This is a genomic window from Dietzia sp. 179-F 9C3 NHS, from assembly GCF_045369825.1.
GTDB lineage: Bacteria > Actinomycetota > Actinomycetes > Mycobacteriales > Mycobacteriaceae > Dietzia.
In genome coordinates this window covers 56,089-144,826 of the sequence record NZ_JBIQES010000009.1, presented here as the reverse complement: position 1 = coordinate 144,826, position 88,738 = coordinate 56,089, and the positions used below count along the sequence as shown (strand labels likewise).

The following is an 88,738-nucleotide window of genomic DNA, read 5'->3' as shown; positions in this document are numbered from 1 at the left end:
CGCCGCACCCACGCCGAACACACCCTCAACCACCAGGGCGCACCCACCCCGACAGACACCACCCCCACCACCCAGGCAAACGACGATGCACCACCCTTCTGAGGAGCGGTTACACGTACTTGGCGACGGCCTCGAGGATCGTGTCGGCGACGTTCTGCTTGCACACGAGGAGGTCTGGGTACTCGATCTCCTCGACGTTGTAGACGAGTTCGGAGCCGTCGAGGCGGCTGGCGTGCAGACCGCGCTGTCGGACGACGCCGTAGGTGGCGGCCGAGTCCCACTGGTGGTGGCCGCTGGCGTGGATGTAGGCGTCGCACTCGTCCTCGACGACGGTGGCGGTCTTGCCGCCGCCGGAGCCGAGGCGGGCGAGGGAGGCGTCGAGCGACTCGGCCAACTCCTCGGCGAAGACCGGCGGGTCGGACTCGGAGACGGCGATGCGCAGGCGGTCGTCCTCGCGCGGCGGGACGAGCGGGCCGGGGCGGGGGCCGCGGATGATGGAGACCGGCTGGTAGGTGGTGGCGCCGCGGCCGGTGAGGACCCGGCCGTAGGCGGGCATGGCGATCGCGCAGGCGGTGATCTCGCCGACGCCCTCGGGATCCTTGGCCCACAGGGCGATGTGGACGGCCCAGTCGGGCCGGCCCTCGATGCAGTACGAGCGGACGCCGTCGAGGGGGTCGACAAACCAGACACGCTCGGCGTCGAGCCGGGCGCGCGCGTCGGGGTCCCACTCGCCGTACACGACGTCGTCGGGGCGGGCGACGGCGAGGCGGTCGCAGATCACGGACTTCGCCTCGGATTCGGCGAACTCGCCGAGCTCGTCGGGGTCGATTCGGGAGACCCGCAGGTCGGTGAGCAGTCGGCCGGCCTGGGCCGCGAGGTCCTCGGCCAGGCGCTGGTCGTTGGTGCGTCCGTGGGCGGGAAAGGGGCTCATGCGCCCGAGTTTAGAGGCCCGCGGGCACCTCCAGCGCCGCGAGGATCTCGTGGGGCTGGCCCAGCAGCTGGGCGGTGCCGTGAGCGCGCTTGAAGTACAGGTGGACGTCGTACTCCCACGTGATCCCGACCCCGCCGTGGAGCTGGATGGCCTCACCCGTGATCCACTGCAGGGCCTCGGAGCAGAACACCTTGGCGGCGGCCGCCTCGATCTCGGCGGCGTAGGCCTGCTCGTCGGAGCCCTCCTCGCCGTCGGTGCCGAGCGCCTCGGCGACGAGCGCGGCGGCGGAGTAGGACAGGGACCGGGCGGTCTCGGTCTTCACGTACATGTCCGCCATCCGGTGCTTGAGTGCCTGGAAGGAGCCGATGACGCGGCCGAATTGCTTGCGCTCCTGCGTGTACTGCACGGTCGCGTCGAGCACGGCGCGGGCGGCACCCACCTGCTCGGCGGAGATCGCGGCCCACGCCGCTGCCCGCAGGCGGGACAGGAAGCTCGCGCGGGTGGCGATGGGGGTCGCGGTGGCGCCGTCGAAATCCACGCGCGAGAGGGTGCGGGTGGGGTCCATGACGGGGACGCGGGTCGCGGTGACCCCAGCGGCGTCGGCGGGCAGTTCGAACAGGCCGATTCCCGGGGCCTCGCCGGAACCGTCGGTCGAGCCGGTGAGAGCCACCACGAGCAGGGTGGTGGCGGTGTCGCCGCCGAGCACGTGGTGGGCGGTGCCGTGCAGGGTCACGCCGCCCACCGCGTCGGAGCCGGAGCCGGAGCCGGAACCAGAGCCCGTGGCCTCGGCCCGCACACCCGGGACGGCCCACCCGGACTCGGACGCCCAGCACAGGGCGACGAGCTCGCCGGCGGCGATGCCGGGTAGGAGGCGGGCGCGGGCGTCGGAGTCGCCGGAGGCCAGGACGGCCTGGGCGGCGAGGACGGCGGAGCCGAGCAGGGGAGAGGGGGTGAGGCGACGGCCCAGTTCCTCGCACACGAGGTGGGTCTCCACCCAGGTGGCGCCGGCGCCGTCGTGGGCCTCGGGGATCGAGAGTGCGGCGGCACCGATCTGCTCGACGAACGTGGACCACAGGGCGGGGTCGTAGCCGTCCTCGGAGGCGAACGCGGCGCGGACGGCGGCCGAGTCGGAGCGCTTCTCGAGCAGCGAGGCGACGGAGGACCGGAGGGCGGCCTGCTCGTCGGTGTCGACGCCGGGGGCGGCGTGCGCAGCCTGTTCGGGGGCGGTCATCGGGCGGCCCCCGACGCACCGGCCCCGGCGGTGATCGCGTCGAGGACACGGCCGCGGTGGTAGGTCTGCGTGCCCCACGCCGACTGCAGGGCGCGGGTCTTGGTGAGCCACAGTCCCAGGTCGTGCTCGAGGGTGTAGCCGATGGCGCCGTGGACCTGCAGGGCGGTGCGGGCGGCGAGCTGGGCGGCGTCGGCGACGGCGACGCGGGCGGCGGAGACATCGCGGACGGCCGCGGCGGGGTCGTCCGGGTTCTCGGCGATGGCCAGGGCGCCGGCCCAGAGCAGGGGCCGGGACATCTCAAGGGCGATCGCTACTTCGGCGAGCTGGTGCTTGAGCCCCTGGTACTCGCCGATGATCTTGCCGTACTGCTTGCGCTGCTTGGCGTACTCGACGCTCATGTCGAGCATCGCCCGGCCCAGGCCCTGCAGCTGCGCGGCGGTGCCGAGCGCGCCGTGGTTGATCACGTCGAGCGTGCTCGCGGTGGCGACCTGTGCGCCGCGGTTCGGGGTGGAGACGGTGCGGGCGCGGTCGACCGACTGGTGGCCCTCGCCGGGATCGGCGGCGTAGACGGCGTCGTCGGCGGCCACCCAGACGTGGCGGGCCACGTGGGCGTCGGGCGCGTACGGGGACACGGGCGGGGCGGCGACGGAGGCGAAGGCGCCGGCGGCGATCTCCTCCGCGGCGGCGCCGACCTCGCCGTCGGCGCCGGCGAGCAGGCGGGGCGCCACCATGACGGACTCCACGACGGGGCCCGGCACGGCGCGCTTGCCGAGCACCTCGAGGGCCACCATGGCCTCGATGGCGGTGGCGCCGGCGCCACCGGCCTCTTCGGGGATGAGCAGCGCGGCGGCGCCGGTCTCGGCGACGCGGCCCCACACGGCGGTGCCCTTGTCGGTGTCGCCCGCGTCCCAGGCGCGGATGACCGACGGCATGTCGGACCTGTCCAGCAGCGAGTCGATGCTGGCGGCGAAGTCGATGATCTCGGGATCGAGTGCGAACTGCATGGTGATACCCCCGGTTCAGCCGCGCGGAAGGCCGAGGAGTCGCTCGGCGATGATGTTCTTCTGGACCTCGTTGGTGCCCGCGTAGATGGGGCCGGCGAGGGCGAACAGGTAGCCGTCCATCCACGGCGTGCCGGCGAGCTCGCCGGAGGTGCCGAGGATGTCCAGGGCGGTCTCGTGGGTGGCGATGTCCCAGTCCGACCAGAAGACCTTGTTGATCGAGGACTCGAAGCCGAGGTTGGCGCCGCCGGTGAGCGTGGTGACGGTGTTCCAGGTCGAGAGCTCGTAGGCGCGGGAGCCGATCCAGGCGTCGACGACCCGGTCGGCGAGCGCGCCGCGGGTGCGGTCGTCGAGCTGGGCCTCGTGGCCCGCCCACGTCTCCAGGAGGCGATCCGTTGTGGCGAGGAACCGGCCCGGCGACCGCAGTGAGAGGCCGCGCTCGTTGTTGGCGGTGGACATGGCCACCTTCCAACCCTGGTTGACCTCGCCGATGACGCCCGACGAGGCGGGGTCGGCGGGGTCGTCGGGGACGAAGACGTCCTCGAGGAACAGTTCGGCGAAGCCGGGCAGGCCGTCGAGCTGGTCGATCGGTCGGACAGTGACGCCCTCGGCGCGCAGGTCGAACATGAAGTACGTCAGGCCCTTGTGGCGGGGCTCGTCCGGGTCGGTGCGGAACAGGCCGAAGCCCTTGTCGGCGAACGAGGCGCGGGTGGACCACACCTTCTGGCCGTTGAGGACCCAGCCGCCGTCGACCTTCTTGGCGGTCGAGCGCAGCGAGGCGAGGTCGGAGCCGGCTTCCGGCTCGGACCAGGCCTGCGCCCAGATGTCGTCGGCGCGGGCCATGCGCGGCATGATCGCGGCGAGCTGCTCGGGGGAGGCGTGGTCGAAGAGCGTGGGGGCGAGCAGGAAGATGCCGTTCTGGCTCACGCGCAGCGGGGCGCCGGCGCGGAAGTACTCCTCCTCGAACACCACCCAGTTGACCAGGCCGCAGTCGCGGCCGCCGTACTCCTCGGGCCAGGAGACGACCGACATGCGGGCGTCGGCCATCGTGCGCTCCCACTGCCGGTGGGCCTCGAAGCCCTCGGCGGTGTCCATGTGCGGCAGTGGCTCGGCGGGCACGTTGGCGGCCAGCCACTCGCGCACCTCGAGGCGGAAGTCCTGCGTGGACTGGTCCAGGTCGAGATCCACGGGCTCAGCCCTCCTTCTTCTCGGTCGGGCCGGCGCCGGTCGAACCCGGGTTGGCGGTGTCGCGCATCGAGCGGGCGTCCATGCCGCCGAGGGAGGCGCTGAACGAGTCGGTGTCGTCGGGCTCGGCGTTGGCCGAGTGGGAGAACATGTGCCAGCCGAAGACGGTGTCGAGCGAGGTCTGCAGGCCCATCTGGTCCTCGCACATGTTGACGGCCTTCTTGGTCAACGCCAGCCCGAACGGCGGCATCGCCTTGATCTCGGCGGCGATCTCGTCGACCTTGGTCTGCAGTTCGTCGCGCGGGACGACGTGGTTGAGCATGCCCCACTCGAGCGCCTCGGCGGCACCGAACCTGCGACCGGTGTAGAGGATCTCCTTGGCGCGGCGGGGTCCGAGGACGAAGGCGTGGGCGAAGTACTCGACGCCCGGGATGCCCATCTTGACCACGGGGTCGGAGAAGAATGCGTCGTCGGAGGCCACGATGAAGTCGGCGATCCAGGCCAGCATGAGCCCGCCGGCGATGCACGCGCCGTGGACCTGGGCGATTACCGGCTTGGGGATCTCCCGCCAGCGGCGGCACATCTGCACGTAGACCTCGGTCTCGCGGGCCAGGCGTCGGTCGCCGCCGCCACGGGTGGTGTGGTCCCACCAGATCGCGGCGCGGTTGGGGTACTGCACGTGGTGGTCGCGCTCGACAGTGCCGATGTCGTGGCCGGCGGAGAAGTGCTTGCCGTTGGCGCGCAGGACGATGACCTTCACGGCGTCGTCCTCGACGGCCTTGATGAAGGCGTTGTCCAGCGAGTACGTCATGACCGAGTTCTGCGCGTTGCGAAAGTCGGGGCGGTTGAGCGTGACGTAGGCGGTGCCGTCGACGACCTCGTAGGCCACCGGCTGCGTGTCGGGCCCGAGGTCGTCGACCCCGAGCACCGGCGGGATCTGTGCAGGGGGGTGAGATGCGTCGGTCATGAGCTGGGATTCTCCTTACCTAGCAAGTGCTTGGTTGGTACTGTACCCGAGTGGCTGAACAGCGGGTAACGATGGACACCGACGTGAACTACCGCCGCCACACCCGGCGGATTGACCCGGCCGACCACGTCCTGGCGCCCGCGGCCACGAGTCAGGCCGTGTAGCCGCCGTCCACGTCGAGTTTCTGGCCGGAGACGAAGCCGGCCCGCTCGGAGGCGAGAAACGCCACGGCCTCCGCGACGTCGCGCGCCGTGCCGAAGCGGCGCAGCGGGATGTTGCCGCGGGTGACGGCGAGGGCGCGCTCGTCGAGGTCACCGGAGGCGATGAGCCGCTCCGCCATGCCGTCGGTGAGCATGCCCGGCCCCACGCAGTTCACGCGCACCCCGTAGCGGCCCTCCTCGGCGGCGAACCCGCGGACCAGTTGCTCGACCGCGCCCTTGGGGCCCGCGGAGAGCCCGTCGCGGACCGGGTAGCGGGTGGTGGCGGCGGTGGTCACGGCCACGACGCAGCCGGCGGGCCGGTCGTCGGTGGCGCGCAGGTGCGGCAGCGCGGCGTGGACGAGCGTGAAGAACCCGGCGGCGTCGTCGACGAGCTGGCGCCGGAAGTCGTGGGGATTCACGCGGCTGAGGTGGACCATGGGCACGTGCGGGCCGGCGCAGTGGGCGAGGACGCGCAGACCGCCGTACCGGGCGGCGATCCCGTCGAGGGCGGCGGGCACCTCGCCGTCGTCCCCGGATTCCCGACACTCCAGGTCGAGCCGCACGCACCGCACCTCCGAGCCCGTCGCCCCGAGCTCCGCGGCCAGGTCGACCGGCTCGGTGGAGCGGTAGCCCAGGATGAGGGGGGCGCCGGGGTGGTCGCGGGCCAGGGCGCGGGCGACGGCGCGGCCGATACCGCCCGAGGCGCCGGTGACGAGGACGGCAGGGGTTCCGGCGCCGGCCGCCGCACCGGAGGCGCTCATCGCAGTTCGGTTTTGAGGATCTTGCCCGACGGATTGCGGGGGAAGGAGTCCACGAACTCGATCGTGCGCGGCCGCTTGAAGTTGGCCAGGTGCTCGCTACAGAAGTCCGCCACGTCCTGCTCGGTGAGCGGCGAGCCCTCGCGGCGCACGATGTAGGCCTTGCCGACCTCGCCCATCCGCTCGTCCGGCACGCCCACGACCGCGGACTCGACCACGCCGTCGAGGCGCGCGAGGGTCTGCTCGATCTCGGCGGGGTACACGTTGAAGCCGCCGGTGATGTACATGTCCTTGAGTCGGTCGGTGATCCGCAGGTTGCCGCGCTCGTCGATCTCGCCGACGTCGCCGGTGTGCAGCCAGCCGTCGGGGTCGATGGTCTTGGCGGTGTTCTCCGGGTCGTCGAGGTATCCCTGCATCACCATCTCGCCGCGGGTGAGGATCTCGCCCTTCTCGCCGATCCGGATCTCCATACCGGGGTAGGCGCGGCCGCAGGTGGTGGCGACGGTGGTGTCGTCGTCGTCCGCGGTGGTGGTGGTGATGAAGCCCATGGTCTCTGTCTGGCCGTAGGCGGTGAGCACGGTCTCCAGGCCCAGGTCGGACTGCATGCGCTCGACCAGGACCACGGGCACCACGGAGGCGCCGGTGACGGCCAGGCGCAGCGACGACAGGTCGTGGTCGGCGCGCGCGGGGTCGTCGAGGAGGGTCTGGAAGATGGTCGGTGCGCCGGGCAGGACGGTGGCCTTCTCCCGCTCGACGAGCCGCAGCGTCTCGCCGGTGGAGTAGACGGCCAGCGGGATGATCGTTGCGCCGAACAGGGTGCACACGAGGAAGCCGGCCTTGTAGCCGAAGCTGTGGAAGAACGGGTTGACGATGAGGTAGCGGTCGTCCTCGGTCAGCCCGCCGTTGGCGCCCCACGCTCGGGCGCCGGCAACGGTCTGCCGGTGCAGCGCCACCACGCCCTTGCTCTTGCCGGTGGTGCCGGAGGTGAAGAGGATGTCGGCGACGTCGTCGCCGGTCACCCCGTCCGCGCGGGTGTCGGCGTCGGCGAGGAGGGTGTCGGTGGCCTCGGCCTGGAGGTCGGGGAGGTCCACGACGACGAGGTCCGCCGTAGCGGTGTCCCCGCCCTCGAGGGGGATCCGCACGATCATCCGCAGGTCCGTGGCCTCGGTCAGCGAGCCGCCGGCGGCGCCGACGAGGTCGGCGATCCGCTCGGAGCCGAGGAAGGCGCCGGCGACGACGGCCGCCACGGCGCCGGTGCGCTGGACGATCTCGAGCGTCTCACTACCGGTGTAGCGGGTGTTGGCGGGGACGACGGTGGCGCCGGCGTACTGCGTGCCCAGCGCCGCGACCACCCAGTGCCGGGTGTTGGGCGCCCAGATCACCACGCGGTCACCGGGACGCACGTCGTGCGCGACGAGCCCGGCGGCGAAGCGGCGGACCTCCTCGTGGAGCTGCGCCCACGTCCAGCGGGTGTCGTGACCGGCCTGGACGTCGGCGATCGCCTCGCGGTCCGGCCAGAGGCGCGCCGCTCGGCGCAGGGCGGCCGGGGTGGTCTGGACGGATGCTGCGTCGGTCACGGGGGAGGCTCCTCGCTGGCGGCGGGTGATTTCCGGGAAATGCTACCAAGCAGTTGCTTGGTGGTGGAGGATGTGAGCTGTGTTGATGAGTGATCGGGCCAGGCCACGGGGGGTCCTGGCGGCGATGATCGCGACCCTCGTCGTCGTCACCACGGTGGCCACGCCGCCCGCCCACGCCGACCCGACCGGTGGCGACGCCGGGCGGCAGTGGACGGCGGCCACCACCGCGCCCGGGCCGCACGCCGGGGTGGCCGTGGAACGCGGCCTGTCGGTGGTGATGTCCGACGGCGTCACGCTGAAGGCCGACGTGTACCGGCCCGCCGACGCCGCCGGCGTGCCGACCGGCGAGCCCACGCCCGTCGTCCTGAGTATGACCCCGTACTCCAAGCACCTCTCAGGCCTCGCGTTGGCACTGCAGGAGCCGGGCACCGCCCGCGCGCTCGACGACGCCGCGGCCGGCCTGAACCCGGACCAGGACTACCCGTCCGCGCTCGACGAGGCCGGCGCGCTCGCGCAGTCCGGCGCGGCCGCGGTGTTCGGGCCCAGCCTCGCGCTGGCGCGACACGGGTACACGCAGGTGATCGTGGATGTCCGCGGCACCGGCGACTCGGCGGGCGTGTGGGACGTGCTCGGCGAGCGCGAGCAGCAGGACACGATCGAGGTGATCGACTGGGCCTCGCGGCTTCCCGGCACCACCGGCCGCGTGGGAACCAAGGGCGTGTCGTACTCGGCGATCAACCAGCTCCAGGCGGCGGGCAAGCGGCCGGAAGCGCTCGACGCGGTGTTCGCCGTGGAGCCCGGAGTGGACCTGCTGCGCGACGTCGTGGCCCCCGGCGGCGCCGCGGGCGCGGGCTTCCTACCGCTGTGGCTGGCCGCGGTCAACGGCATCAAGTGGATGCCGAACGTACCCGCCGCGCTCACCGGCGGCCTCGCCCCGGGATGGCTCGAGGGGCGCACCGCCTCGCCGTTCACGATGGGGCCGGAGCTCGTGCAGGCGCTCACCGCGCGCAGTCACGCCGAGCTCGCGGAGATCGAGATGATCGGCGACTCGGCGTTCCACGCGGTACGCGAGTCGGACATCGAGGCGATCGAGGCGCCGACGTTCGTCTACGGCGCCTGGCACGACATCTTCACCCACAGCCAGACCCGCCTCTACGGCCGTCTCACGCTCCCGCCGGGGCAGAAGCAGGTCGTGATGGCCGACGGCTACCACAGCGTGGTGGGGCCCGGCATGGGACGCGACGGCGGGCCGCCGTCGCTCGACGCGCTGGAGCTGGCGTGGTTCGAGCGGTGGCTCAAGGGCGTGGAGAACGGGGTCGACGGCTACGGCCCGCTCACGCTGCGCCAGCCCGGCGGTGGCTGGGTGAGCCGGACCGCGTTCCCCGAGCCCGGCGTCGAACACCGGCGACTGTTCCTCGACGCCGCGCCCAGCGGCACCGCGCCGGGGGCCGGGCACGACGGCACCCTGGCCGCCGCGCCCGGGGGCGCCCACACGCTCACCGTGGCGCCGTCGCTGAACGGCTTCTGCTCGCGCGAGGCCGCCGGGGGCGTGGCCGGCGCGGGCGTGATCGGCGGGCCGCAGTGCACCCGCGACGAGCGGCACCGCGAGCAGGCCGGCCTGACCTTCACCGGCGCCCCCGCCGAGGTGGCCACCGAGATCTCCGGGCCGATCGCCCTGCACCTGGAGGTGGACCACGACGCCGTTGACGGGCACTGGTCCGTCGCCGTGTCGGACGTGGCGCCCGACGGCCGGTCCACGCAGCTCACCAACGGCCAGGTGGTGACGAGCCTGCGCGAGGTGGACCCCGACGGCTCCACCGTCCTGCCCGACGGCGTGTACGCGGACCCGCGGCTGAGCCTGCGCCGCGACCGCGCGCAGCCCGTCCGCCCGGGGGAGCGGGTGACCCTGGAGATCCCGACCCTGCCGGTCTCCGCCGTGCTGCGGCCCGGCCACCGGCTGCGCGTGTCCGTCTTCGCCGGCAACCTGCCGCGCGGACTCGCCCTGGGGCCCGCTCTGCACGAGGGGGCGCTCGCGCCGCAGCGGCTGCAGCTCGACCCCGCCGCGCCGAGCTGGGTGGTGGTGCCGACGGTGCCGGCGGGCTGACGGCGGGGCTCGTCCCTCCCGGCCGCCCTGTGCCCGGGTCCCGACGTCGGGCTCCCGGCCCGCCCGGCTCCCAAACCAAGCAAGTGCTTGGTAGGATGCCTGGCATGACTGAGAGCAGCAGGCCCGCGTCGGAGCTGACCGACGACGAGTTCGCCGCGGAGTTCCGCGACTGGCTGGACGCCAACCTCGTGGGCGAGTTCGCCGAGATCAGGGGCGCCGGCGGCCCCGGCAGCGAGCACGAGTTCTTCCCCCAGCGCCTGGCGTGGGAGAAGCACATGGCCGAGGCGGGGTGGACCTGCGTGGGATGGCCCGTCGAGCACGGCGGCCGTGGGGCCTCGCTGAGCCAGCAGGTGCGCTTCCACGAGGAGTACGCCAAGGCCGACGCCCCCGCGCGCGTGTCCCATCTCGGCGAGACGCTGCTCGGGCCGACGCTCATCGCGCACGGCACACAGGAGCAGAAGGACCGGTTCCTGCCGAAGATCGTCGACGTGACCGAGCTGTGGGCCCAGGGCTACTCCGAGCCCAACGCCGGCTCCGACCTCGCCAACGTGGCCACCACCGCCGAACTGCGCGAGGACGGCAAGTGGCACATCAACGGACAGAAGGTGTGGACTTCGCTCGCGCACCTGTCCCAGTGGGCCTTTGTGGTGGCCCGCACCGAGGAGGGCACGAGCCGCCACAAGGGCCTGAGCTTCCTGCTGGTCCCGCTGGACCAGCCCGGCGTCGAGATCCGGCCCATCCAGCAGCTCACCGGCACCAGCGAGTTCAACGAGGTGTTCTTCGACGACGCCGTGACCGATGCGGCGATGATCGTCGGCGAGCGGGGCGAGGGCTGGAAGGTGGCCATGACGCTGCTCGAGTTCGAGCGCGGCGTCTCCACCCTGGGCCAGCAGGTGGGCTTCGCCCGCGAACTCCAGCAGATCGTGGACATGGCGCGGGAGAACGGCGCCGCCGACGATCCGGCCGTGCGCGAGCGCATCACCCGCGCCTGGATCGGCCTGCGCGTCATCCGCGCGCACGCGCTGCGCACGCTCGCCGAGCGCGACGCCACCGGCGGCAACGCCTCCGCCGCCAAGCTGCTCTGGGCCAACTGGCACCGCGACCTCGGCGAGCTGGCGATGCTCGTCCAGGGTGCCCCCTCGCTCACCGGACCCACCCACACCTCCGAGGGCGCCGCCAACGACCTGCGCGACCCGGAGCACCTCGAGCTCGCCCAGTGGCAGCGACTCTTCCTCTTCACCCGCTCCGACACCATCTACGGCGGGTCCAACGAGATCCAGCGCAACATCATCTCCGAGCGCGTGCTCGGACTCCCCCGAGAAGCCCGTCCCGTGACCAAGGAGACCGCATGACCAACCGCCCCGTGTCCCCGCTCGCCACCGTCCCCGAGGAGACGCCCGGCCACGGGTTGCTCGCGGGCAAGAAGGTCGTGGTGACCGCCGCCGCCGGCACCGGAATCGGCTTCTCCGCCGCCCGCCGCGCCGCGCTCGAGGGCGCAGACGTCCTGGTGTCCGACTTCCACGAGCGGCGCATGAACGAGGCCCGCGACGCCCTGGCCGCCGAATTCCCCGACCAGCAGATCGAGGCCCTGACCTGCAACGTCCAGTCCACCTCGGACGTGGACGCCCTCATCGCCGGCGCTGCCGAGAAGCTGGGCCGGATCGACGTTCTGGTCAACAACGCCGGCTTCGGCGGCGAGGGCGAGCTCGTCGACATGAGCGACGAGGACTGGGACCGCGTCCTGGACATCACCCTCAACGGCACGTTCCGTGCCACCCGCGCCGCGCTGCGCTACTTCCGCGACGTGCCGCATGGCGGCGTGATCGTCAACAACGCCTCCGTGCTGGGCTGGCGCGCGCAGCGGGCGCAGGCCCACTACGCGGCTGCCAAGGCCGGCGTCATGGCCCTCACCCGCTGCTCGGCCATCGAGGGCGCGGACTTCGGCGTGCGCATCAACGCCATTGCGCCGTCCATCGCGCGCCACAAGTTCCTCGAGAAGTCGGCCTCGGCCGAACTGCTCGACGAGCTCGCCGCCAAGGAGGCCTACGGCCGCGCCGCCGACGTGTGGGAGGTGGCCGCCACCATCGCGATGCTGGCCAGCGATTACACCACGTACCTCACCGGCGAGGTCGTCTCCATCTCCTCGCAGCGCGCCTGACGCCCCCGCGCCCGCCTGACGCCCCCGCGCCCGCCTGCCCCGCCCGCCCGCCCCGCCCGGCCCGCCGCTTCGTACCCATAAGCAGACGTGAGTGAGGGACTTCCCCGAGTTTCGCCCGCTTATGAGTAAGAAGCGAGGCGGGGCGGGGCGGGGCGATGCTCGGGGGGGGCAGGGCGCTGTGAGGGCTGCCCGCTCAGAAGCCGCGTGAGGCGAGGGCGGTGCGGATGGTGGTGAGCAGCTGCTCCCGCTTTCTCATGAGCATCGTGGCTGTCACGACAATCACGATCCACCCCGCGGCCTGGAGGCGGTTACGCCGTTCCGCGTCGGCGGCCTGTTGCTGCTTGGTGCGGTGGTACTCGCCGTCGAACTCCACCGCGACCTTGGCCTCGGGATGAGCCAGGTCGATCCGTGCCCCGTGCTCGGGCAGTGTGAGCTGTGAGACGAATCCGCTGATCCCGGCCTCGGCCATGGCCAGTCTGAGGATCGATTCCCACGCGGATTCGTTCAGCGGATCCACTCGGGCCACGGTGCGTCGCGCGCGGGCGGACCCCCACGTGGCCGGGATGCCGTCGAAGAGCGAATCGACGCCGCCTGCCCAGAGCCTGCGGGTGGCGGGACTCGCGTCGATGAGTTTCTCGATCGCCAGGACCGCCCTTTCCCGATCGTGGAAGCGCGCCAGATCGAAGACCGTGAGCGCGGGCGAGGCGACCCGGGTGCCGCGGAGGATCTGGACGTGCTCCTCGGGGACCTCGTACCTGCGAAACACCACTCCCGCGCGGCGGGTCGCCGCGGGACCGACCCCGATCTCGGGCAGGAAGCCCGGATCGAGTCGGGCGCCGCGCACCGCGGCCGCGGACGGACCGACGAGTGTCCCACCGGGGTAGAGCGACGCCACCGCCAGCGACCGGACCGCGAGCGTCGGCTCGGATCGCTTGGGCACCCAGATGCCGCGATACAGGGGTCGGTAGTCGCGGCGCATCGCGTGCACGCCGATCGACTGTCGGAGAGTATCGGAGCGGTAGAAGGCTGGTGGCACCCGGTCATTGTGAGCACGCCCGCGGACCCGGTCCGGTCGGGAGAGCCTGCAGCAGGCGGCTGCTGTGGAGGCGCCGCAGGCCTGTGGAATTCCCCGCTCGGCCTGCACCCGACCGGCCGGCGCGCCCCTGATCAGCCGCCCTGCGCCCGCCGAGCGCGCCGAGGAAAACCGCTTCGTACCCACAACCGCACGAGATGTGGCGAAACACCTGACTTTCGTGCGCTTATGCGTACGAAGCGTGCCGCCGACGTGGCAGGGCCGGGTCCGCCTCGACCGTTCCCCACTGCCTAGCAAATGCTTGGTTGGTAGACTACCCGCATGACGAGCACGACCCGCCGCGAGGAACTCCTCGTGATAGCCGCCGGCCTGTTCGCCGAGCGCGGCCTGCGCGCGACGACCGTGCGCGACATCGCCGACGCCGCCGGGATCCTTTCCGGGAGCCTGTACCACCACTTCTCCTCCAAGGAGGCGATCGTCGACGAGATCCTCCGCGGGTTCCTCGACGCGCTGTTCGGGGAGTACCAGCGGATCGTCGACGCCGGGCTCGGCCCCCGCGAGACCCTTGAGGGCATGGTGCGGGCGTCGTTCGAGGCCATCCACCTGCACCGCGACGAGGTGGCCATCTACCAGGACGAGATCAAGCACCTGCGTGGAAACCCTCGCTTCGACTACCTGGGCCGGCGCAACACCGAGTTCCGCGCCATGTGGACCGACGTGCTGCGCCGCGGCATGGAGTCGGGGGAGTTCCGCTCGGACCTGGACCCCAAGCTCACCTACCGCTTCCTCCGAGACACCGTGTGGGTGGCCGTCCGGTGGTACCGACCGGAGGACGCCATCGACCACGCGGAGATCGCGGCCCAGTACCTGCACATCGTCCTCGACGGCCTGGCCGTCGACTGAACCGTCCCAACCCGAGGAGCACACCATGTCCCAGTCCGTGACCGCCCGCGAGGCCTACGTGATCGACGCCGTCCGGACCCCGGTCGGCAAGCGCGGCGGCGGCCTGGCCGCCCAGCACCCCGCCGACATGGGTGCGCACGTCATCAAGGCCGTGGTCGAGCGCACCGGGATCGACCCGGAGGTGGTCGACGACGTGATCTTCGGCTGCGTCGACACGATCGGTCCCCAGGCCGGCAACATCGCGCGTTCGGCGTGGCTCGCCGCCGGGATGCCGCTGGGAGTGCCCGGCACCACCGTGGACCGCCAGTGCGGCTCGAGCCAGCAGGCGATCCACTTCGGCGCCCAGGCCATTATGTCCGGCACCCAGGACGTCATTCTCTTCGGCGGCGTCCAGAACATGAGCGCGCTGCCCATCTCCTCGGCTATGCTCGCCGGCCGCGAGTACGGTTTCGACGACCCCTTCCGCGGCTCCACCGGCTGGCAGGCGCGCTTCGGCGACGCCGAGATCTCGCAGTTCAACGGCGCCCAGATGATGGCCGACAAGTGGGACATCTCGCGGCAGGAGATGGAGGAGTGGGCCTTCCGGTCGCACGAGCGCGCCCGCGCCGCGATCGCCGAGGGCCGCTTTGCGAACGAGTACGTGCCGATGGCCGGCGTCGAGGCCGACGAGACCCCGCGCGAGACCACCATGGAGAAGATGGCGGGACTGCAGCCCCTCGCCGAGGGCGGCACGCTCACCGCCGCGGTGGCCTCGCAGATCTGTGACGGCGCCTCGGCCGGCCTCCTGGCCTCGAAGGGGGCCGTGGAGAAGTACGGCCTGACGCCCCGCGCGCGGATCCACCACATGAGCGTCCGCGGCGACGACCCGGTGATGATGCTCTCCGCCCCCATCCCGGCCACGCGGTACGCGCTGGAGAAGACCGGCCTGTCGATCGACGACATCGACGTGGTGGAGATCAACGAGGCCTTCGCCCCCGTCGTGCTGGCGTGGCTCAAGGAGATCGGCGCCGACCCCGCGCGCGTCAACCCCAACGGCGGCGGCATCGCGCTGGGCCATCCGCTCGGTGCGACCGGCGCCAAGCTGTTCGCCACGCTCCTGTGCGAGCTCGAGCGCACCGGCGGCCGCTACGGGCTGCAGACGATGTGCGAGGGCGGCGGCACCGCCAACGTGACGATCATCGAGCGCCTCGACCGCTGACCCGCCGGGCCCGGATGACGACGAGCCCCGCACCCTCCATGAGGATGCGGGGCTCGTGTCGTTCGTCCGGTCCGGAGGCGAGGGGTCAGCTACCGGGCATGCTGCTGCCGGCATCCCCGGGCTCGAGCAGGGTGGACATCGCGCCCAGCGAGTCACCACTCGACATCGTGCTGACGCTGCCCTGGATGGCCTCGATCGGGTTGCCGACCATGACCAGCGGCGAGATTTGCGGGGACTCGCCCAGGCAGTAGGTGACAAGCGAGTAGAAGTTCGCCGGGACGGTGGTGGAGACCGTGCTCGACTCGTTGAAGAGGGGGGCGAGGACGGTCACGCCGACGATCTCGGCGTCGGTCTCTCCGGCCAGAAGGTTCTGGATCGCGCCCAGGTCGAAGTCCGAGGCCTTCTTCAACTCGGCGGCGACATCCGCGGCGGACGCGACCGGCGTGATCACAGCGGCGCAGCCCTTGAGAGCGCCGTCACCGGACTCGCGGGTGAACGTCACGGACACGGTGTCGCCGTCGATCTCGTGAGTGGCGGTGGCGGCCATCGCGGCCCCGGCGCCGGCGACGCTCAGGGCGGCCGCCGCGCCGAGGACGGCCGTGGCGCGGGTGGCGGTGCGGAAGGGCATGGGGCCTCCAGAGGGGGGCAGGGGTGACGGGGGTCACCATCGTGGATGAGTAAACGAATACTAAACCACCGGGCCACCCGATGGGGAACCCTGCGGGCGGCTAGCCCAATCCGCCCTCGATCGCCTTCTGCAGCAGTGAGGACCCGGCGGCGACCGGATCGCCCTCGCCGAGGGTGGCGAGGCTGCCCCCGATCGCGGAGAGCGGGTCGCCCACCATGATGAAGGGCGTGATCTTGGGTGTGCGGTCGCTGAGGCACACGGTGACGAGCGAGTAGACGTTCGGCGGCACGTCGGTCGCGCGGATGGTGGCGGGGCCCAGGCCGGTGGGAGCGGCCACGGGGAGCGCGCCGGCGCGCAGGGCGATCACCGACGGGTCGCGGTCGGCGGTGCCCACCACGTCGGAGAGGTCGCCGCTCGTGAGGCGGTCGGCGATCTCGGGGGCCTTGCCCGACGGGGCGAGCAGGGCCGCGCACGTGTCGATCCACTGCCCGGGCTTGACGGTGAACGTGGCGGAGACGGTGGTGCCGTTGACGGCGTGGGTGACGGTCGCGGCCGAGGCGGCGGGCGCGGCGGCCACGGTGAGTCCGGCGGCGAGGGCGGTGGCGGCGAGGATACGGGTGCGGCTCATGCCACACACCATAAGCCACTTGCGTCACAGTGGGCACAACTGAGTGGAAATGACCACGCACCCGCCGGCCCGGGCGGGGCCGTGCGGGTGCGTGATCCGGGGGGCGTCGGGAGCGGTAGCCCGGCGGGGCCGGGGTCAGCCCAGGTTCTGCAACCCGTCGAGGCGCTCGTGCGCCTGGGTCATGATCCGCTGGATCAGCTCGTCGCAGCTCGGCAGGTCGTCGATCATGCCCACGACCTGGCCGGACGCGAGCACGCCTGCTTCGGTGTTGCCCTCGACCAGGCCGGCCTTGAGCAGCATCGGGGTGTTGGCGGCCATGATGATCTGCTGCCACGTCCGGTCCGAGGCCTTCTTCATGTTGAGGCCGTCCTTGGCGAGCCGCTGCCACGTCATGCCCGTCATGGACTTGAACTTGTTGGCGTTCTGCACCGCGGCCACGAGCCCCTTGGCGGGGTTGCCCGACTCGAGCGCGTTGACCAGGCCGGTGCGCAGCACGCGGTGCGGCATGCCGTCGACCCGCGTCGAGACCACGGTGTCCTGCAGGCCCTTCTCCAGGTACTGCTGCTTGACCGCGTCCGGCACCTGCGAGTCGCTGGTGAGCAGGAAGCGGGTGCCCATCGCGACGCCCGAGGCGCCGTAGGCGAGCGCGGCCACGAGGCCGCGGCCGTCGAAGAACCCGCCGCCGGCCACCACAGGGATCGAGGTGTTGCCCGCGCCGCCCAGGGCGTCGATCACGCTCGGCAGCAGGAGCGTGGTGGCCACCTGGCCGGTGTGTCCGCCGCCCTCGCCGCCCTGCACGATCACCGCGTCGGCGCCCCAGGAGGCGACCTTGACGGCGTGCTTGGCGGCGCCGATGGAGGGGACGACGACGAGGCCGTTCTCCTTGAGCCGCGCGATCAGTTCCGGCTTGGGCGCCAGCGCGAACGAGGCCACCTTGACCCCGTGGCGGATCATGAGCTCGCACCGCTCCGCGGCGTCCTCGGCGTCCGCCCGCAGGTTGACGCCGAACGGCTTGGAGGTGAGCTCCTTGGTCCGCACGATGGCGGCCTCGAGCTCGGCGAACGTCATGGTGGCCGAGGCGATGATCCCCAGGCCGCCCGCGTTGGCCGTGGCGGCGGTGAGCTCGGGCCCGGAGACCCAGCCCATGCCGGTCTGCACGACCGGGTACTCGACGCCGACGAGCTTGGTGAAGTCCGTGGCGATCGAGGCGGCGCGGCCGGCGCCGGGGGTCGCGGCGGTCACTGCTGCTCCGCCTTGGGGACCTCGCGGAAGCGCATGCCGCGCGGATCCACGACCTCGTTCAGGATCCGCAGCTCCTCCGCCGACGGCGCCCGGGTCTCGCCGGCCTCGGCAAGGCCCTCGACCTCGAAGCCGGTCGCCTCGGTGACCTCGTCGGCGGTGACGCCCGGATGGAGGGTCAGCGCCCGCATGGTGTGCCCGGCGCCGCCGAAGTCGAAGACGCCCAGGTTGGTCACCACGCGGTGGAGGTGGTGGAAGCGGAAGGCGGGGTCGCCGTCGTCGTACCGGTCGTACCCGACGCCACACACCACGTCGACCTTCTCGCAGAACACCCGCGGCGAGTGGCGCGCCACCCAGTACGAGGTGGCGTGGTTGATGGTGTTGCCGGGCGCGCCGCGGACGCCGAACATCTGCCGCGTGGGCTTCTGCAGGTCGTCGCCGAACGCCGAGAGGTTCTGGTTGCCGTACCGGTCGATCTGGTTGGCGCCCATCACCACGTGGCGCTTGCCCGAGGCCAGGACCTCGAAGACGCGGTTGAACGGGATCCAGCCCTCGAACTCGTTGACCTGGCCCACCGCGGGGGTGTCGGCGAGGAACAGCGACTCGGCGTCGGTGACCATGAGATCCGGCTCCGTGGTCAGCCGCGCGAGGCGCGCGCCGATCGTGGCCATGGGGGTCATGGGGGAGGCGAAGATCTCGCCGGCGCCGGCGAAGATCTCGGCGCACGCGACCGCGCAGTAGTCGGCGCGCTCGATCGTGGTCGTGGTGCTCTCGGACATCACTTGGCTCCCTTCGAAGCGGCCTTCTCGGCCGCGACCTTCTCGCCGAAGGCGCGCACCGCCTTCTGGTAGTCCTCCTCGGACCCGGACAGGAACTCGTCGGCGAACGCCGCCCAGCCCTCGTCGGTCTTGGCCGACTCGGCGTAGTGCCGCTGGAAGGCCTCGTCCCGGCCGTAGCCGCCGGCAAAGGTGAAGTGGGCGCCGTTGGGGGCCTCGGCCACGCCGTCGACGTACATCCGCGGCAGCAGCATCCGCTGGCGGCCGACCTCCTCGAACAGTGCGCCCGAGTCCTCGACGATCTCGTCGACCTCGAGGTAGACCTTGTCCGCGGCCATCGCGTAGAGGTCGTCGAAGTAGGGGTCGGTGCCGGTGTAGGCGGCGTTGCCGTGCCTGTCCGCCTTGTCCAGGTGGATGAGCGCGGCGTCGAGCTGGAACGCCGGCATGGCCAGCAGCGTCTCCGTCTTTCCGTCCACGGGGTACGGCGAATCGACGGTCTTGAGCTCCTCGCCCCAGAACTCGCGGACCGCGGTGCCCAGCCCCGCGCGGATCGGCAGGAACGGCAAGCGCTGCGCAGCGGCCTGGAGGCCGCAGCGGACCATGCCCTCGTCCATCTCTCGGGACTCGATCGCGCCCTCGGTGCGGCGGCGCGCGAACCACGGGTCGTAGAACGGCGCCGAGTCCAGGGACACGAAGCCGTAGTAGGCCCGCTTGACCTTGCCGACCGAGCAGAGCAGGCCGATGTCCGGACCGCCGAAGGCCACCACGGTGAGGTCGGTGAGGTCCTCGCGACGCAGGATCGCGCGGATCAGGGCCATCGGCTTGCGTCGCGAGCCCCATCCGCCGATGCCGATGGTCATGCCGCTGGAGAGCTCACCGACCATCTCGTCGAGGCTCATGCGCTTGTCGCGCTTGGCGGGTGCCTGGGTCACTTCTGATCCTTCCGCTTGTCGAGGTTCTTGCCGCTCTTGACGAACTCGTCCCGGTGTTCGTCCGCCACGCCCGCGAGGTTGAGCTCAAAGGTGAAGCCCTGCTCCATGCGGTACGAGCTCTTCACGTCCACCGGGTCGATGTGGTTGATGGCCTCCTTGGCCGCCCGGATCACGCGGGTGTCCTTGGCGGCGATCTTCTCCGCGAGCGCGCGGGCCGCGTCGTCGAGCTGGTCGCGGGGGACCACCTCGAAGACCGTGCCCCAGGTGTGCAGCTGCTGCGCGGTGATGTTCTGGGAGGTGAAGTACAGGGTGCGCATCATGTGCGGCGGGACCATGCGCGCGAGGTGCGTGGCGGCGCCCAGCGCGCCGCGGTCCACCTCGGGCAGGCCGAACACGGCGTCGTCACTCGCGACGATGCAGTCCGCGTTGCCCACCAGGCCGATGCCGCCGCCCACACAGAAGCCGTTGACCGTGGCGATGACCGGCACCGCGCAGTCGTAGACGGCGTTGAAGGCCACGTAGCAGCCGCGGTTGGCGGCCAGCAGGTGGTCGAAGCCCTCGAAGTCCTGCATCTCCTTGATGTCCACGCCGGCGTTGAAGCCGCGGCCCTCGGCCCGCAGGATCACCACGTGCACCGACGGGTCGTTGCCGGCCTCGAGGATCTTCTCGCCGAGCTCGAACCAGCCCGCGGAGGGGATGGCGTTGACGGGGGGATAGTCGACGGTGACGGTGGCGATGCCGTCCGCGCCCTTGTCCACGGTGATGCCCACGGCGGGCTCCCTTCGTTCGCTGGGTTCGGTCGCCCAATGACTAACCAAACGCTTGCTTGGTAGGCTAGCACGCATGACAACCATGGATCTGGGACTGGCGGGCAAGGTCGTGCTCGTGACCGGCGGCGTCCGCGGGGTGGGCGCCGGTATCAGCCGCGTCTTCCGGGAGGCCGGCGCCGTCGTCGTCACCTGTGCGCGCCGCCCCGCCGACGAGGGCTCCGACGTCGCCGACCTCGAGTTCCACTCCGCCGACCTCCGCGACCCCGACGCGGTGCGCGCGATGGTCGACGAGATCGTGGCCACGCACGGACGCCTCGACGTGGTGGTCAACAACGCCGGCGGTGCCCCGTTCGCCCTGGCCGCCGACGCCAGCGCCAACTTCCACTCCAAGATCGTCGCGCTCAACCTGCTCTCCGCGCTCACCGTGGCCCAGGAGGCCCACCGCGTGATGACCGCCGAGGGCGCGACCGGCGGCGCCATCGTCAACATTTCTTCCGTCTCCGGCCACCGCCCCTCGCCGGGCACCGCCTCCTACGGCGCCGCCAAGGCCGGCGTGGACTCGCTCACGCAGTCCCTCGCCGTGGAGTGGGCGCCCGCCGTGCGCATGAACTCGGTCGTGGTGGGGCCGGTCAAGACCGAGCTCGCCGAGATGCACTACGGCGACGAGGAGGGGGTCGCGGCTGTCGACGCCACCATCCCCATGGGACGCATGGCGGACCCGCGCGACGTCGGCCTGGCTGCCGCGTTCCTCGCCTCCCCGCTCGCCGCCTACATCACCGGTGCCGAGCTGCTCGTCCACGGTGGCGGCGAGAAGCCCGCCTTTCTGTCCGCATCGACCGCCAACAAATAGGAGACACACATGGGTATCTGCGACGGACGCGTCGTCATCGTCACCGGAGCCGGCCGCGGCATCGGCCGCGAGCACGCGCTGGCCTTTGCCGCCGAGGGGGCCAAGGTCGTCGTCAACGACCTCGGCGCCGGACTCGACGGCTCTGATGTCGGCGAGCACCCCGCCGAGCAGGTGGTGGCCGAGATCACGGCCGCCGGCGGCGAGGCCGTGGTCAACGGCAACGACATCTCGAGCTGGGAGGGCGCGCGCGAGCTCGTCCAGCAGGCCATCGACACCTTCGGTGGGCTCGACGTGCTGGTGAACAACGCCGGCTTCCTGCGCGACAGGATGCTCGTGGGCATGTCCGAGGAGGAGTGGGACAAGGTCATCACCGTCCACCTCAAGGGCCACTACGCGCCGCTGCGTCACGCAGCCGAGTACTGGCGCGCCGAGTCCAAGGCCGGCCGGCCCCGCGCCGCCCGAGTCATCAACACCTCGTCCGGCGCCGGGCTCTTCGGCTCCGTGGGCCAGGGCAACTACGCCACCGCCAAGGCCGGCATCGCCCTGCTCACCATCCAGACCGCCGCGGAGATGAAGGGCTACGGCGTCACCGCCAACGCCATCGCCCCCGCCGCGCGCACCCGCATGACCACCTCCGCCGGCGAGGGCATGGCCGCCCAGATGGCCGCGCCCGAGGACGGCTCGTTCGACGCCATGGACCCGGCCAACATCTCGCCGCTCGTCGTGTGGCTGGGCTCCGAGGAGGCCGGCGACGTGACCGGCCGCGTCTTCGAGGTCGAGGGCGGCAGGGTCACCGTGTGCGACGGCTGGCAGCGCGCCGCCTCCGAGGACAAGGGCGCCAGGTGGGAGCCCGCCGAGCTCGGCTCCGTGGTGCCGCGCCTGCTCTCCGAGTCGCCCGCGCCGGTGCCGGTGTACGGCGCGCGCTGAGACCGGACACACGGGAGCCCCGCACCGGCGACGGTGCGGGGCTCCCGTGTGTCGTGGGGCGATCCGGGGATCAGCCCTGGCCGTTCGGGGTGTCCGGGCCGGGGGCGACGACGTTGGCCGGCAGGAACGGCAGCGGCGGCAGCTGAATGGTGCCGTTGGCCACGCCCGCGGCGAGGGCACCGGCGCCGGCCGAGGCGCCCAGCGCGAGCAGCGGAACGAGGCTGCCCCCGCCGCCGCTGGTGACCAGGCTGGTGACGAGCTCGCTCGAGCCGAGGTTGGTGATCGCGGTGCCCTGGAGGGAGCCGTTCGCGAGCGAGCCCGTGAACGCGGTGAGCGAGCCGTTGACGGCGGTGAGGTCGCCGAACGAGCCGGTGAGGACGTCCGAGCTGGCGCCGGTGGAACCGGACTCGCCGGTGAGCGAGCCGCTGGTGCCGGAGATGGAGCCGGCGACGGCCTCACAGATGGGGCAAGCGGCTGCGGAACCGATGATCGGGGCGAGGCCACCACCGTCGGCCAGCGAGCCGCCCAAGCCCTCGGCGACGAGCTCGGCCGAACCGCCGATGCCCTCGGTCGAACCGTCCGGGAAGTTGGCCGACAGCGGCGGCAGCTCCGCCGAACCGCCGAGCAGGTTGAGCTCGGTGGACAGCGGGGTCATCTCGTACGAGCCGATGACGCCGGCGGGCAGCGCGGCCGATCCGCCGAGCAGGTTGAGCGGCGTCATGCCCCACGAACCGGTGAGCGGGGTCATCTCGTACGAGCCGATGACGCCGGCGGGCAGCGCGGCCGAGCCGCCGAGGGGCTCGGTGCTGAGCGGCGGGAGCTCGGACGACTGCGGGATGATCCCGGTCGAGCCCTCTCCGAGATTCTGGGCGGATCCCGCGAGAACGCCGGGCGTGTTGGTGGCGGAACCGGTGAGAGTGCCGATGATGCTCTGGGCGAGGTCGCCGAGGTTGCCGAGTCCGATCGCGTCGGCGACGCTCTGGGCGCTCACGCCGGGGGGGAGCGAACTGTCACCGCTTCCCGAGCTCTGCGCGTTCGCCGTGCCCGTCGCACCCGAGATCACGAGCGCGGCGACCGCGGCGACGGCCGCCGTCCTGGTGGTCTTCTTCATGGGAGAGATGTCCTTTCGACGTGAGCTGGCCCCCTTGGTCACAGGTGGTCTGCTGCGCATGGACGCAGCCTATGCCCCGTGCGGTGGCTCACATAAGATTCCCCTGAGCGACCCCTCCTGTCAACGGATTGACGAAATTTCATAAAAGTCCCTATTGATTCGCCGACCTGCACTGTTGGCCACGGGATGACGGCGAGGTGGGACATATGAAAAAGGAAACGTGTGCCTTCCGGGGTCGTGCGCTTTCCGGCGGCTCACGCCGGCTCGCAGATCACCACCGGGATCACGCGGCTGGTGTTGGCCTGGTATGTGGCGAAGTCGTTGTACCGCTCGACGAGTCGCGGCCAGAGCTCAGCCCGCTCGGCGGGAGTGGCCTCCCTCGCCGTCATCGCCCTGACCCGCCGACCCACCTGCACCGTGACGGCCGGGTCGGCCAGCACGTTCCGGTACCACTGGGGGTGCTTCGGCATCCCGCCCTGGGAGGCGACGAGCAGCACGCGGTCGCCGTCGGGCAGGTGCAGCAGCGGTACGGTCCGCGGCTCGCCGGACGTGCGCCCGGTGGTGGTGAGCAGGCACACCGGCACGGGGGCCCGCAGCGCGGAGCCCACCCGCCAGGTGCCGCCGACGCGCCCGCCGGTGCGCCGGTACAGCCAGGTGTTGACCCGCGACATCACCCGGATGACGCCGACGACCCACGGCTTGGCCAACCGTGGGTCGTCGGTTCCCGTCTCGGGACGCGGGTCGCTGCCGGTCACTTCCGGCCGGGCATGGGCGCCCGGACGATGACGTGCTTACCGGGGAAGAACGCGGCCAGCTCGCGGCGGCTCTCCTTGAGCGAGTGCAGGCCGAAGCCCTTCTTGCGCTCCTCGGGTCGCACCCAGATGGCCACGTCCACGTCGCCGTCATCCAGCTGCTCGCCGAACACCAGGCCGACCAGGGTGTCGCGGGAGGTGTCCACGGCGACGAACCACATCGCCGTCTCCGCGTCCATCCGCTTGAGGCCCGCCCTGCGCTCCTCCTCGGTCTTGGCCTCGTCCCACTCGCCGCCGGTCGCGGAGGTCTCGTCCTCCGAGCGCTTGTGGTAGAGGTCGCGGTGCTCGTCGGAGTCCTTGAAGGGATGGAGGCTGAAGCCGCTTGCGCCGGCCTCGCCGCCCGCGCCGGACCTGGCCGGCTGGTCGGCGGCCGGCCCGAGGAACGACTCGAGCGGTGCGGCCAGGACCTCGCGGGCCTCGTCAGCGGAGACCGAGAGCAGGTGCGCGACGGCGTCGGCGGCGTCCTCGGTCCCGGTGGCGGAGGAGATGGCGGCGAAGACCTCGCGGCGGCGGGCCGCCGCGGTCTCGATGACGGTGCTCATGTCAGATCCTCTCGATGATGCTCGCCGACGCCTGGGCGCCGCCCGCGCACATCGTGATGAGGGCGCGCTCGCCGTCCGTGCGCTCGAGCTCGTGCAGGGCCGTGGTGATGAGCCTAGACCCGGTGCTGCCCACGGGGTGCCCGATCGCGATGGCGCCGCCGTTGACGTTGACCTTGTCCATGTCCGGGCCGTGGACCTGCGCCCAGCTCAGCAGGACGGAGGCGAAGGCCTCGTTGCACTCGAAGAGGTCGAAGTCGGCGATGGACATGCCCGAGCGGTCGAGGACGCGCTGCGTGGCCTGGACCGGGCCGTCGAGGTGGTACTCGGGCTCGCCGCCGACCAGGGCCTGGTGGACGATCCGTGCGCGGGGCGTCAGGCCGTGGGCCCTGGCCACGTCCTCGTCCATGAGCAGCACGGCGGCCGAGCCGTCGGACATCTGGCTGGAGGTGCCGGCGGTGTGCAGGCCGCCCTCGATGACGGGCTTGAGGCCGGCGAGCGCCTCGGCCGTGGTGTCGCGCAGGCCCTGATCCTTGGTGACGGTCACCGTCTCGCCGGTGTAGGTACCGTCCTTGAGGCGCTCCGGGGCGGTGACGGCGAAGGTCTCGCGGTCGAAGCGGCCCTCGTCCCAGGCGCGCTTGGCGTTGGCCTGGCTCCGCACGCCGAGCTCCTCGAGCTGCTCACGGGTGATGCCGCGGCGCTGCGCGATCCGGTCGGCCGCCGTGAACTGGTCCGGCAGGTCGATGGTCCAGTCGTCCGGGCGCGGCATGCCGTTGGAGCCGTCGCCCACCGCGGCGCGCAGCGCGATCCAGCTCATGGACTCGACGCCGCAGGCGATGCCCACGTCCATCGCGCCCGCGTGGATGAGGTTGGCGATGAAGTGGTTGGCCTGCTGGGCCGACGAGCACTGGCAGTCGATGGTTGTGCAGGCGGTCTGCCAGGGCAGCCCCGAGGCGAGCCACGCGCCGCGCGTGACGTTGTTGGCCTGCGCGCCGGCCTGGCTCACGCAGCCGCCCACGACCTGCTCGACCAGGCTCGCGTCGATACCCGCCCGGCGGATGACCTCCTTCTGGGAGGCGCCCAGCAGGTGCGCGGGGTGGAGGCCGGACAGTACGCCTCGCGCCTTGCCGATCGGGGTGCGTACGGCCTCGACGATGACGGGATTGCCCATGGGAGTCCTTCCAGGTGAGCGGAGCCGCGGAAAATGGTGGCCCGCGGTGAACCTGTTCTAGTATGCTGCGTGGAACGTGTTCTAGATTACCGCTCGGTCGCCGGCTCTGCGAGGCCTCGCCTGCGGTCAGTGAGCACCAGACGCATCCGACGCGGTCAAGGAGTATGCAGTGCAGCCAGTCACCATCCCCGAGGGTTTCGACTTCACCGACCCGGAACTCTACGAGAAGCGCCTCCCGCACCCCGAGTGGGCGCAGCTCCGCAAGACCGAGCCGATCCACTGGGTCCAGAAGAGCGACCCGGGCTGCGACGGCTTCGACGACGCCGGCTACTGGGTGGTGTCCAAGCACGAGGACATCAAGGAGATCTCCCGCCGCACCAACGAGGAGTTCTCCACCTGGGAGAACACCGCCATCCCGCGCTTCGCCCCCGGCACCGACCGCGCCATCATCGATATGATGCGCTTCCTCCTGCTCAACCAGGACGGAGAGGACCACAAGAAGCACCGCCGGATCATCTCCAAGGGCTTCACCCCCCGCAACGTCGAGAAGCTCCGCGAGTCGCTGGCCGCCCGCGCCAAGGACATCGTGGAGAAGGCCGCCGCCAAGGGCTCGGGCGACTTCATCCTCGAGGTGGCCTCCGAGCTGCCGCTGCAGGCGATCGCCGAGCTCATCGGCGTGCCGCAGGAGGACCGCCACCAGATCTTCGAGTGGTCCAACCTCATGACCTCCTACGACATCCCGGAGCTGGCCGAGGACGCCAACACCTCCGCCGCGATGCTCCTGGACTACGCGGGCAAGATGGCCGCCGAGCGCGAGAAGAACCCCCAGGACGACCTGGTCACCAAGCTCATCCAGGCCGATGTCGACGGCGAGAAGCTCTCCGCCGACGACTTCGGCTGGTTCGTGATCCTGCTGGCCGTGGCCGGCAACGAGACCACCCGCAACGCCACCACCCACGGCATGATCGCGATGCTCGACAACCCCGACCAGTGGGAGCTGTTCAAGAAGGAGCGGCCCGAGACCACCTACGACGAGATCCTCCGCTGGGCCTCGCCGATCGCCTCCTTCCAGCGCACCGCCACCCAGGACGTCGAGATGGGCGGCAAGCAGATCAAGAAGGGCGACCGCCTGGCCCTGATGTACGGCTCGGCGAACTTCGACGAGGACGTCTTCGACGACCCCTTCACCTTTGACATCACGCGCGACCCCAACCCGCACCTGACGTTCGGCGGCAACGGCCCGCACTACTGCATCGGCGCCAACCTGGCCAAGCTGCAGATCGAGCTGATCTTCAACGCGATCGCCGACCACATGCCGGACCTCGAGTCGCTCGGCGACTACAAGCGCATCCGCTCCGGCTGGCTCAACGGCATCACCGAGTGGCCCGTCGACTTCAAGTGCCCGGTCAAGCACTGAGCCGACCCCGGCGCCGGCGCGGCTCACGCTGACGCGGCCCCGGCCCTCGCCGATGCGGCCCCGGCCCTCCCTCGCGGAGGCCGGGGCCGCCCCGCCATTTCGGTCCGGCCCTTCTCCCGCCCCCGCCGGTTAGGCGCTGTGTGGTCGAAGTAAGGCGTTTGGTCGACGCAATACGTTTTGTCGACGCTCTGCAGAGTCTGGTGAACGCCATGCCGGTGCCCAGGCCCGATTTCCCCGAAATCCGTCGACCAAACGCGGGGGAGGGCAGGGTGGAGGCCATGGTCGATCATCGCTTCGTCGATCGCGACGGCGTCCGCCTCCACTTCGTCGTCGCAGACCCCACCGGCGCCACCACCGAGCCCACCGCCACCAACACCGAGCCCCGCGGCACCGTCGTCCTGATCCACGGGTTCCCGCACTTCTGGTTTACGTGGCACCGCATGATCCCCGTCCTCACGGCGGCGGGCTGGCGGGTGATCGCGCCGGACCTGCGCGGATTCGGCGGCTCCGACGCGCCCGGCGACGTGGCCGCGTACGCGCCGCGGGAGGTGGTCGACGACGTGCTCGCCGTCTGTGACGAGGCCGGACCCCTCGCCGGGAGGCCCCCCGACGACCCCGTGGTGCTCGTGGGCTTCGACTTCGGCGCCGGCGTCGCCTACGACGTGTGCCACCTCGAGCCCGGCCGGGTCCGCGCGGTGATCGGCATGGAGAATCCCTTCATGGGCACCGCCGGCTCGGTCCCGCCGCTCGAGGGCTCGGCGACGATGGCGGAGAAGCACTTCCTGCACCTGCACTACTTCGCGCAGCCGGGCGTGGCCGAGGCCGATCTCGCCGGCCGCGAGCGCGAGTTCCTCACCCGCGTCTTCTGGGCGCTGTCCGCCGACTACCACTACCTCGACGTGTGGTCGCACCCGCCGGGCTCGACCTACCTGGAGGCCCTGCCCGAGGCGCCGCCGCTGCCGTGGCCGTGGCTGAGCGTCGAGGAGATGGACACCTACGAGGCCGAGTACGTCCGCACTGGGTTCGCCGGGCCGCTGCAGTGGTACCGGGCGATGGACGTGAGCTGGCACGCGCGCAAGGAGTTCGAGCGCCGGACCAACCCGGTGCCGTACTACTTCCTCTACTCCGAGCACGACCCCGACCTCGAGGGCTTCCACGGCCGCGATCCGCTGTCCAAGCTGGACCGCTACCACGACGACGTGCGGATGGTCCGCGCGATCTCCGCGCCCGCCGGCCACCTCATGCACCTCGAGGCGACGGAGGACACGCACGAGGCGATCCTCGCGTGTCTGGTCGACATCTCGCAGAGTTCGCTGAACATCTGACGCGTCGCACCGGCGATCCGCCGCGAATTCTGTTCACCGAATCGCGCGACGGAAGTGCCAGCGCGGCAGGTGGCTGCGCCGGGACCGAGCCCGTCAGAGGTGGTACCGGAGCAGGTTCCTGTCGTACGCCCGCTCGATGCGGTTCACCACGACCTTGGGCAGCATCCCCGCCACCACCCGGATGACCTCCCAGCCCATGTCGCGGAGCTCGGCGTCGACGTGGTCGTCGAAGAGGCTCTGCTCTGCGCTTCGGTGGACCTCGCCGTCGTAGAACACCGCGACCTTGACCTTCTCGTAGGCCAGGTCCGCGGTGGCGATCTTCTGTCCGTAGCGGTTAAAGATGACCACCTGGGTCGCGGGCGCGGGGAGATCGGAGCGCTCGAGCCACAGCCGGACCATCGTCTCCTGCGGCGAATCGGCGCCGATGTCGCAGCTCGCGAGCAGGCCGATCACGGTCTTGACGCCGTGCTGGCCGACCATGCGACCCGCGGCTCCGGCGACGGCGTCGAGGCCGGTCCGCGACCCGTTGCACACGGCGTCGATCGCACAGATGCGTTCGTCCACGCCTCTGGTCCACCGGCCCACGTCGACGGCGGTGCGGGCGGGGCTCGTCGCGATCATGCCGTCGACGACGCTCAGGTCAGGGGCCTTCGGCATTCGCGCGGTCACGTGCACGCGCACCCCGGGAGTGGAACGCAATCTGCGGGGGGAGTAGAGGTCGACGGCGACGGCGCACCGGCGATCCGCGTACCACTTCTCGCGGTGCAGTTTGGCCGCGCCCCAGCCGGCGATCACCGCGTCGGGCGGTGCCCAGAGATGGACCGCGCGGATGAGGTCCCGTGTGTCCGGCTGTGCGTCCGCCGCGATGTACACACCCGGGTGGACCAGGCGGAACCTGGTGGACAGGGCATGTCTGGTGAGGACACCGCACTCCAGGGCGGCCTTCGCCAGGAAGGGTTTGCCGCCGGTGATCGCGGATTCGAAGGCGTCGAGGTCCACGGTTCCGAAGGTGGCGGTGGTCAGGGTGCGCGCGGGGGCCGGGGCCCGGCGGCCGTTGGCGCGGTTGCGGGTGGTGCCGGTGCTACGTCTGCTGCCGGTGCTGCGGCGCGAAGGTCGTTCGGGGGTTCGTCGGGCCATGCCTCGATCGTGTGTGCCCGGCGTTCGCCGCGCACGCCCCGCGGGCGATCTGTGGACAACGAGGATCAGTCTCCACAGGGCCTCCACAGGCCTCCACAGGCGGCCCCGATCCGCAGGCGCGCGGGAGTTCGGTGTACAGAATGTGCGAGTTTTTGCCTGCGCCCCACGCCTAGCGTTCACCGAACTCTGCGCAGCGTCGACCAAACGCGGAGGTGCGGGGCCGGGGCAGGGGCGGCCGCGGAGGTGCCGGGGCCGGGGCCGGGGCAGGGGCGGCCGCGGAGGTGCGGCGCCCGGGCCCGCGGAGGCGCCGGGGCGAGTCAGTCGCGCAGGCCGTACTTCTCGCCGAAGCGGGCGATGGCGTCCACCTTCTCGGCGGCGGAGCTGTCGAAGCCCAGGCCCTCGATGAGCCACGGCATCACGATGATGTCCGTGACCCCGGCCTCGGCGAGTTCGGTGAAGCCGCGGGCGCCGAATTTGTCCAGACACACGACCTGGATCGCGAAGGGCTTGCCGTCGCCGCGGTCGGCGAGCGAGCGCCCCCGGGCCTCGAGCAACTCGCCCAGGCGGCGCACGGTGGCCACGATGTCGTCGTAGGTCATCATGGCGCTGGTCCAGCCCTGGCCCACCCGCGCTGCGCGCTTCAGAGCGATCTCGGTGTGTCCGCCCACGTAGAACGGCACCGGCTCGGACGGCGCGGGGGTGAAGATCAGCTCGTCAAAGTCGAAGTGCTCGCCGTGGAACTCCATCCACTCGCCCGTCAGAGCCTGCCGCATGATCGCCAGCGACTCGTCGACGCGCTTGCCGCGGCCGGCGAACGGCGCGCCGCACCACTCGAACTCGTTGGGGTCCCAGCCGATGCCCACGCCCAGGTCCAGGCGGTTGCCGGTGAGTAGCGCGACGGAGGCCACCTGCCGGGTGAGCAGCAGCGGGTTGCGCGGGCCCACCTTGAGCACCTGCGGGCAGAAGCGGATGCGCTCGGTGGCGGCGCCCATCGCGGCGGCGGCCACCAGCGGCTCGACCCATTCGGTGGACTCGTCCCACATGCGCGAGCCGTCGGGCGTGTACGGGTAGTCCTCGTCCTGCCGCCGCGGGTGGAACAGCGAGTCTGGCAGCACGACGCGGTCGAAGCCGGCGGCCTCGGCGCCGCGCGCGAGGTCGATGATCTGCTCGACGGGAGAGAAGGAGATGGGGACGGAGAACTCGACGTCGACGACGCGGGACACGGTGTCAGGCCTCCCGGGGCTCGGTGGGGTCCGACGACGACGAGGTCGCCGCCGGCCGGAGGGTGGTCATCGCGACGTCGGGCTCCCAGAACGCGCGCAGGGTGAGCATCCGCCCGGCGTCGTCGACGCGGTAGACCACGGCGCCGGCGGCGTCCATGACCTGGGCGTCCGCGCCCTGGCCGAGGTGGGTGCGGATCGTGCCCACGCAGAGCAGTTCGGTGCCGCACAGGACGGCGCGGTCGAAGCGGAACTCGATGTGACTCGGGGTGGAGACGGCCTTGGCCCAGAACTCGGCCAGGCCGTCGGGTCCGGCGTGACCGGCGCCGGTGGGGTCGAGGAACGAGGGCCCCACGGGGTCCTCGATGCGGCCGTCGGGGCTCCACAGGGCGAGCCAGCCGTCGCGGTCCTTGGCGTTGGCGGCCCGCCACGAGGCGCGTGCCGCGGCGTAGGTGGGACTCGCGGCGGCGGCGTCGCTCATCTCGAGCGGCCGGTACTCGCCGTGGTCGTCGAGGTACGGGTTGCGCGCCGCACCGGCGCGGCCCGCGCTCACGCCTGCTCCGGCCGGTCGGTCCCCACGACCCACATGGAGAAGTACTGCGAGCCGCCGCCGTAGGCGTGGCCGAGGGCCTTGCGGGCGTCGGGGATCTGGTGTTGGTCGGCGCGGCCCATGACCTGCCGGGCGGCCTCGGCGAAGCGGAGCATGCCGGAGGCGCCGATGGGGTTGGAGCACAGGACGCCGCCGGAGGGGTTGACGGGCAGCTCGCCCTCGCGGGCGGTGGCGCCGGATTCGACCATCTTCCAGCCCTCGCCCTCCTCGCAGAAGCCGAGGTTCTCCAGCCATATGGGCTCGAACCAGGAGAAGGGCACGTAGATCTCGGCGGCGTCGATCTCCTCGCGCGGGTCGGTGATCCCGGCCTGGGCCCAGAGGTCGGCGGCGGCGTCGCGGCCGGCGCGGGGGCTGCGGTGGTTGCGGCCGGAGAAGGTGCCGGGCTCGGTGCGCAGCGCGGTGGCGTGGATCCAGGCCACGGAGCGGCCCTCGGACTCCACGGCCTCCGCGGCCTCGGCGTCGCCGATGACGATCGCGCACGCCCCGTCCGAGGACGGGCAGGTCTCGTCGAAGCGGATGGGGTCCCACAGCATCTGGCCCTGCAGCACCTTGTCCACCGTGATGTCGGGCTGCTTGAGGTGCGCGTACGGGTTGATCGCGCCGTTGAGCCGGTCCTTGACCGCGACCATGGCGCCCACGTGCTCGGGGGCGCCGGTGGTCCGGATCCAGGCGCGGACGTGGGGTGCGAAGTAGCCGCCGGCGCCGGCGCCGACGGGGGCGGTGAACGGCACGGGCAGCGAGAGCGCCCACATGGCGTTGGACTCGGACTGCTTCTCCCACGCCACGGCCAGCACGCGCCGGTAGCGGCCGGACTGGACGTGCGACGCGGCCACGACGGCCGTAGAGCCGCCCACGGAGCCGGCGGTGTGGACGCGCAGCAGGGGCTTGCCCACGGCGCCGAGCGCGTCCGCCATCATGAGCTCCGGCATCATGACGCCCTCGAACAGGTCGGGGGCCTTGCCCACCACCACGGCGTCGATCTCGTCCCAGGTCACGCCGGCGTCGGCCATGGCGGCGTCGATCGCCTCGCGGCAGAGACCGGCCATGGAGACGTCGGTGCGGCGGGAGACGTGGTGGGTCTGGCCGGTGCCGAGCACGGCGGCGGGCAGGCCGGTGCCGGCCCGGCCGGTGGCGTGGGCGCTCATGCGGTGCGTCCTTCCAGGAGGCAGACGAGGTTCTGCTGCAGCAGGTGTCCGCTGGTGGCGTGGGCCAGGGTGCGGTCGGCGCGGCCCTCCATGACGGTGTTGGCGGCGTAGCCGATCCGCTCGAGCCCGGCGGAGAACAGCGGGTCGGCCAGCAGGGAGCCGCCGGAGGGGGTGACGGCGACGTCGCCCGTGATCCCCAGTGCCCGCCGCAGGAGGAGCTCCTGGTGCGTGTACTGGGTGTGCAGCTCGACCACGGCGACCCCGCCGAGGTCCGGCCGGTCCCCGCTCGCGCCGGTGACGCGGGCCGCGGCGGCGCGCGTCGAGGGCGAGTCGGTGAGGTCGCGGGCGCCGAACTCGGCCGAGTCGATGATGTGCTCCATCCCGGCGATGTAGGCGGGGGTGTCGCACAGCTCGCGGGCGCGGTCGCCGGAGGCGAGGATGATCGCGGCGGCGCCGTCGGTGACCGGCGGGCAGTCGTGGCGCCGCAGCGGGTCGGCGACGTACGGCTCGGCGAGGAGCTCGCGCTGGTCGCGGCCGGTCGCGCGGGCGGCGACCGCGGCCATGTCCTGCTCGGACCACAGGCCGGCGTCGATCCCGGCGCGTGCCTGCAGGGCGGCCAGGTGGTGGCGGCCGGGCCACAGGGGGGCGACGGTGTACGGGTCGAGCTGCAGCGCGAGCGCCGTGTCGAGGTCCGTGCTGGCCGAGGCCTTGCCGAAGCCGTAGACCAGGGCCGTGTCGGCCTGGCCGGAGGCGATCTTGAGCCAGGCCTCGAAGAGCGCCCAGGCGGCGTCCATCTCCACGTGCGACTCGACGATCGACGGCGTGGCGCCGATCGAGTCGATGGCGGAGATAAAGGAGAAGGCGCGGCCCGCGAGGTAGTCCGACGAGCCGGAGCACCAGAAGTCGATCTGCGTGCGGTCCAGGCCGGTCTGCCGGTAGCACTCGGCGAAGACCGGGGCGAGCATCTCGACGCCGTTGGTGGTGCCGAAGGTGGACTCGGTGTGGCGGGCGTGGGCGAAGCCGACCACGGCGACGTCCCGGGGTGCTGATGGTGTCACGGTGGGCGTCCTCTACAGGTGCTTCGCGTAGGTGTCGGGGTCGGCGTCGGGCTCGCCGCTGGGCTCGAAGTGCGTGATCGCCTGCATCGACGCGGGCCGCTCGCCCTCGGGGCGCCAGGCGGCGCGCACGCGCATGCCCATGCGGACCTCGGAGGCTTCGCAGCCCAGCACGAGGTGCTGGATGGGCACGTCGGCGCCGTCGAGCAGGATGTACGCGGTCACGTAGGGGGGCGTGATGGACTGCCCGGCGAACGGCACGTTGACGATCCCGAACGTCGTCACCGTGCCGTGGTCGGCCACCTCCACGTACTCGCCCATCGCGACGCCGTCGGAGGGGCAGTAGTCGCGCGGCGGCACGTACACCTCGGGGCCGTTCGAGCGTCGGCGCCCGAGTAGGCGGCCCTCGACGATCGCCCGGAGAAACGCGCTCTCCGCGGGCGCCGCCGTGTGGGTCACGGACAGCCCGATGGGCGTGACGAGGGTCGTGACCGGCTCGGAGTCGCCGGCGGGTGCGACGGCGAGCTCGTCGTCGTCACCCTCCGCGCCGCTCCCCGTGGCACTGCCCGCGTCGTCGACGGGGACCACGCAGGCGATGTCGCGGATCGACCCGAGGCGCTCGGCGGCCCACCGGACCCGCACCCGCATCCCGGTGGACACGGCGTCGGGGCTGTCGGCGGCCAGGGGGAGGAGGGTGGCGGTGTCGGCGCCGTCGAGCCGCACGAGCGCCCACGCGAAGGGCTCGGCGAGCGGGTGCACGTCGGCGGGGGAGTGGACCCAGGTCCATGTGACGACGAGGCCCTCGATCCCATCCCCGCGACCGATCTCGACGATCTCGTCCAGCGCCTCGTGCGTGTGGGGATCGTACTCGACGGGGGGCACGTGCACGGTGCCGCGGGAGTCGCGGCACCCCACGACGCGACCGTCGCGCAGGCCGGTGAAGAACGCGCCGAGGACGGGGCCCGTCGAGCGCGTGTAGTCGAACGAGGGCGTCAGTGGGGCCGAGAGCACCGGTTCCTCGGGGGGAGCGATGTCGACCACGATCTCTCTGGACGTCACGCCCGCAAGTAGAACACGTTCCACTCGTCGAGCGGAGGAGTTCCGGCAAACGGGTTGTGCCCGCGCCGGAGGGCCGGTGCCACGACGTCGGGCCCATCGGCCGGGTGAGGGTGCATGATGGGCGTATGAAACTCGCCTTGCAGCTGGGGTACTGGGGCGCGCAGCCGCCCGCCAACCACGCGGAGCTCGTCGTGGCCGCCGACCGGGCGGGGTTCGACACCGTCTTTACGGCCGAGGCGTGGGGGTCGGACGCGTTCACGCCGCTGGCCTGGTACGGCTCCATGACGGAGAACATCCGCCTGTCGACGGCCGTCGTGCAGCTCTCGGCGCGCACGCCCACGGCCACCGCGATGAGCACCCTGACGCTCGACCACCTGTCCGGCGGCCGCTTCTGCCTGGGCCTGGGCGTCTCGGGGCCGCAGGTGGTGGAGGGCTGGTACGGCCAGCCGTTCGCCAGGCCGCTCGCGCGGACGCGGGAGTACATCGACATCATCCGCAAGGTCCTGCGGTGCGAGGAACCCGTGACCTCGAACGGCCCGGCCTACACGCTGCCGTACGCCGGAGACGACGCCTCCGGTCTGGGCAAGCCCCTCAAGTCGATCGTCCACCCGCTGCGCGAGGACGTACCCATCTGGCTGGGTGCCGAGGGCCCCAAGAACGTGGCGCTGGCCGCGGAGATCGCCGACGGCTGGCTGGGCTTCCTCGCCTCCCCGCGCACGGCGTCGGAGTTCAACGCCTGGCTCGACGAGGGCTTCGCCCGCCCGGGCGCGCGCCGCACCCGCGAGGATTTCGAGGTGGCGTTCCTCTGCCAGCTCCACATCACCGACGACCGCCGCGCGGTGCTCGACGCCTACAAGCCGTTCACCGCCCTGTACGCCGGCGGCATGGGCGCGGAGGACAAGAACTTCCACGCCGAGGCGTTCCGCCGCATGGGCTTCACGGACGAGGTCGAGGAGATCACCCGCCTGTTCCGCGCCGGTCGCAAGGACGAGGCCGCCGCCGCGGTGCCGGACGAGATGGTCGAGGCCACGGCGATCATCGGTGACGAGGCGTCGGTGCGCGAACAGATCGCCGAGTGGGAGGCCGCCGGCATCACGATGCTCGTCGTGACCTGCCGGTCGGTCGAGGAGATCGAGAAGCTCGCCACGCTCCTCGACTGAGGGGCTTCGGCGGGGCCGCCGGCGCGGCGGCGCGCTGACCTGGGGTGTCCTGGAAGGGGCGTCTAGGGCACGGCTCGTGCGCGGGGGGGTGACCGCCGAGGACATTCGTATTACACTAGTCGCCATGGAGCGGAAGATCGACGGTCGCGATGTGACCGAGAGCCAGATCGACAAGTGGGTCGACGAGGCGGAAAAGGGATATGACCCGGAATGGCTCCGCCCGCGAATGGGCAGGCCGGTTCGCGCGGGCGGCACGTCCAAGGTCGTCCCCGTCCGTTTGACGGACGCTGAGCTCGAAGCCGTGATGGCACGTGCGGAGCGCGAGCACCTCAACCGGTCCGACGCGATCCGCAGGGCACTCGCGGAGTGGGCCTCGGCCTCGTGATCCTCCGGCGGTCGGCGTTCAAGCATGGCCTGACCGAAGAGGAAATTCGCACCGCATTCGATTCTCCGCTGCTGACCGGTCCACTCGACGATGACCATCCACAACGCATTCTTGCCCTGGGGTTCGACACTGTGGGTCGGGTGCTCGAGATCGTCGCGTTGCGGTATGACGATGGTTCTATCGAGATCATCCACGCAATGAAGGCTCGGAAGGCTTACCTGGATCTTCTCGACTGAGGAGGCCGTCTACGGGGCGTGGATGCTCTTGGGCTCTCCGGTGTGGTCCACGAGTAGGTAGCCGCTCAGGTGGACCTCGTTGCTCACGTACACCCGGTACTGGGGCAGGCCCTGCTCGTCGGCGTCGATGATGACGTACGTGCTGGTGGGGTCGGGGACCCCGAGGGTCTCGGGGGCGCCGCGGACCGTGGAGGCGACGAGGGCCGGGTCGATGTCGGCGATCCGGAACGTCGGGTCGGGCAGGGGCGAGGCGGGCGAGTCGTCGCGGTCGTCCCAGCCGCCGCGGTAGGTCATGCGGAACTCGCGGCTGGGGTGCTCCGCGTCGGGCCAGGTGAGGACGGCGTACTCGGAGTACACCACGAGGTCGGTGGCCACCTCGGAGCCGGCGGCGTCGGGCGCGGTGTCGCGGATGCGGGTGAGGCCCTCCGCCGAGAGCGCCGAGGGGGTGTCGAAGACGCGGGCCTCGCCGTCGTCGCCCCCGGTCCCCTCGTCCCCCGCGGGTGCGGGTCGGGAGATCACGGACTCGCCGGGGTCGTCGATCGGCCGCGTGTCGTCGCTCAGCGGCGCCAGCGTGAGGAACAGGCCCAGCGCCCCGGCGAGGACCACGGTGAGCACGCCGACGCTCTTGCGGGTGGACCACTTCTGAGGCACCTCGATGGTGCGGATCTGCTCGCCGGAGAGGGAGGTGGTGCGGTGGGGTGACGACGAGGTGTCCGTCCGACGGGCGGGCGTGCGGCCGGCGGGGAGGCGGACCTTGCCCTGGAGGTCGGCCACCAGCGGACGGAGCTCGTCGAGGTGGCGGGCGGCGGTGGCCGCGCGGACGCGTTCGTAGTGCTCCACGCGGTCGAGTTGCCCGGAGTCGTGGGCCGTGTCCAGGGCGTCGAGCACGGCGGCGCGATCGGCGTCCGTGGCCCGGAGGGGCTTCGGTCCAGAGGTGGTGGCCATGGCCCCGAGGATAGTTGCCGGTGAGAATTCCGTTACCCCCGCGCGGGTCCGGCCAGAGCTGGTGGCGGGGCCCGGCCGAGTCCGGTGGCGGGATCAGTTCGGGGCGTCCACGCGCAGGACGTCGCCGTCGTGGTCGTAGCGGACCGTGCCCAGGCGCTCGCCGGCGCGCACGGCGACGGTGAACTCGGGCTCGCCCAGCACGTCGCCGGCGACCGAGACGTGACTGACCGGGGCGCCCTCGCGGCCCAGCTCGGCGGGCGCGGACTGGAGGGCGTCCATGACCGTGGTGGCGTCGATCCCGTCGAGCCGGAACGTCGCCGACTCGGTGCGCGAGTGGAAGGAGGGCTCCTGCCACTCGCCCCCGCTGAACTGGTGCGACAGGCGCTTGCCGGGCTCGGTGGGGTCCTCGTACATCAGGGTCGCGCGGTCGCCGTGGACGGTGAGGACGTCGATCGGGGCGTCGCCGAACTCCTCGCGGGCGGCGGCGAGCATCCGCTCCAGGCCCTCGCTGGTGTGGAGCGGGCCCGGCTCGGCGGGGGCGGAGATCGACGGGAGGCCCGGGCCCGGGGTGTCACCGGGAGGGGAGGCGACCACCGCGACGCCCACCACCAGGAGGGCGGCGGCGACGCCCGCCACGACCGGCCACTGGCGCCGGCGCGTGTCGCCCACGGGCTTGGCGCCCGCGTGCCTCTCGAGCCCGGCGGCGCCCCCGGCGCGGGCCGGGCGGCCGCTCTCGTCGGGCAGGTCGGCGGAGACGCCCTGCAGGTCGGCCACGAGGGGGCGCAGCTCGTCCACGTAGGTGGTGCGGTGGACGGCGCGGGTCCGCTCGAGGTGCTCGAAGCGGTCGAGTTGGCCGTCGGTCATGGCGGCGTCGAGGGCCTTCCACACCGAGTCGCGCTGGGCGTCGGTCGCGCGGAGCCGGCGGCGCGGCGACGGGTGAGAGCGCGAGGGACGTTGGGGATTCGGGCTCATGACGACGAGGATAATCCCGCCTCCGGCGCCCGTAGTGTGCCCGTCGTGTGCGCGTCGTGCGCCGTGCTGGGCCGAAGTTCCGACATCGTGGCGATAACACGTTCTAGTGTGGTGGGCATGACTGTGCCCGCCCCGTCCGTTCCCGCCGACGCCGGCATCCTCGACCCCCGCACCGGGGAGCACGTGACCAGCGTCTATTCGATAGCCGAGGCCGAGCCCCACCGCACCGCCGTCATCGAGGCGTCGGGCCGCCAGGTCACCTTTGGCGAGCTGGCCGACGCCGCGCACGGCTACGCGCGCGGCCTGCAGGCGCTGGGCCTGACGGCCGGCGACGGCATCGTGCTGCTGGCACCCAACGGGATCGGCTTCCTCGAGGTGTACTTCGCCGCCCTGGAGATCGGCCTGTACGTGGCGCCGGCCAACTGGCACCTCACCGGGCCCGAGGTGGCGTACATCCTGGAGAACTCGGGCTCCACGGTGTTCGTGGCCGACGAGCGGTTCGCCGACGTGGCCACCGCCGCCGCCAGCGAGGCCGGGCTCGACCCCGCGCGCTGCTACGCGATCGGCGACGTCCCGGGCTTCCGGCCGCTGGCCGAGCTCACCGCGCCCGCCGAGGGGTCCGACCCGCTGCCGCGGGACCGCACGCTCGGCGCGCCGATGCTCTACACCAGTGGAACCACGGGCCGACCCAAGGGCGTGCGGCGACCGCTCACCGGGGCGAGCCCGGACCAGGTGACGGTGCCCAACTACTACTTCTTCGCCGGCTTCGGCATCGAGGGACCGGACAACGTCCACATCTGCGGCTCGCCGCTCTACCACACGGCCGTGCTCAACTTTGTGGCCATCTCGCTCAACCTGGGCCAGGCCGTGGTGCTCATGGACAAGTGGACGCCGGAGGAGATGTTGCGGCTCATCGAGGCCCACGGGGTCACGCAGTCGCACATGGTGCCCACGCAGTTCTCGCGGCTGCTCGAGCTGCCGGAGGACGTGCGGGCGACGTACGACGTGTCGAGCCTGCGGACGATCGTCCACGGCGCCGCGCCGTGCCCCCAGCACGTCAAGCAGGCGATGCTCGACTGGTGGGGCCCGGTGCTCACCGAGTACTACGCCGGCACCGAGGGCGGCGGCTGCACCATCACCGGCGAGGAGTGGTTGCGCAAGCCGGGCTCGGTGGGGCGGCCGTGGCGCACCACCACCCTCAAGATCCTCGACGACGACGGCAACGAGCTGCCCACCGGGGACATCGGCAACGTGTACCTCCAGATGCACGGCTCGCGGTTCGAGTACCACCAGGACGCCGAGAAGACCGCCAAGACCTACGTCGGCGAGCTGTTCACGATGGGCGACATCGGGTACGTCGATGAGGACGGCTACCTGTTCCTCTGCGACCGCAAGAACGACATGATCATCTCCGGCGGCGTGAACATCTACCCGGCCGAGATCGAGGCGGAGATGACCCGCCACCCCGCCGTGCGCGACGCCGCCGTGTTCGGCATCCCGCACCCCGACTGGGGTGAGGAGGTCAAGGCCGTCATCGAGCTGGCAGAGGGTTACACCGAGTCCGACGAGCTCACGGCGCAGATCCTCTCCGATCTGAGCGCCCGGCTGGCCAAGTACAAGATGCCGCGCTCGATCGACGTGGTGGACGAGCTGCCGCGGCAGGCCAACGGCAAGCTGGTCAAGCGGACGCTCAAGGATCCGTACTGGGCGTAGCCGGCGCTAGCTCCCGAGTGATCCCGTGAGCGAGCCGAGCAGGCCCGGGTCCGTGGGCTCCTCGGGAGCGGGGTCCTCGGGGACCTCGGGCTCCGGCTCCACTACGACCTTGCCCGGGACGGTGACGGTGACGGTCTGGCCGCGCCGCCGGGGATGAGTGAGTGCGTGGCAGCATGCATCCGGCAATAGGTGTGGTGTGCGCGCAGACTACACCGAATGATGGTGGATTCTGTGTCACTTCCTCTCGACGAGTAAGGCCCCCGTCCCTGGTGAACGGGGGCCTTACTCGTTGGCGGCGGTCAGCTACCGATCGACGCCAGCGTGGGTAGCGAGCTGCCCGCCGGACGGGAGCTGCCGAGCGAGCCGGAGTGCGATCCCAGCGTGCCCTTCGTGCCGGGGAGCCAGAAGAAGAGGTCCCCGATCGAGCCGGCCGAGCCGGTCGTCGGCGGGAACCCGGGCTCCTCCGGGTCACCGGGCTCGCCCGGATCCACCGGCGCCGGGGCGACCGTCACCGTGGCGGTGTCGACGCTGCCGGCGTAGGCCTCGCGGTCGGTGGGCACGAACTCGGTCTTCACCGGGTGGTCGCCGTCGGTGGCGAAGGTGTGGGAGAGCACGGCCTCGCCGTTGGTGACCGGAACGACCATGGTGCGGCCGTCGATGGTGAAGCGGACCTCGCCGGCGACGCCCTCGGGGCCGACGGTGGCGGTGATGTCCACGGGTTGGCCGGCGACGGCGCCGGTGACCGGTGCGAGGCTGATCGTGGTGCCGGCCTGCTCGACGGGCTCGGGGGTGACGAAGACGTTGGTGGTGTCCTCGCTGGCCGAGTACCGCTCCGGGTCGGTGGGGGTGAAGCTGCCGGTGATCTCGTAGTCGCCGGCCTCGGTGTAGGTGTGCGTGGTGGTGGCCACGCCGCCGGTGACGGTGACCGGCTCGGAGGTGGTGCCGTCGCCGAAGTCGAAGGTGACGGTGCCCGCCGCGCCGGCCGGGTTGACTCGCGCGGTGACGGTGACCTCGTCCCCCGCGACCGCCCGCACCGGGTCCACGACCACCTGGGTGGAGGTGGCCTCGGCACTGACGACGACCGTGGCGGTGTCGGTGCTCACCGCGTACCGGGTGGTGTCGTGGGGCGTGAACGTCGCCCGCACCGTGTGCTCGCCGGTGGTGGCGAACGTCGCGGTGTGGCGGGCCACGCCGTCCACGACGTCCACCTCGACCGTGTCGTCGCCGATCGTGAAGGCGACCGTGCCGGACGCGCCCGCGGGCTCGACGGTGGCGGTGAGCTCGACCTCCTGGCCGGCGCGCGCCGAGACCGGCGACACCGTGAGGTCGGTGGTGGTGATCTCGGAGAGCGCGCTGAACGTGGCGGTGTCCTCGCTCGGCGCGTAGCGCTGGGCGTCGGCGGGCGTGAACTCGGCCGTCACCGTCTTCTCGCCCCCCGAGGTGACCGGGAACGTCGCCACGGCCATGCCGTCGGTCACCTCGACGTCGCGGGAGACGCCGTCGAGGGTGAAGGTGACGGTGCCCGCCGCATCGGCCGGGGTGACGGTGGCGGTGAACTCGACCGACTCGCCCGCGGCGACGCGCGTCGGGGTAACCGTGACGTCGGTGGCGGTGGCCTCCGCGGAGACCGTCGCCTGAGCGGTGCCGCTGCTCCCGGCGTAGCGGTCCGGGTGGGCCGGGGTGAAGGTGGCCCTGACCGGGTAGGTGCCGTTCTCGGTAAAGGTGTGGGTGGCGGTGGCGACGCCGTCCGCGACCTCGACGGTGTACTCCTCGTCGTCGACCTCGAAGGTCACCGTGCCCGCGGCCCCGGCGGGGGAGACGGTGGCCCTGAGCGTGGCGGGCTCGCCGACCCGCGCGGGGACGGGGCTGACCTCGACGGAGGTCTGCGTGCTCTCCGACTCGACGGACACGGTCTCGGAGTCCGAGGAGCTGGTGTAGCGGGCCGGGTTGGTGGGCTCGAACGTCGCGGTGACCGTGTGCGTGCCGGTGGCGTCGAGCTGGAACTCGGCCTCCGCCCGGCCGCCGGTGAGCGGGACGCGCTTGGTCTGGCCGTCCACGGTGAACACGACCTCGCCCGCGGCGCCGGCCGGGTTGACCTCGGCGGTGACGGTGAGGGTGCCGCCGGCCGTCATCTCGACCTCGCTGAGCGTGAGGTCGGTCTGTGTGGCCTCCGCCGACACCGTGGCCGTGGCCGTGGCGGTACTCGTGGCGTACCTGTCGGTGTCGGTCGGCGTGAACGTGGCCTTGACCGGGTGCTCGCCGGTGGTGGAGAAGGTGTGGGTGGCGGTGGCGACGCCGTCCACGACGACGGCCGGGTACTCCTCGCCGTCGACCTCGAAGGTCACCGTTCCCGCGGCCGCGGTCGGGGCGACCGTGGCCGTGAGGGTGGTGGGCTCGCCGACGCGGGCGACCGTCGGGGCGACGGTGACCTCGGTGGTGGTGCCCTCGAGCTCGACGGTGACGGTCTGCTCGTCGGAGCTCTCGGCGTAGCTGGTCGCGTCGGCCGGCTCGAAGGTGGCCGTGACCGTGTGCGTGCCGGCGGCGTCGAGCTGGAAGTCGGCGGTGGCGCGGCCCTGCTCATCGACGGCGACGCGTCGTTCCTGGCCGGCCACCGTGAAGACCACGTGGCCGGCGACCCCGGCGGGGGTCACCTGCGCGGAGGCCGAGACCTGGCCGCCGGCCGTGACCGTGACCGGGTCGAGCGTGAGCTCGGTGGCGGTGGCGCGGAGGTCGATGACCACGGTGCCGGTGTCCGAGCTGGGGCCGTAGCGCGTCGGGTCACCGGGCGTGAACGACGCGGTGGCGGGGTACTGGCCGTTGGCGTCGAACTGGCGCGTGATGCTCGCCTTGCCGTCTGCCACCGGGACCTCGACCGTCTCGTCGTTCACGACGAACGTCATGGTTCCCTCGGCGGCGGGGGAGACGGTGGCCGTGAGGGTCACGTCGTCACCGACGAGCGCCGACGTGGGTGAGATGGCGAGCGAGGTCTCCGTGGCCTCGGCGGAGACGACCACTGTCTCGGTGTCCGAGCTCTCGGAGTAACGCTGCGGGTTGGTGGGGATGAAGCGGGCGTTGACCGTGTACTCGCCGGCCGCCTCGACGGGGATCGAGGCCTCGGCCCGGCCGTTGACGACGGCGATGCGGACCGTCTTACCGGCGACCTCGAACTCGACGTCGCCCTGTGCGTCCGCGGGGGTGACCGCTGCCGTGGCGTTGACCGTGCCGCCGGCCGTCACCTGGACGGTCTCCAGGGTGAGGTTGGTCTGGGTGCTCTCGGTGTCAAGGTTGAAGGTTCCCGTCGTCGACGAGGTCCGCCACTGCGTTGAGTTGGTGGGGGTGAAGTTCGCCGTGACGCTCTTGGTGCCGGCGGTCGGCCGGGTGATCTGGGCAGTCGCGACACCGTTGACGACGTTCGCCGTGTAGGTCTGACCCTCGACGACGAAGCGGACCGTGCCCGTCGGGGTGTTGGTGCCGTAGGTGGCGTTGACGCGGGCCGTGGCCGTGACCGGCTCGCCCGGGCGGCCCGGGTTCGGCGAGAAGGTCAGCGGCGAGATGTTGGTCTCGACGGCGGGGAGGGTGTAGCGGACGATGTCGTCAGCGTGGGCCCACCGAGGGCTGAGCCTGTTCTTCTCCAACTCGGCCCCGAACTGGAACACCTGTCCGCCCCGGGCGTTATTCGGGATATTGAGCTTCATCCAGTAGTTGCGCGACTCACATTTGATGCCTGTGAAAGGCATGTCGGTGATCCGTCCGCCGATCCAGTTGGGACTCCGATGAAGCACCTGGGCCTCGATGTGGCCTCCCCGGGAGTGGTGGGTCCACCCTCCCGGAGCGCGGATTCCCGACTGCCACAGAACGGTCGAGGTATCAAGGCGGCCACACTTGTTCTGGTAGTTCGTGACGTCGATGTGGAGGAAACCGCCGGGCCGAGGTTGGCTGAGCGGCGAGCTGTCATTGATTTGCAGGGTGACGTCGTAGTCCCCATCGATGGTCTTCTTGCCCGTGTAGATCGCGGCGTGCACCGCCGGGGCCAGCCCCAACACGAGGGCGAGGGAGGACAGGATCACCGTAAGCGAGCGCAGCCAGCGCCGTCCGGTGGTGCGTGCGGCAGTGGGGGTGCCGCCGACAGTGGTCGACATCGGAACTCCTGGGAGAGGGCGGGTGGGGCCAGCCCGCCGGTAGGTGACGGAACAACCGTCAAAGTTACTACTGACGACTCCTTGGTGTCTCCTAATTTCGGTGAACCTTCCGCGAACAATTCGGACGCCGGCCCCAGCGGTCGTGTCCTATCGGTGACCAGTCCTGCCTGTCCTGCGGTAACCACGTTCTCGCGCGGCGGGTAGTCCCGTTGGGCGGTCGGCCAAGTGGCCGCCTCAACCGTTAATGGACGATTGTTCGATAAGACTTCATTTTCTCGCCCGGGCGCGATATTGTCTGCTGCGTCACACCGTCTGTGTTCCCTCATCGGCGACCGAGTGCCGATCGCGGCGGGTGTTCTGACTCAAAAGGAGAGTCCATGAGGCACGGAATGATGCGCCGCTCCCTCGCTGCGGCGAGCGCGGCGGCGATGGCTGGCGCGGCCCTGGTGGTCGGCGGGGCTGGGGTGGCTTCGGCGGCAGAGGTATCGGCGAGCCAGGAGTATTCGGGAGCTTTCGCCTCGAAGTTCCGGGTGACACGGACCATCAGTGAGGGGTCGCCGACCTACGGGGACACCGTCACCGTTCACACGCGCGTCGAGCGGACTTCCTTGGGTGACCTTCTATACGGGGTCCGGGATTACACTCCCGATTGTTTCCAGCGGGTCCCCGGGACCGCGTCGGCACAGGCGCGTGGTGGTGCACTTATCCACGAGGGTAACCGCGAGTTCTCGTATCCCGATGGGGACCTGCAGTGGAACGGCCCGGGCGTTGGTTCCTGGTTCTGGATGGAGACCGATTACACGGTCTTGTGTGACGCCGGGCGGGTTCCTGCAGGTGGCGCGGAGTTCGCCTCTGTGGCCGGACAGTACCGTGGCTCGGAAACGCTTGGCCCCACCATCACCGTCAACCGCGCCACGGTCTCCGAGTTCTTCCTCGCGGCTCCCGGCGCCCTCGAGGTGAACACTCCCACCACGCTGCGGGTCAACACCAATGCTCCCAACGGCTCCGACGTCACCTTCAAGGTCGACGGCCAGACGTTGCCGGCCAAGGTCGCCGACGGCAAGGCGACCGTGACGTGGACCCCGTCCACGGCCGGCTCCAAGACGGTGACCGCGGAGCTCGCGCAGACGGCCACGCACCTCGGCAAGAGCACGCAGCGAACGGTGTCCGTCGCTGAGCAGGTTGTGGACTCGACCGTCGTCATCGACGCACCTGACACGGCTCAGGTCGGCGTGAGGTCCGAGCTCACCGCCACCGTTACTCCGGCCGGCGCCGGCGGCACGGTGACGTTCAAGGAAGAGGGCAAGATCATCGCCAGCGCCGATGTGCCCGCTAGCGGTAAGGTCACCATCGACTGGGTTCCCGAGGTTGAGGGGGATCGCTCGATCGACGCGGAGTTCTCCGGCCGCGCCGGGGTCAACGGATCGGCTGCGATCGGCGCGAAGGTGAATGTCACCCCCAAGCCTGCGGAGATGCAGCAGTCCACCACGTCCCTCGCTCAGGTCGGGATGGTTGATCTCGGCGACACTGTCACGCTGCAGGCGACGGTGGACCCGGCGGTCGGTGGCACCGTGAAGTTCTACGACGGCAACACCCTCCTCGATGAGGTCCCGGTCGGCGAGAACGGCGTGGCCACGCTCGCGTGGGAGCCGACCACGGAGGGCGAGCGCACCATCCGCGCGGTGTTCTCCGGTACGGAGACGGTGATCTCGTCGCAGGCCGCCACGCAGGCGATCGTCACCTCGGCCACGGACACCCCTGAGCCCGGTGAGTCGGACGACCCGGGCACCCCGGGCGGCAACTCGGGCAGCCTCGGCTCGCTCACCGGCATCCTCGGTGGCGGCCAGGGCGCCAGCGGCTCGCTGGGTTCGCTGGGGTCGCTCTCGAACAACTGACGGTCCGGCTCCGAGCCGGGCCGGGTAGGTGCCCCATCGCGTTCGCGCGGTGGGGCACCGCCGTATTTCAGGAGGGTGGGATGACTTCGCCCGGCCCGGCGGGGTGGATTGTGATGTGACGACGACGAAGTGACCCTCGTGGCCCCGTGGCAGCCTTCATGAGTGTCATCTGAACGGATGACTAATCCGGCAGGATTCACCGTAGAGGCATGTTGACGCGGCCGCACTAGTTCCAAATCGAGTTTTGATCTGCGGCGTTGTGCGATAGTATGGCGTGGATCACCGCGTCATCGGTCGCTCTCTGTCCGCGACCCCAGCCTCCGGAGGCCCCCTCACATGAAGAGACTGTCACGCCGCATAGCGGCGATACTGAGCACGATCATGATGGCTGCGGCGTTCCTCGTCACCGGACAGTCGTTGGTCGCGTCGGCGGCGCCAGCATCGGCAACTTACAAGCACGGAGATACAACCTTCACAAGGTGGGTCGAAAACACGACACCCGTCGTGGGGGAGACCGTCAGGATCGACACGACATGGACGAGGAGCGGGATAATAGCCGAGTACGTGTATGAGGTCGATCACCGCGTGCATCAGTGTCTTGAATACGTCGGCGGATCGACTACCTGGAACGGCGGCGCAGTCTCCGATGTCACCGTGTTTCCCTCGGACCCGGCGGCTGCGGGGTACCAGTACGTCAAGGCGAAGGCTCCCAACTCCACGTCATGGCGGGTGCCGGGGGGCGGCTCGAGGACCCTCTCTATGACGTTCAGGGTGTCCGCCAACTGTCCACGTGAGGTTCCACTTGGATCGACGATCAGTTGGTACACGGGATCCCTCGGCAGTGGCACTTACACGTTTGAGAACTTCAACGGCGGACCCGCCATCACCGTCAAGAAGAACCCCACCACCACGAGCTCGGCCACGGCCACGCCGAATCCTGTGGTGACCGGAACCGCGACGACGCTCTCCGCGACCGTCACGGGTGGGTCGGCCGGCGATCCGGTTCTATTCAAGTCGGGCAACACTGTCCTGTGCGACACCACGCTCGACGGTGCCGGGTCGGCCTCGTGTCCGTGGACCCCGTCCACCGCGGGAGCGGTGCCCGTGACCGCGCACTATGCCGGCAATGCGAAGGCCGCTGCCTCGCAGTCCGTACAGGCCACGACGGTGACGGTGCAGGATCCGCCTCCTCCGGGGGCGCCCACCGACGTCACGGTGACCCCGTCCCTGGTGATGCCGGGATCGATCGTCACCGTCAGTGGCCACGCCGAGCCGGGGCGAACCGTCAAGGTGTACGTCTTCGGTCAGCAGGTCGCGTGTGGGCCTGCGCCGGTTGTCGCCGACGCCTCCGGAGCCTTCACCTGCACGATGAACGCCCCGTCCGGGACAGGCGAGTATGAGGTGACGGCCACCGCCGTCAACCAGTACGGGGAGTCGCAGCCCTCCACCCCGGCCATCCTGACGGTGCAGTCGGAGATGCCGACGGTCACCGACACCACGACGGCGACCGCCACCACGACGGTCCCGACGACGGTCACCCAGACCGAGACGACCGAGGTTCCCACGACGGTGACGCAGACGGCCACGGTCACCGACACGTCCACGCAGACGGAGACCACGGTGGTTCCGACCACGGTCACGGAGACCTCGACGGCCACGGAGACCACGACCACCGAGGTGCCCACGACGATCACCGCGACCGCCACGGCCACGGTCACCGAGACGTCCACGCAGACCGAGACCACGGTGGTTCCGACCACGGTCACGGAGACCTCGACGGCGACAGAGACCACGACAACCGAGGTGCCTACGACGGTGACGGAGACCTCGACCACGCAGGTGCCCACGACGGTGACGGAGACCTCCACCACCGAGGTGCCCACGACGGTCACGGAGACGTCGACGTCGATGGTTCCCACGACCGTGACCGAGACGACGACGAAGGAGATCCCCACCACGGTGGTCGAGACCACGACCACACAGGTCCCCACGACAGTGACGGAGACCTCGACGTCGACGATGCCCACCACGGTGACCGTGACCGCCGATCCGGGTACGACGACGGTCACCACAACGGCCACGGCAACCGAGACCGTCACCCAGACGGCGACGCAGACGGTCACCACCACGGTCGCCGGACCCGGAGTCACGACCACGGTGACCGTGCCCGCCACCACCACCACGGTGACGGCCCCCGGAAGCACGGGCTCGATCGGAAGCGGTTCGCTCGGATCTGTCTCGCCGGGTGGTAGCGCAGCCGGTTCCAGCCTGGGGAGTTCGGCCCAGGTAGCGGCGGGCACGGGATCGCTCGGCTCCCTCGGCCCGATCCTCCTTCCGCTCGTGGGCTCGGCGGTCAAGCCGCTCGGATCGATGGGCCGGCTGTCCATCGGCCGCACCAGTCGCCGACGCTGACGTACCCCAGTCGGCAGACCCCGGCCCCACCGCCACCACGGCGGTGGGGCCGGGGCCTTCTTCTCTCTAGGCCTCCTCGCGGGCGTCGTCGTCAGCGCGCATGCCTCCACTCCTGGAGTGGCGGGGAGTTGGTGAACACCGGCGCGAGTCCGGTGTACGTCTCGCAGGGATTTCGGCGCGGACATCAGACAGGGAGTTCTGCAAATTCGGCGAGGTGTCGACCAAACGGGAGTGGGCAGTGCGGTGCGGGCACGGGGCAGTGCGGTGTGGGCACGGGGAGGGCAGCGGAGGGCGAGGCGGGCCGGGCGCGAACATGGGGCTCGCACCTGGCGAGAACACGTTCTACCCTGGTGGCATGGCCACGACCCCCACCGCCCGCGACCTCACGCTCGCGCAGATCCTCGAGCGGCAGCAGCAGTCCTTCCTCGCCGACCCGCAGCCCGGCGCCAAGATCCGCCGCGACCGCATCAGCCGCCTCAAGAAGCTCGTCCTGGACAACGCCGCCGAGCTCACCGAGGCCATGCGCGAGGACTACGGCTCCCGCCCCGAGACGCTCTCCACGCTCTCCGACATCGCCTCCTCGATCCCGGACCTGGACCACCAGCGCGGCCACGTCCGCAAGTGGATGAAGCCCACCCGCCCCTCGCGGGCCCTGGACCGCCTGGGCTTTACCCAACAGATCCGGCACGACCCCAAGGGCGTCGTGGGGATCATCGGCCCCTGGAACTTCCCGCTCTACCTCACGATCGTCCCCGCGGGCTCCGCGCTGGCCGCCGGCAACCGAGTGATGATCCGCCCGAGCTCGGTCACCGCGCACACCACGGAGGTGCTCTGCAGCCGGGCGCCCGAATACTTCGCCGTCGACGAGCTGGCCTTTGCCGGCCCCGAACACGGCCGCGGGTCCGACTTCTCCCGCCTCCCGTACGACCACCTCTTCTTTACCGGCTCGCCCGGCGTCGGCAAGTCCATCGCCCGGGACGCCGCCGAGAACCTCACCCCGGTGACCCTCGAGCTCGGCGGCAAGAACCCGGTGATCGTGGACACGAGCGCGGACATCGAGCGCACCGCCCGCAACCTCGCCTCCTCCCGCCTCGTCAACGGCGGCCAGGTGTGCATGTGCCCCGACTACGTGTGGGTGCCCCAGCAGGACATGGACCGTTTCTGCGAGATCGTCCTGGACCAGTGGCGCAGCACCCTTCCGGCCATCGCCGGCAACCCCGAGTACACGGCCGTGGTCAACGACTCCAACTACGAGCGGATCGTGGGCCTGATCGACGACGCCGTGGCCAAAGGCGCCACCAAGCAGGAGGCGGCACCGGCGGGGGAGAGCCTGCCAGACCCGGTCACCCGCAAGATCGCGCCCACCCTGCTCACCGGCGTCACCCCGGAGATGGACATCGACTCCGACGAGGTGTTCGGCCCCGTCCTCACCGTCTTCGGCTACCAGAGCGTCGAGGAGCCCATCCGGTACATCACCGCCCGTCCCAGCCCGCTCGTCCTCTACTGGTACGGGGAGCAGAACGACCGCTTCGAGACCGTCGCCGACCGCACCCGCTCCGGCAACATCTACGGCAACGACTTCGGCATCGGCATGGTCTCCTCCGCCATCCCCTTTGGCGGCGTCGGCAACTCAGGCACGGGCAACTACCACGGCCACCACGGCTTCCGGACCTTTACCCACGAGCGGGCCGTGGCCATGCACCGCTTCGACTACTCGGCCGCCGAGTTCATGGTCCCGCCGTTCGGGCCGGACAAGAAGCGGCAGGCGTCGCTCTACTTTGCCGCCATGCGGCTACGCACCCGGCTCCTCGGCTGAGTCGGCGGGCTCGGCGTCGGCCGCCCCGGCGGCGCCGGCGGCCGGCAGATCCAGGTGGAACGTGGAGCCCTCGCCCTCGCGGGAGGTCACCCGCACCGTGCCGCGGTGCTCCACCGCGATCTGCCGCACGATCGACAGGCCCAGGCCCGTGCCCGGGATGGACGCGGTCTCCGCGTTGGAGGCCCGGTAGAAGCGGTTGAACAGCTCCGGAACCTGCGCGGCCGGGATTCCGATGCCCGAGTCCTCGACCGTGGCCACCACCCGGCCGTCGGTGGTGGCCACGGAGACCCGCACCCGGCCGCCGGAGGGCGTGAACTTGACCGCGTTGGACACGAGGTTGGACAGGGCCCGCTCGAGGTGCGCCGGGTCGCCCTCCACGGGGGCGGGGTGGGGGGCGACGACGACGAGGTCCACGTCCTTCCGCCCGGCCACCGGCAGGAGGTTCTCACCCACGTCCTGCGCCACGGCGGCCATGTCGACCTCGTGGTGCGCGGCCCGGGCGTCGTTGGCCTCGATGGTGGACAACAGCAGGATGTCCTCGATGAGCCCCTGCAGGCGGTGCGTGTTGCGGTCGATCACCTCCACCAGGCGGAGCTGCTCGGGCGTGAGCTCGCCGGCCGCGCCGTGCGCCAGCATCTCGGCGTAGCCGGAGATCGAGGTGAGCGGCGTCCGCAGCTCGTGGCTCACGGTGGAGACAAAGGCGTCCTTCTGGCGGTCCAGCTCGCGGAGCTGGCGCACGTTCTCCCGCTCCGCCTCGTAGGCGACCCGCTCGAACAAGGTGCGCGCCACCTTGCCGGCGATGAGCTCCAGCGCCGAGGTGTCCGCGCCGCGCCACGGGTGCGGGCCCTTCTCGTCGGCCACCAGGATGCTGCCCAGGCGCTCCCGGCCCAGGCGGATGGGGACGATCATCATGGACCGCGGCGACCCGGGCGGCATCGCGGACGGGTTGACCACCGTGCGATGGGCGGACGGCTCCGGCGGCGTCGCGGGGAGCATCCGCACCACCTCGTCGTCACCCAGCGCCGCGTAGGGCCCCGCCGGGTCCGCGTGGAACCGGGTCACCTCCTCGCCGGACGGCGCGCGGTACCGCAGCACGCACAGGTCGCAGCCCACCGCCTCCGCGATCTCGCGGACGATCGCCTCCACGGCCACCGCCACCACCGACGTCTCCCGCAGCCGCTGGCCCGCCCGCAGCGTCACCGACTGCATGGTCGCCAGGTGCACCTGCTCGCGCTCGAACCCGCGGGTCTGGTCGAGCAACGAATTGAGCTCCGCCGCCAGCCTCCGCACCTCGGTGGGGCCGCGGCTCTCGTCCGCGCGGGCGTCCTCGTCGCCGGCCCGCTGGCGAGCCACCACCTGGTCGAGTGCCTGGATCGGCGCCACGATCGACTCCGTGGCCCGGCGCTGCCGCCGCCGCCCGTACACCGTGACGGCCGCCATCGCGGCCAGCCCCAGCAGGACGCTCGCGGCGACGATCGCCTGCCGCACGTTCCGCAGCAGCTGCCGCCGGTCCTCGAGGCCGGAGAGCAGCTCGGCGGTGGCGTCGGTGAACTCGGTGAAGTGGGCGCTCGGCGCCGCCAGGTCCGACGGCCGGCCCTCGCGGACCAGGCCGGCGATCCGGTCCGCCTCGTCCCACCACGCCCGCGCCGCCTCGTCCGCGCGCACGGCGAGCTCCCGTGCACCCTCGCCCGGGGCGCGGTCCCGCAGGTGCCCCAGGTGCCGGAGGGACTCCTCGCGCCGCTGGGGGAAGTCGGCCACGACCTCCGGGTCCTCGGTGTGGCGGTAGAGCCGCAGGTCCGACTGGGCCGCGTACATCTGGGACGACGCCCGGTGCGCCTCGTCGATCGCCGGCGCGTACCGGAAGGCGATCCGCTCGCTCACCGAGTGCTGCGCGATCATGATCATCGGCCCCACCAGGGCCAGCACCCACACCATCCACATGAGGCTGCGCACCAGGCGGTGGAGCCGGTCGGCGACGGGGACCGCGGGCGGCGTCACGTCGCGAGGATCTCCTCCACCTGCCGCAGCAGGTCCGCGGGGCTGAACGGCTTGAAGACGTAGGCGTCCGCACCCGCGGTGAGCCCCAGGTCCAGGTCGGAGGTGGTGGCGCGGGCGGTGAGCAGGATGATCCGGGTCTCGGAGACCTCCGGGTCGCGGCGCACCTCGCGCAGCACGTCCAGGCCGTCGACGTCCGGCATCGAGATGTCCAGCACCGCCAGGTCCGGCTCCCACTCGCGGATCGCGGCCAGCGCGGCGGGCCCGTCGCCGAACGCGCGCACCTCGTAGCCTCCGAGCTCGAGCTTGGTGGCGACGAGGTCGCGGATGTCCGCGTCGTCGTCGGCGACGAGGATCCGTGCGACCGGTGGGTTCACGATTCAGGGCTCCTGCGTACGGGGTTCGCCCCAGCCTACGGGGCGCGCCACGCGCGCGGGGTCAGTGGCCCAGGGTCGCCGCACCGCCGGGTCACTCGCCGCGGAACTGCGGCGCCCGCTTCTCGGCGAAGGCGCGCGGGCCCTCCTTGGCGTCGGCGGAGGCAAAGACCCTGCCGCCCTCCTCGGCGTCGATCCGGAACGCCTCCTCCTCGTGCAACCCCTCGGACGCACGGATCGTGCGCATCATGGCCTGCACCGCGAGCGGGCCGTTGGCGGCGATCTTCTCGGCGATCCCCATCGCGGTGTCGAGCGCCTCGCCGTCGTCCACCACGTGCCCCACGAGGCCGAACCGCTCCGCCTCCTCGGCGGTGAGGTGTCGGCCGGTGAGCAGGATCTCCATGGCCACCGTGTACGGGATCTGCCGCGGCAGCCGCACCGCCGAGCCGCCCAGCGGGTACAGGCCCCACCGCGCCTCCGAGACGCCGAACGTCGCGCTGCGCCCGGCCACGCGGATGTCGGTGCCCTGCAGGATCTCGGTGCCGCCGGCGATCGCCGGGCCCTCCACCGCCGCGATGAGCGGCTTGGTCAGGCGCCGGCCCTTGAGCAGCGCCGGCAGGCGCGTGAGGTCCCAGCCACCCTTCGCGAACTTGTCGCCGGGGGCCTCCGAGTTCATGGCCTTGAGGTCCGCGCCCGCGCAGAAGAACCCGCCCGCGCCCGTGAGGATGCACGCCCGGATCTCCGGGTCCGAGTCCACGAGGTCCCAGGCCGCCTCCATGCCGCGCATCATGGGACCGGAGAGCGCGTTGCGTGCCTCGGGACGGTTCATGGTGACGACGAGGACGTGCCCCCGCCGCTCCGTGAGCAGATGCTGGTCCTCCGGGGTGACGGCGCTGGTCATGAGGCCTCCTGGCACAGGGTCGAGACGGGAATCAGTGGTTTCCGTCACGCCAGACGGTAACACGTTCTAGTTTGGGGGCCATGGCGTACACCATCGGAGATCTCGTCGAACACAGCGTGGACCGCGTCCCGGACCGGGTCGTCCTGGTCCAGGGGGACCGCTCCTACACGTTCCAGGAACTCGAGGACCGGGCCAACCGGCTCGCGCACCACCTGCAGTCCGTGGGCGTGGGGCCCGACGACAAGGTGGCGGTCTACAGCCGCAACACCATCGAGGCCGTCGAGGCCATGGTCGCGATCTTCAAGATCCGGGCCGTCATGGTCAACATCAACTACCGGTACGTCTCCGCCGAGCTCGAGTACCTGTTGAACAACTCGGACTCGGTCGTGGTGGTACACGAGCGGCGTTACTCCGATGTCCTGGCCGATACCCTCCCCGCCACCCCGGGCGTCACGCACTGCGTGGTGGTCGAGGACGGCACCGACGGCCCCGACCCCGCCACCCCCGAGGGCGTGACCGTGGCCCACTACGAGGACGCGCTGGCCGCCCAGTCGCCCGAGCGCGACTTCGGCGAGCGGTCCAACGACGACGTCTACATGCTCTACACCGGTGGAACAACCGGCTCGCCCAAGGGCGTCATGTGGCGCCAGGAGGACGTGTTCATGGTCCTCGGCGGCGGCATCGACTTCCTCACCGGCGAGAAGGTCACCGACGAGTGGGAGCTGGCCAACAAGGCCGTCGACGGCGGCGTCCTCGTCCGCATGGCCCTGCCGCCGCTCATCCACGGCGGCGCCCAGTGGGCGATCCTCATGGCCCTGTTCGCCGGCCACACCAACATCCTCATCCCCGAGTTCGACCCGCACGCCGTGTGGCAGGCCGTCACCGACCACAAGGTCAACCTGATGTTCATCACCGGCGACGCCATGGCCCGCCCCATGATCGAGGCCTGGGATCCGGAGAAGTACGACGCGTCGTCGCTGTTCTACATGGGCTCCTCCGCCGCACTGTTCTCCCCGGCCGTCAAGGACCAGTTCATCGAGGCCTTCCCGGGCGCCATGATCTCGGACTCCATCGGCTCTTCCGAGACCGGCTTCTCCGGCATCCAGCTCGCCGAGAAGGGCAAGACCCACACCGGCGGGCCGCGGGTCAAGATCGACGGCGAGACCACCGTCCTCGACGCCGACGGCAACGAGGTCGAGCCCGGCTCCGGGGTCATCGGCAAGGTGGCCCGGACCGGCCACATCCCGATCGGCTACTACAAGGACGAGGCCAAGACCGCCGCGACCTTCAAGACCTACAACGGCAAGCGCTACTCGATCCCCGGCGACGACGCCCGGGTCGAGTCCGACGGCACCGTCACCATGCTCGGCCGCGGCTCGGTGTCCATCAACACCGGCGGCGAGAAGGTCCACCCCGAGGAGGTCGAGGCCGCTCTCAAGACCCACCCGGACGTCTACGACGCGCTCGTGATCGGCGTCCCTGACGAGCGGATGGGTCAAAAGGTCGCCGCCGTATTGCACACCCGCGACGGCCTCTGCCCGCCGATCGACGAGATCAACGACTACGCCCGCAAGGAGATCGCCCGCTACAAGGTGCCCCGCGCCGTGTGGGTCGAGAAGAGCGTCAAGCGCAACCCCGCGGGCAAGCCCGACTACCGGTGGGCCGCCGAGATCGCGGCCTCCCGCCCCGCCGACGACAGCCAGGAGATCTCCCAGTGACCGTCACCCGCATCAGCACCCCACTCGCCGAGGAATTCGGGATCGCATACCCGATCTTCGCCTTTACCCCCTCCAAGTACGTCGCCGCCGCCGTCACCCGCGCCGGCGGCATGGGCGTGCTCGGCTGCGTCCGCTACAACGACCCGGCGGAGCTCGACGAGGTTCTCACCTGGATGGACGAGAACACCGACGGCAAGCCGTACGGAGTGGACGTGGTGATGCCCAACAAGGTGCCCACCGAAGGCAGCGCCGTGGACCTGGGCGCCATGATCCCCGAGGAGCACAAGTCCTTCGTCAACCGCGTCCTCGACGACCTGGGCGTGCCGCCGCTGGACCAGGACGACACGCGCAACACCGGTGTCCTGGGCTGGCTGCACTCCGTGGCGGCCTCCCACGTCGAGGTGGCACTGAAGCACCGACCGGTGCTCATCGCCAACGCCCTCGGCTCGCCGCCCGTCGAGGTGATCGAGCAGTCGCACGCCGCCGGGCTCAAGGTGGCGGCCCTGGCCGGGTCGGTCAAGCACGCGCTGGCCCACGTCGAGAACGGGGTCGACATCGTGGTGGCCCAGGGCGGCGAGGCCGGCGGCCACACCGGCGAGGTCGCCACCATCGTGCTCGTGCCCGAGATCGTCCGCGCGCTCGACGGGAAGGTTCCCGTGCTCGCCGCGGGCGGCCTCGGCGACGGCGCGCAGGTCGCCTCCGTGATCGGCATGGGCGCGCAGGGCGCCTGGATGGGCTCGCGCTGGCTCACCGCGCAGGAGTACGCCGACGACGGCGGTTCCCAGGCCATGCAGCAGGCGCTGTTGCGCGCGACCAGCCGCGACACAGTCCGCTCGCGCATCTACTCCGGCAAGCCGGCGCGGCTGCTGCGCTCCAAGTGGACCGACGCATGGGAGGCCGAGGGCGCGCCCGACGCCCTGCCCATGCCGCTGCAGAACGTGCTCGTGGCCGAGGCTCACCAGCGCATCTCCGAGGCGCAGGATCCCGAGGTCGTGGCCATGCCCGCCGGGCAGATCATCGGCTCGCTCGACGGGATCGTCCCGGTCGCCGACACCATGGCGCAGATCGTCGACGAGTACTCCGCCGCCGTCGAGCGGTTGCGCGGCACGCTGGGCTAGCCCCGCCGGGTTGTGCCCGCCCGCCGGGTTGCGCATCCCCTCCGGGTTGTGCATCCGATTGGGCGCCCGCCCGCCGGGTTGTGCATCCTCGCTGGGTTGTGCATCCGATTGGGCGCAGTCGGGATGCACAACCCCTGCACCACTCGACATTTCGGATGCACAACCCGGCGGGGAGGTCATGCTCTCGAGGCGTAAGCCTCGGCCACGAGCCGGATCATCTCTGCGCGATTGCGGTAGTACATCTCCTTGGTCACCACGATCACGGTCCACCCCTGCGCGAGGAGCCGGTTTCGCCGCCGGATATCTCTCTTGATGCGTGCGGGGTCGGCGAAGTGGCCGTCGCCGTCGTACTCCACGGCAATTTTCCGGTGGCGGTCCGCCAGGTCGAGGTGGTAGCCCAGGCCGGCGACCTCGACCTGCGGTACGAGGTCGGTGAAACCGGCGGCCGCGAGTGTCATTCGCACCCGGGTCTCCATCGGCGACTGCGACCGACCGTCGGCCACGGCGAACACGCGCCTCGCCCGCGCCGCGCCCCAGCGCCCGGCCACGGCCGCGATGGTCTCGTCCATGTGCTCGAGGCGCAGGATGCGGCCGTGCAGTGATTCCACAGCGATCACCGCGTCCTCGAACGGCAGAAACCGGGCCAGGTCAAAGGCCGTCCACCGGGGCGTGGTGACGCGCGCTCCCGCCACCGTCGTGACGGCGGCCTCCGGAACGACGAACCGACGGATCCGAATTCCCGCCCGGCGCCGCATGCTCTTCCCCACACAGATCTCGGGTGGCGCGTCGTCGGGATGGGGTCCGCCGTGTACCGCGACCGCCGACCATCCGCACAACACCGCCTCCGGATACAACGACGCCACCGCGAGGGATCGCGCGCGGAGGTCGTCCGGGTGATCCACCGGGAGCACGAGGCCGGTGGTGACCGAGCGGAACGCGTTCCGGCGTTCCGATCGCCGGAGCTCTGCGAGCGCGGGACCCGACACGGCCGGCGTGGGGGCGAGTCGGGACGGGCGGGGGCGCGGATCGTGCGGGTCGTCAAGGTACACGGACCGAGCATCTCCGGCTCCCCGAGGTCGTCGGCCCCGTCACCGTGCCGAACGCGGTCGAACTGTGGGTGCGCCGGGGCCATGTGGAATGGATGGACTCGCTGGTCATCGAAGCGCCGCCGGGAGACGACGACGAGGCCCCCACCTCGGCGACCCGATTCCCCGTCTTTCCCGTCCGGCCGCGCATCTTCCGAGTGCGCCCCGCCCGGGTTGCGCTTCCTCTCGGTCCCTCGCTCCCCGGGTTGCGCTTCTTCTTGGTAACCGAACGGAAGCGCAAACCCGAGTGCGCCCGACAACAGGGATGCACAACCCGGTGGGGGCAACCCGGTGGGGGCAACCCGGTGGGGGCGGCCCGGTGGGGGCGGCCCGGTGGGGGCGGGCCGGCGGGGGCGGGCCGCGCGCAGGCGCGGGGTGGACGAGGTCAGCCGGGGGAGTGGGCCTCGAAGACGGTTGTACCCGGGGCGCGGAGGAACACCCGGTCGCCGGCTGGCTCGGCCCCGAGCGAGGTGAGGTCACGGGCCCGGAACTTGAAGCTCGCGGTGCGGGGCAGGTCCGCGGTCACGCGCAGCAGCGACGGCCACTGCTTGGGCCCCAGGTCGGCCTGCGCGGCGAGGAACTCCCCGAACCCGGCAGCGAACCCGGCGGCGAACCCGGCAGCGAACCCGGCATCGACCGCCGCGGCGTCCGCACCCGCGCGCGGCACGACCGCCGCGGCCACGTCGTCCCCGATCGCACCCGGCCCGCGCACCACCTCGGCGGGCACCGCGTAGACGCCCACCTCGGCCACGTCGGGGTGCCGGCGCAGCACGCGCTCGATCGGGGCGGCCGCGAGGTTCTCGCCGTCGACCCGCATCCACCCGCCGGAGCGGCCGGCGAAGTAGACGTATCCCTCGGCGTCCACGTAGGCCAGGTCGCCGCTCCAGAACCGGCCGTCCCTCAGCCGCGAGGCGTCGGCCGCCGGGTCGTTGTAGTAGCCGGCGAACAGGCCGGGGCCGTCGGCGACCATCTCGCCCACCGCCTCGTGGGCGTTCACCAGGACGCCCTCGTCGGAGAACACGGCCCGCGGGCACTCGGCGCCGGTCTCCACGTCCACCACGCGCACGCCGTCGGGCAGCGGCCCGAGTGCGGACTCCGGGGTGTCGGGGGTGCGGGTCACGGACACGCCGCCCTCGCTGGAGCCGAAGCCGTCCACCACGGTCACGCCGAACCGGCGGGCGAACTCGCGCCGGACGTCCGGCGGGGCCTCGTTGCCGTAGACCACGCGCATGGGGTTGTCGGCGTCGTCGTCGCGTTCGGGCGTGGCCAGCACGTAGGAGAGCGGGGCGCCGACGTAGTTGGCGAAGGTACACCTGTAGCGGCGGACGTCGTCGAGCCAGCCGGAGACCGAGAACCGTCGCCGCACCGCGATCGAGCAGCCCGAGAACAGGGCGATCGGCCACGCCACCATCACGGCGTTGGAGTGGAAGAGCGGCATGGCGCTGTACACGCAGTCGTCGGCGCCGATCCCGAACCGCTCGGCGAGCATCCGCCCCGGCACGGCGATCTTGGACTGCGTGATCCGCACGGCCTTGGGGTCGCCGCTCGTGCCCGAGGTGAACACCAGCGCCACCAGGTCGTCGGGCCCCACCGGCACGTCGGCGGGGTCGGGGAGCCCGGCGCCCGCGTGCCGCTCGAGCAGCGCCGTCCACTCGGGGGAGTCCACGTCCACAACGGGCACCCCCGGATCGAGGGCGTCGAGCAGCGGGGCGTGGTCGGCGTCGGTGAGCACCACGGCGCAGTCGGCGAGCGCGGCGTCGCGCGCCAGGGCCTCGCCGCGGCGCGTGGGGTTGAGCCCGGCCACCACGAGCTCGGAGCACGCCGCGGCCGCGAGCAGGTGGAGGTACTCGGGGACGCCCGGTAGCAGCACGCCGACGTGGGGAGGGCGCGGCGAGCCGCCCGGCGGGGCCCCGCCCTGTGACGACGACGAGGCCAGCAGCTCGCGCAGCGCCGCGATCCGCGTCGCCGCCGCCCGGACCGCGTCCGGCCAGGGCAGGAGCTCGCCCTCGGACCAGATGCCGCGCGGCCCGTCAGAGCCGCGGGCGGGGCACGTGTCCGCGCCGGCGAGGGCGTGGATCGCGGCGGCGACGGAGCGTTCCGGGCCACCGGCGTAGTCGGCGATCGTGCGGATCGCCCCCGTCACGTGTGTCGCTCCCACGGATCGCCGTGCGCCGCCAGCACCTCGCCCAGGTCGAGCAGCTGCCGGGTCGCGCCGCCGAGGCGGAACTCGCCGGCCTTGGCGGCCAGGAAGTAGCGGTGGGCGGGCTCGGAGCGGTCCAGGCCCACGCCGCCGTGGATGTGCACGGTCGAGTGCGCGAGCCGGTGCCCGGTCTCGCAGGCCCAGAAGTGGGCGGAAGCCACGGCCGAGCGGGCGGCGGGACCCGGGGCTCCGCGGCCCGCCGCGCTCGACGAGTCCGGGCCGCTACAGGCGTCGAGCTCGAAGGCGGCGCGCAGCGTCGCGAGCCGGACCGCGTCCACGTCGATCGAGCCGTCCGCCAGTCGCGCCGCGACCGCCTGGAACGAGCCGATGGGCCGGCCGAACTGGCGGCGCTGGGAGGCGTAGGCGGCGGTGCGCTCGAGCGCGGCCTCGACCACGCCCCACTGGTACGCGGCCAGGTGGACGCGGCGACGCAGGGCGTCGGTCGCGGCGGCGCCCTGGGGTAGGGCGGTGGCGTCGCCGAGCTGGCCGGTGACCAGGCCCGCGCACGAGTAGTCCACGGGCACGGTGCGCTCGACCTGCACCGACGCACGGTCGGCGACGCGCAGGCCGTCGTCCGCGGGCTGCACGACCACGTCCGCGATCGGGGCCCAGTCCACCTCGGGCGCCGGGCCGTGGGCGCCGGGGTCGGCGACGGCCGCGATCTCCCGGCCCTCGGCGACGGCGGCGGCGCGGTCGCCGAGCCCCGCCGCATCGAGCAGGTGCGTGGCGCGGACGGCGGGCGAGAGCGGCACGGGCGCCAGTACGCGGCCGAGCTCGCGGAGCACGAGCGCCTCCGCGACCACCCCGAGCGCGGCGCCGCCGCAGGACTCGGGCGCGAGCGCGCTCGGCACCCCGCCCTCGGCGAGCGCGGACCACAGTCCCGCGTGGAAGCGGGCGTCGGAACGGTCGGTGCCGCCGGACTCGGTGCCGGGGCCGAAGCGGGCGTCGAGCTCGCGCAGGGACCCGTCGGTCACCAGCTTCTCGCCCATGTCACGGACGAGGCCGGTGAGCTCTCGGATGTCGTCACTGATGCGGAAGTCCATGTCAGCCGTCCTTCCGGGCCGGAGCCGGGGCGGGCGCCACGCGCGGGGCGGGCGGCAGGCCCAGACCGGCCGTGGCGATGATGTCGCGCTGCACCTCGTTGGTGCCGCCGCCAAAGGTGAGGATGAGCGCCGAGCGGTGCAGCCGCTCGATCCGCCCGTGCAGGGCGGCCGTCGGGGAGTGGGCGCGCTGGTAGCCGCTGGACCCGAGTACCTCCATGAGCAGGCGGTAGGCCTCGGTCGCGGTCTCGGTGCCGTAGACCTTGGTCGCCGACGCCGCGATCCGGGTGGGCGTGGCGTCGTCGGCACTGACGATCTCCCAGTTGCGCAGCGCCAGGTACTCGGCCATGGCGTGGACGCGGGCCAGGTGCGAGCGCACCCACTCGTGGTCGAGCACCACGCCGGAGCCGGGCAGCCCGACGTCCGCGGAGCGGGTCTCGCGCGCCCACGCGAGCACCTGCCGCAGCGAGGCCTGCAGCGGCCCCGCCGAGGTCAGGGCCACGCGCTCGTGGTTGAGTTGGTTGGTCATGAGCGGCCAGCCGCCGTGTTCGGGGCCCACGAGGTTGGAGGCGGGCACCACGACGTCCTCGTAGTAGGTGGCGCTGGTGTCCGGCCCGGCCATGGTCCGAACGGGCGTCCACGAGAAGCCCTCGGCGGTGGTGGGCACGACGATCATGGAGATGCCCTTGTGCCGCTTGGCCTCGGGATCGGTCCGCGCCGCGAGCCAGATCCAGTCGGCGTACGCGACGAGGGAGGTCCACATCTTCTGCCCGTTGATGCGGTAGACGTCGGTGCCCTCGTGCTCGCCGGAGCCGGCCTCCTTCACCGCGCGGGTCTTGAGCGAGGCGAGGTCGGTGCCGGAGTCGGGCTCGGAGTAGCCGATGCCGAAGTGTAGTTCGCCGCGACTGATGCGGGGCAGGAAGTAGGCCTTCTGCTCGTCGGAGCCGAACGCCATGATCGTGGGCGCCACCGAGTTGATGGTGAGGAAGGGCACGGGGACGCCGGCGATGGCTGCCTCGTCGGTAAAGATGAGCTGCTCGATCATCGGGCGGGCGCGGCCGCCGAACTCCTCGGGCCAGCCCAGGGTGAGCCAGCCGTCGCGGCCCATCTCGGCCACGATGTCGCGGTAGGCGCTGCCGTGGCCGTACTCGCCGGTGGTGGAGGTGAAGGACGTGCGGCGCTCGGGCGTCATGAGCCGCGAGAAGTACTCGCGCAGTTCGGCGCGCAGCCGCTGTTGGTCGGGGGTGTAAGTGATGTCCATATGCCCTAAGCTCGTCCCTGAGTTGTAACACGTTCTAGTGTCGCGGCTCACATAGTATCGAACCACGCCCGCGGTCACCGAGGCCGCGGGCCCGGCCGAGGAGGACAGTCATGAGGATCATCGTGGATCCCAACCGATGCGAGGGGCAGGCCGTGTGCACCGGACTGGCCCCGAAGGTCTTTGAACTGGGTGACGACGACGAGATCGTGCGCGTGATCGCCGATCCGGTCCCGGAGGAGCTCCAGAAGCGCGCCCTCAAGGCCGTGGAGAAGTGCCCGATGGCCGCCCTCAAGGCCGAGGAGTGACCGCCGGGATGGCCTCACTCGACTCCGATCTGTCCCTCGACGGCCGCGTCGCCGTCGTCACCGGCTCCGGCTCCGGCCTGGGCGCCGCGGAGGCCGTCAACCTGGCCCGCTCCGGCGCCGCCGCCGTCGTGATCAACGACATCCGGGCCGGCGAGGCCACGGACGCGGTGATCGCGGACATCGAGGCGGCCGGCGCCAGGGCCGAGCTCGTGGTGGGCGACGTCTCCGAGCGCGAGACCGCCGACGCCATGTGCGCCGCGGCCGTCAAGCACGGCGGCCTGCACGTGGTGGTCAACAACGCCGGCATCACGCGCGACAAGATGCTCTTCAATCTCGACGACGCCGACTTCGACGCCGTGGTCAAGGTGCACCTCCGCGGACACTTCCTGCTCACGCGCAACGCCGCCGCCCACTGGCGGGCGGAGAGCAAGAAGTCGGAGGATCCCGTCTACGGTCGCCTGATCAACACCTCGTCCGAGGCCGGGCTCTTCGGCCCGCCCGGGCAGGCGAACTACGGCGCCGCCAAGGCGGCCATCACGGCTCTGACGCTCTCGGCCTCCCGCGTGCTCTCGCGGATCGGCTGCACCGCCAACGCGATCGCCCCGCGCGGCCGCACGGGGATGACCGAGAACGTCTTCGAGGCCTGGGACGAGTCCCAGGGTCCCGATCCGCTCTCCCCGGACCGGGTGGCGGACCTCGTGTCCTACCTCGCCTCCCCGGCCGCCGCGGAGATCACGGGACAGCTGTTCGTGGTCTACGGCGGCATGGTGGCGCTCGTCGAGGCACCGGTCGTGGAGAAGCGCTTCGACGCCGACGGCGGCATCTGGGACCGGCGCGCCTTTGCCGATGCGGTCTCCGCCCACTGGGCCGATCGGCCCGAGGGCAAGTCGTTCTCCGCCAGCGAGATCATGAAGCTCTAGATCTGCGCAGGTGACGGGCCCCCGAGCCGGTTTCTGAGAGTCCGGTCCGGGGGCCCGTTTCACGCTGTCAGCCCGTGTTAAGGTCCCCGCACAACGGGAGGTGTGCGGCGGCCGCCGGTTCAGCGGGGTTTGCCAACGAGAGCACGTTCTCGTTATTGTGTAAGCCGGGTCACACCAAAATGGACGCTTGTATAAAACGGAGGGGGCACGCATGGCCAAGGTTCTCGACGCGCCCCTCAAGGGCGTAGGCGAGTTCTTCGCGCTCACCCTCGACACGTTCGTGTCGTTCCCCTCGATCGTCCGGCAGACCCGCGAGTTCATCGACCAGTCGTGGTTCATCGCGCGCGTGTCGATGCTCGCCACCGTCCTCGTGGCCATCCCCTTCACTGTCCTGGTGAGCTTCACGCTCAACATCCTCCTGCGCGAGATCGGCGCCGCCGACCTCTCGGGGGCGGGCGCAGCCCTCGGTGCCGTCACCCAGGTCGGCCCCATGGTCACGGTGCTCATCGTGGCCGGCGCCGGCGCCACCGCCATCTGCGCCGACCTCGGCGCGCGCACCATCCGCGAGGAGATCGACGCCATGGAGGTGCTCGGGATCGACCCGGTCAAGCGCCTCGTGGTGCCGCGCGTGGCCGCCTCGACGTTCGTCGCGCTGCTGCTCAACGGCCTGGTCTGCACCATCGGCATCCTCGGCGGCTTCCTGTTCTCCGTCCTGCTCCAGGGCGTCAACCCCGGCGCGTTCGTCAACGGCATCACCCTGCTCACCGGCTTCGGCGAGCTCATCCTGGCCCAGATCAAGGCCGGCATGTTCGGCATGCTCGCCGGCCTCGTGGCCTGCTACAAGGGCCTCTACGTGCGTGGCGGGCCGAAGGACGTCGGCAACGCGGTCAACGAGACCGTCGTCTTCGCCTTTATGTCCCTGTTCGTGGTCAACACCGTCCTCACGGCGGTCGGCGTCAAGGTCCTGGGGGCGTGAGATGACCGTCATCGAGACCACCCGGTTCCCGCGGCTGTCGCGGGCCAAGCACAACGTCGTGGGCAGCTTCGACGACTTCGGCGACCACGCCCTGTTCTTCTGGCGTGCCCTCGTGGCCACGCCGCGGGCGTTGACCCAGTACCCCAAGGAGACGATCCGGCTCATCGCCGAGATCGCCATGGGCACCGGCGCTCTGGCCATGATCGGCGGCACCGTCGTGATCGTCGGCTTCCTCACCCTGGCCACCGGCGGCGTCATTGCCGTCCAGGGCTTCTCCTCGCTCACCGACGTCGGCGTCGAGGCCCTCACCGGCTTCTTCGCCGCCTTCATCAACGTCCGCATCGCCGCGCCCGTCATCGCGGGCATCGGCCTGGCCGCCACCATCGGCGCCGGGGCCACGGCGCAACTCGGCGCCATGAAGGTCTCCGAGGAGATCGACGCCCTCGAGGTGATGGGCATCGACTCGATCACCTACCTGGTGTCCACGCGCATCGTCGCCGGGATGATCGCGGTGGTGCCGCTGTACTCCCTCGCCGTCATCGCGTCGTTCCTCGCCAGCCGCTTCGCCACCGTGCGGATCTACGGGCAGTCCGGCGGCGTCTACGACCACTACTTCTCGACGTTCCTCATCCCCACGGACATCCTGTGGTCCTTCGTGCAGGCCATCGCCATGGCCATCACGATCATGCTCATCCACACCTACTACGGCTACAACGCCGCCGGCGGCCCCGCCGGCGTCGGCTCCGCGGTCGGCAACGCCGTCCGCACCTCGCTCGTCGCCGTGGTGACCGTAACCCTTCTCGTCTCCCTCGCGATCTACGGCGGGGACGGCAACTTCAACCTGTCGGGATAGGAGGCGAACGTGGCGAGAACGGTGAGTCAGAGCGACACGGTGCCCAAGCGCATCGCTGCCGCGAGTCTGACGCTCTTCATCGTGATCGTGGTCGCACTCTCCCTGGCCATGTTCACGCGCGCGTTCGACGACCGGGTGGCGCTGACGGTCCGTAGCGACCGTGCCGGCCTCGTCATGGAGGCCGACGCCAAGGTGCGCTCGCGCGGCGTCGAGATCGGCAACGTCACCGAGATCCGCCAGGAGTTCGACGGCGCGACCATCGAGATCGAGGTGGACCCGGCCGCCCTCGAAGCGATCCCCGCCGACTCCCACGTCAACATCCGCTCCAACACGATCTTCGGCGCCAAGTCCATCGACTTCATCCCCACCGCCGGCACCGACGGCGCGCCGCTGCGCGAGGGCACCGTGGTCGAGGCCTCCAACGTCACCGAGGAGGTCAACACCCTCTTCCAGGACCTCACCGACCTGCTCGAGGCGGTCGAGCCGGAGAAGCTCAACTCCACCCTCGGCGCCATCGCCGGCGCGGTCGACGGCCGCGGCGAGCAGGTGGGCCAGACGATCACCGACCTCAACGCGTACCTCGAGGAGATCAACCCGCAGATCGAGACCCTGCAGCGGGACCTCGCCAAGGGCTCGCGCGTGGCCAACCTCTACGCCGACGTCACCCCCGAGCTCATGCGCCTGCTCGACTCGGGCACCGACGTGGGCACCAACATCGTCAACAACCAGGCCCGCTTCGAGCAGACCCTCGTCGCCGCGATCGGCACCGGCGAGACCGGCAAGCGCCTGCTCGCCGAGAACGGCGACGAGCTGGTCAAGACCCTGTCCGACCTGCGCGCCACCGTCAGCCTGGTGTCCGAGTACCACCCCATGCTCACCTGCCTCATCGTGGGCCTCAACCAAGGCGTCGAGGGCGCCATGCCGGCGTTCGGCGGCAAGGACCAGCCCGGCCTCGTGTTCAAGGCCGGCTTCCAGCAGGGTGCGCGGGCGTACGAGTACCCCAAGGACCTGCCCAAGGTCAACGCCAGCACCGGCCCGAACTGCTACGGCCTGCCGTTCCCCGACCCGAACGTGCACGCCCCCTTCGTCGTCACCGACACCGGCTCCAACCCCGTGGAGGGCATGCCCGACGTGTTCACCTCACGCCCCGGCCCGCTGTTCGGGCCCCTCAAGCCGACAGAGCCCGGCCGCCCCGCGCCGCCGACGCTCCTGCAGGTCATGCTCGGCATGGACGGGGAGACCCCGTGACCGCCGGCCGCGTCGCCGCCCGCCGGGCCCGCGCCACGCTCATCAAGCTGTCGATCTTCGCGACGGTCATGCTGCTCGTGCTCGCCGGCCTCATCGTGGTGTTCAGCGAGTACCGCTCCGGCGACTACGAGGACTACAACGCGCACTTCACCGACGTCTCCGGACTGGAGAAGGGCGACAAGGTCCGTATCGCCGGCGTCGAGGTGGGCCGGGTCGGCAAGATCGGGCTGGCCGACGGCAACACCGCCGACGTCGAGTTCACCGTGACCGGCAACCAGGTGGTGCACCGCAGCACCGAGGCCGTGGTCCGGTACGAGAACCTCACCGGCGACCGCTACCTCGAGCTCAAGCGCGGCAAGGGCGACCAGTCGGCGCTCGAGCCCGGCGGCACCCTGCCGATATCGCAGACCTCGCCGGCCCTCGACCTGGACGCGCTGCTCGGCGGCTTCCGTCCGCTGTTCCGCGCGCTCGACCCGGGCGAGGTCAACGAGCTGTCCGACTCGATCGTCAAGGTGTTCCAGGGCGAGGCCGGAACGGTCCACGACCTGCTCGCCTCGACGTCGTCGCTCACCCGCGCCCTCGCGGACCGCGACGAGCTCATCGGCGACGTGATCACCAACCTCAACGGCGTCCTCACCACGGTCGAGGCCAACCACGACAACGTGGACTCGATCGTCGTGGACCTCCAGCAGCTCATCTCCGGGCTCGCCGCCAACGCCGAGCCGATCGGCGAGTCGGTGAGCCGGCTGGGCGACGCGAGCGCCAACATGACCACCCTGCTGTCCGACGTGCGGCCCGCCCTGAGGGAGGACGTGCGGCAGATCGACCGCGTGGCGACCCTCGTCAACGACGACGAGGAGTTCGTCGAGAACGTGATCAACCGCCTGCCGAGCGACTTCGAGAAGATGGGTCGACTGGGCGTCTACGGCAGCTTCTTCCAGTTCTACCTCTGTGGCGTGATCGTCCGGATCACCAACCCGGCGACCGGCCAGGACCTCTTCATGCCCCAGTACGAGCAGACCACGGGGAGGTGTGCGTTCCCCGATGAGTGAGAAGAACGACGGCGCGCCGCTCAAGGCGCCCAGGGGCCAGCTCCGGTTCCGCGACCGCGACCCCAAGTGGATCGGCGTGTGGGGGTCGGTGGGCGCGGTCGCGCTCATGGCGATCTCGCTGAGCTACGACCGCATCCCGTACGTCAACGGCACCCGCAACGCCACCGCCTACGTCGCCGACGCCGCCGGGCTCAACACCGGCGACGAGGTCCAGGTGGCGGGCATGAAGGTCGGCGCCGTCCGCAAGATCGGCCTCGACGGCGACCGGGTCAAGGTCGACTTCGCGATCGACACCGACGTGGACCTGGGGGAGGACACCTCGGCCCAGATCAAGACCGACTCGATCCTCGGCCGCCGCGCGCTCGCCGTCTTCTCCGACGGCCGCGGCGAGCTGGCGGACACCACCATCCCGCTCGAGCGCACCTCGGTGCCGTACTCGCTCACCTCCGCGCTCGGCGACCTGTCCGACACGGTCGAGGCCATGGACACCGACAAGGTGGACGAGGCACTCACCGTGATCTCCGAGACCATGGAGACCTCCTCGCCCGAGGTGCGGGGCGCGATCGACGGCATCACCCGCCTGTCGCAGTCCCTCAACAAGCGCGACGAGGGCGTGCGCGAGCTGCTCGACAAGGCAGCCGGCACCACCGACATCCTCGGCACGCGCAGCGACCAGATCAACCAGCTCATGGTGGACGGCAACACCCTGTTCATCCAACTCGACATGCGGCGCCGCGCGATCAGCGAGCTCATCACCAACATCGACGAGCTCGCCCGCCAGCTCTCCGGCGTGGTGCAGGACAACGAGGCGCAGCTCGGGCCCGCGCTCGACAAGCTCGAGAACGTCTCGGACCTGCTCATCCGCAACCGCGACGACCTCGACCTGGGCCTGCGCCGGATCGTCCCCTACGCCACTGCGCTCAGCGAGGCCGTCGCCTCCGGCCCGTGGTTCAACGCCTATATCTCCAACCTGTCGCTCGGCCATTACCAGCAGACGATCCTCCGGGACCTCATGCCGCTGATCGACGACCGGGTCCAACCCGAGCCGGGCCTGGTGCGTGAGCCGACGATGCCCGGCACACCCGGTCTGACCCTCATGGACGAGTTCCCCGGTTGGGGAGTCAACAGGAAGCCGCGATGAGTAGATTCCTCTCCTCCACAGCAGCCAAGGTGATCGCGGTGCTCGCCGTGATCGCCCTGGTCGTGGCCGCCGTGTGGCTGTTCACGACCCGGACCAAGACCATCACGGCCTATTTCGAGTCCACCCGCGGTGTCTACCAGGACGACACGGTGCGCGTGCTCGGCGTCACGGTGGGCACCATCTCGGACATCAGCATCGAGGACGGCCTGTCCAAGGTCACCATGGAGGTCGACCACGAGGTCCCGATCCCCGCCGACGCCAACGCGCTGCTCGTGGCGCAGTCGCTCGTCGCCGAACGCTTCATCCAACTCTCCCCCGCCCACACCGGCGGCCCCGAGATGGAGGACGGCGGCGAGATCCCCGTCGAGCGCACCGCGGTCCCCGTGGAGTGGGACGGCGTCAAGGAGCAGCTCATGAAGCTCTCCTCGGCGCTCGGTCCCGCCGACGGTGAGGAGACCGGCCCGCTCGGCGACTTCGTGGACTCGGCCGACGCCATGCTCGAGGGCAACGGCGCCGAGGTGCGCGACGCGCTCAACCAGCTCTCCCACACCATGTCGGTGCTCTCCGACGGCCGGGAGAACCTCTTCACCACCCTCAAGAACCTCCAGCTGTTCGTCACCGCCCTCTCGCAGAGCGAGGAGCAGATCGTCTCCTTCGGCGGCAGGCTGGCCAGCGTCACCCAGGTGCTGGGGGACCAGACCGACGACATCGACGCCGCCCTGCGCGACCTCGACCTGGCGGTGACCGACATCGACCGCTTCCTCGACAACCACGGCACGCGCCTGACCACCGCCGTGGACAAGCTCGGCCAGGCCACCTCGGTGATCCGCGACCGCCGCGCCGACCTCGAGGGCGTCCTGCACGTGGCCCCCACCGCCATGGCGAACTTCTACAACATCTACCGCCCGTACCAGGGCGTGCTCAACGGCGTGCTGGCCATGAACCAGATGGCCAACCCCACCAACTTCATCTGCGGCGCCATCGCCGGCCTGGCCAACAACACGGCCGAGTCCGACGCCGAGCTCTGCGCGCAGTACATGGGGCCGCTGTTCAACTCACTCACCTCCAACTACCCGTACGGCACGGTGACCCCGCCCGTCACGCCGACCGCCGAGCCACACCAGATCTGGGAGCACCAGAAGCCGGGCACGCAGACCCCGCCCGGTGTCCAGCCGCCGTCAGCGCGGCCGGACCCGCTGGTCAACGTGGTCAACAAGGGCGACAACCTCACCGACACGCTGCTCGCGACGGGGGGTGCGTGATGCGCACCGACCGCCACGGATCCCGCACCCGGGGCCGCCTGCTCGGCGCCGGCGCCCTCGGCGCCGCCGTGCTGCTCACCGGCGCCGGCTGCACCTGGGACGGCCTCAACTCGCTGCCGCTGCCGGGCGCGCAGGGCAACGGCGAGGGCGCCTACGAGGTGACCATCGAGATGCCCAACGTCACGACCATCACCAAGAACTCGCCGGTGCGCGTCAACGACGTCAACGTGGGCTCCATCAAGGAGCTGCGTGTGGAGGACTACACGGCCATCGTCACGGTCTCGCTCAACGAGGAGGTCCGGCTCCCGGCCAACGCCCACGCCAAGATCGGGCAGACCAGCCTCCTGGGCTCACAGCACCTCGAGCTGTTCCCGCCGCCGGACGGCAAGGCCGAGGGCAGCCTGTCGGGTGGCGACCGCATCCCGCTCGAGCGGGCCGGCGTGTACCCGACCACGGAGCAGACCCTCTCGGCGCTCTCCGTGGTGCTCACCGACGGCGGCCTCGCCCAGTTCGAGACCATCTCCCGGGAGCTCAACACCGCGCTCGACGGCCGGCAGGTCGACGCCAAGGAGGTCCTGGGCCAGCTCGAGACCACCGTGAGCGGCCTCGACGACCAGCGCGCCGACATCATCGCGGCCATGGACGGGCTCGACCGGCTCTCGCGGCAGATCAACGAGCAGAACGACACCCTGTCCAAGGCGCTCGCGCAGATGCCGGAGGCCCTGAACCTCATCAACGACCAGAAGCAGGAGCTCACCACCGCGCTGGTCTCGCTGGGCGACTTCGGCAACAAGGCCAACCAGATCATCGACGCCGGGGGTGGACAGAACCTCGTGGAGAACCTGCGTGACATCACGCCGGTCCTCGACGCGCTGGCCAACTCGGGCCGCGACCTCACGCGGGTGCTGAGCTCACTCATCACGTTCCCGTTCCCGCAGGCCGGTATCGACAACTTCCTGCGCGGCGACTACGCCAACCTCTACATCGACGCCGACGCCACGATGCCTCGCCTGGCAGAGACCCTCCTGCTGGGCACCGAGTTCGGGAACCGCATGGCCGGCCTCGAGGGCTACGTGGGCCTGGCGCCCAACCCCATGGCGAGCGCCGACCCGTTCTCGCTCGACGTGCCGGCCCCGCCGGCGCCGGCACCGGAGGAACTCGCCGAGGCTCTCGGAGTTCCGGGCGCCGCCGACCCGGCCCCCGCGCCCGAGGAGGCTCCCCGATGAGCAAGTTCGTCAAGATGCAGCTGACGGTGTTCGCCGTGGTCACGGTGATCTCCCTCGTCGTCATGGGGGTCGTGTACCTCAAGCTCCCCACCGCCTTCGGGTGGAAGCGGACCGACGTGGCGTTGGAGATGCCGGACACCGGCGGGCTCTACCAGAACGCCAACGTGTCCTACCTCGGCAACGTCATCGGCCGCGTCGACGCCGTGACCCTCAAGCCGGGCCGCGTCGTGGCCGAGATGCACTTCGACTCCGACGCCGGCGTGCCCGAGAACGTGCGCGCCGAGATCCGCAGCGTGTCCGCGGTCGGCGAGCAGTACGTCGAGTTCGTGCCCACCGGGACGCCCGCCGGCGAGCTGGCCGACGGCACCGTCCTGGGCCCGGACCGGATCCGCATGCCGCAGGGTATCGGGCCGGTCCTCGACCAGGCCACCGTGCTCATGGCCTCGATCGACGACGCCAAGATGCGGCGCGTCATCTCGGAGGCGTTCGACGCCTTCAACGGCTCCGAGCGCGACCTGCAGCAGTTCCTCGACTCCGCGCAGCTCCTGCTCGACGAGGCCCAGCGCAACTCCGGCGCCACCCGTCAGCTCATCGCCGACGCCGAGCCGGTCCTGGACTCGCAGCTCCGCTCGGCGGACTCGATCCGCGCCTGGACCCGCAACCTGGCCGACGTCACCGACCAGCTCCGCGAGAACGAGCCGCAGCTCACCTCGCTCATCCAGCGCGGCCCCGACTCGCTGGGCCGGGCCACCAAGGTGCTCAACGACCTGCAGCCGACCATGCCGTTGCTCGTCGCGAACCTCATGAGCGTCGGCGAGGTGGGCGTGGTCTACAACCGCTCGCTCGAGCAACTACTCGTGATCTACCCGGCGCTGGTGTCCTCGCTCATCACCGCGATCGAGGGTGCCCGCGAGGACGGCGAGATCAAGGTGGACTTCAACCTCCAGATCAACGACACCCCGCCGTGCACCACCGGCTTCCTGCCGGCCGAGCAGCGCCGCTCGCCCGCAGATCTCACGGTCCCGCCGCTCATCAACGGCATCTACTGCAAGGTCCCGCAGGACTCGCAGATCACCGTCCGCGGCGCCCGCAACTTCCCGTGCATGGAGTTCCCAGGCCGCCGCGCCGCCTCGCCGCAGGAGTGCCGCGAGAACAACTACCAGCCCCAGGGCCACAACCCACCCGACACCAGCGAGGTGGGCCCGCCCGGGAACAACCCCAACGGTTGGAACGTGGCCCCGTCCTCGGACGAGGGCGAGCGGGAGATCCGGACCTCGGCCGCCACGTACGACCCGGCGACGGGCGAGTACCTCGGCGTCGACGGCAAAGCGTACCGTCAGTTGAACCTCGGCAAGGACAGCAAGCTGCCCGCCGACGCGCCACTCGCCGACATCCTGACGAACGGAGTGACCTAGTAGTGCCCTCGAACGACACGTCCACCGGCTGGCGTATCGCATTCAGCGCGGTGGTGGTCGTTGCCGCCCTCGCGCTGATCGCGGCGCTCGTCGCCACCGGCTTGTGGCTCACCGAGCGGGGGAAGGCGGCGTCGATCCGTGCGGACCGCGCCTCGGCCACCGAGCTCGACACCGCGTACCGCGACTTCGCCACCGACGTGATGACCCACCTCATGACCATCCGGCAGGAGACCCTCGACGAGGACGTCGACCGGATCGTCGGCCTGATCGAGGGCGACTTCTCCGAGCAGTTCACGCCCCGGCGGGACTCGTACGAGGAAGTGGTCAAGTCCACAAAGGTGATCGCGGACGGCGTGGTGTCCGCGGCCGCCGTGGAGAAGTCCTACCCCGACCACGCGGACGTGATCATGGCCATCGACCAGACCATCGGCAACCCCAAGGCCACCGAGGACCAGGAGCGCCAGTACCGGGTCCGCGTCACCGTCAACCGGCACGACGACGGCGAGATGAAGGTCTCGGGGGTGAACTTCATCCCGTGAGCACCGACGACGACATGACCCCGAACTCCGGCTCCACCGGTTCCTCCGGCTCCGACGCCCGCGCGGCCAAGCGCGCCCAGCGTGAGGCCGAGCGCGCGGCCCGCGCCCAGCGCAAGGCCGACGCCGCCCGCGAGCGCGCCCTCGAGGCCGCCCGCGCCGGCGGCCTCTTCGAGGGCATGGAGGCGATGCCGCAGACCCGCACGCCCGACACCGGGCCGTCGGGGACCACCGCGTCCGGCCCCGCCGAGTCGGACCCGTACTCCCGGGACGCCGGCGGCTCCGGCCCCGCTGCTGCGGGCTCGCGTCCCGGTCCCGCGGCCCGGGTCGGGGCGGCGCTGCCCTCCGACACCGGCCGCCTCAAGACGCTGACCGCGATCGTGGCGATCGTGGCGGTGCTGCTCGCCGGTGGCGCCGTCGTGGCGACGCTGGCGTACCTCGGCGCGCGGGACCAGACGGCCGCGGCGGAGGCGTTCCAGGACGTGCCCACGCAGGCCACGGACGCCGCGCGCGAGATCACCACGCAGATGTTCACCTACGACCACCGCACGGTCGACGCCGACCTGGCGGCGGTCCGGGAGCGGCTGGCCGAGCCGGCACTCACCGAGTTCGTGGAGCAGTCCATGCCGACGGTGGCCTCGGCCGCCAAGCAGCAGGAGGCCAGCGTCTACGCGACGGTCGCCGCCGCGGCCCCGCAGGAGATCGTGGAGGCCGAGGGCGAGGAGCCCCGCGTGACCGTCCTGGTGATGCTCAACCGCATGGTGTCCACCAAGGAGAGCCCGGAGGCGGCCAGCTCGGCCTCGCGGCTCAGCGTGCAGATGGTGCAGCAGGACGGGGTCTGGAAGCTCAGCAAGGTCGACGCGCTCTAGGGCCGGCAGTGTTGCACCGCCGGGTCCCGACCGGGCCCCGCGCAGCGCCCCGGGCCGGTCCCTCAGTGCTCGCTGGTGGCGTCGAGGGTCTCGAAGAAGCGGCGGGCCCAGGCGTGGACGTCGTTGCCGAGCACCTGGCGGCGCAGCGAACGCATCCGCTTGCGGCGGTCCTCCTGCGGTTCCTCGACGGCGGCCATGATCGCGTCCTTGACGCCGTCGAGGTCGTGCGGGTTGCACAGGTAGGACTGGCGGAGTTCGGCGGCGGCGCCGGCGAACTCGCTGAGCACGAGCGCGCCCTCGCCGTCGGTGCACGCGGCCACGTACTCCTTGGCGACGAGGTTCATGCCGTCGCGGACGGGTGTGACCAGCATGACGTCGGCGGCCACGTAGAACGCGGTGAGCTCGTCCTTGGGCACGGGGCGGTGGATGTAGGTCACCACGGGGTGTCCGATCTCGCCGAACCGCCCGTTGATGCGGCCCACGGCCTGCTCGATGCGGGAGCGCATGATCTGGTACTGCTCGACGCGCTCGCGGCTGGGCGTGGCCAGTTGCAGGAGCGTCACCTCGCTGGGCTCGAGCCGGCCCTCCTCGAACAGCTCCTCGAGCGCACGCAGACGGACGTCGATGCCCTTGGTGTAGTCCAGCCGATCGACGCCCAGCATGAGGATCCGGGGCGAGGCCAGCTCGGCGCGCAACGATTCGGTGCGGGCCAGGGTCTCGCGGGTGCGGGCCTGTGCGTCGAGGGCGGACGAGTCGATCGAGATGGGGAACGCGCCCACCCGCACCGTGCGGTCGGGCAACCGGATCTCCGAGGCGCGCCCGCGGGCGGACCGGATCCGGCTGGACGGGTAGCCGCGCAGCCGCGTGGAGAGGTAGCGGAAGTTGTCGGCTCCGCCGGGCAGGTGGAAGCCCACGAGGTCGGCACCGAGCATGCCCTCGACGATCTCGGAGCGCCAGGGGAGCTGGATGAACAGCTCGACGGGCGGGAAGGGGATGTGGAGGAAGAACCCGATGGTCAGGTCCGGCCGCATCTCGCGCAGGAGCTTGGGCACCAGCAGGAGCTGATAGTCCTGCACCCACACGGTGGCGTCGCGCGCGGCGGCCGCGGCGGTGGCCTCGGCGAAGCGCTGATTGATCTCCCGATAGGCGTTCCACCACTCGCGGTGGTACTCGGGCGGCACCACCACGTCGTGGAACAGCGGCCACAGGGTGCCGTTGGAGAAGCCCTCGTAGTAGAGCTCCACGTCCTCGGCGGACAGGGGGACGGACCGCAGCGTGATGCCGTCGGAGTCGAACGGCTCCGGCTCGGCGTCCGCGATGCCCGGCCAGCCCACCCAGGCGCCGTCGTTGGCCTTGAGGATGGACTCGAGAGCGGTGACGAGCCCGCCGGGGCTCGCCTTCCAGCGTTCGGTCCCGTCCTTCTCGCGGACGAGGTCCACGGGCAGGCGGTTGGCCACGACGACGAAGTCGGCCCCGTCCTCCGGGATGTCCGTCTCGTGTGCGCCCGTCATGCCAGTTCCCCTCCCGTCCGGGACTACCCGGCGTCGGCCGCCCCGCCGGCCACGGGACCGATCCCCAGCATGTCGAGGAGCATCCGGCACTCCTCGGCGTCGGCCGCGTAGGACGCCACGATCCGCTGGGCCTGGCGCGCGGTCTCGTCGGCGACCGGCTCGATCTCGTCGTCGAGCACGGGCTCGTTGTTGGCCGGTGCGGCGGCTGCCATGGAACTCCTCCAGAGGTCGGTGTACGTCCGTGATCTTACGTCACGTCTCCGTCACTGGTCGGCGGCGGCGGACCGGCGCAGGTTACGGGTCACCCACTCGCCAAAGACGATGCCGGCGGCCAGCGCGACCGCGATCGCGAGCGCCTGGAACATCAGGCCCAGGCCGATACCCGTCTGGTCGCTGGTCAGCGCGGCCAGGCCGCGGTAGACGGACAGGCCGGGGAGCATCGGGGTGATCCCGGCGACCGTCACCACCAGCGGCGGGATGGTGGCCAGGCGGGCGAGGATGCCGCCGAAGAGGCCGGTGGCGCACGCGGCGAGCGCCGAGCCCACCACCACGCCGAGGCCGGTGCCGATCACGCCCAGGTAGATGAGCATGCCCATGGCGCCGACGCCCGCGCCGACGAGTGTCGCCCGGACCGTTGCGTAGCTGGCCACCGCGAAGCCGGCGGCACCGACCCCGGCCGCCAGGACCGCCACGTGGACGTCGGCGTGCCCGGTGATCGACGGGTCGATCGGGGGAGGGGTCATGCCGAGCCGGGCGAACAGGGCGAGCGCCACCGTGATGCCGCCGAGGACGCCACCGGTGAGGATGAGCGCCTCCACCCCGCGGCCCGCGGAGGTCACGGGGAAGCCGGTGATCGCGTCCTCGATCGCGCCGACCAGGGTCAGGCCGGCGAGCAGGACGATGATCCCCGCCGCGACGAGCTGGGAGGGTCTGACTTCCACGAACCTGTCGCTGAGCACCGAGTACGCCGCCAGCGCCCAGCCGGCGGCGATGAACCCGCCGACGACCTGCTGGAAGAACGTCGGCAGCCGGTGCCGGTCGAGGAAGCGGTTGATGAACATCAGCGCGAACGTCGAGACCATCGAGAGGAGGCCGGCCAGCGGGCTCCCGCCGAGCTGGATGACGATCGCGCACCCCAGCATCGCCCACCCGAGCACCGCCACCCGGAACGAGTGCGGGTGCGGCGCGGCCACGATCCGCTCGACCTCCTCGGCCGCCTGCTCCACCGTCAGCCGGCGACGCACGATCAGGTCGATGAGCCGGGCCACGCGGGTCACCCGGGTCATGTCCACCGTGCGGTAGTCCACGACCCGCATCACCGAGATCGGGGGCCGGCCCCGTCGTCGGTTGACCCCGATGCTCAGGGAGGTGAACGTCGCCTCCACCGTCGCCCCGGGAAGACCGAACGCGGCGGCCACGGATTCGGCCTGCGCCACGGTGTCGGCGGCGCCCTCCCCGGAGGAGAGCAGGATGTCGGCGATCTCGAGCGCCAGGTTGAGCACGTCGGTCACCGCGGCGTCGTCGTCGAGGTCGACCGGCGCCATGGGGGAGAGCGGCGGCTCCACGGCCAGGTCCATGGTGGACTTGCGCAGGCCGAGCAACGCCAACGGGCGGGTCAGTGATCCGGTCACGTCGCGGGTGTCCACGGACCACACGCTAGCCAAAGGCCGGAGCCCGGTGACGGTTAGGATGTGAGCCGGGACGCGGCGGGTGTCGCGCCCACGCTGGAGTGGCGCAATTGGTAGCGCACCCGACTTGTAATCGGGCGGTTGCGGGTTCAAGTCCCGTCTCCAGCTCTCGCCGAACGCCCTCCCCCCGGCTTCGGGCGTCGGCACCCGGCGTCTCAGTCGGAGGCGAGCCGGCCGATCGCCGCCCACGCCCCCTCGAGGCGGCCGACGGCGGCGCGCAGGGCCTCCTCGGCCGCGGCGAGGTCGTCGATCGCGGCGGCGTGGGTCTCGGCGGGGCCCCACTGCGTCCCGGGGTCGACGCGGAGGTGGTCGGTGTCCCATACCTCGCAGTCCGCCCGGACGAGCGCCACGCGGTCGGCCGCGGTGGCCGCGAGGCGCACCAGGTCACCGAGATCGGGGTAGAGGTCCTGGGGCCGCATCGGGTCTCCTCCGGTCGGACGACGGGGTCTGTGTGGGTAACCTTCGGGGAATGAACGGTGACCACGACGAGGTGTCCGGCGGGTCCGCGCGCCGTGTGGCGGAGGCGTGGCTCGTCGCGGTCTCGCAGGGTGACGAGGAGGCCGCGCTCGCGTTGTCCTCGCCGTCGATCGTCTACACCGTCGAGCCGGTGATGCGGTACGAGGGACACGAGGGGGTCCGCGACATCCTCGAGGATTTCGCGCGCCTGTCCGGATTCGTCACCATCACGGTACTCGACTGGATCGACACCCCCAGGGTGGCCGCAGTGCGCAGGGTGGAGAAATACACACTGCCCCAAGGCGTCCTGGACGTCCCGAGCTGCTCCTTCGTGGAGGTCTCCGACGGGCTGGTGACGCGCTGGTCGGACCACAAGAACATGCAACCGCTGGATTCGGTCGCGGGATTGTGACGCACGAGGTGGGTGCGGCGGAGGTCGTCCGGGAGCTCGTCGAGGCGGTCGTCCGCCGGGACGAGCAGACCGCGCTGTCGCTGTGCACTCCGGACGTGCGCATCCACATCGAGGGGTTCGACGAGCTCGAGGGGCACGAGGATCTGGCCCACCTCCTCCGCTTCCAGGCCGAGTTCGTCAGCGACGCGAGCGTGCGGATCCACCACGTGCTCGTGGACGGCGACACCGCGGCGGTGGAGCGGACCGACCAGTTCACGATCTCCGGGGAGCGCGTCACCCTCGCCGTCGGGTCCTTCTTCCACCTCCGCGACGGGCTGGTGGCCGAGTGGTACGACTACCACGACCTCCGCGACGTGGCCCGAGCTCTCGGGCACTGAGTCCGGGCCACGCCGCGGCGGACGCGACCCGCCTCAGCCTTCCGGCACGAACTCGCCGTACCCCAGGTCGCGCAGTGTGCGGCGCAGGGTGTCGGCGGCGGCGTCGGACTCCTCGGCCGGGGTGTCCGGGTCGGCCACGGTGAGGTCGAAGCCCGACATGTCGTTGGCGGGGAACACGTGGATGTGGGTGTGCGGGACCTCGAAGCCGGCGATGAGGTAGCCGGCGCGCGAGGCGCCGAAGCCCTGGATCACCGCCTTGCCGACGGCCTGGGCCACCTCGTTGAGGCGGGTCAGGAGGGCCGGTTCGAGGTCGGTCCACCGGTCCACCTCGGCGCGGGGGACGACGAGGGTGTGGCCCTGCGCGACGGGGGCGATGGTGAGAAAGGCGACGACCTCCGGGTCCTGCCACACGAAGCGCCCGGGAAGCTCTCCGGCGATGATCTTGCTGAATACGGATGCCATACCCCTGAGAGTACGGAAGTCGTGGACCGTGGTTACGGTCTTACACCGGGCAACGTGCTGTAATGGGCGTGATCGCCGAGGCAGCATCGGGCGACAGAGCATACGAGGAGTCCGCCATGGTTCAGGCCACCTTCCCCCCTGTCGAGGGCGTCGTCAAGAAGAAGGCCTACCATCACGGTGACCTTCGGAACGCCATCATCCTGCAGGCCACCGCGCGGGCGCGGTCCCAGGGCGAGCGGGCGATCATCCTCCGGGAGATCGCGGCCGAGATCGGGGTCTCCGCGACGGCCGCATACCGGCATTTCGCCAACCGCCAGCAGCTGGTCGAGGAGGTCGCGGCCGCAGGGTTCTCGGCGATGTCCGAGAAGCTGGCCCTCCCGTCGGTTCTGGCCGGGGAGGCCGACGCCGGGCTGGCCGCCTATGTGGACCTGCGCAACGCCGCCCTCGCCGCGGTGACCTTCACCGGCGAGGAGCCGGCGTGGTCCCGGATGATGGTGGCGGGCCTCGGAGAGTCGGCCGCGGTGATCGCCGCGGGCCGTGAGACCGAGGACCTGATGCAGGAGATCGTGGACCGGGGCGTCGAGGCCGGGATGTTCCTGCCCGGCACGAAGCTGCGCCACAATCGCGTGTTCTGGGCGGGCGTCGCCGGCCTGTGCACGCACGCGATGTTCGGCCTGCAGCCCATGGGCACCTCTGAGGCCGACGTCGACTCCTCGCGAACGCTCGACCTGTGCATGTCCGACATGCTCACCGACGCCGGCCGCGAGGCCGTGGCCGCCGCGGACCTGCCGGCAGGAACGATCAGCGCCCTCTGACCGGCCCGCCGGCGCCGCCTACTTCTGCAGGTGGTTCTCGGTGAGCTGGAAGCTCGGTACGTCCTTGAGGTCGATCATCGCCTCGTAGGTGCGGGTATAGCCGGTGCGCGAGATGAGCCACCGGCCGTCGACGCGCACGTAGGCGTCGTCGTAGAACGCGGCGCCGAAGATCATGGTGGAGAAGGCGGGCACGATCACCCGGTCCTGCAGGTACCAGCGGCCCGTCGCGGTGTCGCCGTCGACCGTGATCTCCGGATGGGATACGCGGTGCTCGGTGACGACGTCGTCGGTCATCTGCTCCGCGAGTCCGCGCACCACGGCGTCCCGGGAGTCGAAGGACAGGCGCTTTCCGTAACTGGCGGAGACGTCCTCGGCGAGGGTCTCGCCGAGCTCGTCCCACAGGTGCATGTCGACGCACCTGAGATAGCGGTACTTGAGCTGTTTGATCTCGGCGACGGCGGACAGGTCGGACATCGGCGGTCCTCTCGGGCGGGGACGACACGGGCCTCGCTACTGTAGGCGATGTGCGCATTCTCGTGATCGGTTCCGGTGCCCGTGAGCACGCCCTCCTCGTCGCCCTCGCCGCGGACCCCGCGGTGACCGAACTCCACGTGGCCCCCGGCAACCCCGGCATGGTCCAGGCCACGGCCCACGACGTCCCTGTGACCGACGGTGCCGCCGTCACCACCCTGGCCCGCGGGCTCGAGGTGGACCTCGTGGTGATCGGCCCCGAGGTGCCCCTCGTCGCCGGTGTGGGCGACGCGCTGCGCGCCGCGGGGATCGCCGTGTTCGGTCCGGGTAAGGAGGCGGCGCGGATCGAGGGCTCCAAGGCCTTCGCCAAGGACGTCATGGCCGCCGCGGGCGTGCGGACGGCCCGCGCGGAGGTCGTGGACTCGCCGGCCGAGCTCGACGAGGCCCTGGACCGCTTCGGCCCCACGTGGGTGGTCAAGGACGACGGCCTGGCCGCCGGAAAGGGCGTGGTGGTGACGACGGACCGTGCCGCCGCCCGCGCTCACGCGTCGGCGTGTCTGGACGACGGCCACCCCGTGCTGCTCGAGTCGTTCCTCGACGGCCCCGAGGTGTCCCTGTTCTGCCTCGTCGACGGCGAGACCGTGGTGTCGCTCCTGCCCGCCCAGGATCACAAGCGGGTCGGCGACGACGACCGCGGACCCAACACCGGCGGCATGGGCGCCTACACGCCGCTGCCGTGGCTGCCGGAGGGGATGGTCGAGCGGATCGTCACCGAGGTGTGCGAGCCGGTCGCCCGCGAGATGGTGGCCCGCGGTTGTCCGTTCTCGGGCCTGCTCTATGCCGGCCTGGCGATCACGTCCGAGGGGCCCGAGGTGGTGGAGTTCAACTGCCGCTTCGGCGACCCCGAGACCCAGGCCGTGCTCGCGCTGCTCGAGTCGCCGCTGGGGGAGACCCTGCACGCGGTGGCCACCGGCCGGCTCGCCGAGCTGCCGCCGCTGGTGTGGCGCGACGGCGCCGCCGTGACCGTGGTCCTGGCGGCCGAGAACTACCCGGCGACCCCGCGGCGCGGCGACGTGATCGACGGCGCCGAGCAGCCCGGGGTGCTCCACGCCGGGACCGCGCGGGACGCCGACGGGCGGCTGGTCTCCGCCGGCGGGCGTGTGCTCTCCGTTGTGGGCACCGGAGCCGACCTCGCCGAGGCGCGCGCCGAGGCGTACCGCATCCTGGGCGGCATCGAGCTCAGCGGCGGGCACTTCCGCACCGACATCGGCCAGGCCGCCGAGGAGGGGCGCATCGCCATCCCCGGCTGACCCCGCCACCCCCCTCCCAGGTTGCGCATCCTCTCTGTCGACGCCCAGGCGGGTTGCGCATCCGTTCGGTCACAGATCGGGTGCATACCCGGCGGCGTGCGACGCGGAACGGATGCGCAACCCGCCACACATCCCGCGGCTCGACCTCAGCGGCTGTAGAGCTCCATCTGCGGGACCTGTTCGACCATCCACGGGCTGAACGCGAACGGGGTGGCGTCGACGGCCGCGCGCACATCCTCCGGGCGGGCCCAGTGGTGGGCGCACACCTCGTCGGGTCGTGGGTCCAGCGGCGCCGCGATGCGGGCGGTGTAGACGGGGCAGATCTCGTTCTCCACCACGCCCGAGTCGTCCACCGCGCGGTAGCGGAAGTCCGGCAGCGCCGGGGTCACGTCCGCCACCCGCGTGCCCAGCTCCTGCTCGGCGCGGCGGACGACCGCCTCGGCCGGGTCCTCGTCCGGGCCGGGGTGCCCGCAGAACGCGTTGGTCCACACGCCCGGCCAGGTGAGCTTGCCCAGCGCGCGCCGGGTGAGCAGGACGCGGCCCTCGTCGTCGAGCAGGTGGCACGAGAACGCCAGGTGCAGCGGGGTGTCCTCGGTGTGGACGGTGGCCTTGTCGGCGGTGCCGGCGGGGCGGCCGTCGTCGGCGAGGAGCACCACGAGCTCGGGCGAATGGGCGCCGGGCGCGGCGGGGACGGAGGGGGAGGGGGTCATGCCGCCACCCTAGGCTCTTCCGGCTGACGGGCGCCCTACGCCTCCCAGACGATGCGCAGGGTGCCTCCGTCGGCGGTCGTGACGATGAGCGTCGTCCCGTCGAGTTGGTTGGCCGTGACGGCGTAGGAGGCGCCCCCGGGCAGCTCGCCGGACTCAGTGGTCGCGGCCGCGGCGATGGCCTCCTCGACAAGCGCGCGCTGCGCCGCGGTGAGGGCGTCGCCACCCGCGCGGGAGTAGGTCTGACCGTCGGCGGTGGTGTATGCAGCCGGCGCGACGGCGCTCGTCGCCGAGGTTCTGGTAGCCGTCTTGCCCGCTGCCGGGTCGGGGCCGGCGGAGTTGGCCGTGGTGCTCGCGGTGGCCGTCGGCGCAGTGGCCTCAGTGGTGCTCTTTGCCGACCTGGCGGGGGAGACCTCACTGGTCGGCGACGACGGCGAGAGGGGCGAAGCCTCAGGAATGGCGCTCTCGGTGTCGGACGTCACGGGCGTCGAGGAGGGGTCGGTTGCCTCAAGTACGCCGGAATGGAAAGGCTCGACGACTGACGCATCGGACGGCGTGCGCGCCTCGAGCATCGACTGGCGCTGTGAGACGTGGCCAAACGTCGTGACGCCGCCCTCGGCGAGCGTGCTCGAGTAATCCCCGTTCCATGCCGGGGTCTCGAGTCGCCGAACCGAGGGGACAAGCGGGCCGAAGGTCGTGGAGGGGTTGAGTGTCACGGACCCGTCGGGAGAGACCGCGCATTCGGACTTCGTCACGAACGAGAAGTCCGAGCGGACCGCTGTTCCATCCTTGCTGTCCGAGCCGGTGACATACAGGACGATCGCGGACAGGGCTCGAGGCGGATTCGCGAAGGTCTGCTTGATCGTCTGTACCTCAACGGTCTGGGCCATTTGCGAGTAGCGGCTGGCCCACTGTTGGATTCGGACGAAACGATTCTCGGCAGGAATTGATCGCCAGCCAAGACGCTTGTCATGCCCACTCGCCCAGCTACCAGTACCGCCGAGATTGAAGTTCCCTCGTGGTGTCTCTGCAGAAACCGTACCGTCGGCCCGGCAGGAGACCGAGGTCCACACATCGTGGAGCTGGAGATTGGTGTTCGGGACTCGGGTGTCGACGAAGTCAATGTCGAACTTCCCGACACTCGGGTCGTTGCCTGAACTCGCTGAGACGAGTGGAGCGCCGCCTGTCGTGCCGGGGCACCGATTCGTGTTACCGCCGGTTGTCGATGAAGCACAGGCTGTGACGTTGCGGGCGGCGTCGAGCCGGATCCCCGGACTGGAGTAGCTCCACGGAACCGGGAAAGTGGCTGTGTCGGTGCGACTCGGGACTGTCCGAGAGTCGATGACTGTGCTTCTGTTGTCGGTGTTTTGACCGCCGCCGACGACGCTGGCGTCGTAGTGGAACGCGGCGCTTACCCCGCGTGCGATCCCGTACGGCACCCCCTCGACCCCGACGGTCGCACTCGCGTTCACCGAGTCGGACAAAGCTGCAACCGTGCCGCCGGTGACGGACATGAGGGCGGCGGCCGAGAGGGCGAGGCCTGCGGTGAGGCCGGCGCCGATGCGAGTCCTGGCTGACGTCATTGGGTGTCCTTTGGATGAGGTGAGGGCTCGGATGCTGGGCGGAGAACGGGGGCGCGGGGCGGACGAGGTCAGGAGTGCTCGGTAGCCGTCACGGTCCAGGTGGCCTTCGCAGTGTGAGGCGCGGTGCCGGTAGGCCGCTGCTGCAGGACGAACTTCATGCACAGGGTCTTGGTCGCGCCAGGCTGTCCGGCGTTGGTCGGGGCGTTCATGAAGAAGGCGGAAGAGGGGCTTGCGCTGTTCATGAGCTGGCTCCGGAGCGTTGAGATCGGCGCGGGCATCCCGGAGTCGCACTGGGAGGTGGAGGCCTCGAGGAGATCTACCATGACGTTCTGAGCCAGGGCGTCGGGGTTGGTGCCGGTGATCGTCGCGCCGCCCACGGTGACCTCGGCGGAGTCGTGAATGGTCGTGTCCGCGGAGAGGCGGAGGTAGAGGGGCGCGAAGTATGCGGTCCCCACAGTCATCTTCGAGGCATCGACGGGCAGCGCCATGGTGACGTCCTTCTCCCACGTCGATCCGTCCTTGGACCCCTCCAGCTTCAGCACACCCGGGGGCTCGACGGCGGCGGCACTGAACGCACTGCTCACCCACTCGCTGTCGGAGTAGGCGGCAAGCGTCCCCGCGGTGCCGAGGCCCAGCACGACGCCCCCGGCGAGGAGGGCACGGGCACGGCGACCGCTCAGTGCGTGCCGCACGCGGGTGGCGCGTCCGGTGGGACCATGCTCAGTGGGCTGATCGGTGGTGTGGTCGTCAGACATGGTGGTCACTTCTCCCGGACGATGCGCAGGGTGCCGCCGTCGGCGGTGGTCACGTTGAAGGTCGAGGTATTCGTGGGTGCCGTCGGCCTTGTCGAGGTGACCGCCGTGGTGCTCAAGATGACCCACTTTCCGCAGGGGCGCGGGCGGGAGTGGGGGTGGTGTCGAGGTCTGCGGCCGACGTGACGGAAGGGGCGGTCCGGGAGGGCTCGTCGTCACCCTCGTCCTTCCTGGGCCAGAAGGCCCAGACCACGAGGAGGGTCGCGAAGATCGTGATCCCGCCGATCACGGGCGCTTGCTCGAAGCGCGCCAGCTGGTGGCCGATTCCGGGTGCGGACCAGACCACACGGTTGACGGTGCGGACCTCGTAGGGGAACGGGTCGTTGCCCTCGTTGGCGTCGCCCTTGAGGATGAGCGCGGCGCCACCGTCGGACAGCGGCATCGTGTCAACGACGCGGTGGGTCACCGGCAGGCGCCCCTCGCCGCGGTCGACGGTGACGACGTCGCCGACCCTGGCGTCGGCGGCATCGATCTCCAGCGACACCGCGGCCGAACCGGCCGGGATCGACGGGGACATGGAGCCGGTCTTGAACAGTGCGATGTTCACGCCGAAGAAGAACGCGGCGATCGTGGCGAGGATGCAGATCGCGCCGAGGACTGCGGTGAGATTGACGACGGCGTCGCCGAGCCGGCCGAGCACCGCGGCGCGGCTGGAGGGGGCGGCATGTCTGGCCAATGTCAACGACCTCTACGTCTGTCGGAGGGGCGGTTTCCGCCCCGCATATCCCGATGCGGAGCGGAAACCGCAGAGTGCGACCCGGAAGGGAGCACGCACCTGAGGGGTCCGGTACTGATCCGGAAAAACGGCGGAATCAGTCCGGGGAAAGGGGGAGGGTCAGGCGGTCTTGGCCTGGAACTCCCACGCCACGGCACCGGTGCTGAGTTCGTCGGCCACGTTGTAAGTGTTGGGCAGCGTGACCTTGAAGCAGGTCTGGACGGCCGTGCCGCCGACGTCTCCGAGGTCGATCTCGCCGATGCTCTTGAGCGGGCCCGACTTCGCGGAGGTTCCCGAGGTGCAGTCGCCCTTGAAGACCTCGACCTGCAGAGCATCGACGAGGGCGTTGGAGTTCTCGATCTTCGGCTGCTGAAGCTTGACGGTGGCCACCGGGCCGTTCGTCTGGACCCAGTAGGAGGCGGTGACCGAGTCGCCGGGCTTGAGTGCCTCCGGGTTGGTGACGAACGTCATCGAGGCCGCCTTGTCCTCGGTTGCGTGCTCGGCGAAGTTCTGGCCGTCGAGCGAACCCTGGAAGGTGAAGCCGCCGGTCGAGAACGAACCGCTCGCCCACTCCGAGTCGGACCAGGCGGCAAGGGTCATCGAGGCGCCGATGCCGAGGACGACGCCGCCGGCGAGAAGGGCGCGCGACTTACGGCTCTTGAGAACGGACATGTGCTGGCTCCTAAGGAGGGGGACGGGCTGGCGGCCCGGGGGGTGGTTGGAAAGGGCTGCAGCTGAAGGCGCCTCGTGACGGTGCTCACAGCATGCGAGGAATACGCTAACCCGAACAGATGTCCATGTCTAGTGAACGGTGAGAATTCGTTCCCTGGTCTAACTTTCGGGTGCGATGTCAGCGACACGCGCCATTGTCGCAGTTCAATGCGCTGGACAGATTTCCAAGTCGGGTTGGCTGGCCAAATGTCTGAATGTCACGAAAAGCTTGCGGTCAGGAAATTTCGCTCTATCCTCTGTGTCAGGCATCACCGCAGTGAGCGCCGTGAACCTCCTCCCTCGCCGTCGGCGCCGAAAGGGCCCCTCTGCCCATGAACACCTCCACGAACCACCGCGTGACCGGTCCCCTCACCACCGTCCTCGTGGCGCTGTCGGTACTCGTCGCGATGGTGGCCTCGGTCCTCGTCGCCCCGCCCGCCCGCGCGCAGGCGGCGGACCCGTCGGCCTCGGACCTGCTCCGGGTCTCCAAGGACGGCGACACCTGGTCGTCGGGCCCCACGCCCGCGATCCTCGCCTGGTCGGCGCCGTTCGAGGGTATGAGTCCCGGTGATTCCTCCACGCAGGACTACTACATCCGCAACGACGGCTCGGTGCCGGTCCGCGTGGACGTAGCGGTACTGGTGGCGTCGCTCGACGAGTACTCCTACCTCGCGGGTCGGTCCGCTGTCGCGACCGTATCCGGAACCGTCACCGATACCACCACCCGCGGCGAGTTCCACCTCATCGGAGCGGGTGCCGCCGGCGTGGACGGACTCACCGGCACCACGTCGCTGCCCCACGACACTCTCGTCTCGGGCGCGGAACTCGCCCCCGGCGCTACCGTGCGTGTGACCAACACCGTTACCTTCCCCTCCGAGGTCGACACCCTGTCGGCCGAGGTCAAGGCGCGGTTCATGAATCAGGCCACCAAGGCGCACTTCGTGCCGCGGGCCTCCTTCGGAGACTCGACGGCCACCTTCAGCGTGACGCGCTCGGAGAACACACCCCCGATCGTCGGCCGACGCGTCGACTTCACCATCGCCGGCAGCCCGGCCGAGGCCGTCGCCGGTGGCACCGCGGTGGTGTACGACGCCGACGGCAAGGAGATCGCCCGCGTCCCCCTGGGCGCCGACGGAACCGGCACCTTCACGCACACCTTCGACGAGCCTGGCGACCACCGGCTCACCGTCCGCTTCGAGCCGACCGCGGGCCAGGGGCCCGTCGAGCCCGTCACCGTCCAGATCACCGTCGCCGAGCCGGGCACAGCCCCCGGCGATCCGGGTAGCCCGGGCGGACCCGGCTCCTCCGGCGGCTCGCTCGGCAACCTCGGCTGGCTGTTCGCCATCCCCGTGGCGATCGGCGCGCTGGCGCTCCTTGTAGGCGGCGCGTGGTACCTCGCCGACAGGTTCCGCGTCCCCGGCATCCCGCCGTTCCCCGCACCCGTCCCGGACTTCGGCGGATCGTCCGGCTCGCTCGGCCTCCCCGTCGACCGCGAGGACGAGCGCGAGCGTCAATACCGCGGCCCCGCGAACGGCTCCGCGGGCACGGGCGGGGTCCGGGCCGACGCCGGGCAGTCGTCCCCTACCACCGGCTCCCACGCCGGCCAGGTGCCGCTGCCCGTGATCGGCGATCCCGACGCGGGTCAGTACGCCCCGGCCGCCCCGGCGGCGCAGGCCGACAAGCCCTGGTGGGAGCGCCTCGTCGACGCGGTCCGCGGGTTCTTCCGCTAGCGGCTCAGCGCGCCAGGTCCCGCGCGATCACCAGGCGCTGGATCTGGTTGGTGCCCTCGAAGATCTGGGTGATCTTGGCCTCGCGCATGTAGCGCTCCACCGGGAACTCGCGGGTGTAGCCCACGCCGCCGAGCACCTGCACCGCATCCGTGGTCACCTTCATGGCGGCGTCGGTGGCGGTGAGCTTGGCGATGGACGCCTCGCGCGAGTAGGGCCGCCCGGCGTCCTTGCGGCGTGCGGCGTCGAGGTAGGTGGCGCGGGCACCGGCGACGGCCGCGGCCATGTCGGCCAGGAGGAAGCCCAGCCCCTGGTGGCCGATGATCGTCTTGCCGAACGCCTCGCGCTCGTTGGCGTAGGCCACCGCGTCGTCCAGGGCGCGCTGGGCGATGCCGGTCGCCACCGCCGCGATCCCGAGGCGGCCCGAGTCCAGGGCGGAGAAGGCGATGCGCAGGCCGTCGCCCTCGGCGCCGAGCAGGCGGCCGGAGTCGATCCGCGCCCCCTCGTAGGAGGCCGTGGTGGTGGGCACGCCGTTGAGGCCCATCTTGTCCTCGGGCTTGCCGAAGTGCAGGTTCTCGGTCTCCTTGGGCACGAAAAGGCACGAGATGCCGCGCGAGCCCTCACCGGTGCGGACGAACGTGTTGTAGACGTCGGCGATCCCACCGTGGGTGATCCACGATTTGGTGCCGGTGACCACGTAGTCATCACCCTCCCGCACCGCGCGGCACCGCAGAGCCGCGGCGTCGGATCCGGCCTGCGGTTCGGACAGGGAGTAGGCGCCGATCTGCTCGCCGGCGAGCAGGCCCGGCAGCCACTCGGCCTTCTGCTCGTCGGTGCCCGCGGTGGCCAGCGGGAAGCAGGACAGGCCGTGGACGCTGGTGGCCACCGCCACAGCCGCCCACCGGGCGCCGAGCTCCTCGAGCACCTGCAGGTACACCTCGTACGGCTGGTCGCCGCCACCGAACTCCTCCGGGTACGGCAGGCCCAGCAGCCCCACCTCGCCGAGCTGCGCGAACAGGCCCTCCGGGTAGGTGTGGTTCTTCTCGTGCTCGGCGGCGACGGGCTCGAGCAGCTTGTCCGCCACCTGGCGCGTCATGTCGAGGAGCTCGTACGCCTCGTCGGTGGGGAGCAGTCGGTCCACGGCCATGGGGATCCTCCGGTGGGCTGGGGTGCGGCTATCCCTTGAGAGTGCACCGGTGGGCCACCGAAAGGCCAG

Annotated in this window: 82 protein-coding genes, 1 tRNA gene and 1 pseudogene; 36 read left to right on the top strand and 48 right to left on the bottom strand. The window is 71.1% G+C overall.

Annotated features, from left to right (window positions below; translation table 11 throughout):
• Positions 1–109: 109 nt before the first annotated feature.
• From ACH0BZ_RS12565 to ACH0BZ_RS12535, 7 genes are all read right to left on the bottom strand, one after another.
• On the bottom strand, positions 110–931 hold the full coding sequence (locus tag ACH0BZ_RS12565) for an inositol monophosphatase family protein (RefSeq protein WP_406898801.1): 822 nt from the start codon (positions 929–931) through the stop codon (positions 110–112).
• A gap of 10 nt (positions 932–941) precedes the next feature.
• Entirely contained in the window at positions 942–2,162 is a 1,221-nt protein-coding gene (locus tag ACH0BZ_RS12560) for an acyl-CoA dehydrogenase family protein (protein ID WP_406898800.1), read from the bottom strand.
• The gene (locus ACH0BZ_RS12555; RefSeq protein ID WP_406898799.1) at positions 2,159–3,166 is read right to left on the bottom strand and encodes an acyl-CoA dehydrogenase family protein; all 1,008 of its coding nucleotides are present in this window, start codon (positions 3,164–3,166) and stop codon (positions 2,159–2,161) included. Before ACH0BZ_RS12555 ends, ACH0BZ_RS12560 begins: the two co-directional genes overlap by 4 nt.
• Positions 3,167–3,181: 15 nt before the next feature.
• Entirely contained in the window at positions 3,182–4,351 is a 1,170-nt protein-coding gene (locus tag ACH0BZ_RS12550) for an acyl-CoA dehydrogenase family protein (RefSeq protein WP_406898798.1), read from the bottom strand.
• A 4-nt stretch (positions 4,352–4,355) separates the two neighbouring features.
• Positions 4,356–5,315 carry an enoyl-CoA hydratase gene (locus tag ACH0BZ_RS12545; protein WP_406898797.1) on the bottom strand — a complete coding sequence of 320 codons (960 nt, stop codon included), beginning with the start codon at positions 5,313–5,315 and terminating at the stop codon, positions 4,356–4,358.
• Positions 5,316–5,466: 151 nt separating this feature from the next.
• Positions 5,467–6,276 carry an SDR family NAD(P)-dependent oxidoreductase gene (locus ACH0BZ_RS12540; protein ID WP_406898796.1) on the bottom strand — a complete coding sequence of 270 codons (810 nt, stop codon included), beginning with the start codon at positions 6,274–6,276 and terminating at the stop codon, positions 5,467–5,469.
• On the bottom strand, positions 6,273–7,850 hold the full coding sequence (locus ACH0BZ_RS12535) for a FadD3 family acyl-CoA ligase (RefSeq protein WP_406898795.1): 1,578 nt from the start codon (positions 7,848–7,850) through the stop codon (positions 6,273–6,275). Before ACH0BZ_RS12535 ends, ACH0BZ_RS12540 begins: the two co-directional genes overlap by 4 nt.
• Before the next feature lie 85 nt (positions 7,851–7,935).
• On the opposite strand from ACH0BZ_RS12535, the gene ACH0BZ_RS12530 reads away from it, so the two are divergent.
• The 3 genes from ACH0BZ_RS12530 to ACH0BZ_RS12520 all read left to right on the top strand — a co-directional run bounded on the left by ACH0BZ_RS12530 (position 7,936) and on the right by ACH0BZ_RS12520 (position 12,112).
• Positions 7,936–9,954, top strand: coding sequence for a CocE/NonD family hydrolase (locus ACH0BZ_RS12530; RefSeq protein WP_406898794.1), 2,019 nt, complete (start codon positions 7,936–7,938; stop codon positions 9,952–9,954).
• A gap of 104 nt (positions 9,955–10,058) precedes the next feature.
• Positions 10,059–11,306 carry an acyl-CoA dehydrogenase family protein gene (locus tag ACH0BZ_RS12525; RefSeq protein WP_406898793.1) on the top strand — a complete coding sequence of 416 codons (1,248 nt, stop codon included), beginning with the start codon at positions 10,059–10,061 and terminating at the stop codon, positions 11,304–11,306.
• Positions 11,303–12,112: an SDR family oxidoreductase gene (locus tag ACH0BZ_RS12520; protein ID WP_406898791.1), complete on the top strand. Its 810-nt coding sequence runs from the start codon at positions 11,303–11,305 to the stop codon at positions 12,110–12,112. Before ACH0BZ_RS12525 ends, ACH0BZ_RS12520 begins: the two co-directional genes overlap by 4 nt.
• 193 nt (positions 12,113–12,305) lie before the next feature.
• On the opposite strand, the gene ACH0BZ_RS12515 is transcribed toward ACH0BZ_RS12520, so the two are convergent.
• The gene (locus ACH0BZ_RS12515) at positions 12,306–13,148 is read right to left on the bottom strand and encodes an endonuclease domain-containing protein (protein ID WP_406898790.1); all 843 of its coding nucleotides are present in this window, start codon (positions 13,146–13,148) and stop codon (positions 12,306–12,308) included.
• Positions 13,149–13,466: 318 nt separating this feature from the next.
• Between ACH0BZ_RS12515 and ACH0BZ_RS12510 the strand changes: the two genes are divergently transcribed.
• Both ACH0BZ_RS12510 and ACH0BZ_RS12505 read left to right on the top strand, forming a co-directional pair.
• A complete protein-coding gene (locus ACH0BZ_RS12510) occupies positions 13,467–14,048 on the top strand; it encodes a TetR/AcrR family transcriptional regulator (RefSeq protein ID WP_406898789.1) in 582 nt (193 codons plus the stop codon).
• Positions 14,049–14,073: 25 nt separating this feature from the next.
• Positions 14,074–15,246, top strand: coding sequence for an acetyl-CoA C-acetyltransferase (locus ACH0BZ_RS12505; RefSeq protein ID WP_406898788.1), 1,173 nt, complete (start codon positions 14,074–14,076; stop codon positions 15,244–15,246).
• Positions 15,247–15,331: 85 nt separating this feature from the next.
• Here the strand turns inward: ACH0BZ_RS12505 and ACH0BZ_RS12500 are convergent, their stop codons facing one another.
• The 6 genes from ACH0BZ_RS12500 to ACH0BZ_RS12475 all read right to left on the bottom strand — a co-directional run bounded on the left by ACH0BZ_RS12500 (position 15,332) and on the right by ACH0BZ_RS12475 (position 20,219).
• Positions 15,332–15,874, bottom strand: a complete 543-nt coding sequence (locus ACH0BZ_RS12500; protein ID WP_406898787.1) for a hypothetical protein — start codon at positions 15,872–15,874, stop codon at positions 15,332–15,334.
• Positions 15,875–15,974: 100 nt separating this feature from the next.
• Positions 15,975–16,502, bottom strand: coding sequence for a hypothetical protein (locus tag ACH0BZ_RS12495; protein ID WP_406898785.1), 528 nt, complete (start codon positions 16,500–16,502; stop codon positions 15,975–15,977).
• A gap of 135 nt (positions 16,503–16,637) precedes the next feature.
• Positions 16,638–17,744: an NAD(P)H-dependent flavin oxidoreductase gene (locus ACH0BZ_RS12490; RefSeq protein ID WP_406898784.1), complete on the bottom strand. Its 1,107-nt coding sequence runs from the start codon at positions 17,742–17,744 to the stop codon at positions 16,638–16,640.
• On the bottom strand, positions 17,741–18,520 hold the full coding sequence (locus ACH0BZ_RS12485; protein WP_406898783.1) for a CoA-transferase subunit beta: 780 nt from the start codon (positions 18,518–18,520) through the stop codon (positions 17,741–17,743). The genes ACH0BZ_RS12490 and ACH0BZ_RS12485 overlap by 4 nt, the downstream gene beginning before the upstream one ends.
• Positions 18,520–19,416 carry a CoA transferase subunit A gene (locus tag ACH0BZ_RS12480; protein ID WP_406898805.1) on the bottom strand — a complete coding sequence of 299 codons (897 nt, stop codon included), beginning with the start codon at positions 19,414–19,416 and terminating at the stop codon, positions 18,520–18,522. Before ACH0BZ_RS12480 ends, ACH0BZ_RS12485 begins: the two co-directional genes overlap by 1 nt.
• A 29-nt stretch (positions 19,417–19,445) precedes the next feature.
• A complete protein-coding gene (locus ACH0BZ_RS12475) occupies positions 19,446–20,219 on the bottom strand; it encodes an enoyl-CoA hydratase family protein (protein ID WP_406898782.1) in 774 nt (257 codons plus the stop codon).
• Between the two features lie 73 nt (positions 20,220–20,292).
• On the opposite strand from ACH0BZ_RS12475, the gene ACH0BZ_RS12470 reads away from it, so the two are divergent.
• Entirely contained in the window at positions 20,293–21,069 is a 777-nt protein-coding gene (locus ACH0BZ_RS12470) for an SDR family oxidoreductase (RefSeq protein ID WP_406898780.1), read from the top strand.
• Between the two features lie 9 nt (positions 21,070–21,078).
• The gene (locus ACH0BZ_RS12465; protein WP_406898779.1) at positions 21,079–21,996 is read left to right on the top strand and encodes an SDR family oxidoreductase; all 918 of its coding nucleotides are present in this window, start codon (positions 21,079–21,081) and stop codon (positions 21,994–21,996) included.
• A 70-nt stretch (positions 21,997–22,066) separates the two neighbouring features.
• Here ACH0BZ_RS12465 and ACH0BZ_RS12460 read toward each other — a convergent pair whose 3' ends face one another.
• From ACH0BZ_RS12460 to ACH0BZ_RS12445, 4 genes are all read right to left on the bottom strand, one after another.
• A complete protein-coding gene (locus ACH0BZ_RS12460) occupies positions 22,067–23,107 on the bottom strand; it encodes a hypothetical protein (RefSeq protein ID WP_406898778.1) in 1,041 nt (346 codons plus the stop codon).
• Between the two features lie 254 nt (positions 23,108–23,361).
• On the bottom strand, positions 23,362–23,862 hold the full coding sequence (locus ACH0BZ_RS12455) for a nitroreductase family deazaflavin-dependent oxidoreductase (protein WP_406898777.1): 501 nt from the start codon (positions 23,860–23,862) through the stop codon (positions 23,362–23,364).
• Positions 23,859–24,461 carry an N-acetyltransferase gene (locus ACH0BZ_RS12450; protein ID WP_406898776.1) on the bottom strand — a complete coding sequence of 201 codons (603 nt, stop codon included), beginning with the start codon at positions 24,459–24,461 and terminating at the stop codon, positions 23,859–23,861. Before ACH0BZ_RS12450 ends, ACH0BZ_RS12455 begins: the two co-directional genes overlap by 4 nt.
• A gap of 1 nt (position 24,462) precedes the next feature.
• Positions 24,463–25,629: a steroid 3-ketoacyl-CoA thiolase gene (locus ACH0BZ_RS12445; RefSeq protein WP_406898775.1), complete on the bottom strand. Its 1,167-nt coding sequence runs from the start codon at positions 25,627–25,629 to the stop codon at positions 24,463–24,465.
• 169 nt (positions 25,630–25,798) lie between these two features.
• On the opposite strand from ACH0BZ_RS12445, the gene ACH0BZ_RS12440 reads away from it, so the two are divergent.
• Both ACH0BZ_RS12440 and ACH0BZ_RS12435 read left to right on the top strand, forming a co-directional pair.
• Positions 25,799–27,046, top strand: a complete 1,248-nt coding sequence (locus tag ACH0BZ_RS12440; protein ID WP_406898774.1) for a cytochrome P450 — start codon at positions 25,799–25,801, stop codon at positions 27,044–27,046.
• A gap of 278 nt (positions 27,047–27,324) precedes the next feature.
• Entirely contained in the window at positions 27,325–28,371 is a 1,047-nt protein-coding gene (locus ACH0BZ_RS12435) for an alpha/beta fold hydrolase (protein WP_406898772.1), read from the top strand.
• Positions 28,372–28,464: 93 nt separating this feature from the next.
• On the opposite strand, the gene ACH0BZ_RS12430 is transcribed toward ACH0BZ_RS12435, so the two are convergent.
• The 6 genes from ACH0BZ_RS12430 to ACH0BZ_RS12405 all read right to left on the bottom strand — a co-directional run bounded on the left by ACH0BZ_RS12430 (position 28,465) and on the right by ACH0BZ_RS12405 (position 34,597).
• On the bottom strand, positions 28,465–29,508 hold the full coding sequence (locus ACH0BZ_RS12430) for a hypothetical protein (RefSeq protein ID WP_406898771.1): 1,044 nt from the start codon (positions 29,506–29,508) through the stop codon (positions 28,465–28,467).
• A gap of 317 nt (positions 29,509–29,825) precedes the next feature.
• Positions 29,826–30,731 (bottom strand): TIGR03619 family F420-dependent LLM class oxidoreductase, encoded by a 906-nt coding sequence (locus ACH0BZ_RS12425; RefSeq protein WP_406898769.1) that lies wholly within the window; start codon positions 30,729–30,731, stop codon positions 29,826–29,828.
• Positions 30,732–30,735: 4 nt separating this feature from the next.
• Entirely contained in the window at positions 30,736–31,281 is a 546-nt protein-coding gene (locus ACH0BZ_RS12420) for a nuclear transport factor 2 family protein (RefSeq protein ID WP_406898767.1), read from the bottom strand.
• Positions 31,278–32,483: a thiolase domain-containing protein gene (locus ACH0BZ_RS12415; protein WP_406898766.1), complete on the bottom strand. Its 1,206-nt coding sequence runs from the start codon at positions 32,481–32,483 to the stop codon at positions 31,278–31,280. The genes ACH0BZ_RS12420 and ACH0BZ_RS12415 overlap by 4 nt, the downstream gene beginning before the upstream one ends.
• On the bottom strand, positions 32,480–33,541 hold the full coding sequence (locus tag ACH0BZ_RS12410; protein ID WP_406898765.1) for a thiolase domain-containing protein: 1,062 nt from the start codon (positions 33,539–33,541) through the stop codon (positions 32,480–32,482). Before ACH0BZ_RS12410 ends, ACH0BZ_RS12415 begins: the two co-directional genes overlap by 4 nt.
• 12 nt (positions 33,542–33,553) lie before the next feature.
• Positions 33,554–34,597: a Zn-ribbon domain-containing OB-fold protein gene (locus ACH0BZ_RS12405; RefSeq protein ID WP_406898764.1), complete on the bottom strand. Its 1,044-nt coding sequence runs from the start codon at positions 34,595–34,597 to the stop codon at positions 33,554–33,556.
• Positions 34,598–34,722: 125 nt separating this feature from the next.
• On the opposite strand from ACH0BZ_RS12405, the gene ACH0BZ_RS12400 reads away from it, so the two are divergent.
• The 3 genes from ACH0BZ_RS12400 to ACH0BZ_RS12390 all read left to right on the top strand — a co-directional run bounded on the left by ACH0BZ_RS12400 (position 34,723) and on the right by ACH0BZ_RS12390 (position 36,378).
• On the top strand, positions 34,723–35,757 hold the full coding sequence (locus tag ACH0BZ_RS12400) for an LLM class F420-dependent oxidoreductase (protein WP_406898763.1): 1,035 nt from the start codon (positions 34,723–34,725) through the stop codon (positions 35,755–35,757).
• 124 nt (positions 35,758–35,881) lie between these two features.
• Positions 35,882–36,142, top strand: coding sequence for a ribbon-helix-helix protein, CopG family (locus tag ACH0BZ_RS12395; protein WP_406898762.1), 261 nt, complete (start codon positions 35,882–35,884; stop codon positions 36,140–36,142).
• On the top strand, positions 36,124–36,378 hold the full coding sequence (locus tag ACH0BZ_RS12390) for a hypothetical protein (protein ID WP_406898761.1): 255 nt from the start codon (positions 36,124–36,126) through the stop codon (positions 36,376–36,378). Before ACH0BZ_RS12395 ends, ACH0BZ_RS12390 begins: the two co-directional genes overlap by 19 nt.
• Positions 36,379–36,387: 9 nt before the next feature.
• On the opposite strand, the gene ACH0BZ_RS12385 is transcribed toward ACH0BZ_RS12390, so the two are convergent.
• Positions 36,388–37,323, bottom strand: a complete 936-nt coding sequence (locus ACH0BZ_RS12385) for a DUF1707 domain-containing protein (protein ID WP_406898759.1) — start codon at positions 37,321–37,323, stop codon at positions 36,388–36,390.
• Positions 37,324–37,416: 93 nt separating this feature from the next.
• A complete protein-coding gene (locus tag ACH0BZ_RS12380) occupies positions 37,417–38,295 on the bottom strand; it encodes a DUF1707 domain-containing protein (RefSeq protein ID WP_406898758.1) in 879 nt (292 codons plus the stop codon).
• Between the two features lie 117 nt (positions 38,296–38,412).
• Here ACH0BZ_RS12380 and ACH0BZ_RS12375 point away from each other — a divergent pair, with 117 nt between their 5' ends.
• Entirely contained in the window at positions 38,413–40,008 is a 1,596-nt protein-coding gene (locus ACH0BZ_RS12375) for an acyl-CoA synthetase (protein WP_406898757.1), read from the top strand.
• Between the two features lie 299 nt (positions 40,009–40,307).
• Here the strand turns inward: ACH0BZ_RS12375 and ACH0BZ_RS12370 are convergent, their stop codons facing one another.
• Complete coding sequence (locus tag ACH0BZ_RS12370; RefSeq protein WP_406898756.1) at positions 40,308–44,147, bottom strand: Ig-like domain repeat protein; 3,840 nt, start codon at positions 44,145–44,147, stop codon at positions 40,308–40,310.
• Between the two features lie 785 nt (positions 44,148–44,932).
• On the opposite strand from ACH0BZ_RS12370, the gene ACH0BZ_RS12365 reads away from it, so the two are divergent.
• Positions 44,933–46,042, top strand: a complete 1,110-nt coding sequence (locus ACH0BZ_RS12365) for an Ig-like domain-containing protein (protein ID WP_406898754.1) — start codon at positions 44,933–44,935, stop codon at positions 46,040–46,042.
• 848 nt (positions 46,043–46,890) lie between these two features.
• On the opposite strand, the gene ACH0BZ_RS12360 is transcribed toward ACH0BZ_RS12365, so the two are convergent.
• Positions 46,891–47,022, bottom strand: a complete 132-nt coding sequence (locus tag ACH0BZ_RS12360) for a hypothetical protein (RefSeq protein WP_406898808.1) — start codon at positions 47,020–47,022, stop codon at positions 46,891–46,893.
• Here ACH0BZ_RS12360 and ACH0BZ_RS12355 point away from each other — a divergent pair.
• Positions 46,982–47,158 (top strand): annotated as a pseudogene (locus ACH0BZ_RS12355) (Ig-like domain repeat protein); the annotation flags it as partial. The gene ACH0BZ_RS12360 and the pseudogene ACH0BZ_RS12355 sit on opposite strands and share 41 nt — an antisense overlap.
• Before the next feature lie 188 nt (positions 47,159–47,346).
• Here the strand turns inward: ACH0BZ_RS12355 and ACH0BZ_RS12350 are convergent.
• Positions 47,347–48,246: a hypothetical protein gene (locus ACH0BZ_RS12350; RefSeq protein ID WP_406898806.1), complete on the bottom strand. Its 900-nt coding sequence runs from the start codon at positions 48,244–48,246 to the stop codon at positions 47,347–47,349.
• A 563-nt stretch (positions 48,247–48,809) separates the two neighbouring features.
• Between ACH0BZ_RS12350 and ACH0BZ_RS12345 the strand changes: the two genes are divergently transcribed.
• A complete protein-coding gene (locus ACH0BZ_RS12345) occupies positions 48,810–50,270 on the top strand; it encodes an aldehyde dehydrogenase family protein (RefSeq protein ID WP_406898752.1) in 1,461 nt (486 codons plus the stop codon).
• On the opposite strand, the gene ACH0BZ_RS12340 is transcribed toward ACH0BZ_RS12345, so the two are convergent.
• The 3 genes from ACH0BZ_RS12340 to ACH0BZ_RS12330 all read right to left on the bottom strand — a co-directional run bounded on the left by ACH0BZ_RS12340 (position 50,247) and on the right by ACH0BZ_RS12330 (position 53,540).
• Positions 50,247–52,268 (bottom strand): sensor histidine kinase, encoded by a 2,022-nt coding sequence (locus ACH0BZ_RS12340; protein ID WP_406898751.1) that lies wholly within the window; start codon positions 52,266–52,268, stop codon positions 50,247–50,249. The genes ACH0BZ_RS12345 and ACH0BZ_RS12340 overlap by 24 nt on opposite strands.
• Positions 52,265–52,642, bottom strand: a complete 378-nt coding sequence (locus ACH0BZ_RS12335) for a response regulator transcription factor (protein WP_406898750.1) — start codon at positions 52,640–52,642, stop codon at positions 52,265–52,267. The genes ACH0BZ_RS12340 and ACH0BZ_RS12335 overlap by 4 nt, the downstream gene beginning before the upstream one ends.
• Positions 52,643–52,733: 91 nt before the next feature.
• Positions 52,734–53,540: a crotonase/enoyl-CoA hydratase family protein gene (locus ACH0BZ_RS12330; protein WP_406898748.1), complete on the bottom strand. Its 807-nt coding sequence runs from the start codon at positions 53,538–53,540 to the stop codon at positions 52,734–52,736.
• Between the two features lie 80 nt (positions 53,541–53,620).
• Between ACH0BZ_RS12330 and ACH0BZ_RS12325 the strand changes: the two genes are divergently transcribed.
• Entirely contained in the window at positions 53,621–55,258 is a 1,638-nt protein-coding gene (locus tag ACH0BZ_RS12325; RefSeq protein WP_406898747.1) for an acyl-CoA synthetase, read from the top strand.
• 11 nt (positions 55,259–55,269) lie between these two features.
• On the top strand, positions 55,270–56,376 hold the full coding sequence (locus tag ACH0BZ_RS12320) for an NAD(P)H-dependent flavin oxidoreductase (protein WP_406898803.1): 1,107 nt from the start codon (positions 55,270–55,272) through the stop codon (positions 56,374–56,376).
• Positions 56,377–56,552: 176 nt separating this feature from the next.
• Here ACH0BZ_RS12320 and ACH0BZ_RS12315 read toward each other — a convergent pair whose 3' ends face one another.
• From ACH0BZ_RS12315 to ACH0BZ_RS12300, 4 genes are all read right to left on the bottom strand, one after another.
• On the bottom strand, positions 56,553–57,425 hold the full coding sequence (locus tag ACH0BZ_RS12315) for an endonuclease domain-containing protein (protein ID WP_406898746.1): 873 nt from the start codon (positions 57,423–57,425) through the stop codon (positions 56,553–56,555).
• A 421-nt stretch (positions 57,426–57,846) separates the two neighbouring features.
• Positions 57,847–59,604: an AMP-binding protein gene (locus tag ACH0BZ_RS12310; protein ID WP_406898744.1), complete on the bottom strand. Its 1,758-nt coding sequence runs from the start codon at positions 59,602–59,604 to the stop codon at positions 57,847–57,849.
• Positions 59,601–60,704, bottom strand: a complete 1,104-nt coding sequence (locus tag ACH0BZ_RS12305; RefSeq protein ID WP_406898743.1) for an acyl-CoA dehydrogenase family protein — start codon at positions 60,702–60,704, stop codon at positions 59,601–59,603. Before ACH0BZ_RS12305 ends, ACH0BZ_RS12310 begins: the two co-directional genes overlap by 4 nt.
• 1 nt (position 60,705) lies before the next feature.
• Positions 60,706–61,962, bottom strand: coding sequence for an acyl-CoA dehydrogenase family protein (locus ACH0BZ_RS12300; RefSeq protein WP_406898741.1), 1,257 nt, complete (start codon positions 61,960–61,962; stop codon positions 60,706–60,708).
• Between the two features lie 110 nt (positions 61,963–62,072).
• Between ACH0BZ_RS12300 and ACH0BZ_RS12295 the strand changes: the two genes are divergently transcribed.
• The 12 genes from ACH0BZ_RS12295 (at position 62,073) to ACH0BZ_RS12240 (ending at position 73,765) form a co-directional block, all read left to right on the top strand.
• Positions 62,073–62,267, top strand: a complete 195-nt coding sequence (locus ACH0BZ_RS12295; protein ID WP_406898740.1) for a ferredoxin — start codon at positions 62,073–62,075, stop codon at positions 62,265–62,267.
• Positions 62,268–62,275: 8 nt separating this feature from the next.
• Entirely contained in the window at positions 62,276–63,187 is a 912-nt protein-coding gene (locus ACH0BZ_RS12290) for a 3-oxoacyl-ACP reductase (protein ID WP_406898739.1), read from the top strand.
• A 211-nt stretch (positions 63,188–63,398) separates the two neighbouring features.
• Positions 63,399–64,163, top strand: a complete 765-nt coding sequence (locus ACH0BZ_RS12285) for an MlaE family ABC transporter permease (protein WP_406898737.1) — start codon at positions 63,399–63,401, stop codon at positions 64,161–64,163.
• Position 64,164: 1 nt separating this feature from the next.
• The gene (locus ACH0BZ_RS12280) at positions 64,165–65,016 is read left to right on the top strand and encodes an MlaE family ABC transporter permease (protein ID WP_406898735.1); all 852 of its coding nucleotides are present in this window, start codon (positions 64,165–64,167) and stop codon (positions 65,014–65,016) included.
• A 9-nt stretch (positions 65,017–65,025) separates the two neighbouring features.
• The gene (locus ACH0BZ_RS12275) at positions 65,026–66,264 is read left to right on the top strand and encodes an MCE family protein (protein ID WP_406898734.1); all 1,239 of its coding nucleotides are present in this window, start codon (positions 65,026–65,028) and stop codon (positions 66,262–66,264) included.
• Positions 66,261–67,316 carry an MCE family protein gene (locus tag ACH0BZ_RS12270; RefSeq protein ID WP_406898733.1) on the top strand — a complete coding sequence of 352 codons (1,056 nt, stop codon included), beginning with the start codon at positions 66,261–66,263 and terminating at the stop codon, positions 67,314–67,316. Before ACH0BZ_RS12275 ends, ACH0BZ_RS12270 begins: the two co-directional genes overlap by 4 nt.
• Positions 67,309–68,457 carry an MCE family protein gene (locus tag ACH0BZ_RS12265; RefSeq protein WP_406898731.1) on the top strand — a complete coding sequence of 383 codons (1,149 nt, stop codon included), beginning with the start codon at positions 67,309–67,311 and terminating at the stop codon, positions 68,455–68,457. The genes ACH0BZ_RS12270 and ACH0BZ_RS12265 overlap by 8 nt, the downstream gene beginning before the upstream one ends.
• Positions 68,454–69,719, top strand: a complete 1,266-nt coding sequence (locus tag ACH0BZ_RS12260) for an MCE family protein (protein WP_406898729.1) — start codon at positions 68,454–68,456, stop codon at positions 69,717–69,719. The genes ACH0BZ_RS12265 and ACH0BZ_RS12260 overlap by 4 nt, the downstream gene beginning before the upstream one ends.
• A complete protein-coding gene (locus ACH0BZ_RS12255) occupies positions 69,719–70,945 on the top strand; it encodes an MCE family protein (RefSeq protein WP_406898727.1) in 1,227 nt (408 codons plus the stop codon). Before ACH0BZ_RS12260 ends, ACH0BZ_RS12255 begins: the two co-directional genes overlap by 1 nt.
• On the top strand, positions 70,942–72,360 hold the full coding sequence (locus ACH0BZ_RS12250) for an MCE family protein (RefSeq protein WP_406898725.1): 1,419 nt from the start codon (positions 70,942–70,944) through the stop codon (positions 72,358–72,360). Before ACH0BZ_RS12255 ends, ACH0BZ_RS12250 begins: the two co-directional genes overlap by 4 nt.
• Positions 72,361–72,362: 2 nt before the next feature.
• Positions 72,363–72,899 (top strand): hypothetical protein, encoded by a 537-nt coding sequence (locus tag ACH0BZ_RS12245; RefSeq protein WP_406898723.1) that lies wholly within the window; start codon positions 72,363–72,365, stop codon positions 72,897–72,899.
• Positions 72,896–73,765 (top strand): hypothetical protein, encoded by an 870-nt coding sequence (locus ACH0BZ_RS12240; RefSeq protein WP_406898721.1) that lies wholly within the window; start codon positions 72,896–72,898, stop codon positions 73,763–73,765. Before ACH0BZ_RS12245 ends, ACH0BZ_RS12240 begins: the two co-directional genes overlap by 4 nt.
• Positions 73,766–73,827: 62 nt before the next feature.
• Here the strand turns inward: ACH0BZ_RS12240 and ACH0BZ_RS12235 are convergent, their stop codons facing one another.
• The 3 genes from ACH0BZ_RS12235 to ACH0BZ_RS12225 are packed head-to-tail and all read right to left on the bottom strand — an operon-like array spanning position 73,828 to position 76,922.
• Positions 73,828–75,276, bottom strand: coding sequence for a trehalose-6-phosphate synthase (locus ACH0BZ_RS12235; RefSeq protein ID WP_406898719.1), 1,449 nt, complete (start codon positions 75,274–75,276; stop codon positions 73,828–73,830).
• Positions 75,277–75,299: 23 nt separating this feature from the next.
• Positions 75,300–75,488, bottom strand: coding sequence for a hypothetical protein (locus tag ACH0BZ_RS12230; protein WP_406898717.1), 189 nt, complete (start codon positions 75,486–75,488; stop codon positions 75,300–75,302).
• Between the two features lie 51 nt (positions 75,489–75,539).
• On the bottom strand, positions 75,540–76,922 hold the full coding sequence (locus ACH0BZ_RS12225) for a threonine/serine exporter ThrE family protein (RefSeq protein ID WP_406898715.1): 1,383 nt from the start codon (positions 76,920–76,922) through the stop codon (positions 75,540–75,542).
• 77 nt (positions 76,923–76,999) lie between these two features.
• Here ACH0BZ_RS12225 and ACH0BZ_RS12220 point away from each other — a divergent pair.
• Positions 77,000–77,072, top strand: a tRNA-Thr gene (locus ACH0BZ_RS12220).
• Between the two features lie 47 nt (positions 77,073–77,119).
• On the opposite strand, the gene ACH0BZ_RS12215 is transcribed toward ACH0BZ_RS12220, so the two are convergent.
• Complete coding sequence (locus tag ACH0BZ_RS12215; RefSeq protein ID WP_406898712.1) at positions 77,120–77,383, bottom strand: hypothetical protein; 264 nt, start codon at positions 77,381–77,383, stop codon at positions 77,120–77,122.
• Positions 77,384–77,433: 50 nt separating this feature from the next.
• Between ACH0BZ_RS12215 and ACH0BZ_RS12210 the strand changes: the two genes are divergently transcribed.
• Both ACH0BZ_RS12210 and ACH0BZ_RS12205 read left to right on the top strand, forming a co-directional pair.
• The gene (locus ACH0BZ_RS12210) at positions 77,434–77,832 is read left to right on the top strand and encodes a nuclear transport factor 2 family protein (protein WP_406898710.1); all 399 of its coding nucleotides are present in this window, start codon (positions 77,434–77,436) and stop codon (positions 77,830–77,832) included.
• Positions 77,829–78,209, top strand: coding sequence for a nuclear transport factor 2 family protein (locus tag ACH0BZ_RS12205; protein WP_406898708.1), 381 nt, complete (start codon positions 77,829–77,831; stop codon positions 78,207–78,209). Before ACH0BZ_RS12210 ends, ACH0BZ_RS12205 begins: the two co-directional genes overlap by 4 nt.
• A gap of 33 nt (positions 78,210–78,242) precedes the next feature.
• Here the strand turns inward: ACH0BZ_RS12205 and ACH0BZ_RS12200 are convergent, their stop codons facing one another.
• Positions 78,243–78,671 carry an HIT family protein gene (locus tag ACH0BZ_RS12200; RefSeq protein ID WP_406898706.1) on the bottom strand — a complete coding sequence of 143 codons (429 nt, stop codon included), beginning with the start codon at positions 78,669–78,671 and terminating at the stop codon, positions 78,243–78,245.
• Between the two features lie 116 nt (positions 78,672–78,787).
• On the opposite strand from ACH0BZ_RS12200, the gene ACH0BZ_RS12195 reads away from it, so the two are divergent.
• Complete coding sequence (locus ACH0BZ_RS12195) at positions 78,788–79,486, top strand: TetR/AcrR family transcriptional regulator (protein WP_406898704.1); 699 nt, start codon at positions 78,788–78,790, stop codon at positions 79,484–79,486.
• A gap of 18 nt (positions 79,487–79,504) precedes the next feature.
• Here the strand turns inward: ACH0BZ_RS12195 and ACH0BZ_RS12190 are convergent, their stop codons facing one another.
• Positions 79,505–79,960 (bottom strand): nuclear transport factor 2 family protein, encoded by a 456-nt coding sequence (locus ACH0BZ_RS12190; RefSeq protein ID WP_406898701.1) that lies wholly within the window; start codon positions 79,958–79,960, stop codon positions 79,505–79,507.
• Between the two features lie 50 nt (positions 79,961–80,010).
• On the opposite strand from ACH0BZ_RS12190, the gene purD reads away from it, so the two are divergent.
• Entirely contained in the window at positions 80,011–81,267 is a 1,257-nt protein-coding gene (gene purD, locus ACH0BZ_RS12185; RefSeq protein WP_406898699.1) for a phosphoribosylamine--glycine ligase, read from the top strand.
• 146 nt (positions 81,268–81,413) lie between these two features.
• On the opposite strand, the gene idi is transcribed toward purD, so the two are convergent.
• The 5 genes from idi to ACH0BZ_RS12160 form a co-directional block, all read right to left on the bottom strand.
• Positions 81,414–81,977, bottom strand: a complete 564-nt coding sequence (gene idi, locus ACH0BZ_RS12180) for an isopentenyl-diphosphate Delta-isomerase (protein WP_406898697.1) — start codon at positions 81,975–81,977, stop codon at positions 81,414–81,416.
• Positions 81,978–82,012: 35 nt separating this feature from the next.
• Complete coding sequence (locus ACH0BZ_RS12175) at positions 82,013–83,557, bottom strand: hypothetical protein (protein ID WP_406898695.1); 1,545 nt, start codon at positions 83,555–83,557, stop codon at positions 82,013–82,015.
• 68 nt (positions 83,558–83,625) lie between these two features.
• A complete protein-coding gene (locus ACH0BZ_RS12170) occupies positions 83,626–84,312 on the bottom strand; it encodes a SipW-dependent-type signal peptide-containing protein (RefSeq protein WP_406898693.1) in 687 nt (228 codons plus the stop codon).
• Positions 84,313–84,424: 112 nt separating this feature from the next.
• Positions 84,425–85,045 carry a S26 family signal peptidase gene (locus ACH0BZ_RS12165; RefSeq protein ID WP_406898691.1) on the bottom strand — a complete coding sequence of 207 codons (621 nt, stop codon included), beginning with the start codon at positions 85,043–85,045 and terminating at the stop codon, positions 84,425–84,427.
• Positions 85,046–85,204: 159 nt separating this feature from the next.
• Positions 85,205–85,756: a SipW-dependent-type signal peptide-containing protein gene (locus tag ACH0BZ_RS12160; protein ID WP_406898689.1), complete on the bottom strand. Its 552-nt coding sequence runs from the start codon at positions 85,754–85,756 to the stop codon at positions 85,205–85,207.
• A gap of 371 nt (positions 85,757–86,127) precedes the next feature.
• On the opposite strand from ACH0BZ_RS12160, the gene ACH0BZ_RS12155 reads away from it, so the two are divergent.
• Positions 86,128–87,525, top strand: a complete 1,398-nt coding sequence (locus tag ACH0BZ_RS12155; RefSeq protein WP_406898687.1) for an Ig-like domain-containing protein — start codon at positions 86,128–86,130, stop codon at positions 87,523–87,525.
• A 4-nt stretch (positions 87,526–87,529) separates the two neighbouring features.
• Here ACH0BZ_RS12155 and ACH0BZ_RS12150 read toward each other — a convergent pair whose 3' ends face one another.
• Positions 87,530–88,669, bottom strand: a complete 1,140-nt coding sequence (locus ACH0BZ_RS12150) for an acyl-CoA dehydrogenase family protein (RefSeq protein WP_406898685.1) — start codon at positions 88,667–88,669, stop codon at positions 87,530–87,532.
• Positions 88,670–88,738 lie beyond the last annotated feature (69 nt).

Excerpts from the sequence above, each read along its gene's own strand:
- ACH0BZ_RS12250 (WP_406898725.1), top strand. The coding sequence starts at position 70,942 with ATGAGCAAGTTCGTCAAGATGCAGCTGACGGTGTTCGCCGTGGTCACG.
- ACH0BZ_RS12470 (WP_406898780.1), top strand. The coding sequence starts at position 20,293 with ATGACAACCATGGATCTGGGACTGGCGGGCAAGGTCGTGCTCGTGACC.
- ACH0BZ_RS12530 (WP_406898794.1), top strand. The coding sequence starts at position 7,936 with ATGAGTGATCGGGCCAGGCCACGGGGGGTCCTGGCGGCGATGATCGCG.
- ACH0BZ_RS12415 (WP_406898766.1), bottom strand. The coding sequence starts at position 32,483 with ATGAGCGCCCACGCCACCGGCCGGGCCGGCACCGGCCTGCCCGCCGCC.
- ACH0BZ_RS12195 (WP_406898704.1), top strand. The coding sequence starts at position 78,788 with ATGGTTCAGGCCACCTTCCCCCCTGTCGAGGGCGTCGTCAAGAAGAAG.
- ACH0BZ_RS12345 (WP_406898752.1), top strand. The coding sequence starts at position 48,810 with ATGGCCACGACCCCCACCGCCCGCGACCTCACGCTCGCGCAGATCCTC.
- ACH0BZ_RS12200 (WP_406898706.1), bottom strand. The coding sequence starts at position 78,671 with ATGGCATCCGTATTCAGCAAGATCATCGCCGGAGAGCTTCCCGGGCGC.
- ACH0BZ_RS12485 (WP_406898783.1), bottom strand. The coding sequence starts at position 18,520 with ATGTCCGAGAGCACCACGACCACGATCGAGCGCGCCGACTACTGCGCG.
- ACH0BZ_RS12255 (WP_406898727.1), top strand. The coding sequence starts at position 69,719 with ATGCGCACCGACCGCCACGGATCCCGCACCCGGGGCCGCCTGCTCGGC.
- ACH0BZ_RS12285 (WP_406898737.1), top strand. The coding sequence starts at position 63,399 with ATGGCCAAGGTTCTCGACGCGCCCCTCAAGGGCGTAGGCGAGTTCTTC.
- ACH0BZ_RS12235 (WP_406898719.1), bottom strand. The coding sequence starts at position 75,276 with ATGACGGGCGCACACGAGACGGACATCCCGGAGGACGGGGCCGACTTC.
- ACH0BZ_RS12190 (WP_406898701.1), bottom strand. The coding sequence starts at position 79,960 with ATGTCCGACCTGTCCGCCGTCGCCGAGATCAAACAGCTCAAGTACCGC.
- ACH0BZ_RS12525 (WP_406898793.1), top strand. The coding sequence starts at position 10,059 with ATGACTGAGAGCAGCAGGCCCGCGTCGGAGCTGACCGACGACGAGTTC.
- ACH0BZ_RS12540 (WP_406898796.1), bottom strand. The coding sequence starts at position 6,276 with ATGAGCGCCTCCGGTGCGGCGGCCGGCGCCGGAACCCCTGCCGTCCTC.
- ACH0BZ_RS12400 (WP_406898763.1), top strand. The coding sequence starts at position 34,723 with ATGAAACTCGCCTTGCAGCTGGGGTACTGGGGCGCGCAGCCGCCCGCC.
- ACH0BZ_RS12170 (WP_406898693.1), bottom strand. The coding sequence starts at position 84,312 with ATGTCTGACGACCACACCACCGATCAGCCCACTGAGCATGGTCCCACC.
- ACH0BZ_RS12280 (WP_406898735.1), top strand. The coding sequence starts at position 64,165 with ATGACCGTCATCGAGACCACCCGGTTCCCGCGGCTGTCGCGGGCCAAG.
- ACH0BZ_RS12460 (WP_406898778.1), bottom strand. The coding sequence starts at position 23,107 with ATGAAGAAGACCACCAGGACGGCGGCCGTCGCCGCGGTCGCCGCGCTC.
- idi (WP_406898697.1), bottom strand. The coding sequence starts at position 81,977 with ATGACCCCCTCCCCCTCCGTCCCCGCCGCGCCCGGCGCCCATTCGCCC.
- ACH0BZ_RS12305 (WP_406898743.1), bottom strand. The coding sequence starts at position 60,704 with ATGGACTTCCGCATCAGTGACGACATCCGAGAGCTCACCGGCCTCGTC.
- ACH0BZ_RS12520 (WP_406898791.1), top strand. The coding sequence starts at position 11,303 with ATGACCAACCGCCCCGTGTCCCCGCTCGCCACCGTCCCCGAGGAGACG.
- ACH0BZ_RS12435 (WP_406898772.1), top strand. The coding sequence starts at position 27,325 with ATGGTCGATCATCGCTTCGTCGATCGCGACGGCGTCCGCCTCCACTTC.
- ACH0BZ_RS12480 (WP_406898805.1), bottom strand. The coding sequence starts at position 19,416 with ATGAGCCTCGACGAGATGGTCGGTGAGCTCTCCAGCGGCATGACCATC.
- ACH0BZ_RS12500 (WP_406898787.1), bottom strand. The coding sequence starts at position 15,874 with ATGCCCTTCCGCACCGCCACCCGCGCCACGGCCGTCCTCGGCGCGGCG.
- ACH0BZ_RS12160 (WP_406898689.1), bottom strand. The coding sequence starts at position 85,756 with ATGTCCGTTCTCAAGAGCCGTAAGTCGCGCGCCCTTCTCGCCGGCGGC.
- ACH0BZ_RS12395 (WP_406898762.1), top strand. The coding sequence starts at position 35,882 with ATGGAGCGGAAGATCGACGGTCGCGATGTGACCGAGAGCCAGATCGAC.
- ACH0BZ_RS12215 (WP_406898712.1), bottom strand. The coding sequence starts at position 77,383 with ATGCGGCCCCAGGACCTCTACCCCGATCTCGGTGACCTGGTGCGCCTC.
- ACH0BZ_RS12155 (WP_406898687.1), top strand. The coding sequence starts at position 86,128 with ATGAACACCTCCACGAACCACCGCGTGACCGGTCCCCTCACCACCGTC.
- ACH0BZ_RS12430 (WP_406898771.1), bottom strand. The coding sequence starts at position 29,508 with ATGGCCCGACGAACCCCCGAACGACCTTCGCGCCGCAGCACCGGCAGC.
- ACH0BZ_RS12560 (WP_406898800.1), bottom strand. The coding sequence starts at position 2,162 with ATGACCGCCCCCGAACAGGCTGCGCACGCCGCCCCCGGCGTCGACACC.
- ACH0BZ_RS12300 (WP_406898741.1), bottom strand. The coding sequence starts at position 61,962 with ATGGACATCACTTACACCCCCGACCAACAGCGGCTGCGCGCCGAACTG.
- ACH0BZ_RS12510 (WP_406898789.1), top strand. The coding sequence starts at position 13,467 with ATGACGAGCACGACCCGCCGCGAGGAACTCCTCGTGATAGCCGCCGGC.
- ACH0BZ_RS12230 (WP_406898717.1), bottom strand. The coding sequence starts at position 75,488 with ATGGCAGCCGCCGCACCGGCCAACAACGAGCCCGTGCTCGACGACGAG.
- ACH0BZ_RS12325 (WP_406898747.1), top strand. The coding sequence starts at position 53,621 with ATGGCGTACACCATCGGAGATCTCGTCGAACACAGCGTGGACCGCGTC.
- ACH0BZ_RS12175 (WP_406898695.1), bottom strand. The coding sequence starts at position 83,557 with ATGACGTCAGCCAGGACTCGCATCGGCGCCGGCCTCACCGCAGGCCTC.
- ACH0BZ_RS12210 (WP_406898710.1), top strand. The coding sequence starts at position 77,434 with ATGAACGGTGACCACGACGAGGTGTCCGGCGGGTCCGCGCGCCGTGTG.
- ACH0BZ_RS12450 (WP_406898776.1), bottom strand. The coding sequence starts at position 24,461 with ATGAGCACCGTCATCGAGACCGCGGCGGCCCGCCGCCGCGAGGTCTTC.
- ACH0BZ_RS12330 (WP_406898748.1), bottom strand. The coding sequence starts at position 53,540 with ATGACCAGCGCCGTCACCCCGGAGGACCAGCATCTGCTCACGGAGCGG.
- ACH0BZ_RS12465 (WP_406898779.1), top strand. The coding sequence starts at position 21,079 with ATGGGTATCTGCGACGGACGCGTCGTCATCGTCACCGGAGCCGGCCGC.
- ACH0BZ_RS12375 (WP_406898757.1), top strand. The coding sequence starts at position 38,413 with ATGACTGTGCCCGCCCCGTCCGTTCCCGCCGACGCCGGCATCCTCGAC.
- ACH0BZ_RS12295 (WP_406898740.1), top strand. The coding sequence starts at position 62,073 with ATGAGGATCATCGTGGATCCCAACCGATGCGAGGGGCAGGCCGTGTGC.
- ACH0BZ_RS12290 (WP_406898739.1), top strand. The coding sequence starts at position 62,276 with ATGGCCTCACTCGACTCCGATCTGTCCCTCGACGGCCGCGTCGCCGTC.
- ACH0BZ_RS12265 (WP_406898731.1), top strand. The coding sequence starts at position 67,309 with ATGAGTGAGAAGAACGACGGCGCGCCGCTCAAGGCGCCCAGGGGCCAG.
- ACH0BZ_RS12505 (WP_406898788.1), top strand. The coding sequence starts at position 14,074 with ATGTCCCAGTCCGTGACCGCCCGCGAGGCCTACGTGATCGACGCCGTC.
- ACH0BZ_RS12445 (WP_406898775.1), bottom strand. The coding sequence starts at position 25,629 with ATGGGCAATCCCGTCATCGTCGAGGCCGTACGCACCCCGATCGGCAAG.
- ACH0BZ_RS12370 (WP_406898756.1), bottom strand. The coding sequence starts at position 44,147 with ATGTCGACCACTGTCGGCGGCACCCCCACTGCCGCACGCACCACCGGA.
- ACH0BZ_RS12260 (WP_406898729.1), top strand. The coding sequence starts at position 68,454 with ATGAGTAGATTCCTCTCCTCCACAGCAGCCAAGGTGATCGCGGTGCTC.
- ACH0BZ_RS12565 (WP_406898801.1), bottom strand. The coding sequence starts at position 931 with ATGAGCCCCTTTCCCGCCCACGGACGCACCAACGACCAGCGCCTGGCC.
- ACH0BZ_RS12555 (WP_406898799.1), bottom strand. The coding sequence starts at position 3,166 with ATGCAGTTCGCACTCGATCCCGAGATCATCGACTTCGCCGCCAGCATC.
- ACH0BZ_RS12545 (WP_406898797.1), bottom strand. The coding sequence starts at position 5,315 with ATGACCGACGCATCTCACCCCCCTGCACAGATCCCGCCGGTGCTCGGG.
- ACH0BZ_RS12385 (WP_406898759.1), bottom strand. The coding sequence starts at position 37,323 with ATGGCCACCACCTCTGGACCGAAGCCCCTCCGGGCCACGGACGCCGAT.
- ACH0BZ_RS12150 (WP_406898685.1), bottom strand. The coding sequence starts at position 88,669 with ATGGCCGTGGACCGACTGCTCCCCACCGACGAGGCGTACGAGCTCCTC.
- ACH0BZ_RS12495 (WP_406898785.1), bottom strand. The coding sequence starts at position 16,502 with ATGAGCCGCACCCGTATCCTCGCCGCCACCGCCCTCGCCGCCGGACTC.
- ACH0BZ_RS12365 (WP_406898754.1), top strand. The coding sequence starts at position 44,933 with ATGGAGACCGATTACACGGTCTTGTGTGACGCCGGGCGGGTTCCTGCA.
- ACH0BZ_RS12380 (WP_406898758.1), bottom strand. The coding sequence starts at position 38,295 with ATGAGCCCGAATCCCCAACGTCCCTCGCGCTCTCACCCGTCGCCGCGC.